This is a genomic window from Achromobacter veterisilvae, assembly GCF_037619525.1.
Taxonomy (GTDB): Bacteria; Pseudomonadota; Gammaproteobacteria; order Burkholderiales; family Burkholderiaceae_B; genus Achromobacter; species Achromobacter veterisilvae.
Window position 1 is genome coordinate 3,451,635 of record NZ_CP148753.1, and the last position, 109,732, is coordinate 3,561,366.

109 protein-coding genes and 1 pseudogene (2 of these 110 only partly in view) are annotated in these 109,732 nt (G+C 68.4%); 61 read left to right on the forward strand and 49 right to left on the reverse strand.

The features are described 5' to 3' along the window. Both WHX56_RS16060 and WHX56_RS16065 read right to left on the reverse strand, forming a co-directional pair. A protein-coding gene (locus WHX56_RS16060; protein ID WP_338878348.1) for a lysophospholipid acyltransferase family protein crosses the window boundary here: on the reverse strand, positions 1-130 show its start. Its footprint begins 755 nt before the window's first position; only the first 130 of its 885 coding nucleotides appear in the window; its start codon is at positions 128-130; the stop codon falls past the left edge of the window. Beyond that, positions 106-834: a beta-ketoacyl synthase chain length factor gene (locus tag WHX56_RS16065; RefSeq protein ID WP_174716639.1), complete on the reverse strand. Its 729-nt coding sequence runs from the start codon at positions 832-834 to the stop codon at positions 106-108. The genes WHX56_RS16060 and WHX56_RS16065 overlap by 25 nt, the downstream gene beginning before the upstream one ends. Before the next feature lie 131 nt (positions 835-965). Between WHX56_RS16065 and WHX56_RS16070 the strand changes: the two genes are divergently transcribed. From WHX56_RS16070 to WHX56_RS16090, 5 genes are all read left to right on the forward strand, one after another. Further along, entirely contained in the window at positions 966-1,604 is a 639-nt protein-coding gene (locus tag WHX56_RS16070) for a 4'-phosphopantetheinyl transferase family protein (RefSeq protein ID WP_338878349.1), read from the forward strand. A 91-nt stretch (positions 1,605-1,695) separates the two neighbouring features. Then, positions 1,696-2,913, forward strand: a complete 1,218-nt coding sequence (gene hmpA / locus WHX56_RS16075; protein ID WP_129244393.1) for an NO-inducible flavohemoprotein — start codon at positions 1,696-1,698, stop codon at positions 2,911-2,913. A gap of 57 nt (positions 2,914-2,970) precedes the next feature. Beyond that, the gene (locus tag WHX56_RS16080; RefSeq protein ID WP_129244395.1) at positions 2,971-3,408 is read left to right on the forward strand and encodes an Rrf2 family transcriptional regulator; all 438 of its coding nucleotides are present in this window, start codon (positions 2,971-2,973) and stop codon (positions 3,406-3,408) included. A 106-nt stretch (positions 3,409-3,514) separates the two neighbouring features. Continuing rightward, positions 3,515-4,765: a D-amino acid dehydrogenase gene (locus tag WHX56_RS16085; protein WP_129244397.1), complete on the forward strand. Its 1,251-nt coding sequence runs from the start codon at positions 3,515-3,517 to the stop codon at positions 4,763-4,765. 142 nt (positions 4,766-4,907) lie between these two features. Continuing rightward, positions 4,908-5,810: a DMT family transporter gene (locus WHX56_RS16090; RefSeq protein ID WP_287753094.1), complete on the forward strand. Its 903-nt coding sequence runs from the start codon at positions 4,908-4,910 to the stop codon at positions 5,808-5,810. Between the two features lie 85 nt (positions 5,811-5,895). Here WHX56_RS16090 and WHX56_RS16095 read toward each other — a convergent pair whose 3' ends face one another. Beyond that, positions 5,896-6,570, reverse strand: coding sequence for a flavodoxin family protein (locus tag WHX56_RS16095; protein WP_129244400.1), 675 nt, complete (start codon positions 6,568-6,570; stop codon positions 5,896-5,898). Between the two features lie 128 nt (positions 6,571-6,698). Here WHX56_RS16095 and WHX56_RS16100 point away from each other — a divergent pair, with 128 nt between their 5' ends. The 4 genes from WHX56_RS16100 to WHX56_RS16115 all read left to right on the forward strand — a co-directional run bounded on the left by WHX56_RS16100 (position 6,699) and on the right by WHX56_RS16115 (position 10,971). After that, positions 6,699-7,586 (forward strand): LysR substrate-binding domain-containing protein, encoded by an 888-nt coding sequence (locus WHX56_RS16100; protein WP_129244419.1) that lies wholly within the window; start codon positions 6,699-6,701, stop codon positions 7,584-7,586. A gap of 22 nt (positions 7,587-7,608) precedes the next feature. After that, the gene (locus WHX56_RS16105; RefSeq protein WP_338878350.1) at positions 7,609-8,682 is read left to right on the forward strand and encodes an AraC family transcriptional regulator; all 1,074 of its coding nucleotides are present in this window, start codon (positions 7,609-7,611) and stop codon (positions 8,680-8,682) included. 217 nt (positions 8,683-8,899) lie between these two features. After that, positions 8,900-9,868 carry a tripartite tricarboxylate transporter substrate binding protein gene (locus WHX56_RS16110; protein ID WP_338878351.1) on the forward strand — a complete coding sequence of 323 codons (969 nt, stop codon included), beginning with the start codon at positions 8,900-8,902 and terminating at the stop codon, positions 9,866-9,868. Between the two features lie 47 nt (positions 9,869-9,915). Then, positions 9,916-10,971: a 3-keto-5-aminohexanoate cleavage protein gene (locus WHX56_RS16115; protein ID WP_129244407.1), complete on the forward strand. Its 1,056-nt coding sequence runs from the start codon at positions 9,916-9,918 to the stop codon at positions 10,969-10,971. A 121-nt stretch (positions 10,972-11,092) separates the two neighbouring features. Here the strand turns inward: WHX56_RS16115 and WHX56_RS16120 are convergent, their stop codons facing one another. After that, positions 11,093-12,358 carry an MFS transporter gene (locus WHX56_RS16120; protein ID WP_338878352.1) on the reverse strand — a complete coding sequence of 422 codons (1,266 nt, stop codon included), beginning with the start codon at positions 12,356-12,358 and terminating at the stop codon, positions 11,093-11,095. A gap of 111 nt (positions 12,359-12,469) precedes the next feature. Between WHX56_RS16120 and WHX56_RS16125 the strand changes: the two genes are divergently transcribed. From WHX56_RS16125 to WHX56_RS16140, 4 genes and pseudogenes are all read left to right on the forward strand, one after another. Then, complete coding sequence (locus WHX56_RS16125) at positions 12,470-13,420, forward strand: LysR substrate-binding domain-containing protein (RefSeq protein WP_129246453.1); 951 nt, start codon at positions 12,470-12,472, stop codon at positions 13,418-13,420. After that, entirely contained in the window at positions 13,417-14,319 is a 903-nt protein-coding gene (locus WHX56_RS16130; protein WP_338878353.1) for a LysR family transcriptional regulator, read from the forward strand. Before WHX56_RS16125 ends, WHX56_RS16130 begins: the two co-directional genes overlap by 4 nt. Before the next feature lie 107 nt (positions 14,320-14,426). Continuing rightward, positions 14,427-14,576: pseudogene (locus WHX56_RS16135) on the forward strand (glutathione S-transferase); the annotation flags it as partial. 35 nt (positions 14,577-14,611) lie between these two features. Next, positions 14,612-15,586 (forward strand): pyridoxamine 5'-phosphate oxidase family protein, encoded by a 975-nt coding sequence (locus tag WHX56_RS16140; RefSeq protein ID WP_338878354.1) that lies wholly within the window; start codon positions 14,612-14,614, stop codon positions 15,584-15,586. A gap of 20 nt (positions 15,587-15,606) precedes the next feature. Here WHX56_RS16140 and WHX56_RS16145 read toward each other — a convergent pair whose 3' ends face one another. Then, complete coding sequence (locus WHX56_RS16145; RefSeq protein WP_129246450.1) at positions 15,607-16,059, reverse strand: winged helix-turn-helix transcriptional regulator; 453 nt, start codon at positions 16,057-16,059, stop codon at positions 15,607-15,609. Between the two features lie 113 nt (positions 16,060-16,172). On the opposite strand from WHX56_RS16145, the gene WHX56_RS16150 reads away from it, so the two are divergent. Then, a complete protein-coding gene (locus WHX56_RS16150; RefSeq protein ID WP_338878355.1) occupies positions 16,173-17,456 on the forward strand; it encodes an MFS transporter in 1,284 nt (427 codons plus the stop codon). Positions 17,457-17,560: 104 nt separating this feature from the next. Here the strand turns inward: WHX56_RS16150 and WHX56_RS16155 are convergent, their stop codons facing one another. After that, positions 17,561-19,330, reverse strand: coding sequence for an acyl-CoA dehydrogenase (locus tag WHX56_RS16155; protein WP_338878356.1), 1,770 nt, complete (start codon positions 19,328-19,330; stop codon positions 17,561-17,563). Positions 19,331-19,372: 42 nt separating this feature from the next. Continuing rightward, entirely contained in the window at positions 19,373-21,028 is a 1,656-nt protein-coding gene (locus WHX56_RS16160; RefSeq protein WP_338878357.1) for an acyl-CoA synthetase, read from the reverse strand. A gap of 164 nt (positions 21,029-21,192) precedes the next feature. On the opposite strand from WHX56_RS16160, the gene WHX56_RS16165 reads away from it, so the two are divergent. Continuing rightward, complete coding sequence (locus tag WHX56_RS16165; RefSeq protein WP_129246442.1) at positions 21,193-21,903, forward strand: Crp/Fnr family transcriptional regulator; 711 nt, start codon at positions 21,193-21,195, stop codon at positions 21,901-21,903. Between the two features lie 10 nt (positions 21,904-21,913). Here the strand turns inward: WHX56_RS16165 and WHX56_RS16170 are convergent, their stop codons facing one another. Together WHX56_RS16170 and WHX56_RS16175 are read right to left on the reverse strand one after the other, a co-directional pair. Further along, positions 21,914-22,618, reverse strand: a complete 705-nt coding sequence (locus WHX56_RS16170) for an aspartate/glutamate racemase family protein (RefSeq protein WP_129246440.1) — start codon at positions 22,616-22,618, stop codon at positions 21,914-21,916. Further along, positions 22,615-23,073, reverse strand: coding sequence for a MarR family winged helix-turn-helix transcriptional regulator (locus WHX56_RS16175; protein WP_129246438.1), 459 nt, complete (start codon positions 23,071-23,073; stop codon positions 22,615-22,617). Before WHX56_RS16175 ends, WHX56_RS16170 begins: the two co-directional genes overlap by 4 nt. Positions 23,074-23,299: 226 nt before the next feature. On the opposite strand from WHX56_RS16175, the gene WHX56_RS16180 reads away from it, so the two are divergent. Beyond that, positions 23,300-25,585, forward strand: coding sequence for a nitric-oxide reductase large subunit (locus WHX56_RS16180; RefSeq protein WP_129246436.1), 2,286 nt, complete (start codon positions 23,300-23,302; stop codon positions 25,583-25,585). 133 nt (positions 25,586-25,718) lie between these two features. After that, positions 25,719-26,513, forward strand: coding sequence for a formylglycine-generating enzyme family protein (locus WHX56_RS16185; RefSeq protein ID WP_129246434.1), 795 nt, complete (start codon positions 25,719-25,721; stop codon positions 26,511-26,513). A 7-nt stretch (positions 26,514-26,520) separates the two neighbouring features. Here the strand turns inward: WHX56_RS16185 and WHX56_RS16190 are convergent, their stop codons facing one another. Beyond that, positions 26,521-27,345 (reverse strand): Crp/Fnr family transcriptional regulator, encoded by an 825-nt coding sequence (locus WHX56_RS16190; protein WP_287751962.1) that lies wholly within the window; start codon positions 27,343-27,345, stop codon positions 26,521-26,523. Between the two features lie 187 nt (positions 27,346-27,532). Between WHX56_RS16190 and nirK the strand changes: the two genes are divergently transcribed. From nirK to aceE, 3 genes are all read left to right on the forward strand, one after another. Then, on the forward strand, positions 27,533-28,615 hold the full coding sequence (gene nirK / locus WHX56_RS16195; RefSeq protein WP_287751965.1) for a copper-containing nitrite reductase: 1,083 nt from the start codon (positions 27,533-27,535) through the stop codon (positions 28,613-28,615). Between the two features lie 76 nt (positions 28,616-28,691). Further along, entirely contained in the window at positions 28,692-29,018 is a 327-nt protein-coding gene (locus WHX56_RS16200; RefSeq protein ID WP_129246428.1) for a c-type cytochrome, read from the forward strand. Between the two features lie 238 nt (positions 29,019-29,256). After that, positions 29,257-31,920 carry a pyruvate dehydrogenase (acetyl-transferring), homodimeric type gene (aceE, locus tag WHX56_RS16205; protein WP_338878358.1) on the forward strand — a complete coding sequence of 888 codons (2,664 nt, stop codon included), beginning with the start codon at positions 29,257-29,259 and terminating at the stop codon, positions 31,918-31,920. A gap of 8 nt (positions 31,921-31,928) precedes the next feature. Here the strand turns inward: aceE and WHX56_RS16210 are convergent, their stop codons facing one another. Beyond that, positions 31,929-32,552, reverse strand: a complete 624-nt coding sequence (locus WHX56_RS16210) for a LysE family translocator (protein WP_129246424.1) — start codon at positions 32,550-32,552, stop codon at positions 31,929-31,931. 168 nt (positions 32,553-32,720) lie between these two features. On the opposite strand from WHX56_RS16210, the gene gorA reads away from it, so the two are divergent. Continuing rightward, positions 32,721-34,079 (forward strand): glutathione-disulfide reductase, encoded by a 1,359-nt coding sequence (gorA, locus tag WHX56_RS16215; protein ID WP_338878359.1) that lies wholly within the window; start codon positions 32,721-32,723, stop codon positions 34,077-34,079. 1 nt (position 34,080) lies between these two features. Here the strand turns inward: gorA and WHX56_RS16220 are convergent, their stop codons facing one another. Further along, complete coding sequence (locus WHX56_RS16220) at positions 34,081-34,902, reverse strand: DUF72 domain-containing protein (RefSeq protein WP_129246420.1); 822 nt, start codon at positions 34,900-34,902, stop codon at positions 34,081-34,083. A 149-nt stretch (positions 34,903-35,051) separates the two neighbouring features. Between WHX56_RS16220 and WHX56_RS16225 the strand changes: the two genes are divergently transcribed. Together WHX56_RS16225 and WHX56_RS16230 are read left to right on the forward strand one after the other, a co-directional pair. Further along, positions 35,052-35,684 carry a LysE family translocator gene (locus WHX56_RS16225; RefSeq protein WP_338881785.1) on the forward strand — a complete coding sequence of 211 codons (633 nt, stop codon included), beginning with the start codon at positions 35,052-35,054 and terminating at the stop codon, positions 35,682-35,684. Continuing rightward, positions 35,684-35,980: a hypothetical protein gene (locus WHX56_RS16230; RefSeq protein ID WP_129246418.1), complete on the forward strand. Its 297-nt coding sequence runs from the start codon at positions 35,684-35,686 to the stop codon at positions 35,978-35,980. Before WHX56_RS16225 ends, WHX56_RS16230 begins: the two co-directional genes overlap by 1 nt. Here WHX56_RS16230 and WHX56_RS16235 read toward each other — a convergent pair. Then, the gene (locus WHX56_RS16235; RefSeq protein ID WP_338881786.1) at positions 35,973-36,917 is read right to left on the reverse strand and encodes a LysR family transcriptional regulator; all 945 of its coding nucleotides are present in this window, start codon (positions 36,915-36,917) and stop codon (positions 35,973-35,975) included. The two genes, WHX56_RS16230 and WHX56_RS16235, sit on opposite strands and share 8 nt — an antisense overlap. Before the next feature lie 109 nt (positions 36,918-37,026). Between WHX56_RS16235 and WHX56_RS16240 the strand changes: the two genes are divergently transcribed. The 5 genes from WHX56_RS16240 to WHX56_RS16260 are packed head-to-tail and all read left to right on the forward strand — an operon-like array spanning position 37,027 to position 41,865. Further along, a complete protein-coding gene (locus tag WHX56_RS16240; protein ID WP_338878360.1) occupies positions 37,027-38,004 on the forward strand; it encodes a Bug family tripartite tricarboxylate transporter substrate binding protein in 978 nt (325 codons plus the stop codon). A gap of 14 nt (positions 38,005-38,018) precedes the next feature. After that, a complete protein-coding gene (locus WHX56_RS16245; RefSeq protein ID WP_338878361.1) occupies positions 38,019-39,275 on the forward strand; it encodes a CoA transferase in 1,257 nt (418 codons plus the stop codon). Between the two features lie 24 nt (positions 39,276-39,299). Then, on the forward strand, positions 39,300-40,202 hold the full coding sequence (locus WHX56_RS16250; RefSeq protein ID WP_129246410.1) for an SDR family NAD(P)-dependent oxidoreductase: 903 nt from the start codon (positions 39,300-39,302) through the stop codon (positions 40,200-40,202). After that, complete coding sequence (locus tag WHX56_RS16255) at positions 40,181-41,368, forward strand: acetyl-CoA C-acyltransferase family protein (RefSeq protein ID WP_338878362.1); 1,188 nt, start codon at positions 40,181-40,183, stop codon at positions 41,366-41,368. Before WHX56_RS16250 ends, WHX56_RS16255 begins: the two co-directional genes overlap by 22 nt. A gap of 5 nt (positions 41,369-41,373) precedes the next feature. Then, positions 41,374-41,865, forward strand: a complete 492-nt coding sequence (locus tag WHX56_RS16260) for a MaoC family dehydratase (protein WP_338878363.1) — start codon at positions 41,374-41,376, stop codon at positions 41,863-41,865. Here WHX56_RS16260 and WHX56_RS16265 read toward each other — a convergent pair. After that, positions 41,840-43,315 carry a PLP-dependent aminotransferase family protein gene (locus WHX56_RS16265; protein ID WP_129246455.1) on the reverse strand — a complete coding sequence of 492 codons (1,476 nt, stop codon included), beginning with the start codon at positions 43,313-43,315 and terminating at the stop codon, positions 41,840-41,842. The genes WHX56_RS16260 and WHX56_RS16265 overlap by 26 nt on opposite strands. Before the next feature lie 124 nt (positions 43,316-43,439). On the opposite strand from WHX56_RS16265, the gene WHX56_RS16270 reads away from it, so the two are divergent. Together WHX56_RS16270 and WHX56_RS16275 are read left to right on the forward strand one after the other, a co-directional pair. Continuing rightward, a complete protein-coding gene (locus WHX56_RS16270) occupies positions 43,440-44,168 on the forward strand; it encodes a GNAT family N-acetyltransferase (RefSeq protein WP_129246404.1) in 729 nt (242 codons plus the stop codon). Then, complete coding sequence (locus WHX56_RS16275; protein WP_338878364.1) at positions 44,159-45,055, forward strand: DMT family transporter; 897 nt, start codon at positions 44,159-44,161, stop codon at positions 45,053-45,055. Before WHX56_RS16270 ends, WHX56_RS16275 begins: the two co-directional genes overlap by 10 nt. Here the strand turns inward: WHX56_RS16275 and WHX56_RS16280 are convergent, their stop codons facing one another. From WHX56_RS16280 to WHX56_RS16295, 4 genes are all read right to left on the reverse strand, one after another. Beyond that, entirely contained in the window at positions 45,056-45,940 is an 885-nt protein-coding gene (locus tag WHX56_RS16280; RefSeq protein ID WP_338881787.1) for a DMT family transporter, read from the reverse strand. Between the two features lie 56 nt (positions 45,941-45,996). Continuing rightward, positions 45,997-46,332 carry a thioredoxin family protein gene (locus WHX56_RS16285; RefSeq protein ID WP_338878365.1) on the reverse strand — a complete coding sequence of 112 codons (336 nt, stop codon included), beginning with the start codon at positions 46,330-46,332 and terminating at the stop codon, positions 45,997-45,999. A gap of 98 nt (positions 46,333-46,430) precedes the next feature. Next, the gene (locus WHX56_RS16290; protein WP_338878366.1) at positions 46,431-47,696 is read right to left on the reverse strand and encodes a Zn-dependent hydrolase; all 1,266 of its coding nucleotides are present in this window, start codon (positions 47,694-47,696) and stop codon (positions 46,431-46,433) included. Positions 47,697-47,756: 60 nt separating this feature from the next. Then, positions 47,757-48,551 carry an enoyl-CoA hydratase/isomerase family protein gene (locus tag WHX56_RS16295; RefSeq protein WP_338878367.1) on the reverse strand — a complete coding sequence of 265 codons (795 nt, stop codon included), beginning with the start codon at positions 48,549-48,551 and terminating at the stop codon, positions 47,757-47,759. A 137-nt stretch (positions 48,552-48,688) separates the two neighbouring features. Here WHX56_RS16295 and WHX56_RS16300 point away from each other — a divergent pair, with 137 nt between their 5' ends. Continuing rightward, positions 48,689-49,600 (forward strand): SDR family oxidoreductase, encoded by a 912-nt coding sequence (locus WHX56_RS16300; RefSeq protein WP_129247045.1) that lies wholly within the window; start codon positions 48,689-48,691, stop codon positions 49,598-49,600. Here WHX56_RS16300 and WHX56_RS16305 read toward each other — a convergent pair. Then, entirely contained in the window at positions 49,564-50,289 is a 726-nt protein-coding gene (locus WHX56_RS16305) for a TetR/AcrR family transcriptional regulator (protein WP_129247043.1), read from the reverse strand. The genes WHX56_RS16300 and WHX56_RS16305 overlap by 37 nt on opposite strands. A 156-nt stretch (positions 50,290-50,445) precedes the next feature. On the opposite strand from WHX56_RS16305, the gene WHX56_RS16310 reads away from it, so the two are divergent. The 3 genes from WHX56_RS16310 to WHX56_RS16320 all read left to right on the forward strand — a co-directional run bounded on the left by WHX56_RS16310 (position 50,446) and on the right by WHX56_RS16320 (position 54,945). Continuing rightward, a complete protein-coding gene (locus WHX56_RS16310; protein WP_129247041.1) occupies positions 50,446-52,068 on the forward strand; it encodes an acyl-CoA synthetase in 1,623 nt (540 codons plus the stop codon). A 144-nt stretch (positions 52,069-52,212) separates the two neighbouring features. Then, a complete protein-coding gene (locus WHX56_RS16315) occupies positions 52,213-54,069 on the forward strand; it encodes a phosphoenolpyruvate carboxykinase (GTP) (protein WP_338878368.1) in 1,857 nt (618 codons plus the stop codon). 246 nt (positions 54,070-54,315) lie between these two features. Then, positions 54,316-54,945, forward strand: a complete 630-nt coding sequence (locus WHX56_RS16320; RefSeq protein ID WP_338878369.1) for a class I SAM-dependent methyltransferase — start codon at positions 54,316-54,318, stop codon at positions 54,943-54,945. 1 nt (position 54,946) lies between these two features. Here WHX56_RS16320 and WHX56_RS16325 read toward each other — a convergent pair whose 3' ends face one another. The 7 genes from WHX56_RS16325 to WHX56_RS16355 all read right to left on the reverse strand — a co-directional run bounded on the left by WHX56_RS16325 (position 54,947) and on the right by WHX56_RS16355 (position 61,791). Then, a complete protein-coding gene (locus WHX56_RS16325; RefSeq protein ID WP_338878370.1) occupies positions 54,947-55,444 on the reverse strand; it encodes an ureidoglycolate lyase in 498 nt (165 codons plus the stop codon). Beyond that, positions 55,444-56,178, reverse strand: coding sequence for an ABC transporter ATP-binding protein (locus WHX56_RS16330; RefSeq protein ID WP_287754848.1), 735 nt, complete (start codon positions 56,176-56,178; stop codon positions 55,444-55,446). Before WHX56_RS16330 ends, WHX56_RS16325 begins: the two co-directional genes overlap by 1 nt. After that, positions 56,171-56,908: an ABC transporter ATP-binding protein gene (locus WHX56_RS16335; RefSeq protein WP_338878371.1), complete on the reverse strand. Its 738-nt coding sequence runs from the start codon at positions 56,906-56,908 to the stop codon at positions 56,171-56,173. The genes WHX56_RS16330 and WHX56_RS16335 overlap by 8 nt, the downstream gene beginning before the upstream one ends. Then, complete coding sequence (locus tag WHX56_RS16340) at positions 56,908-57,876, reverse strand: branched-chain amino acid ABC transporter permease (protein WP_338878372.1); 969 nt, start codon at positions 57,874-57,876, stop codon at positions 56,908-56,910. Before WHX56_RS16340 ends, WHX56_RS16335 begins: the two co-directional genes overlap by 1 nt. A gap of 2 nt (positions 57,877-57,878) precedes the next feature. Beyond that, complete coding sequence (locus tag WHX56_RS16345) at positions 57,879-58,769, reverse strand: branched-chain amino acid ABC transporter permease (protein ID WP_129247027.1); 891 nt, start codon at positions 58,767-58,769, stop codon at positions 57,879-57,881. Positions 58,770-58,867: 98 nt separating this feature from the next. After that, the gene (locus tag WHX56_RS16350; protein WP_129247025.1) at positions 58,868-60,076 is read right to left on the reverse strand and encodes an ABC transporter substrate-binding protein; all 1,209 of its coding nucleotides are present in this window, start codon (positions 60,074-60,076) and stop codon (positions 58,868-58,870) included. 143 nt (positions 60,077-60,219) lie between these two features. After that, positions 60,220-61,791, reverse strand: coding sequence for an amidase (locus tag WHX56_RS16355; protein WP_338878373.1), 1,572 nt, complete (start codon positions 61,789-61,791; stop codon positions 60,220-60,222). Positions 61,792-61,936: 145 nt separating this feature from the next. Between WHX56_RS16355 and WHX56_RS16360 the strand changes: the two genes are divergently transcribed. From WHX56_RS16360 to WHX56_RS16375, 4 genes are all read left to right on the forward strand, one after another. After that, on the forward strand, positions 61,937-62,626 hold the full coding sequence (locus WHX56_RS16360; RefSeq protein ID WP_338878374.1) for a FadR/GntR family transcriptional regulator: 690 nt from the start codon (positions 61,937-61,939) through the stop codon (positions 62,624-62,626). Positions 62,627-62,749: 123 nt separating this feature from the next. Beyond that, entirely contained in the window at positions 62,750-63,217 is a 468-nt protein-coding gene (locus WHX56_RS16365; protein WP_338878375.1) for a MarR family winged helix-turn-helix transcriptional regulator, read from the forward strand. Further along, entirely contained in the window at positions 63,207-63,641 is a 435-nt protein-coding gene (locus WHX56_RS16370) for a hypothetical protein (protein ID WP_338878376.1), read from the forward strand. Before WHX56_RS16365 ends, WHX56_RS16370 begins: the two co-directional genes overlap by 11 nt. 147 nt (positions 63,642-63,788) lie before the next feature. Then, positions 63,789-64,727, forward strand: coding sequence for a tripartite tricarboxylate transporter substrate binding protein (locus WHX56_RS16375; protein WP_338878377.1), 939 nt, complete (start codon positions 63,789-63,791; stop codon positions 64,725-64,727). A 65-nt stretch (positions 64,728-64,792) separates the two neighbouring features. Here WHX56_RS16375 and WHX56_RS16380 read toward each other — a convergent pair whose 3' ends face one another. The 3 genes from WHX56_RS16380 to WHX56_RS16390 are packed head-to-tail and all read right to left on the reverse strand — an operon-like array spanning position 64,793 to position 67,331. Beyond that, complete coding sequence (locus WHX56_RS16380; RefSeq protein WP_129246630.1) at positions 64,793-65,374, reverse strand: amino acid synthesis family protein; 582 nt, start codon at positions 65,372-65,374, stop codon at positions 64,793-64,795. A 34-nt stretch (positions 65,375-65,408) separates the two neighbouring features. Further along, positions 65,409-66,383 (reverse strand): Bug family tripartite tricarboxylate transporter substrate binding protein, encoded by a 975-nt coding sequence (locus tag WHX56_RS16385; RefSeq protein ID WP_208742460.1) that lies wholly within the window; start codon positions 66,381-66,383, stop codon positions 65,409-65,411. A 39-nt stretch (positions 66,384-66,422) separates the two neighbouring features. Further along, complete coding sequence (locus WHX56_RS16390; RefSeq protein ID WP_338878378.1) at positions 66,423-67,331, reverse strand: NAD(P)-dependent oxidoreductase; 909 nt, start codon at positions 67,329-67,331, stop codon at positions 66,423-66,425. Between the two features lie 125 nt (positions 67,332-67,456). Between WHX56_RS16390 and WHX56_RS16395 the strand changes: the two genes are divergently transcribed. From WHX56_RS16395 to WHX56_RS16420, 6 genes are all read left to right on the forward strand, one after another. Next, positions 67,457-68,362 (forward strand): LysR family transcriptional regulator, encoded by a 906-nt coding sequence (locus tag WHX56_RS16395; protein ID WP_338878379.1) that lies wholly within the window; start codon positions 67,457-67,459, stop codon positions 68,360-68,362. A 184-nt stretch (positions 68,363-68,546) separates the two neighbouring features. Further along, positions 68,547-69,335 (forward strand): SDR family oxidoreductase, encoded by a 789-nt coding sequence (locus WHX56_RS16400; protein WP_338878380.1) that lies wholly within the window; start codon positions 68,547-68,549, stop codon positions 69,333-69,335. Positions 69,336-69,364: 29 nt separating this feature from the next. Further along, positions 69,365-70,606, forward strand: a complete 1,242-nt coding sequence (locus WHX56_RS16405) for a styrene monooxygenase/indole monooxygenase family protein (protein ID WP_338878381.1) — start codon at positions 69,365-69,367, stop codon at positions 70,604-70,606. After that, positions 70,603-71,145 (forward strand): flavin reductase family protein, encoded by a 543-nt coding sequence (locus tag WHX56_RS16410; RefSeq protein ID WP_338881788.1) that lies wholly within the window; start codon positions 70,603-70,605, stop codon positions 71,143-71,145. The genes WHX56_RS16405 and WHX56_RS16410 overlap by 4 nt, the downstream gene beginning before the upstream one ends. Positions 71,146-71,152: 7 nt before the next feature. Beyond that, entirely contained in the window at positions 71,153-72,775 is a 1,623-nt protein-coding gene (locus tag WHX56_RS16415; protein ID WP_338878382.1) for an NAD(P)/FAD-dependent oxidoreductase, read from the forward strand. After that, entirely contained in the window at positions 72,772-73,668 is an 897-nt protein-coding gene (locus WHX56_RS16420) for a SphA family protein (protein ID WP_129246618.1), read from the forward strand. The genes WHX56_RS16415 and WHX56_RS16420 overlap by 4 nt, the downstream gene beginning before the upstream one ends. On the opposite strand, the gene WHX56_RS16425 is transcribed toward WHX56_RS16420, so the two are convergent. After that, positions 73,646-74,566 (reverse strand): LysR family transcriptional regulator, encoded by a 921-nt coding sequence (locus tag WHX56_RS16425; protein WP_338878383.1) that lies wholly within the window; start codon positions 74,564-74,566, stop codon positions 73,646-73,648. The two genes, WHX56_RS16420 and WHX56_RS16425, sit on opposite strands and share 23 nt — an antisense overlap. 98 nt (positions 74,567-74,664) lie before the next feature. Here WHX56_RS16425 and WHX56_RS16430 point away from each other — a divergent pair, with 98 nt between their 5' ends. From WHX56_RS16430 to WHX56_RS16440, 3 genes are all read left to right on the forward strand, one after another. Next, complete coding sequence (locus WHX56_RS16430; RefSeq protein WP_338878384.1) at positions 74,665-75,795, forward strand: alpha/beta hydrolase; 1,131 nt, start codon at positions 74,665-74,667, stop codon at positions 75,793-75,795. Further along, positions 75,792-76,991 carry an MFS transporter gene (locus tag WHX56_RS16435; protein ID WP_338878385.1) on the forward strand — a complete coding sequence of 400 codons (1,200 nt, stop codon included), beginning with the start codon at positions 75,792-75,794 and terminating at the stop codon, positions 76,989-76,991. Before WHX56_RS16430 ends, WHX56_RS16435 begins: the two co-directional genes overlap by 4 nt. Before the next feature lie 89 nt (positions 76,992-77,080). Next, positions 77,081-78,142 carry an NAD(P)-dependent alcohol dehydrogenase gene (locus WHX56_RS16440; protein ID WP_129246612.1) on the forward strand — a complete coding sequence of 354 codons (1,062 nt, stop codon included), beginning with the start codon at positions 77,081-77,083 and terminating at the stop codon, positions 78,140-78,142. Positions 78,143-78,163: 21 nt separating this feature from the next. Here the strand turns inward: WHX56_RS16440 and WHX56_RS16445 are convergent, their stop codons facing one another. After that, positions 78,164-79,192 carry an AraC family transcriptional regulator gene (locus tag WHX56_RS16445; protein WP_338881789.1) on the reverse strand — a complete coding sequence of 343 codons (1,029 nt, stop codon included), beginning with the start codon at positions 79,190-79,192 and terminating at the stop codon, positions 78,164-78,166. Positions 79,193-79,406: 214 nt separating this feature from the next. Here WHX56_RS16445 and WHX56_RS16450 point away from each other — a divergent pair. Then, positions 79,407-80,773 (forward strand): IS3 family transposase gene (locus tag WHX56_RS16450; protein WP_338878386.1). Its coding sequence is split into 2 segments (ribosomal slippage): positions 79,407-79,881 and positions 79,881-80,773, totalling 1,368 coding nucleotides; the frame shifts between segments, so codons are not numbered across the junction. Between the two features lie 168 nt (positions 80,774-80,941). Here WHX56_RS16450 and WHX56_RS16455 read toward each other — a convergent pair. After that, a complete protein-coding gene (locus WHX56_RS16455; protein ID WP_338878387.1) occupies positions 80,942-81,805 on the reverse strand; it encodes a pirin family protein in 864 nt (287 codons plus the stop codon). A gap of 165 nt (positions 81,806-81,970) precedes the next feature. On the opposite strand from WHX56_RS16455, the gene WHX56_RS16460 reads away from it, so the two are divergent. Next, positions 81,971-82,510 (forward strand): DNA-deoxyinosine glycosylase, encoded by a 540-nt coding sequence (locus WHX56_RS16460; RefSeq protein WP_338878388.1) that lies wholly within the window; start codon positions 81,971-81,973, stop codon positions 82,508-82,510. A gap of 35 nt (positions 82,511-82,545) precedes the next feature. Here WHX56_RS16460 and ccmI read toward each other — a convergent pair whose 3' ends face one another. The 16 genes from ccmI to WHX56_RS16540 all read right to left on the reverse strand — a co-directional run bounded on the left by ccmI (position 82,546) and on the right by WHX56_RS16540 (position 95,684). Next, on the reverse strand, positions 82,546-83,778 hold the full coding sequence (gene ccmI / locus WHX56_RS16465) for a c-type cytochrome biogenesis protein CcmI (RefSeq protein ID WP_338878389.1): 1,233 nt from the start codon (positions 83,776-83,778) through the stop codon (positions 82,546-82,548). Beyond that, positions 83,775-84,245, reverse strand: a complete 471-nt coding sequence (locus WHX56_RS16470; protein WP_129246603.1) for a cytochrome c-type biogenesis protein — start codon at positions 84,243-84,245, stop codon at positions 83,775-83,777. Before WHX56_RS16470 ends, ccmI begins: the two co-directional genes overlap by 4 nt. Continuing rightward, on the reverse strand, positions 84,242-84,763 hold the full coding sequence (locus WHX56_RS16475) for a DsbE family thiol:disulfide interchange protein (protein WP_338878390.1): 522 nt from the start codon (positions 84,761-84,763) through the stop codon (positions 84,242-84,244). The genes WHX56_RS16470 and WHX56_RS16475 overlap by 4 nt, the downstream gene beginning before the upstream one ends. Further along, complete coding sequence (locus WHX56_RS16480; RefSeq protein ID WP_338878391.1) at positions 84,763-86,772, reverse strand: heme lyase CcmF/NrfE family subunit; 2,010 nt, start codon at positions 86,770-86,772, stop codon at positions 84,763-84,765. Before WHX56_RS16480 ends, WHX56_RS16475 begins: the two co-directional genes overlap by 1 nt. After that, positions 86,769-87,227, reverse strand: a complete 459-nt coding sequence (gene ccmE, locus WHX56_RS16485) for a cytochrome c maturation protein CcmE (protein ID WP_338878392.1) — start codon at positions 87,225-87,227, stop codon at positions 86,769-86,771. The genes WHX56_RS16480 and ccmE overlap by 4 nt, the downstream gene beginning before the upstream one ends. Next, on the reverse strand, positions 87,224-87,412 hold the full coding sequence (gene ccmD, locus WHX56_RS16490; protein ID WP_338878393.1) for a heme exporter protein CcmD: 189 nt from the start codon (positions 87,410-87,412) through the stop codon (positions 87,224-87,226). Before ccmD ends, ccmE begins: the two co-directional genes overlap by 4 nt. After that, positions 87,409-88,194, reverse strand: coding sequence for a heme ABC transporter permease CcmC (gene ccmC, locus WHX56_RS16495; RefSeq protein ID WP_338878394.1), 786 nt, complete (start codon positions 88,192-88,194; stop codon positions 87,409-87,411). Before ccmC ends, ccmD begins: the two co-directional genes overlap by 4 nt. Before the next feature lie 7 nt (positions 88,195-88,201). Continuing rightward, positions 88,202-88,867 (reverse strand): heme exporter protein CcmB, encoded by a 666-nt coding sequence (ccmB, locus tag WHX56_RS16500; protein WP_338878395.1) that lies wholly within the window; start codon positions 88,865-88,867, stop codon positions 88,202-88,204. Further along, the gene (gene ccmA, locus WHX56_RS16505; RefSeq protein ID WP_338878396.1) at positions 88,833-89,510 is read right to left on the reverse strand and encodes a heme ABC exporter ATP-binding protein CcmA; all 678 of its coding nucleotides are present in this window, start codon (positions 89,508-89,510) and stop codon (positions 88,833-88,835) included. The genes ccmB and ccmA overlap by 35 nt, the downstream gene beginning before the upstream one ends. Beyond that, on the reverse strand, positions 89,497-90,135 hold the full coding sequence (locus WHX56_RS16510) for a cytochrome c3 family protein (RefSeq protein ID WP_287751535.1): 639 nt from the start codon (positions 90,133-90,135) through the stop codon (positions 89,497-89,499). Before WHX56_RS16510 ends, ccmA begins: the two co-directional genes overlap by 14 nt. A gap of 16 nt (positions 90,136-90,151) precedes the next feature. Beyond that, positions 90,152-90,628 (reverse strand): nitrate reductase cytochrome c-type subunit, encoded by a 477-nt coding sequence (locus tag WHX56_RS16515; RefSeq protein ID WP_129244689.1) that lies wholly within the window; start codon positions 90,626-90,628, stop codon positions 90,152-90,154. A gap of 20 nt (positions 90,629-90,648) precedes the next feature. Further along, positions 90,649-93,144 (reverse strand): periplasmic nitrate reductase subunit alpha, encoded by a 2,496-nt coding sequence (gene napA, locus WHX56_RS16520; protein ID WP_338878397.1) that lies wholly within the window; start codon positions 93,142-93,144, stop codon positions 90,649-90,651. Further along, complete coding sequence (locus WHX56_RS16525) at positions 93,128-93,445, reverse strand: chaperone NapD (RefSeq protein ID WP_338878399.1); 318 nt, start codon at positions 93,443-93,445, stop codon at positions 93,128-93,130. Before WHX56_RS16525 ends, napA begins: the two co-directional genes overlap by 17 nt. A gap of 23 nt (positions 93,446-93,468) precedes the next feature. Beyond that, positions 93,469-93,627, reverse strand: coding sequence for a periplasmic nitrate reductase, NapE protein (napE, locus tag WHX56_RS16530; protein WP_129244695.1), 159 nt, complete (start codon positions 93,625-93,627; stop codon positions 93,469-93,471). Between the two features lie 204 nt (positions 93,628-93,831). Then, on the reverse strand, positions 93,832-94,686 hold the full coding sequence (locus WHX56_RS16535) for a 3-keto-5-aminohexanoate cleavage protein (RefSeq protein WP_338878400.1): 855 nt from the start codon (positions 94,684-94,686) through the stop codon (positions 93,832-93,834). Between the two features lie 35 nt (positions 94,687-94,721). Next, a complete protein-coding gene (locus WHX56_RS16540; protein ID WP_287751541.1) occupies positions 94,722-95,684 on the reverse strand; it encodes a 3-hydroxyacyl-CoA dehydrogenase family protein in 963 nt (320 codons plus the stop codon). Positions 95,685-95,804: 120 nt separating this feature from the next. Here WHX56_RS16540 and WHX56_RS16545 point away from each other — a divergent pair, with 120 nt between their 5' ends. The 10 genes from WHX56_RS16545 to WHX56_RS16590 all read left to right on the forward strand — a co-directional run bounded on the left by WHX56_RS16545 (position 95,805) and on the right by WHX56_RS16590 (position 107,783). Next, the gene (locus WHX56_RS16545; RefSeq protein WP_129244701.1) at positions 95,805-96,713 is read left to right on the forward strand and encodes a LysR family transcriptional regulator; all 909 of its coding nucleotides are present in this window, start codon (positions 95,805-95,807) and stop codon (positions 96,711-96,713) included. Between the two features lie 269 nt (positions 96,714-96,982). Continuing rightward, positions 96,983-98,527, forward strand: a complete 1,545-nt coding sequence (locus tag WHX56_RS16550; RefSeq protein WP_129244703.1) for an ABC transporter substrate-binding protein — start codon at positions 96,983-96,985, stop codon at positions 98,525-98,527. Between the two features lie 59 nt (positions 98,528-98,586). Next, positions 98,587-99,531, forward strand: coding sequence for an ABC transporter permease (locus tag WHX56_RS16555; protein WP_129244705.1), 945 nt, complete (start codon positions 98,587-98,589; stop codon positions 99,529-99,531). Further along, positions 99,528-100,400, forward strand: coding sequence for an ABC transporter permease (locus WHX56_RS16560; protein ID WP_129244707.1), 873 nt, complete (start codon positions 99,528-99,530; stop codon positions 100,398-100,400). Before WHX56_RS16555 ends, WHX56_RS16560 begins: the two co-directional genes overlap by 4 nt. Beyond that, a complete protein-coding gene (locus WHX56_RS16565) occupies positions 100,400-102,070 on the forward strand; it encodes a dipeptide ABC transporter ATP-binding protein (protein ID WP_422393662.1) in 1,671 nt (556 codons plus the stop codon). The genes WHX56_RS16560 and WHX56_RS16565 overlap by 1 nt, the downstream gene beginning before the upstream one ends. Continuing rightward, positions 102,067-102,933, forward strand: a complete 867-nt coding sequence (locus tag WHX56_RS16570) for a carbon-nitrogen hydrolase family protein (protein ID WP_338878402.1) — start codon at positions 102,067-102,069, stop codon at positions 102,931-102,933. The genes WHX56_RS16565 and WHX56_RS16570 overlap by 4 nt, the downstream gene beginning before the upstream one ends. A 33-nt stretch (positions 102,934-102,966) precedes the next feature. After that, positions 102,967-104,484 carry a M81 family metallopeptidase gene (locus WHX56_RS16575; RefSeq protein ID WP_338878403.1) on the forward strand — a complete coding sequence of 506 codons (1,518 nt, stop codon included), beginning with the start codon at positions 102,967-102,969 and terminating at the stop codon, positions 104,482-104,484. 62 nt (positions 104,485-104,546) lie between these two features. Further along, entirely contained in the window at positions 104,547-105,458 is a 912-nt protein-coding gene (locus WHX56_RS16580; protein ID WP_338878404.1) for a MurR/RpiR family transcriptional regulator, read from the forward strand. Positions 105,459-105,655: 197 nt separating this feature from the next. Continuing rightward, positions 105,656-106,981 (forward strand): aspartate aminotransferase family protein, encoded by a 1,326-nt coding sequence (locus tag WHX56_RS16585; protein WP_129244717.1) that lies wholly within the window; start codon positions 105,656-105,658, stop codon positions 106,979-106,981. 94 nt (positions 106,982-107,075) lie between these two features. Then, positions 107,076-107,783: a succinate dehydrogenase iron-sulfur subunit gene (locus tag WHX56_RS16590; protein WP_129244719.1), complete on the forward strand. Its 708-nt coding sequence runs from the start codon at positions 107,076-107,078 to the stop codon at positions 107,781-107,783. Here the strand turns inward: WHX56_RS16590 and WHX56_RS16595 are convergent. After that, on the reverse strand, positions 107,780-108,160 hold the full coding sequence (locus tag WHX56_RS16595; protein ID WP_338878405.1) for a cupin domain-containing protein: 381 nt from the start codon (positions 108,158-108,160) through the stop codon (positions 107,780-107,782). The genes WHX56_RS16590 and WHX56_RS16595 overlap by 4 nt on opposite strands. A gap of 185 nt (positions 108,161-108,345) precedes the next feature. Here WHX56_RS16595 and WHX56_RS16600 point away from each other — a divergent pair, with 185 nt between their 5' ends. Beyond that, a complete protein-coding gene (locus WHX56_RS16600) occupies positions 108,346-109,308 on the forward strand; it encodes an alpha/beta hydrolase (RefSeq protein WP_338878406.1) in 963 nt (320 codons plus the stop codon). A 70-nt stretch (positions 109,309-109,378) separates the two neighbouring features. After that, positions 109,379-109,732, forward strand: the 5' portion of a protein-coding gene (locus WHX56_RS16605; protein ID WP_338878407.1) for an MBL fold metallo-hydrolase. The gene runs 564 nt beyond the window's last position; only the first 354 of its 918 coding nucleotides appear in the window; the start codon lies at positions 109,379-109,381; its stop codon lies beyond the right edge, outside the window.

Genomic DNA, 109,732 nt, shown 5'->3' on the forward strand with positions numbered 1-109,732 from the left:
CGAAGGCGCGCAGCAGAACGCCGCCCAGCCCGAACAGGGTGAACGCCATGCCGGTGGCGACGAGCCGCCAGAGCCAGAAGTCTTGCCGGTGGTGCGTGGTGCCGATCATGCCGTGCGTGTCCAGATCCACTGGCGGGCGCGGTTCGCATGCCGCCAGGCGTTTGTGCGCAACAACAGGTGGCGCAGCAGATTCAGGGGGTTGGGCCAGGCTTGCGGAGCGTCGAGAGCCGGGTCCGTCTGTTGCGGATCCATCGTCAGCGTCCAGTCCGAGCCGGGACGCAAGTGGAGCGCAACCGCGTAGGAACATGGTACGTCCTGCGTCCAGGGGGCGTACGGAGCCGGCGGCACTTCTTCCGTCAGCACCACCAGCACATCCTCGTGCCCGTGGCCGAAGAGCATGGCCGCTTCGATGATGGCGTGTTCGAGACCGTCGTCTTCTACCGACAAGGCGACGGATTCGGCCGTTTCGCGGCGTATGATCGACCACTGCGCGGCGATGGCGTTGTGCACCGACAAGCCGAACGCGGTAGGGGAAAGCGGCTCGTCCGCGGCCAGCGATTCCAGCAGCCCGAAGTTGCGGGTGGTTTCGCCGTGCCGGGAGGCGTAGACCAGGGGCATGCCCGGCCGTCCTTCGGCCAACGGCCACGCGCACTCGAACACCCCGCGGGCCAGTGGGCTCAGGCGGCGGCGTTGCAGGGCGGGCAGGAAGTCCAGGCGGGGCACACTCTTGTTGCCGAAAGGGCAGAACGGGTGTTCCGCCCAATCCAGCCAGCCGTCGGGACTATCGATTCCTGGTGCCCAACCCTGCCATTGCGCAATGGAAAACTTCAGCATAGCGCGCGATTCTACTACGGCAATATTAGGCGATTTTGATTTAACCAGTTACATCAGACGCATTCTTGGTGCGTTTCTGTATATATTTTTACTAAATATTACTTTTTGGCGTGGAAATTCAGGAACTTTTCATGTGGTGGGCGGACCGGTCCGCCGCCTCGCGGTACCGCGCGCAGGATTTGTCGGCCGAGGATTTACTGCGGGCGCAAGCCCTGCGCAGCCCGAAAGCGCTGGACGATTGGCGGGTCAGCCGGACCCTGCTCCACGAGGTCCGCGCGGCGCTTCCTCCCGGCGGCGCCACGTCGCTCAGCCATAGCGGCGGCCTTGCGGTCTGCGCCGCGGCAGCCGCCGCAAGGCCCCTGGGCATCGACCTCGAGAGAATCCGGCCGCGCGACGTGGCGAGCCTGGCCGAGTGGGTCTGCTCGCCCGCCGAGCAAGCCGCGCTTGCGGGCATGGAATGCGCCGAGCGGCTCGGACACTTCTATTTGCTGTGGACGTTGAAAGAAGCCTTCATCAAGGCGGCGAAGCTGGATTTTCCGGCGGATATGGCGTCGGTCGGCCTGGCAGCCAGCCCGGATGCCAAATGGTATCTGCGGGCGCCGCCGGGGCAGTGGCGAGCCGCTTCCTATCGGTTGGGCGAGGAATGGATTTCCTCCGTAGTGTGGCGCGCCGCCGCGCACGAAACCGTCCATCCCCGGTGGCGCGCCGCAACCGGCTGCGTGCTGCCGGCAGTTACCGTTTTGGGAGAGTGGGTGCCGCTCCAAGCCTGAATCCGGATCAGGGTTTTCCATTAGGCGTTTTAAAGATGTATTATAAATATATGTTTAATGGCGAGCACGATCGCATCACGAGGAGCAGTAGATGTTGAGTCCCCAAATCCGCGGCCTGGTCAAGGGCACGGCCCCAGTCCTGAAGACGCATGGCGTCGCGCTGACCCGGCATTTCTATGCCCGCATGTTCCAGCACAATCCCGAACTCAAGCACGTGTTCAACCAGGGCCACCAGGCGGGCGGCGAGCAGCAGCAGGCGCTGGCCGGCGCCGTCGCGGCCTATGCCGAACACATCGACGATCCTTCGGTGCTGATGCCGGTCGTGACGCGCATCGTGCACAAGCACGTCAGCCTGGGCATCCGTCCGGAGCACTATCCGATCGTGGGCAAGCACCTGCTGGCCTCCATCCGCGAAGTGCTGGGCGATGCGGCCACTGACGAACTGGTGGATGCCTGGGCCGCGGCCTATGGCCAGTTGGCCGGCCTGCTGATCGCCGAAGAGGCGCGCCTGTATGGGGAATCGGCCGCCAAGCCGGGCGGATGGACGGGCTGGCGCGCGTTTCGCGTGGTGGGCAAGCAGCCCGAAAGCGCCGAGATCACGTCGTTCTACCTGGCGCCGGCCGATGGCGGCACGGTGCCGGCCTACCAGCCCGGCCAGTACGTTTCCGTGCGCCTGTACGTGCCCGAACTGGGCCTGATGCAGCCGCGCCAGTACAGCCTGTCGGATGCGCCGGGGCAAGACCGCCTGCGCATTTCGGTCAAGCGCGAAGCGGGGAACGCGCAGACGCCGGCCGGCCGCGTCTCCAACGCGCTGCACGATCGCCTGGAAGAAGGCGGCGTGCTGGACGTGGCGCCGCCCCAGGGCGATTTCCACCTGCGCGAAGAGGGCAGCGCGCCCGTGGTGCTGCTGAGCGGCGGCGTGGGCCTGACGCCCATGGTGTCCATCCTGAACCACCTGGTGCGCCTGAACGACGACCGCCAGATCCGCTTCGTGCATGGCTGCCGCAACAGCTCGGCGCACGCCATGAAGGACCACATCAACAGCATCGCCGCCGAACGCGGCAACGTGCGCAAGGCGGTGTTCTACGAAGAAGTCGGCCATGGCGACCAGCGCGGCCGCGACTACGACCACACCGGCCGGGTGGACCTGCACGCCATCCGCGAGGACGCCATCGTTCCGGGCGCCGACTATTACCTGTGCGGCCCGGCGGGGTTCATGCGCGCGCAGCGCCAGGCCTTGGCCAGCCTGGGCGTGGCCGAGGACCGCATCCATGCCGAGGCCTTCGGCAGCGGAGGCGCGCCCGCCTGAGCGGTGTATCCTGGCGGCCTGCCGTTCCGGGGCCGCCGGGGCCTTCCCATCCATGCCATGCAACTGACCCGATTCACCGACTTCGGCCTGCGCGTCCTGATGTACCTGACGCAGTGCCGCGACCGGCCCTCCGCCGTCACCATCCCGGAGATCGCCGACCGCTTCGGCGTGTCGCGCAATCACCTGGTCAAGGTGGCGCACTTCATGGCGCAGCGCGGCTGGATCGGCACGTCGCGCGGCAAGGGCGGCGGCCTGCGGCTGGCGCGGCCCGCCGCCGACTACCGGCTGGGCGACCTGATACGCGAACTGGAGCAGCAGGGGCCGCTGATCGATTGCCGCGAACCGCCCTGCGCGCTGGACGGCTCGTGCCGGCTGTCGGGCGTGCTGGCGCAGACCCTGCAATCGTTCTACGAGGCGCTAAACGGTTATACGCTGGCCGACCTGGTGCGCGATCCGACGGCCGCGGCCATCATCCGCCTGCACCGCGCCGCCTGAGGCGGGGCATGATGTTTTGTTATGGATCCTGCGGAGTTTGGCATTTGCCGGACCGGCCGGGCGCGCCCCAGAATAGGGCCACTTCCCTGTTCTCTTGGATATAGGCATGCGCGTTTGCGTGATCGGTGCGGGCGTCGTGGGCGTCACGTCGGCGTATTTCCTGGCGCGCCAGGGCCACGATGTGGTGCTGGTGGACAGCCAGGCGCGTCCGGCGGAAGTGTCCAGCTACGCCAACGGCGGACAGCTCAGCTATAGCTACGTGGCGCCGCTGGCCGGCCCCGGCGTGCTGCCCAGCGTGCCCGGCTGGCTGCTGCGCCGGGATTCCCCGCTGCGTTTCCGGCCCCGGCTGGATCCCCATCAATGGCGCTGGTGCCTGCGGTTCGCGCTGGCGTGCCGGGAGTCCGTGGCCCGGGAGTCCACCGCGCAGTTGTCCGGGCTGTCCTATCTCAGCCGGGACGTCATGCACACCCTGCTCGAACAAGAGAACCTGGACTTCGGCCACCTCAAGAACGGCAAGCTCATCGCCTACCGCACTCCGGCCTTGCTGGACAAGGCGCGCGCGCTGGTCGAGTACCAGGCCGCGCACGGGGCCGAGCAGCAGGTGCTGGACGCGGCCCGGACCCTGGCGCTGGAACCCGCGCTGGCGGGCATGGGCGGCAGCCTGGCGGGCGCCATCTTCACGCCCAGCGAAGAGGCCGGCGATTGCCGCCAGTTCACCGAAGCGCTGTTCGAGCGGCTGCAGTCCCTGGACAACGTGCAGTGCGCCATGTCCAACCCGGTGTCCGGCCTGCAGCGCGAAGGCCGCCGCATCGTGGCCGTGAACACCCGCGACGGCGATATCGGCGCCGACGCCATCGTGCTGGCGACCGGCATCGGCACGCGCGCGCTGCTCAAGCCGCTGGGCCACGACGTGCCGCTGTATCCCCTGAAGGGCTACAGCCTGAGCGTGCCGCTGGCCGATGACGACGAGTCGGTGGCGCCGCGCATCAGCGTGACGGACTACGAGCGGCGCATCGTCTACGCGCGCGTGGGCGGCGTGCTGCGGATCGCGGCCATGGTCGATATCGGCAGCGCCAATGCCGACATCGACCCGGCGCGCATCGCGCTGCTCCGGAGGCAGGTGCACGAGGCCTTCCCGGCGCTGGACCTGCGCCAGGCCATCCCCTGGGCGGGGCTGCGCCCGGCCACGCCCACCGGCAAGCCCCTGATCGGGCGCAGCCCAGCGGCGGACAACCTCTGGCTCAATATCGGGCAGGGCGCGCTGGGCTTCACCCTGGCTTGCGGCAGCGCCGCGCTGCTGACCGCCCAGATGGCGGGCATGGCCTTGCCGCTGGACCCGGCGCCGTTCCGGCCCTGAGGAACGGGCCTGTCCATTTCTCGATAGCCGCTGTCTTTTCGTCGGCAGACGGACTGGCCCCAGCTCAATAGGATAGTGATTCTCCCGCCACGCGCGCCATGCGCGGCGGGAGCCGATCCCTCATTCTCCGAGCGAAACCATCATGTCCTATCTGTTCCCGCTGTTCGCCATTCTGTTCTGGGCGGGCAACGTCATCGTCTCCAAGATGGCCGCCAGCGCCATCTCTCCCACGGCCATCACTTTCTACCGGCTGGTGCTGGCGCTGTTCCTCATGGGCCTGTTCACGGCGCGTCCCGCCTGGCGCAACCGCAAGGTCATCCTGCGCCACTGGCCCAAGCTGGCGCTGTACGGCGCCTTGTCCTCGGCGGTGTTCCAGGCGCTGTCCTACCGGGCGGCCGAGACCACCACGGCCACCAACATGGCCATCCTGACCGCGCTGATTCCCTTGCTGAGCATGCTGCTCAGCGTCGTGATCCTGCGCGATCCGCTGACCCTGGGCATGGCCGCGGGCGGCGCGCTCTCGTTCCTGGGGCTGCTGTACCTGGTGGGCCAGGGCGACATGCTGAGCGTGTTCCAGCAGGGCATCCACGTGGGCGACGGCCTGATGCTGCTGGCGGCCTTGTCCTATGCGCTGTACGGGGTGCTGCTGCGCCACTGGAAGGTGCCGGTTCCAGCGTGGCAGTCCACCTTCGTGCAATCGATCTTCGCGCTGCTCTACATGCTGCCGCTGTACCTGCGCGTGCCGGCCGCGCAGGCCGCGCTGGACATGAATACCATTCCGCTGATCCTCTACGCCGGCATTTTCTCGTCGGTGCTGCTGTCGTTCCTGTGGATCGAAGGCGTGCACCGCCTGGGCCCCAACCGTTGCAGCATCTTCATCAACCTGCTGCCCCTGTTCACCGCGCTGGCCGCCTTCGTCCTGCTGCGCGAGCAATTGCGCATGTACCACCTGCTGGGCGGCGCGGTGACGCTGGCGGGCGTGCTGCTGGCGCAGACGGTACAGCGTCCGCTGTTCGGCCGCGCCCGCGCGCTGGCGCTGGACTAGGACCGTTCACTGGCGTTCAAGACGCGCCCGCCCAGGCGGTGGGCTTCGCGGACCAGGCCCACCTGACGCGGGTGTTCAAACAGGTCTACGGCAGCCCGCCGGGCGTGCTGCGCAGGGCGGGGGCGGGCGATTCCCAGACGTTGCGGGCCCGGGGCGTCTCGAGCCGGTAATCGGAGTACTTATAGGTGAAGAAGTCGGCGCCCAGCCGGGCTGCCGCGTCCAGCGGCCGGCGGGGATCCGCCGCCACCTCTCCGCGCAGGTTGCCCGCGCCGTGCACGTAGCCGACGAAATCCGAGTGCGTGTAGCGCGCGTATTCCTGGATCTGATGGACGATGCCCAGCGCCGCGCCGGGATAGGTCTCTTCGGACGCCACGGCCAGGCCCAAGCGCTTGCCCGCCATGCGGGCCTTGACCCGCGCCGGTTCGGGGCCTTCGCCCGCGTAGTGGCTGAACGAGCGGTCGAAGAAGGCCTTGGTCTGCGCCGACATTCCGTACCAATAGATGGGTGTGCAGACCAGCGTGCCGTCGGACGGCAGGAAGTGTTCGAGGAACAGCTCCGCATAGCGGTCGTCCGGCGCGGGCGCATGGCGCAAGTCGGGCAGGAAGCCCTGGATGTAGTCGTCCAGGAAGAGAAGCGTGGCGGACGTTCCGGCGGCTTCGGCCCCGCGCTGCGCGGCCGCGCCCAGCGCCGCGCTGTTGCCGTCGCGCCGCGGGCTGCCCACCAGGATGAGCAGGCGCTTTTCAGGATGATGTGAATTCATGTCTATTTCCTCGTTCGTGGATGCGGGAGTTCCGTGCGTTCAAGGAAATGTAGGTTCCAAGGACGGGGCGAGACAAATGACCATTCCTGCACTAAGATGAATTGAATTCATCAGAAGTGCTGAAGCCTATGTTCGCCACGCTACCCGTCACGGCGCTGCGCACGTTCGAAGCGGCGGCAAGGCTGCGCAGTTTCAAGCTGGCCGCGGCCGAACTGTCGGTGACCGCCACGGCCGTTTCCCATCAGGTCAAGGCGCTGGAACGCCACATCGGGGTCGCGCTGTTCGAGCGCGTGCCGCGCGGCGTCCGGTTGACGGACGCAGGCGGGCGCCTCTTCGCCCGCGTGCACGGCGCGTTGCTCGACGTGGCCCAGGTCCTGGACGCCTTGCGGCCCGCGCCCGCTTCGGGCGCGCTGACGGTATCCACCACGCATTCGTTCGCCGCGCTGTGGCTGGTGCCTCGGCTGGGGCGCTTCTACCAGGCCCATCCGCAGTACCAGTTGCGCCTGGATGCGGGCGCCGACCCCGTGGACCTGCTGCAGGACGCCAGCGTGGACGTGGCCGTCCGCTACAGCCGCAGGCGTTTTCCCGACCTGCACGCCGCCTGTTCGCTGCGGGAATGGTTCGGCGTCTATGGCGCGCCGGCGCTGGTGGCGCGGCAGGGGCGGCGCGCGCCCGCGCTGGTGACCGTGCGCTGGCGCGATTCTCCGCTGTACGAACAGGGCTGGCAGGACTGGTGCGCGGCGGCGGGGCTGCCGGCCTGGCGCCGGCCGGCAGCGGTGCATGCCTATACCGAAGAGCACTACGCCTTGCAGGCCGCCATCGCCGGACAAGGCCTGGTGCTGGCCAGTTCCGTGATGGTGTCGGACAGCGTGGATGCGGGCACGTTGGTGCCTTTCCGTCCGGAGGTCCGGGTGGAGGGCGCCGCCTACACGGCGCTGTGCGCGCCGGGCCGCGAACGGCATCCGCCGGTCAAGGCTTTCCTGGCGTGGCTGCGCCGGGAATTCGAGACCGGCTGAGCGAAGCAGGGGGACGAATTCGATGGGCCACACGAACCCTCGCGCGAGGCACACGCTGCAACTGATGCGCAGCGGCAGCCTGAGCGGCTACGTCGAACTCGTGGAGTCGCTGGGCAGGGATCCCCATGCTTTCATGAAAGCCGTGGGACTGCAGGCGAAGTTCCTGGAAGATCCCGAGATGCTGATCTCCCGGGGCGCCGTGCGCGAATTGCTGGAGATAACCGCCCGCGCCACGCGGACGGAAGACCTGGCGCTGCGCATGGCGGCCCGGCGCAAGCTCTCCGCGCTGGGCCCCATCAGCCTGGTGCTGAGGGAGGCGCCTACGCCCAGGGCCGCGCTCGACACGCTGTGCCGCTATTTGCGGCTGGTGAACGCCGCGCTGACCATCCGGGTTGAAGACGCGGGCAACGTGGTCGTCATCCGCGAAGACCTGCTGCCGACTCCCGGCCTGGCGATGCGGCAATCGGTGGAGCTCGCCGTGGGCACCATGTTCCGCATTCTCTGCGAGCTGATCGGGCCGCATTGGCAGCCGCAGGACGTGTGCTTCACGCATCGTTCGCCCAGGGACGCTTCCGCGCATCGCGCTTTTTTCCGGCGCAGCGTCAAGTTCAACCAGGACTTCAACGGCCTGGTCTGCCTGGCAAGCGATCTGTCCAGGCCGCGCGAGCCCGGAGACCAAGTGGCGGCGGATCTGGCGAGGAAGTACCTGGAGGCGGCGCTGACGGACCGCGGCGAAAGCGCCCAGGAGACCTGTCGCCGGATCATATTGGCGCTGTTGCCGACCGGCGCCTGCAGCGCGCCGGAGGTCGCGCGGTTCCTGCACGTCGACCGCCGCACGCTGCATCGCCGGCTCGATGCCGAGGGCCTCAGCTTCAGCCGCCTGCTCGACCAGGTGCGCGCCGATCTCGCCAAGCATCATTTGCGCGAGAGCGACCTGCCGCTCGGCGAGGTGGCGGAACTGCTGGGCTTTGCCCGGCCCAGCAGCTTCAGCCACTGGTTCCACGGCCTTTTCGGCTGTAGCGCTTCCCAGTGGAGCAAGCGGGCCGCCAGCCTGGCGCTCAGCGTAGAAGAGGGCGGCCCCGGTTCGCCTGCCTGAGTCCCACCGCGCCGCAAGGACAGGCGTTCCCGCGCTGCGTTTTTCATTGTCCCAAATTGGCAAATTTATGTCCCAGAAAAGCAAGTGATAACGCCGCGGGCGTCAGATACTTATGCCCATGGACGAGACATGCACAGCGTCCATCCGCGGCAAGACCGCGGCACAGACCGAGGCAGGCACCGCATCTGTCCGGCACAAGCGCCCACTGGAGACAAGAATGAGATTGCAGCGACTTGCACGACCCGCGATGGCGTTGATCGGATGGTCTTTGGCGTTCAGCGCCTGGGCGTTGGGCGACAAGCCCTTGAGGGTCATCGTCCCAGGCCCGGCAGGCGGCACGGTGGATATCGCCGCTCGCGTCATCGGCCAGCAGATGTCCGCGGACATCGGCCGGCCGGTCATCATCGAAAACCGTCCCGGCGCAACCGGGTCCATCGGGCTCAGCGCCATGCTGAAGGCCGATCCCGACGGCAACACGATTGCGCTCGGGCCGAACAACATGCTGGTCGAGGCGCCGCACGTGATGAAGGTCCCGTACGATCCGCTGGGAGACATCGTCACCATCGCCCGGGTGGCCCTGACGGGCTACGTGCTCGTGGCCGCCGCCGATTATCCGGCCAAGGATTTCCAGGGACTGGTCGAGCATTTGAAGACGCGCAAGGGCAAGTCGTCCTTCGCCAGCTACGGAACCGGCACGGTGTCGCAGTATTCGGGACTGATCTTCAGCAGCCAGGCCGATCTGGGCATGCAGCACGTGGCGTACCTCGGGTCTCCGCCGGCGTTGACGGATGTGATCGGCGGCCAGGTGGACATCATGTTCGATGGCATGGTGACGTCCCTGCCTTTGATCAAGAGCGGCAGGCTGCGCACCTATGCGGTCGTGGGGAAGAACCGATCCCACTATTTTCCCGACGTGCCGACGATGAGCGAGCTGGGTTATCCGGAAATCGAGTTCCAGGGGCAGGTGTGCTTCTTCGGTTCCAGCAAGCTGCCGCCCGAGATCCTGGCGAAGCTTCAGGCGATCATCGGCAAGGCGGCGAGTGTGCCGGCGGTGCGGCAGAAACTGGCCGACGCGGGCCTGGAGCCCGACGTGAACACCGATACGGCCGTGCTGCTGGCTGAAAACAGGCAACTGTCCCAGGGCAATGCCGCCATCGTCAAGAAATTCGACATCCAGGCGAATTGATTCGCCTCGCTCCTTCCCTTTCCCCTATCAGTCGGAGAACCTTCGCCATGAACTTTCTTGACGGCCATCTTTATCCCGAAAACCAGCAACCCCTGATCATCACGGCCGCGCCCTATGCGCCGGGCTGGATTCCCTCGGACTTTCCGGAAGACATCCCCGTCACGATGGAGGAGCAGATCCAGAAGGCGGTGGACTGCTATGAAGCCGGCGCCGCCGTGCTGCACCTGCACGTGCGCGAACCGGACGGCAAGGGGAGCAAGCGCCTGTCCATGTTCAATGAATTGATCGCGGGGGTGCGCGAGGCGGTGCCCGAGATGGTCATCCAGGTGGGCGGCTCCATCAGCTTCGCGCCCGAAGAGGGGCAGGCGGCCAAGTGGCTGAGCGACGATACGCGGCACATGCTGGCGGAACTCGATCCCAGGCCCGACCAGGTGACGGTGACCGTCAACACCACGCAAATGAACGTGACGGAACACGCCTGCATCGACGACTTCAAGGGCGTCTCTCGCGGATTCCCGCAGCTCTATTCCGCCTACAAGGACATGATCGTGCCCTCGAACCCCAGTTGGGCCGAGGAACACATCCGCCGCCTGTCGGCCGCCGGGATCCAGAGCGAATTCCAGGTCTACAACATCAACAGTTTCGAAACGATAGAGCGGATGATCCGCCGCGGCATTTACAAGGGGCCCCTGGTGATGAACTGGGTGGCCATCAGCGGCGGCATGGACCAGGCGAACATTTACAACCTGGCCAATATGCTGCGCGCCGTGCCCGACGGCGCGGTCGTCACGGTGGAAAGCTCGGTGCTCAATGTGCTGCCCGTCAACATGATCGGCATCGCCCTGGGGCTGCACGTGCGCTGCGGCATCGAGGACGTGCTCTGGAACCAGACCCGCACGGGCAAGATGAGTTCCGTCGAGCAGGTCAAGCAGTTGGTCCGCATCTCCGGCGAGTTCGGCCGTCCCATCGCGACCGCGCAGCAGGCGCGCGAGATCATGAAGATCGGCGTTTTCTACGAAACGGCGGAAGAGACGCTGCAGGCCAATGGCTTCGCGCCCAACCGCAACGGCGGCAACCAGGGCTTCCTGCGCAAGCCGGCCTGACGCCTTCCTGGCAAGCCGTTCCGGCATCCGGGCCCGGACCGCCGGATCCCGCCACGGCACCGCGGCGAGGCGGAACGGATGGAACGGCCGCCGGCCAAGCGATGCCGCGCCATGCCGCCGTCTAGGGGCGGGCCAGCGGCCGGGGCAGCAGGGGCAGGGCGGCCAGCATGCAAAGCCCGGCCAGCGCCCAGGCCAGCGGCCAGGAGGTGGCCGCGACGAGGTGGGGCATCGCCGCCGGCGTGAGGAACAGCCCGGCATAGACGCAGCTATTGGCCATGCCCAGCGCGGTTCCTGCGCGCGCGGCGCCGGCCAGGGTGGCCAGTTCGGTATAGGCCACGCCGTGCCAGGCCGAGGCGCAGATGCCGGCGGCCGCCACCAGGATGGCCAGGAGCAGCGTTGCGCCGTCCGCGTCCGGCGTGGCGGCGCCGGCCGCCCACGCCGCGGCGCCCAGGGCCGCGAACAGCAAAAAGCTCAGCCAGACGCAGAAGCGCAGGTAGGCGCGCCGGTTGCCGCGGCGGTCGGTCCACCTGCCGCTGGCGACGCGCGCGGCCATGGCGCCCAGTTGCACCGCCACCATCACGCCGGTCATGGCGCCGATGCCGGCGCCGCTGAAATCGTGCAGGAACACCGTGGCGAAGCTCAGGACAGCGAACTGCGGGCAGCACAGCAGACCGATGGCCGCCGCGGCGCGCCAGACCCGGGCGTCGCGCAGCGGGCCGGGCGCGGCGCCGGCCTGCGCCGGCGCGGCGGCGGACTGGGCGGGCTCGCGCAGCCAGCAGGCGGTCAGCAGCGCGGCCGCGGCGGACATCAGGGCCAGCGCGCCGAACACCGCGCCGAAGCCGGCGCGGGCCGCCAGCCAGGGCAGCAGCAGCGCGCCCAGCCCGCCGCCCAGCGGCACCGCCGTCTGCCGGATGCTCATCGCCAGGCCGCGCTCGCCTTCATCGAACCACGCCATCACCGCGCGGCCGCTGGCGCCGTTGACGCTGCCGCCCAGCATGCCGACCAGCACCAGTCCCAGCGCCAGCAGTCCCAGGCCGGGCGCGGCGCCGGCGGCGGGCGCCGCGTACCCGCTCATCCAGGCCAGCGCGGCGGCCGTGGCGCCCAGGCCGGCCAGCAGCACCGGGCGGTCGCCCCAGCGGTCGGCCAGCATGCCCCACGGAAGCTCGAACAGCGCGACGCCCAGCCCCAGCAGGCCCAGCGCCAATCCCAATTGGCCGTTGTCCAGCCGGTAGTCCGCGCGCATGAACACCGCGGTGGCGGGCAGGCCCGCCGCCGCGGCGGAAAAGGCGGCGTTCGCGGCAACGCCCACGGCCAGCACCTTCCAGCGGTGGGCGGGGCGGTCGAGCGCGGCCGAAGGGGGCAGCGCGGGGGAGGAGGACAGGGACATGCGGGGCTCCTGGGGCCGGAAGAGGATTGACGGGGCCCAGTGTGCGCTTCTAACATCATTCCGAAAATCGGTAATTTATGTATGTATGGTTTTGAAAAACAGGATGATTGAATGAGGCCAGCAACGTTCGATCTCGAGGTGCTGCGCAGCTTTGTCGCGGGTGTCGACCTGGGCAGCTACGGCCGGGCGGCCGACCGGCTGGGCCGTTCCACTTCCGCCGTCAGCGCCCAGTTGAAAAAGCTCGAAGAGCAGGCGGGGGTGCCGCTGCTGCGCAAGGCGGGGCGCGGCCTGGCCCTGACCGACGCCGGCGAGACCATGCTGGCCTACGCGCGGCGCCTGCTCGAACTGAACGACCAGGCCTCGCGGGCCGTGCGCGGCGCGCAATTGCAGGGCAAGGTGCGGCTCGGCATGCAGGAGGACTTCGGCGAGATGCTGCTGCCCCAGGTGCTGGGCCGGTTCGCGCGGACGCATCCCCGGGTGAAGATCGAGGCCCGGGTCGCCCGCAACGCCGATCTGCTGGACCGCATTGCCGTGGGCCAGCTCGACATCGCGCTCGCCTGGGACCACGGCGCGCGCCTGCCGCATGCGCGGCGGCTGGCGGAACTGGCCATGTGCTGGATCGGGCCCGCGGATCCGGCGCCCGCGCTGGACGCGGATGGGGTGCTGCCGCTGGCCGCGTTCGAAGCGCCGTGCCTGTTCCGCAGCGGCGCGACCGAGGCCCTGGACCGCGCCGGCATCGCCTGGTCGCCGGCCTTCACCAGCCCCAGCCTCGCGGGCCTGTGGGCGGCGGTGTCGGCCGGGCTGGGGCTGGCCGTGCGCACGCCCTTGGGGCTGCCCGCCACGGTGCGCGCGATGGCGCCCGGCGAACAGGGCTTGCCGGGGCTGCCCACGATTGTCCTGTCGCTCTACCGGGGCAGCGCGCAACTGGACCCGGTGCCGGCCGCGCTGGAGGAGATCCTGCGGCAATGCGTCGGCGACAGCCTTGCCGCCTTGAAGGCGGCGCCGGGAGGGCAAGCGGCGGGCAGGCGCGCGGCCGCCCTTGCGGGAGTCCGCGAACCATGAACCGATTCCATGAAATGACCGTGTTCCTGGCGGTGGCCGAGGCGCAGAGCTTCGCCGCCGCCGCCCGGCGCCTGGAAATGTCGGCGCCCACCGTCACGCGCAGCGTGGCGGCGCTGGAGCGCCGGCTGGGCGCCTTGCTGCTCGTGCGCACCACCCGAAGCCTGCGCCTGACCGAGGCCGGCCAGCGCTATGCCGCCGACTGCCGCCGCATCCTGGAGGAAGTGGAGCAGGCCGACGACGCCGCGGCCGGCGCGATGGCCGCCCCGCGCGGCGCGCTCAGCATCACCGCGCCCGCGCTCTTCGGCGAACTGCACGTCATGCCCGCTGTGCTGGGATACCTGCGCGCGCACCGCGAAGTGTCGGTGCGCACGCTGCTGGTGGACCGCGTGGTGAACCTGCTGGACGAAGGCATCGACGTGGCCGTGCGCATCGGCGCCTTGCCCGATTCCACCCTGACGGCCGTGCCGGTGGGCCAGGTGCGCCGCGTCGTGTGCGCCGCGCCCGCCTTCCTGAGCCAGCACGGCGTGCCCGAGAACCCGGACGCCTTGCAGCGCTACTGCACGATCACCGCGGCGATGGAAGGGCGCGGGCCGCAATGGCGCTTCCAGCAGGACGGCGAACCCAGGCGCGTGAGGGTGGATTCGCAACTGACGGTGACCTCCTTCCAGGCCGCGGTGCTGGCGGCGTGCGAGGGCTGGGGCCTGACGCAGGTGGTGTCCTACCAGGTGGCGCGGCACCTGGCCAGCGGCGCCTTGCAGATGGTGCTGCGCGACTTCGAACTGCCGCCGCTGCCCGTGCACGTGGTGTATCCGGAAGGCCGCAAGAGTTCGGCCAAGGTGCGCAGCTTCGTCGAATTCTGCGTCGAGGCCCTGCGCCGCGATCTGGCCGCGCTGCCTTAAGGCCGCTTTCTTTCACGGGGCGCAAGAGTGTCTTGCCGCGGCTGGCCGTTCACTTGCGGCCGGCGCCGGTCCAAGATGAGGCCTGCCTCCCTCTTGGAAGAAACCCCATGCCTACCGCCCAGCCTTCGACCCTGACGTTCTACAGTTTTCCGCTGTCCGGCCATGCGCATCGCGTGGCGCTCATGCTGTCCCTGCTGGACGTGCCGCACCGGAAGGTGGACGTGGACCTGCGCGGAGGCGAGCACAAGCGTCCCGCCTGATGGCGGCCGCCTCGGCCGCAAGGAGCGCAATCATGCCGACCACCGGAACAATCATCGACGCGCCGTCGCCCTGGCATGCGGGCGAAACCCTGCTGCAGCGGCACGCGGGCGTCGCCGAACGCATGGAACAGGCCGGGCGCAAGGTCATCCGCGACTACATGCCGGACCAGCACCGCGAATTCTTCGCGCAACTGCCGTTCCTGGTGGTGGGCGCGGTGGACGCGCAGGGCGATCCCTGGGCCGGCGTGCTGGAAGGGCAGCCCGGCTTCGCGGCGTCGCCCGATCCCCGCGTCCTGCGCGTGGCCGCCATGCCCGATGCCGACGATCCCGTGCTTGCGGGCCTGGGGCCGGACCGGCCGGTGGGTCTGCTGGGAATCGAGTTGCACACGCGCCGGCGCAACCGCGTGAACGGCCGCGTCTCGGCCTGGGACGGCAAGCGCTTCGAGGTGGCCGTGGCGCAATCCTTCGGCAATTGCCCGAAGTACATCCAGTCGCGGGATTTCCATTTTTCCCGCTCGCCCGCCCTGCGCTTCGCCGGCGCGCCGCAAGAGCGCGACGGGCTGGACGATGCCGCTCGCGAGCTGATTGCGCGGTCCGATACCCTGTTCGTCGCGAGCTACGCGGACGCCGGCTCGCGCGCCGTCGACGTGTCGCACCGGGGAGGCAGGCCCGGCTTCGTCCGGGTGGACGGCAACGTGCTGACCATTCCCGATTTTTCGGGCAACCGTTTTTTCAACACGCTGGGCAATATGGTGCTCAACCCGCGCGCGGGACTGCTCTTCATCGACTTCGAGCGCGGCGGCGTGCTTCAGCTTTCGGGACGCGCGGAAGTGATCCTGGACAGCCCCGAGATCGCGCAGTTCGAGGGCGCCGAGCGGCTGTGGCGGGTGCATGCGCGCCGCGTGGCGTTCCGGCCGGGCGCGCTGGCCTTGCGCTGGCGCTTCGACGCCTATTCGCCGGCATCGCTGGCGACCGGGCAATGGCCAGGCCAGGGCCCGTCGGCATAGGAAGGCGCCTCGCGCGGCCCCTAGGCCGCCGCCGTCTTCTGCACGACGGTGTCCTCCGGACCGATCGGGCGGCCGTCCTGCGCGCGCACTTCCAGCCGGCGCACGGGCTGGCCGCGCTTGCGGTCGATCAGCGTGGAATGGGGTTCGGCCGAGGCGTAGTAATGGTCTTCGCCCCATTGGCGCAGGCCGACGATCACCGGGAAGAGCGCCCGGCCCTTGTCCGTCAGCACGTACTCCTGGTAGGCGCTGCCGTCGGAAGCGGGAGCCACGGCCAGGATGCCGTGCGCCACCAGCGTGCGCAGCCGGTCGCTGAGGATGTTCTTGGCCACGCCCAGGCTTTTCTGGAATTCCCCGAAACGCCGCAGTCCGTCGAAGGCGTCGCGCACGATCAGCAGCGACCACCAATCGCCGATCGCATCCAGCGAGCGCGCCACCGGACAGGCGGCGCCTTCAAGGCTTGTGCGTTTAACCATGTCGGGTCCTTGCGGTAGGGAGGTCAACGACGAAAAGCGGATTTTTCGGTTGCATTATAAAACCGTAAAACCTAGTATTCTGGTTTTTTAATGAAACCAAATAGGAGGCCGTCGTGCCTGCCCCGTCCGACCTTTCCGTTCCCGGGCCCGGCGCCCGCACGCCCCGTTCGCTGATCCTGCTGCTGGCGGTCGCCTGCGCCCTGAGCGTGGCCAATGTGTATTACGCGCAGCCCTTGCTGGACGCCATCGGCCGCGAGTTCGGCATGGCCGAGGCGGCGGTGGGCATCGTCGTGACGGCCACTCAGCTAGGCTGTGCGCTGGCGCTGCTGTTCGTGGTGCCGCTGGGCGACCTGCTGGACCGCCGCCGCCTGATGATCGGGCAACTGGCGCTGCTGGTCCTGGCGCTGGCCGCCGTCGCGCTGTCGGCGAACGCGCCCTGGCTGCTGGTGGGCATGGTCGCGCTGGGCCTGCTGGGAACGGCCATGACGCAGGGCCTGCTTGCCCTGTCCGCGGCGCTGGCCGCGCCCGGCGAGCGCGGCCGCGTGGTCGGGGCGGCGCAGGGCGGCGTGGTGATCGGCCTGTTGCTGGCGCGCGTGCTGGCCGGCGCGGTGGCGGACGCGTGGGGCTGGCGCGCGGTGTACCTCGTGTCGGCGGCGCTGGCGGCCGCGCTCGCGGCGGTGCTGGCCCGCCGTTTGCCGCGACGCCGCCTGCCCACGGCCGACCTGGGCTATTGGGCACTGCTGCGCTCGCTCTATGCCTTGCTCGCGACCGAACGCGTCCTGCGCGTGCGCGGCACGATCGCCTTGTTGATGTTCGCCGCGTTCAGCGCGTTCTGGACCGCGCTGGTGCTGCCGTTGAGCGCGCCGCCCCATTCGTTGACGCACACCGCGGTGGGATCGTTCGGACTGGTGGGCGTGGCGGGGGTGCTGATGGCCGCGCGCGCTGGCCGGCTGGCCGACCGCGGGCACGGCGAACGCACGACCGCCGCGGGCCTGGCGCTGCTGTGCCTGTCCTGGGTGCCGATCGCCTTCCTGGAGCAGAGCCTGTGGGCGCTGGCGCTGGGCGTGCTGATCCTGGACGTCGCCTTGCAGGCCCTGCACGTCACCAACCAGACGATGGTCTTCGGTATCAGCGCGCAGGCGCATAGCCGCCTGGTGGGCGGCTACATGATGTTCTATGCCGTGGGCAGCGGCCTGGGGTCGATCGCGTCGACGGCGGCCTACGCGCAGGCCGGCTGGCTGGGGGTGTGCGCGCTGGGCGCGGGCATCAGCGTGGCGGCGCTGCTGTTCTGGGCGGCGACGCTGCCGCGCGATTGCCGGGTGGGATGGGTAAAGCGCGAGATAACTCGCGCAAAAACCCAACTGCCCAACGCGCGCCACCCATGCGGCCGTGGGTAGATTGTTTTCCGGCCTGCACAGGGGCACCGTCTGCACACGGCCGCATGGGTGGCGCGCGTTGGAGAGCCTGGTTCTTGCTTAAGGACTCTCGCGCTTTACCCATCCTACGGCTGTACCGCGTAGTCCTTCGCGCCCAGCACCACGGCCGCCAGGCCGGGCGCCTGGCTCAGCTTGTGCAGCGCGTAGCACTGCACGGTGGCGATCTTGGCGTCGTGGAATCCGGGGTCTTCGTCCCGGTGCGCCAGGCTGGCCAGCAGCGCCCGGGCCATCTGCCATCCGGCCAGCGTGGTGCCCGCCAGCAGCAGATAGGGCACGGCGGCGCCGAAGACCGCGTTGGGGTGGCTGGCGGCGTTGGCCAGGACGAAATCGACGGCGTCGGACAGGGCCGCGCTGGCCCGGCGCAGGGGCGCAAGCACGAGGCCGGCGGCGGGCGCCGCGCTGGCCTCCAGCGCCGCTTCGGTCCGGCGGACTTCCGCCAGCAGGGCGCGCGCGACCGCGCCGCCGTCGCGCAGGGTCTTGCGGCCGACGAAGTCATTGGCCTGGATGGCGGTGGTGCCTTCGTAGATGGTGAGGATGCGGGCGTCGCGGTAGTACTGCGCGGCGCCCGTTTCTTCGATGAAGCCCATGCCGCCGTGCACCTGCACGCCCAGGCTGGCGACGTCGATCGACGTCTCGGTGCACCAGCCCTTGACGATGGGCACCAGGAATTCCTGGACGGCCAGGTGGCGCTTGCGGGCCTCGGCGTCGGGGCTGGCGTGGGCCAGGTCGGCATGGCCGGCGGTGAAGTAGGCCAGCGCGCGGCCGGCCTCGGTCAGCGCGCGCATGGTGCCCAGCATGCGGCGCACGTCCGGGTGCTGGATGATGGGCACGGCATCGCGCGACGAGCCGTCCACCGGGCGGCTCTGCACGCGTTCGGCGGCATAGGCCAGCGCATGCTGGTAGGCGCGGTCGGCAACGGCGATGCCCTGCACGCCCACGGCGTAGCGGGCGGCGTTCATCATGATGAACATGGCGTCCAGGCCGCGGTTTTCCTGGCCGACCAGGTATCCCAGCGCGCCGCCGGCGTCGCCGAACTGCAGCGTGGCGGTGGGGCTGGCCTTGATGCCCAGCTTGTGTTCGATCGACACGCATTGGACATCGTTGCGGGCGCCCAGCGTGCCGTCTTCATTGACCAGGAACTTGGGCACCAGGAAAAGCGAAATGCCCTTGACGCCCTCGGGCGCGTCGGGCAGGCGGGCGAGCACCAGGTGGATGATGTTCTCGGCCAGATCGTGTTCGCCGTAGGTGATGAAGATCTTGGTGCCGGAGATCCGGTAGGCGCCGTCGCCCGCGGGTTGCGCGCGCGAGCGGATCATGGCCAGGTCGGACCCCGCCTGGGGTTCGGTCAGGTTCATGGTGCCGGTCCAGCGGCCCTCGATCATGGGGCCGATGTAGCGTTTCCGCAGCTCGGGCGAGCCCGCGGTCATCAGCGCTTCGATCGCGCCGTTGGTCAAGAGCGGACACAGCGCGAACGACAGGTTGGCGGCGTTCAGCATCTCGGAGCAGGGCGAGCCGATCAGGCCGGGCAGGCCCTGGCCGCCATATTCGACGGAATGCGTCATGCCCTGCCAGCCGGCTTCGGCGTAGAGGCGGAAGGCCTGCTTGAAGCCGGGCGCGGTGGCGACCGCGCCGTCGCGCCAGCCGCCGGGTTCGCGGTCGGCGGGGTGGTTCAGCGGGGCCAGCACGTCGGCGGCGTAGCGGGCGGATTCTTCCAGCACGGCCCGGGCGGTGTCGGGCGTGGCCTCCTCGAAACCGGGCAGGGCGGCCACTTCCGGCAGGCCGGCCAGATGGTTCAACACGAACAGCATGTCTTTCACGGGGGCTTGGTACGTCATTGCGTCGGAGCTCCTGGAGGGGTTGGGGCGCGGGCCGGGGAATCAGGCTTTCTTGCCGGGGCCGGCCACGTCGATGGCCGTGGTCGCGCCCACGGCGGCGCGCAGTTCGAATTTCTGGATCTTGCCGGTGGAGGTCTTGGGCAGTTCGCCGAAGCGCACCGCGCGGGGCACCTTGAAGCCCGGCAGCAGGAGCTTGCAGTGCGCGATGATCTCTTCGGCGGTGGCGGCGCAGCCCGGCTTCAGCTCGACGAAGGCGCAGGGCGTCTCGCCCCACTTGGGGTCGGGCATGGCCACCACGGCCACCGCCGCCACGGCCGGGTGGCGGTAGAGCGCGTCTTCCACTTCGATGCTGGAGATGTTCTCGCCGCCGGAGATGATGATGTCCTTGCTGCGGTCCTTGATGCGGACGTAGCCGTCGGCCGTCATCACGCCGAGGTCGCCGGTGTGGAACCAGCCGCCCGCGAAGGCCGAGTCGGTGGCGCGCTCGTTCTTCAGATAGCCTTTCATGCAGATGTTGCCGCGGAACATGACCTCGCCCACGGTCTGCTCGTCGGCCGGTACTTGTTCCATGGTGTCCGGGTCGCGCACCGACACGCCGGCCTGCAGGTGGTAGCGCACGCCCTGGCGCGCCGTCAGCAGCGCGCGTTCCTCGTCTTCCAGCGCGTCCCAGGCGTCCTGGCGCGCGCAGACGGCGGCGGGGCCGTAGACTTCGGTCAGGCCGTAGACGTGGGTCAGTTCGAAGCCGATGTCGCGCATCTTGGCAATGACCGCCGGCGCCGGCGCCGCGCCCGCCACCATGGTGCGCACGGTGTGCGCGATGCCGTCGCGCATCTCGGCCGGCGCGTTGGCCAGCGCGCTCTGCACGATGGGCGCGCCGCAATAGTGGGTGACGCCTTCGCCGCGGATCAGGTCGAACACGGTCTTGGGGTCGAACTTGCGCAGGCACACGTTCACGCCCGCGCGCGCCGCGACGGTCCAGGCGAAGCACCAGCCGTTGCAGTGGAACAGCGGCAGGGTCCAGAGATAGACCGGATGCTTGGGCATGTCCCATTCGAGGATGTTGCTGACCGCGTTCAGGTACGCGCCGCGGTAGTGGTAGACCACGCCCTTGGGGTCGCCGGTGGTGCCGGACGTGTAGTTCAGCGCGATGGCGTCCCACTCGTCGGCGGGCGGCTGCCAGTCGTAGCGGGCGGGGGCGGCGGCCAGGAACGCTTCGTAGTCGACGGCGCCGGGCAGCGTGGCGGGCGCCGTGTCGAGGTCGTGCACCGAGATGATTTTCAGGTGGGGGAATTCGGCCCGGGCGCGCTGGGCGACCTCGGCGTATTCCGTGTCCACGATCAGCGCGCGCGCCTCGCCGTGGCCCAGCATGAACAGCACGCTGGGGGTGTCCAGCCGCGTGTTCAGGGTGTTCAGTACCGCGCCCAGCATCGGCACGCCGAAGTGGGCTTCGACCATGGCGGGGATGTTGGGCAGCATCACGGCGACGGTATCGCCGCGCCGGATGCCGGCCTGTTCCAGCGCGCCGGCCAGCCGCTGCGCGCGCTCGTAGGTCTGGGCCCAGTTGCGGCGCACCTCGCCATGGACCACGGCCAGGCGCTGGCCGTAGACTTCGGCGGCGCGGGCGATGAAGTCCACGGGCGTCAGGGGGGTGTAATTGGCCTCGCGGCGCGCAAGGCCTTGCTCGAACATGCCGCTCATTGCTGTCTCCTGCGGGGCGCGTGGCGCGCTCCCTGTTTCTTTGTGCGGGAAGGGCGATTCCCGGCGCTTGCGCTAGCGTATCGCCAGCCGGAAAATGCAGTCTGTCATCTACATGACAGACTGCCGGCGGGCCATCGCATTCCCTGTTTTACACGGTTCTTTCCATGTCCGACGTTTCAAACATTGTTTCCGCCGACGAGCTGGCCGGGCTGTTCCGCGCCCGCGCCTGGTTCGGCGCCCTGGAGGCCTCGCACCAGGACCTGGTGCTGGCCACGTCGCGCGCCGAGCGCGTGGACAGCGGCGCCTGGATCGCGCGGCGCAACGCGCCGTCGGACTACTGGCTGGGCGTGCACACGGGCCTGCTGAAGCTGGCCATCTACAACGAATCGGGCCGTAGCTGCACGTTCTCGGGCGTGCCGCCGGGCGGCTGGTTCGGCGAGGGCAGCGTCATCAAGCGCGAATTGCGCAAGTACGACGTGGTGGCGATCCAGCCCTCCCTCGTGATGCTGGTGCCGGCCGCCACTTTCCATGCGCTGCTCGCGGCCAGCCTGCCGTTTTCGCATTTCGTCATCGGCCAGTTGAACGACCGCATGGGCGAGTTCATCGCGTCCATCCAGAACCACCGCCTGCTGGACGCGGACGCGCGGGTGGCGCAATCGCTGGCGCAGCTCTTCAACCCGCGGCTGTATCCGTCCACCGACCTGACGCTGGCGATTTCGCAGGAAGAACTGGGCTACCTGACGGGCCTGTCGCGCCAGCGGGTCAACCAGGCGCTGCAGGCCCTGGCCGACCAGGGCATCCTGGCGCTGGCCTACAACCAGATCAAGGTCCTGGACCTGGACCGCCTGCGGCAATACGGGCTGGACCAGATCTGAGGGCGCCGGTTCAGGCGGGCCGCAGGGCGCGGTCCAGCGCCGCGCGCGCCAGGATGCGGGTGGAGTCCAGGGTGGGCAGCGCGGAATTGCCGTCGTCCAGCACCAGCGGCAATTCGGTGCAGCCCAGCACCGCGGCGTCGCAGCCGGCGTCGCGCAGGCGTTCGATGACGCCTTGCAGCCGCGCCACCGAATCGGGCTTGAAGACGCCGTACACCAGTTCGTCCATGATGATGCGGGCCAGTTCGTCCCGGTCGTCCGGCGGCGGACGCAGCCACTGCAACCCATGTTCGCCCAGCTTGCCGGGATAGACCTCGCTGTCCACCAGCCAGCGCGTGCCCAGGATGCCGATGCGGCGGTAGCCGCGGGCCGCTGCCTCGGCGGCGACCTCCCCGGCGATATGCAGCCAGGGCAGCGGCGAGCGCGGCAGCACAGGGTCCAGCGCCTGGTGGATGGTGTTGTCCGGGCAGATCAGGAAGTCCGCGCCGGCGCGCGCCAGCTTGTCCGCCGAGGACAGCATCAGCGCCCCGACGCCGGCCAGGTCGCCGCGGTCCAGGCAGGCCACGTAGTCCGCCAGCGAGTGCGTATGCAGCGAAATCTCCGGATGGGCGTGCGGCCCCATGCGCCGCGCGCCCTCGGCGCACAGGCTGCGGTAGCAGAGCGCCGCGCCCTCGGCCGAGCAGGCGACGATGCCGATGTGCAACGCGGCGGGGCTCATTCCGCGGACTCCTGGTTCAGGGCGCGGACATGGCGGGCGATGAGGCGGAAGCTCTCCGCCATGGCGGCCTGCTGCGCTGGAGGCAGTTGCGACAGGAACAGCTCGTCGACGGCGGGCCCGTAGACCTTCCACATTTCCCGCCGCAGCGCGCGCCCCTTGGGCGTGAGCCGGGCGTAGGCGGCGCGCCGGTCTTCGTCGGACCGGTAGCGTTCGACCAGGCCGTCGGCCTCGAGGCGGTCCATCAGGCGCGTCAGGTTGTAGCGCGCGATCACCATGCGTTCGGCGATTTCATACATGCGCGCGGTGCCTTCCGGCGCCCGTTCCAGCGCCCACAGCGCGTCGTACCACGCCAGCGGCGGCAGGCCGGCGGCCGACAGTCGCTTTTCGATTTCCTCCGCCACCAGCGCATGCGCGGTGAGGAAGAGACTCCACGCATCCGGCTTGCCCGTGGCCATGCGGTCGGCTCCTTGAAAAGGGGGGAATGCAGGGGGGATTGTAAGTGCGCCGCGCCCGGCGTTTGCGGTCAAAAAAACCCTGGGAGAGTGATTTATACCCTCCCGTGTTGCGGTAAAAAAAACCCTGGATTGTGCAATGCATTGATTCAAATGGAATTTTTTCTGGCACGAAATTCGCATAGGGAAACGTACCCCACTAACCGCAACACTGGAGGGCGTTCCCATCATGGGTCCGTATCGGAAATTATGGTTCACGCTGATCGCCGTGGTGGCGATCACGTTCGCATTGCTGGGTTTCTACGGCGGCGAAGTCTATCGGCAGGCCCCGCCGATTCCCGGCCAGGTCGTGACGGCCGACGGCGCCCGCCTGTTCGGCCGCGATGACATCCTGGACGGCCAGACCGCCTGGCAGTCGGTCGGCGGCATGCAGTTGGGATCGATCTGGGGACACGGCGCGTACCAGGCGCCGGACTGGACGGCCGACTGGCTGCATCGCGAACTGACGGCCTGGCTGGACCTTGCCGCGCGCGACGCGCACGGCAAGGATTACGCGCAACTGGCCGCGCCCGAGCAGGCCGCGCTGCGCGAGGCCTTGAAGGCCGAGTACCGCGCCAACCGCAACGACGCCGCGACCGACACGCTGACGGTCAGCCCGCGCCGCGCGCGCGCGATGGCGCAGACCGCCGCCTACTATGACCAGTTGTTCTCCGACGCGCCGGCCCTGCATGGCAGCCGCGAGAGCTTCGCCATGAAGGAAAACACCCTGCCCGACGCCGCGCGCCGCACGCAGCTTACGCATTTCTTCTTCTGGACGGCCTGGGCGGCGGCGACCGAGCGCGAGGGCATGCCGGTCACCTACACCAACAACTGGCCGCACGAACCGCTGATCGGCAATACGCCCAGCGCCGAAAACGTCATGTGGTCCATCATCAGCGTGGTGGTGCTGCTGGCGGGCATCGGCCTGCTGGTATGGGCCTGGGCCTTCCTGCGCGGCAAGGAGGAAGACGAGCCCGAGGCGCCCGCGAAGGATCCCCTGACCGCGTTCGCGCTGACGCCGTCGCAGCGGGCGCTGGGCAAGTACCTGTTCCTGGTCGTCGCGCTGTTCGGGTTCCAGGTGCTGCTGGGCGGCTTCACCGCGCACTACACGGTCGAGGGCCAGAAGTTCTACGGCATCGACGTGTCGCAGTGGTTCCCGTATTCGCTGGTTCGCACCTGGCACATCCAGAGCGCGCTGTTCTGGATCGCCACCGGCTTCCTGGCGGCGGGCCTGTTCCTGGCGCCGCTGATCAACGGCGGGCGCGACCCGAAGTTCCAGAAGGTGGGCGTCGACATCCTGTTCTGGGCGCTGGTGCTGGTGGTGGTCGGATCGTTCGTCGGCAACTACCTGGCCATCGCGCAGATCATGCCGCCGAACCTGAACTTCTGGCTGGGCCACCAGGGCTATGAATACGTGGACCTGGGCCGCCTGTGGCAGATCGGCAAGTTCGCCGGCATCTGCTTCTGGCTCGTGCTGATGCTGCGCGGCATCGTTCCGGCGCTGCGCAAGCCGGGCGGGGACAAGAACCTGCTGGCGCTCCTGACGGCGTCGGTCGGCGCGATCGGGCTGTTCTACGGCGCCGGCTTCTTCTACGGCGAACGCACGCACCTGACGGTGATGGAATACTGGCGCTGGTGGATCGTGCACCTGTGGGTCGAGGGCTTCTTCGAGGTCTTCGCCACCACCGCGCTGGCCTTCATCTTCTCGACGCTGGGCCTGGTGTCGCGGCGCATGGCCACCACCGCCAGCCTGGCGTCGGCCTCGCTGTTCATGCTGGGCGGCATTCCGGGCACTTTCCACCACCTGTACTTCGCGGGCACCACCACGCCGGTGATGGCGGTGGGCGCGAGCTTCTCGGCGCTGGAAGTGGTGCCGCTGATCGTGCTGGGCTACGAGGCCTGGGAAAACTGGCGCCTGAAGTCGCGCGCCGCGTGGATGAACGATCTGAAGTGGCCGCTGATGTGCTTCGTGGCCGTGGCGTTCTGGAACATGCTGGGCGCGGGCGTCTTCGGTTTCATGATCAACCCGCCCATTTCGCTGTACTACATCCAGGGCCTGAACACCACGCCGGTCCACGCGCACGCGGCCCTGTTCGGCGTGTACGGATTCCTGGCGCTGGGCTTCACGCTGCTGGTGCTGCGCTACATCCGTCCTCAGTACGCGCTCAGCCCCGGCCTGATGAAGCTGGCGTTCTGGGGGCTGAACCTGGGCCTGGCGCTGATGATGTTCACCAGCCTGCTGCCCATCGGCCTGATCCAGTTCCACGCCAGCGTGAGCGAAGGCATGTGGTACGCCCGCAGCGAAGCCTTCATGCAGCAGGACATCCTGCGGACCCTGCGCTGGGGCCGCACGTTCGGCGACGTGGTCTTCCTGCTGGGCGCGCTGTCGATGGTGCTGCAGGTGATCCTGGGCCTGCTCAGCGGCAAGCCCGCCACCAGCGAACCGAGCCTGCAGGCCCGTCCCGCCCGCGGCTGAGGCCCCGGCTGACCGCGGGCGCGCGCCCCGTCCCTTCCTCCTTGCGCCAGCGCAAAGAGGACGGGAGCGGCGGCCGGTCCAATGGAGGCAGGTCCCGGGGCGCTCCGCCCCGGGCGCAACCGGAGTCCGATCCGTGCGCTGCCTGCCGATCGCCGCGTTTCTTTCGTTGTTGACCGCTTGCGGGCCCGCCGGACGGGCCCCTGCGTCTTTGCCCGAGGTGCTGCGGCTGCCGGCGGGCGAGGTCTCCTACCAGCCTCCGGGCGAGACGCTGCGCGCCGGCTATCCGGTGACGCCGGCTCCGCTGACCGCGCGCTATCCGCGCGGGCTGTCCATCATGAAGCGCCAGGTCAGCCAGGCGGACTACGCGGCCTGCGTGCTTGCGGGCGGCTGCAAGCCGCTGGACGCGGCGCAACGGCAGGCCGCCGCGCGCGACCTGCCCGCGGTGGGCATCAGTTGGACCGACGCGTCGGCGTATGCCGACTGGCTGTCCGCGCGCACCGGGCGGCGCTGGCGTTTGCCCACCTATCCGGAATGGGTCTACGCCGCCGGCTCGGCCTATCGCGAGGAACTCCGGCTGCCCGACGGCGACGATCCCGCCCAGCGCTGGCTGGCCGAATACGACGCGCAGAGCCGGCGCCAGCAGGAGGACGTCGAGGTGCGTCCGTTCGGCGCGTTCGGCGTCAACGACCTGGGCCTGATGGACATGGCGGGCAGCGTCTGGGACTGGACCAGCGACTGCCACGCGCGGCGCATTCTGGACGCGCCGGGCGAGGACGCGGACGCGGGCCGCAACTGCGGCATCCGCGTCGCGGCGGGGCGGCACATCGCCTATCTGCCGGACTTCATCCGCGATCCCAAGGGCGGGGCGTGTTCGGTCGGGATCCCGCCCGCCAATCTGGGCTTCCGGCTGGTGCTGGAAGAGGATTAGGGCCGGTTCACGCCGAGGGCGTCTCGCACAGGCCTGAAACGGGCGCCTGGAGCCGGCTTTGCGCGGGGCCGGGCTGCGCCATCCTGGCCGGCCCGCCGTCGATACAGGAGGCGCACCCGGAACAATCCTGCGCCGCCTGGGCGTCTCCGGACACGCGGGCCAGGGCGGCGGGCGAGCGCAGCACGATGCGCTTGCGGCTGCTGTCGACGATGCCGCGCTGCCGCCAGTCGCTGAGCAGGCGGCTTACGGTGTGCAGCGTGGTGCCGGTCATTTCGGCGATGTCCTGGCGCGTGATGGGAAAACCGATGCCGATGCCGCCGGCCGTCGGCTGCCCCGAGCTTTCGATCAGGCGCAGGATCGTGCGCGCCACGCGCTGTTCCACTTCGTCGGTGGACAGCTCCTGGATGCGCAGGTGCGCGTCCTGCAGGCGCTGGCCCATGGTTTGCAGCGCCATGGCGCTCAATTGCGGATGGTTGCCGACGAAACGCTCCCAGAGGGCGTCCGGCCAGGCCAGGCACACGCTTTCCAGCACGGCCTGCACCGTGGCGGGGTAGCGCGACTGGCGCATCGCGCGGGCCAGGCCGAACATGTCGCCCGGATTGACGTAGCGCACGACGACTTGCTCGCCGTCGGCGGTAAGCTGCGCCACTTTCAGGCTGCCGCTGAGCAGCACGAAGAAGTGCGAGGCCACCGCGCCCTGGCGGTAGGCGGTGGCGCCGGCGACCAGCCGGCAGGGCTGCGCGCCGCGCAGCGCGGACTTCAACTGCGCGTCAGACAAGGGCCTGAAGAGTTCCAGGTTGCGCAACAGCGCATGGCACAGAGGCGACGGCATGGCAGTCCTAAAAGACGGAGGGATCTCTACGCCCCCATGGTGACACCGCCGCTCCGCGGTGACAATGCGCGCGGCGGGCGGGCCTGTGCTGGAGTTTGCGCTACAGCAAAGAGCGGCGTCGCCGCTGGTTCTCCAATAGGGCTGCCGACATTCACGGCGATTGAAGAACCCGAATAAGGAGCTGGATATGAACGCATTACGGCCCACCTTGCTTGCCGCCGCGCTGGCTTTCACGATGGCCGCGGGCGCCGCGTTTGCGCAGGACGCGGACAAGCTGCCGCACACCAAGGTCACGCTGGTCGCCCCGCCCATGGTCCACCCGCACGAGCAGGTCGTGAAGTCGGGCCCGAAGGTCGTCGAATTCACCATGACCATCGAAGAAAAGAAGATGGTCATCGACGACAAGGGGACCACCCTGCAGGCCATGACGTTCAACGGCTCGATGCCCGGCCCCACGCTGGTGGTGCACGAGGGCGACTACGTCCAGTTGACGCTGGTCAACCCCGCCACCAACGCCATGCCGCACAACGTGGACTTCCATGGGGCCACGGGCGCGCTGGGCGGCGCCAAGCTGACCAACGTCAACCCCGGCGAGCAGGCCACGCTGCGCTTCAAGGCGGACCGCAGCGGCACCTTCGTCTACCACTGCGCGCCGGAGGGCATGGTGCCCTGGCACGTGGTGTCGGGCATGAGCGGCACGCTGATGGTGCTGCCGCGCGACGGCCTCAAGGACCCGCAGGGCAAGCCCTTGCACTATGACCGCGCCTACACGATCGGCGAGTTCGACCTCTACATCCCCAAGGACGAGAACGGCAAGTACAAGGACTACCCGACGCTCGCGGAAAGCTATGGCGATACGGTGAAGGTGATGCGCACGCTCACGCCCACGCACATCGTGTTCAACGGCAAGGTGGGCGCGCTGACCGGCGCCAATGCCCTGACGGCGAAGGTCGGGGAGACCGTGCTGCTGATCCATTCGCAGGCCAACCGCGATACGCGCCCGCACCTGATCGGCGGCCACGGCGACTGGGTCTGGGAAACCGGCAAGTTCGCCAATCCGCCGCTGAAGAACCTGGAAACCTGGTTCATCCGCGGCGGCTCCGCGGGCGCCGCGCTCTACACCTTCAAGCAGCCGGGCGTGTACGCGTACCTGAACCACAACCTGATCGAAGCCTTCGAGCTGGGCGCGGCCGGGCACATCAAGGTCGAGGGCAAGTGGAACGACGACCTGATGAAGCAGATCAAGGCGCCGGGCCCGATACCGCGCTGACTCCCGGGGCCGGGCGAGCGCAGGCCCAGCGCCCGCCCCGCGCCCTTGCCGCGACACTTTCCGACGGAACTTTTCCATGTCCAACTTTCATCGATTCGCGCTTGCGGCGGCCCTGGCGGGCCTGTCCGTCCCATGGGCGCAGGCGGAAACGCTGGCCGCCGTCAATCCGGCCGGCGAAAAACTCTACCAGTCCGCCTGTGTGGTGTGCCACGCCAGCGGAGTGGCCAATGCGCCCAAGCTGGGCGACAAGCAGGCCTGGTCGCCGTTCATCGCGCAAGGCGCCGATGCGCTGATGGTCACCGTGCTCAAGGGCAAGGGCGCCATGCCGCCGCGCGGCGGATCCTCCGCCGACGAGGCCACGCTCCGCGCCGCGGTGGAATTCATGATGAGCGCGGCGAGATAGGGTCGATGGGCGGAGACGTCTCGCTCGCGCAGGTGTCTGACACCCGTACGAGACGGCGGTACAGATGGACGCGACGTTCCCGGGTGTCAGACACCCCCCCACGGAACAGTTGCACTTGCAATTACCCGCAATCCTCCATACGATTGCAATTGCACATGATGCAATTGCAATTCACGATGCGAAATGACGGCGGCCGTCCCTGGCGGGATGCCGTCCTCGCGCCCACAAGGAGGACGCCATGCAAACCCCTATCGACCCCGCCGACGCCGACCCGCAGGAAACCCGGGAATGGCTGGAAGCCATGCAGGCCGTGCTGGCCTATGAAGGACGGCCGCGCGCGCATTACCTGCTGGACCGGCTGATCGACCAGGACCGCGCCGGCCACGGCGGCTATGCGGCGCCGACGGCGACGCCCTACGTCAACACCATCGGATTGCCGGAGCAGGGGGCTTTTCCGGGAGACGTGGGCATCGAACTGCGGCTGGACGCCTATCTGCGCTGGAACGCCATGGCCATGGTGCTGCGGGCGGGCAAGACCTCGGGCGTGGGCGGGCATATCGCCACCTACGCCTCGGCCACGACGCTGTACGAAACCGGGTACCGGCATTTCTTCCGCGCCGCCACGCCCGGCTTCCTGGGCGACATGCTCTACATCCAGGGACATTCCGCGCCCGGCATCTATGCGCGCGCCTACCTGGAAGGGCGCGTTTCGGAGGCCGAGCTGGACCGCTTCCGGCGCGAGACGGGCGGGGGCGGGCTGCCGTCCTATCCGCATCCGCGCACGATGCCGTCGTTCTGGCAGTTCCCCACGGTGTCGATGGGGCTGGGCCCGCTGATGGCGGCCTACCAGGCGCGCTACACGCGCTATCTCGAAGACCGCGGGCTGATTCCCGCGCAGGGGCGCAAGGTGTGGGGCTTCCTGGGCGACGGCGAACAGGACCAGCCCGAGACGCTGGCGGCGGTGGCGATGGCCGGCCGTGAAAAGCTGGACAACCTGATCTTCGTGGTGAACTGCAATCTACAGCGCCTGGACGGCCCGGTGCGCGGCAACGCCAAGATCATCCAGGAACTGGAAAGCGTGTATCGGGGCGCCGGCTGGAACGTCATCAAGGTGATCTGGGGGGACGGCTGGGACGCGCTGCTGGCCCAGGACCGCGACGGCCGCCTGCGCCGCCGCATGATGCAGTGCGTGGACGGGGAATACCAGGTGTTCAAGGCGCGCGGCGGCGCGTACGTGCGCGAGCATTTCTTCGGCGCCGATCCGGAGCTGCTGGCGCGCGTGGCGCACCTGAGCGACGACGAAATCGGCGCGCTGAACCGCGGCGGGCACGATCCCGCCAAGGTCTACGCGGCCTACGCGGCGGCGGTGGCGCACGAGGGCCGGCCCACCGTGATCCTGGCCAAGACGGTCAAGGGCTACGGCATGGGGGCGGCGGGCGAGGCGGCCAATACCAACCACCAGCAGAAGAAGATGGCGGACCCGGCCGTGCGCGCGTTCCGCGACCGCTTTTCGATCCCCGTGCCCGACGGGGAACTGGAGCGCATTCCCTATATCAAGCCGGCGCCGGGCAGCGCCGAGCAGGCCTACTTCGACGCCGCGATCGCCCGCGCGGGCGGCCACCTGCCCAGGCGGCTGCCCGGCCCGGGCCCCCTTGCCACGCCGCCGCTGGAAGCGTTCGCCGCGCACTTGAAGGGCAGCGGCGGCCGCGAGTTCTCGACCACCATGGCGTTCGTGCGCGTGCTGGCCCAACTGCTGAAGGATCCGGACATCGGCCGGCGGGTGGTGCCCATCGTGCCGGACGAGTCGCGCACCTTCGGCATGGACGGCATGTTCCGGCAGGTGGGCATCTATTCGCACGTGGGCCAGCTCTACACGCCGCAGGACGCCGACCAGCTCAGCGTCTACCGCGAAGACCGCGAGGGGCAGATCCTGCAGGAAGGGATCAACGAGTCGGGCGCCATGTCGTCCTGGATCGCCGCGGCCACCGCCCACAGCACGCATGGCGTGGCCACGATTCCGTTCTACATCTTCTATTCCATGTTCGGCTTCCAGCGCGTGGGCGACCTGGCGTGGGCGGCCGGCGACATCCGGGCGCGCGGCTTCCTGCTGGGCGCGACGTCGGGGCGGACCACGCTGGAGGGCGAGGGCCTGCAGCACGACGACGGCCACAGCCATGTGCTGGCCTCCGTCATCCCCTCGTGCGTGGCCTACGACCCGGCCTATGCCTACGAGGTCGCCGTGATCGTGCAGGACGGCATGCGCCGCATGTACCAGGAGGAAGAGGACGTTTTCTACTACCTGACGCTGATCAACGAAAAGACGGCGCATCCGCCGATGCCCGAGGGGGCGCAAGCCGGCATCGTGCGCGGCATGTACCGCCTGCGCGAGGGCGCGGCTGGCGCGGCGCGGGTGCAGTTGCTGGGCAGCGGAGCCATCCTGGGCGAAACGCTGGCGGCGGCGGATCTGCTGCAACGGGATTTCGGCGTGGCGGCCGACGTCTGGAGCGTGACCAGCTATTCGGAATTGCGCCGCGACGGCCAGGAGGCGGAGCGCTGGAGCCGGCTGCACCCGCTGGAGGACAGGCGGCGCGGCTATGCGGAAACCGTCCTGGCCGATAGCGCCGGGCCGGTGGTGGCCGCCACCGACTATATGAAGACGGTGGCCGAACAGATGCGCCCGTTCATGGCGGGCCGCCGCTACACGGCGCTGGGCACCGACGGTTTCGGCCGGTCGGACACGCGGCAGGCGCTGCGCGCCTTCTTCGAGGTGGACCGCCGCCATATCGCGCTGGCGGCGCTGAAGGCGCTGGCGGACGACGGACTGATCCCGCGCGAGCGGGCGGCCGAGGCCATCGTCCGCTACGGCATCGACCCCGAGACCGAGTCCGCGGCGCTGCCGTAGCGGCCGTTCTAGGCGCGGCGCGCCAGCAGCGCCCAGACCCCGGCGGCGGACAGCAGGGCGCCGCCGCCGAGGTTGAAGCCTCGCTGCGCCCGGGGCGAAGCCAGCAGGCGGCGGGCGGATCCGGCGAACACCGCATAGGCGGTGGCGTTGATGCCGGCGCAGGCGACGAAGGTGGCCGACAGCGTCCAGAGCTGGCGCGTCACGTCGCCGGCGGGGTCGATGAATTGCGGCAGGAAGGCCACGAAGAAGATGATGCCCTTGGGGTTCAGCGCGGTCACCAGATAGGTATTGGCGAACAGCTTCCAGCGCGACCCCGCCGCGCCGGCCCGGGGCAGCGGAGCGGGCGAGACGCCGGCGCGCAGCAGCTTGAAGCCCAGGTACAGCAGGTACAGGCCGCCCGCCGTCTTGACGACGGTGAACCAGAACGCCGACGCCGCCAGCAGGGCGCCCAGGCCCAGCAGCGACAGCGCCAGCGCGGTGGAATCGCCCAGCGCCACGGCAAGCACCAGCGGCAGCCGGGCGCGCTTGCCGTGGGTGAGGGAATAGCTGATGACCGTGAGGATCGTGGGACCGGGCAGCATCACGAGCAGGACGGACGCGCCCAGGAAGGCCAGCCAGGTTTCAAGCGACATGGGTTCGGCTCCAGGGGGGATGGCGGCGCGGCGCCGGCCAGCGGCCCACTGTATCGCAATCGCGGCCGCCTGGATACGGCGCCCGGCCGGACGGGCGCGCCGGGTAGTGTTAAATACAGCTTTCCCGGACAGTGAACGCGGCCCCCGTGGCGCCGCGAAGGAAACATCATGGCATTTGATTTCGATTTGTTTGTGATCGGCGCGGGCTCCGGCGGCGTGCGCGCGGCGCGCTTCGCGGCGGGCTTCGGCGCGCGCGTGGCCGTGGCGGAAAGCCGCTACCTGGGCGGCACCTGCGTCAACGTCGGCTGCGTGCCCAAGAAGCTGCTGGTCTACGGCGCGCACTACAGCGAGGACTTCGAACAGGCGAGCGGTTTCGGCTGGAACGCCGGGCAGCCCACGTTCGACTGGCCCGCGCTGATCGCCAACAAGAACCGCGAAATCGAGCGCCTGAACGGCATCTACCGCAACCTGCTGGTCAACAGCGGCGTGACGCTGATGGAAGGGCATGCCCGCATCCAGGACCCGCACACGGTCGAAATCAACGGCAAGGCCTACAGCGCCGCCCATATCCTGGTGGCGACGGGCGGCTGGCCCCAGGTGCCCGACATTCCGGGCAAGGAACACGCCATCACCTCGAACGAGGCCTTCTTCCTGAAGGAACTGCCCCGCCGCGTGCTGGTGGTGGGCGGCGGCTATATCGCGGTGGAATTCGCCTCGATCTTCAACGGCATGGGCGCGCAGACCACCCAGGCCTACCGCGGCCCGCTGTTCCTGCGCGGCTTCGACCAGGGCGTGCGCGAGCACCTGCGCGACGAGCTGGTGAAAAAAGGCATAGACCTGCGCTTCGACACGGACGTGGCCCGCATCGACAAGCGGGCCGACGGCACCCTGGCCGCCACCTTCAAGGACGGTTCGGTCATCGAGACCGATTGTGTGTTCTACGCCACCGGCCGCCGTCCCATGCTGGACAACCTGGGCCTGGAGAACACGGCGGTCAAGTTCAAGAAGGATGGTTTCATCGAGGTGGACGACGAATACCGCACGGCCGAGCCCTCCATCCTGGCCATCGGCGACGTGATCGGGCGGGTGCCGCTGACGCCGGTGGCGCTGGCCGAAGGCATGGCGGTCGCGCGCCGCCTGTTCCGCCCCGAGGAATACCGCAAGGTGGACTACAAGCTGATTCCGACCGCCGTGTTCAGCCTGCCGAACATCGGCACGGTCGGCATGACGACGGAAGAGGCGCGCGAAGCCGGCCATGAGGTCAAGCTCTTCGAAAGCCGCTTCCGCCCCATGAAGCTGACCCTGACCGAGTCGCAGGAAAAGACGCTGATGAAGTTGATCGTCGACGCCCGGACCGACCGCGTGCTGGGCGTGCACATGGTGGGCCCGGATGCCGGCGAGATCGTGCAGGGCATCGCGATCGCCTTGAAGGCGGGCGCCACCAAGCAGGTGTTCGACGACACCATCGGCATCCATCCCACGGCCGCCGAGGAGTTCGTGACCCTGCGCACGCCCGTCGCGCAGTAGGCTACAGGCGCTGGATCAGGGCGCGCGCCGCCGCCGGCGCGCGTTCCTTGGCGCCGTTGATGAAAAAGGCATAGACGTCGCGGGGCCGGGCCGCGGCGGCGGCCGGAGCGCCGACTCGCGGCAGGTCCGCCGGGTCGGCCCCGCGCGCCCAGCCGCGCAGGCGCCCGGCCCAGGCGTCCAGCGCCTTGGGCGCGTAGCCCGCCTTGAAGGCGGCGCTGGCGCGCATCAGCCGCGCATACACGAAGTCGGCCGTGCGGTCGGCGATCGACGGAAAATCCTCGCTGTCCGTGAACACGGTGGCGGCGCGGTGGCGGCGGGCCAGCCGCAGATATTCTTCGCAGGCGAAGCTGGGATGGCGCACGTCCAGCACGTGGCGCAGCGGCAGCCCGTCCACCTGTTCCGGCAGCAGTTCCAGGAAGGCCTCGAAGTCCTCGGGGTGGAAGACCTTGGCGGGGGCGAACTGCCAGACGATGGGGCCCAGCTTGGGGCCCAGCTCGGCGATGCCGCCGTGCACGAACCGGTCGACCGAGTCCTTCGCGCCCGCCAGTTCCCGGCGGTTGGTCGCGTAGCGCGACGCCTTCAGGGAAAACAGGAACCCTTCCGGTGTTTCGTCGCGCCACTTGGCGAACGTGGCCGGCTTCTGGGTGCTGTAGTACGTGCCGTTGATTTCGATGGCGGTGAGCTGGCGGCTGGCATATTCCAGTTCCCGCGCCTGGGGCAGGCTCTTGGGGTAGAAGGTGCCGCGCCAGGGGGCGTAGGTCCACCCCCCGATGCCCACCCGGATGGCGGCGCCGTCTTCCGGGGACGGTTGGGGATGCTGCATGTCGGGATCCTCCCTGCACATGGACGGAACCACTGTATCGCCGGCGCCACTCGGCCGTAAACTCCCGCCGGAAAATTTCCTGTTCCGATACAGTTTTGGGCTAAGGTGTGAATTCACGATTCCACTTGCCGCGGCTGCGCCGGCCCATCATGCCCGACCTCACCCATCTCCTGACTTTCGCCCTGGTCGCGCTGGGCATGGTGCTCACGCCCGGGCCCAACATGATCTACCTGGTGTCCCGCTCCATTTCGCAGGGCGCCCAGGCCGGGCTGATATCCCTGGGCGGCGTGGCGGTGGGCTTCGTCTTCTATGTCTGCTGCGCGGCGTTCGGCATCACGGCCCTGCTGATGGCCGTGCCCTATGCGTACGACGCGCTGCGCATCGGCGGCGCCTTGTATCTGCTGTACATGGCGTGGCAGGCGCTGCGCCCCGGCGGCCGTTCGCCGTTCCAGGTGCGCGACCTGCCCCGGAGCACCCCGCGCGCGCTGTTCACGATGGGGCTCGTGACCAATCTGCTCAACCCCAAGATCGCCATCATGTACGTGTCGCTGCTGCCGCAGTTCATCCAGCCCGAACGCGGCAGCGTGTTCACGCAATCGCTGGCGCTGGGCATGACGCAGGTCGCGGTCAGCCTTTCCGTCAACGCGCTCATCGCCGTCATGGCCGGGTCCATCGCCGGCTTCCTGGCGGGGCGGCCCCTGTGGATGGTCGTGCAGCGCTGGCTGATGGGCACCGTGCTGGCCGGACTGGCGGTGCGCATGCTGACGGATTCGCGCCGCTGATGCCGGCCGGCGAGGGCTTCTTCGCGTCGCTGGGCGGCATGCTCGGCGAAGCGCTGCGCAGCATCGTCGCGGGGCTGAAGTGGCTGCTGGGCGGCATCGGCGGCGCGCTGGGCGATTTCTATTCGGGCCTGGCCGGCGCAATGGGCATGAGCCCGTCCGTCTTCAATCTCGTGCTGCTCGCCCTGGGGCTCATGCTGCTCTGGGCCGCTGTCAAGGCGCTGCTGCGCCGTTCCATCCTGGCATGCCTCTTCTGGCTGTTCCTGGCCGTCCTGGTGCTGGGCGGGCTGATCAATTGACGGAGGCTGCGCGAAATATCTCGGCCAGCGCGTCCCGCAACTGGGCGACGCGGGGGTTCGACGCCCCTTCCCGGAAAATCAGCGCCACGACACTGGACGGCGGTTCGGGCTGTACGCGTATCTGCTTGACCGAATCCCCCGGCGGCACACTGCGCCGGATCAGCGCGATGTCCGGGACAATGCCGATACCCAGGTCCGCGGCAACGAACTGGACGCTGGTCGTCGGGCTGGTCGATTCGACCACGGGCAGGGGGGCGGGCAGCCCCGCGTGCGTGAAACAGTCTTCGATAAGCTTGCGGCCCATCGACCCTTCGGCCGGCATGACCCATCGTTCCCGCGCCAGGCGGGCCCAGTCCACGTGCCGCGCGCGCACCAGCGGGTGTTTTGCGCATGCGATGACCGCGAACTGTGTTTCAAACAGCTTGATGTACTGAAACGCGCCCGCGCCGGATTCCAACCTCTGCAAAGGGAAGGTGGAAATCATCGCGTCGATTTCGCCCTGCTGGAGCGCGCGGATCAAGGCGGGAACCCGTTCCTCCATCAGTTGCACGCGCATCGGCGTGGCATGGTTCACCAGCTTCTTGACCACGCCGCCCAAATACATCTGGGCGACAAAAGGGGGCGCGCCGATCCGGATCTTGGCCGCAAAGCGGTCCGCGGTCAGGGCATCGGCGCGCAGGTGGCCGAGTTCTTCCAATAGCAAGGTGGCGCCGCGCAACACCGCCTCGCCCTGGGCGGTGGGCGTCAGACCGCGCGCCGTGCGCAGGAACAAGACGAAGCCGAATGCACTCTCGATTTCCGTCAGCGCCTTGCTCAGGGCCGGCTGCGTGAGGTTGAGCGCCTGGCTTGCGGCCCGCAGGCTGCCCGTGGCCTGCACCACTTGCAGCATGCGCAGGTGGCGAAAGCGCAGCTTCGCTACCAGATGGTCGGGTTCGATCGCTCCGCTCCTTTGAAGGCATAGAACTTTAGGTTATCGCTATATCAAAATATATCAATTTTTCTATTCACTGCGATCACTTATTCTGCGGGCATTACAAGGAGACAGCATGCAACGCCGCACTTTCTGCCTGGGCGCCTTCGGCGCCGGCATGATGTTCCATTCGATCGTCAACGCCGCGCAGGCCTATCCTTCGCGAGCCGTGCGCATCGTCGTTCCCTACGCCGCCGGCGGCGGCCCCGACATCATGGTGCGGCAGTTCGGCCCCGCGCTCGGCGCGACGATGGGGCAGCCGATCGTGGTGGAGAACAAGGTGGGGGCGGGCGGCGTGCTGGCCGCGCAGTATGCGGCCCAGGCCGCCGCCGATGGCTACACCGTGCTGCTGGGCTCCAACTCGCACCTGATCCAGAAAGCGCTGCAACCGAGCCTGATGTTCAATCCGGAGAAGGATTTTGTTCCGGTCACCGTCATCGGCACGTCGCCCAGCGTGCTGGTCGTCTCGGCCGACTCGCCTTACCGCAATGCGCAGGATCTCATTGCCGCCCTGCGGGCGCATCCGGGGAAGATGAATTACGCCTCGGGCGGGATCGGCTCGGCGGCGCACCTTGGCGGCGCCACTTTTACGACGCTGGCGGGGGTCGAAGCGACCCACGTTCCGTTCAAGGGCTCGGTGGAGATACCGGCCTCGCTGCTGCGCGGAGACACGGATTTCGCCTTCGCCATTGCGGGGACCGCCATCCCGCAGGTGCAGGGCGGCCGATTGCGCGCCCTGGCCGTGACCAGCCGCGATCCCTTGGCCGAACTCCCCGATGTTCCGCCGCTGCGCGGCATTCTGAACAGCGACCTGGCCGTCCAGGAGTTCTGGTTCGGTCTCTGGCTGCCTGCCACGCCTGGCGCCGAGGTGGTCGACAAGCTCTATCGCGCGGCGACCGCGGCGCTCAAGGACGCGGCCGTCAGGCGCGGCTTCGAGGCCGCCGGCGTCCGCGTGATCCAAAGCGACAGCCCGGCGTCCGCCGCCGCATTCGTGCGCAGCGAGGCTCGCAAATGGACTGAAATCATCAAACTTACCGGCATCACCGCCGGCTGACCAGCAGGATACCCATGGCCAAGCCACTCGACGGCATACGCGTGCTGGATTTGTCGCACGTCATCGCCGGCCCTCTCGCCTCCTTTTATCTCGCGCAACTCGGCGCCGAAGTCATCAAGGTGGAGCCGCCCCTGGCGGGCGAAGTGCTGCGTTCGATGAAGAACGGGGCCGACACGGAAACGCCCACTGGATTCGCGGCCCTCAACGCCGGCAAGCAGTCGCTGGCGCTGGACATCAGGACCCGGCAAGGCGCCGATCTGCTGCGCGCTCTTGCAGCCTCGGCCGACGTGTTCATCGAGAACTTCCGGCCGGGCGTGGTCGCCCGGCACGGACTCGACTATGCGTCGATCAAGGCGATCAAGCCGGACATCGTGTATTGCTCCATTTCGGGTTTCGGCCAGCAAGGGGATTGGTCGCAGCGCGGCGCCTACGATCACGTGGTCCAGGCCATGACCGGGATGATGATGATGTCCGGCGAAGGCGATGACGCGCCTCCGCTCAAGGTGGGCTTTCCGGTGATCGACGTGGCGGTGGGCATGCTGGGGGCGCTGTCCATTGTTTCGGCGCTGCACCGCAGGCTTCGCGAGGGAGTCGGCCAGTACATCGACGCCTCCATGGTCCAGGCCTCGCTGATGCTCATGTATACCAACACCTGCGCCTACCTGAACGACGGCACGCCGACGCGCCGGGTCGGCAATCGCGGCTATACGGGCAGTCCCGCGGCCGACACGTACCGGTGCGCGGACGGCTGGCTGGCGGTCGCGGCCAATACGCCGGAACAATTCCGCAAACTGACGGCCGCCATCGGGGCCGAGTCGCTGTGCGGCGACGCCCGGGCATTGGACCTGGAAGCGTTCAACCTTCCCAATGGATTCGTGGTGCCCAATGACCGTGAGTATGTCGTCGGACAGTTGCGGGAGGCGTTCTCGACCCGCAGCGCGGCGCACCTGGAGGAACTGCTCAGCCAGGCCGGGGTGCCCGCGGCCAAGGTGAGAAAGCTCGAAGAATTCCTCGACGAGGCGGATGCCACCGGCTGCGTGAACCTGCCCGACCACCGTTTCCACCAGGACGGGCGCGAGCTGCGGACCCACGGGCTCGGCTTTGCCTTCGCCCAGGACGGCGGGCCCACCCCGGCGGGCGCTCCGGCGGTGGGCGAGGGCGGGCATGCCGTGCTGGCGCGCGCGGGCATGGATGAACAGGCCATTGCCGAGCTTGAGCGCGCCGGGATCCTCCGAACGAAAACCCGGGCGGCCGCTCCTTCCCTATCCTGAAAATCCCGATAACCCGGAGAACCTATGACACAACTTCTGCAAGGGCGCATCGCCATCGTGACCGGAGCCGGGCGCGGCCTGGGCCGGGCGCATGCGCTGGAACTCGCGCGCCACGGCGCCAAGGTGCTGGTCAACGACATGGACGCCGGCCGGCCGGACTCGGGGGCGCAGGCCGTCGTGGACGCCATACGCGCGGCGGGCGGGGACGCCCTGGCGCACGGCGCCGATGTGACGGATCCGCAGCAGGTCCAGGCCATGGTGGCGGCGGCTGCCGGAAGATGGGGGCGTGTCGATATCCTGGTGAACAACGCAGGCATCCTGCGCGACAAGACCTTCGCCAAAATGAGCCTGGAGGATTTCCGGCTTGTCGTGGAAGTCCACCTGATGGGCGCCATGCATTGCACGCAGGCGGTGTGGAACGCCATGCGGGCCCAGAACTATGGCCGCATCGTGATGACAACCTCGTCGTCCGGCCTGTATGGCAACTTCGGCCAGGCCAACTACGGCGCGGCGAAGATGGCGCTGGTGGGCCTGATGCAGACCTTGGCCCTGGAAGGGGAGCGCCATGGCGTGCACGTAAACTGCCTTGCCCCCACGGCTGCCACGGCCATGACCGAGGGGTTGCTCGACGAACGCGCGCTCGCCCTGCTTACGCCTTCCTCCGTCAGCCCCGCGCTGGTCGCGCTGGTGGCGGAAAACGCGCCGAACCGGACCATCTTGATGGCGGGCGCGGGAAGCTTCGAGCAGGCGCACATCACCATGACCCGCGGTATATGCCTGGACGGCGCCGATTTGTCGGCGAACGTCCTGATCGGCCGTCTGGATGAAGTCGCCGACCGCGAAGAGGAAACCGTTCCCGCCACTGGCTTCGATCAATTGCGCCACGAGATTGCCAAGGTCCAGGCATGCCAAGTAGAGAAGTTGTAGTCCTTTCCGGCGTCCGCACGCCCATCGGCAGTTTTGGCAAAGGCCTGAAAGACCTGCCGCCGACCGCGCTTGCGGCGGAGGTCGCCAAGGCCGCCATCGCGCGCGCGGGTATCGATCCCGCGCAGGTGGAACACGCTTGTTTCGGCCAGGTCATCAATACCGAGCCGCGCGACCTGTATCTGTCGCGCGTCGCCGTCATCGAGGCCGGCTGCGGCGAGAGCACGCCGGCCTTCAATGTGAACCGCTTGTGCGGCTCGGGCCTGCAGGCGGTCGTATCCGCGGCGCAGTCCATCCTGCTCGGCGACTGCACGACGGCGGTGGCCGGGGGCGCCGAAAGCATGTCGCGCGCGCCCTATGCCAGTTACGCGCTGCGCTTCGGCGCGCGCATGGGCGATGCGCCCATGGTGGACACGCTGCTCGGCGCGCTGCATGACCCGTTCGATCGTATTCATATGGGCGTCACGGCGGAAAACGTCGCGAAGCGGTACGGCATTACGCGCGAGGCGCAGGATGCGCTTGCGCTGGAAAGCCATCGCCGCGCCGCGCGGGCGATCGCCGAGGGCCGCTTCGATTCGCAACTCGTTTCCATAACCGTGCCCGGCCGCAAGGGCGGCACGGCGTTCAACCGCGATGAGCATGTCCGCGCCGACATCGGCCTGCCCGACCTCGCCGGCCTGAAGCCCGTGTTCGCATCCGAAGGCGGCACGGTCACCGCGGGCAATTCCTCGGGAATCAACGACGGCGCGGCCGCGCTCGTGCTGATGGAGCGCGGCCGCGCGCAAGCATGCGGCGTCCGGCCGCTGGCGCGGCTGCTTGCCTATGCCCACGCGGGCGTGGATCCGCGGTACATGGGCATCGGCCCGGTCCCCGCTACGCGCGCCGTCCTGGAAAAGGCCGGCCTTTCGGCCAGCGATATGGATGTGATCGAGTCCAACGAGGCATTCGCGGCGCAGGCTTGCGCCGTTGCGCGCGAACTTGGACTGGACCCGGCCAAGGTCAACCCGAACGGTTCGGGGATCGCATTGGGGCACCCGGTGGGCGCGACCGGCGCCATCATCGCCGTCAAGGCCCTGCACGAACTCGACCGCATCGGCGGCCGGTATGCGCTGGTCACCATGTGCATTGGCGGCGGCCAGGGCATTGCCGCCATTTTCGAACGCGTCTGAAGCCCATGATCCGCGAACCCGCACCATCTTCCCGGCAGTTCGGCTGCCTTCAGTCGCTCATCGATTTTGTGGGGCGGCCTCCCATCGTTTCCCAGGCGCTGCTGATCGACCAGGACATGATCGATCGATTCGCGCTGGTCACGCGCGACAGCCAGTGGATCCACGTCGACCGGGAGCGCGCGGCGGCGGAGTCTCCTTACGGAGACACCATCGCGCATGGCTTTCTCGTGCTGTCGCTGCTGACGCACTGGCAGGCGAGCTGCATCGCCTTCCCGGGCGCGTCCATGCTGCTGAACTACGGGTTCGACAAGGTCCGCTTCACGGCGCCCGTCCGGTCCGGTTCTCGTGTATTCGCCAAGTTCTCATTGGCCCAGGCGATAGAGACCGGCCCCGGCGAAGCCCGCTGTACCTGGAAGGTCGCGATCGAGGCCGAGGGCGCGCCGCGGCCGTCGGTGCACGCCGATTGGCTGATCATGGCGCGCTACGGGGGCGCCTAAGCCCCAATGCCACTTCCCGGAGCCTCCGCACCAGCGCCGGGAACCGGTCGGCCCCTGTATTGCCGTAGCCGATCACCAGGCCGTTGTCCTCCGGCCGGGGCGATACGGCGAACGAAGACAGGGCGCCCGGGTTCATGCCCATCCTGCGCGCCTGCTGCACGATCTCCCGGTCCGGAAACGCCGGCGGCAGCCGCACCGTGAGATGCAGCCCGCTGTGCCCGCCCAGCACTTCATGCTCGATGCCCAGATGGGCGGCCAGCGCGTCGCGCAGGGCGGCCTGCCGTTCGCGGTACAGGCGGCGCATGCGTCCGAGGTGGCGCGAGAACTGGCCGTTTTCGATGAAGGCCGCCATCGTCAGTTGTTCCAGCCGGTGGCCGCCGCGCAGCATCTCGACGACGGAAGGCATGGCCTGCGCCGCGATGGCCTCGGGCAGCACCAGGAAGCCCAGGCGCAGGGCGGGGAACATGGTCTTGCTGAAGGTGCCGACGTACAGCACGGGCGCGTCGGCCACCAGGCCCTGCATGGCCGCGATGGGCTCGCCCTGGTGGCGGAATTCGCTGTCGTAGTCGTCCTCGATGATCCAGGCGCCCGCCTGCCGGGCCCGTTCGATCAGGTCCAGCCGGCGCGTCAGCGACAGGACCGCGCCGGTGGGGTACTGGTGCGACGGCGTGGTCTGGATGAGCCGGGGCGGGCAGTCCCGCCAGGCGCTTTCGGGGATGGCGATGCCGTCCGCGTCGACCCGCAGGGCCACCACGTCCAGGTCGCCGCCGTGGAAAGCGGATTTCGCGCCCCGGTAGCCCGGTTCTTCCAGCCAGGCGGTGTCGCCGGGGTTGGTCAGCAGTTGCACGCAGAGCGACAGCGCGCCCTGCGCGCCCTCGGTGATGACGATGCGCGACGCGTCGCAGCGCACGCCGCGCGACACGCGCAGGTACTGGGCGATGGCTTCGCGCAAGGCGGGCTCGCCCACGGGATGGCCATAGCCCAGGGCGGTGGCGGGCGCGGCCTGCAGCGCGCGGTCCTGCGCGCGGCGCCAGGCGTTGATCGGGAATTGCGTCAGCGCCGGCGTGCCGGGCGTCATGGGCAGGGTGCCGTCGTGCGCGTAGCGCGTGGCGACGATGCGCGCGAGCCGCCTGGCCGTGGCCGGAACCCTGGCGGGGGGCGGCGCGGCATGCTTGGCGGCGCCGGCGGCGGCCGACAGGGGCGCGACCCGCGTGCCCTGGCGGTCGGCGATCACGAAGCCTTCGGCCGTGAGCTGTTCGTAGGCGATCAGCACCGTGTTGCGGGAGATCTCCAGTTCTTCGGCCAGGGCGCGCGACGAGGGCAGTTTGCCGCCGGCCGGCAACTGCCCGGCCAGGATGGCCTGCTTGAGGCGCTGGATCAATTGGCGCTGGCGCGGCAGGGCGCCGGGGCCGCGGGTGAGCGGGCTGGCGAGCAGGGCGGCGGTGTTCATCATGGCCCTATTAAAATCCGGGATCGTGGTGCTTTTTATGATGCCACGATTCCGATATCGTGAGGCCATGCAGATTGCGTCCGCCAATGCCGGCGGCGCGCCAACCACGAAGAGGCCCCGCAGCATGCAACCCCGCGTCAATGCCTTTCAGCAACCCATCGGCCCGGACCTGCCGGGCTGGACGGCGCGCCCGCGCCCGCCCTCGACGCCGGTGTCCGGCCGCTATTGCCGGCTGGAACCGCTGTCGGCCGAACGCCACGCGGCGGACCTCTACCGGGCGTTCAGCCAGGCGCCGGACGACAGCGACTGGACCTATATGTCGGCCGGCCCGTTCGCCGACGAAGCCGCCTATCGCGCCTTCGCGGAAAAGGCGCAGGCCGGCGGCGATCCGATGCACCACGCCATCGTCGATCTCCAGTCGGGCCGCGCCATCGGCACCCTGGCGCTGATGCGCATCGACCCGCCCAACGGCGCGATCGAGGTCGGTTTCGTGTCGTTCTCCCGCCAGCTCAAGCGCACGCGCATCGCCACCGAGGCGCAGTTCCTGCTCATGCGCCGGGTCTTCGACGAACTCGGCTACCGCCGCTACGAATGGAAGTGCGACAGCCTGAACGCGCCGTCCCGCAAGGCCGCCGCCCGCCTGGGGTTCGAGTTCGAAGGCATCTTCCGCCAGGCTACGGTCTACAAGGGCCGCAGCCGCGACACGGCCTGGTTCTCCATCGTGGACGGCGAATGGCCGGCCTTGCGCGCGGCCTACGAACAGTGGCTCGCCGCGGACAATTTCGACGCCGACGGCCGGCAGCGCCAGGGGCTCGCCGAACTGATCGCCAGGGAAAAGGCCGCGTGCGCCTGATCCCCGTCGCGCTGGCCCTGTTCTGGGGCCTGAACTGGCCGGCGGTGAAGATCATCCTGGCCATCGTCCCGCCGTTCACCCTGCGCGTGCTGGGCCTGGGCAGCGGCGCGCTGCTGCTGTTGCTGCTGGCCCGCGCCAAGCGGCTGGATCTGCTGCCGCCGCGCGCGTCGTGGCCGGGCATCGTGGTGGGCGGCTTCCTGGCGGTGGCCGTCTTCAACCTGGCCGTGGCCTGGGCGCAGCTCAGCACCAGCACCTCGCGCGCCGCGGTGCTGACCTTCACCATGCCGATGATGTCGGCCGTGCTGGCGTGGGCGGTCCTGGGCGAACGCCTGGACCGGCGCCGCGCGGTGGCGCTCGCGCTGGGCGCGGCCGGGGTGGCCATCCTGGCCTGGCCGGTGCTGCGCGCCGTTTTCGGCGAGCATGACCTGGCGGCCGCCAAGGGCCTGCTCTTTCCCCTGGTCGCGGCGTTCGGGTGGGCGGCGGGCACCGTCTACCTGAAAGGCTGGCCCGTGGCCGGCCACCGCATCGTGATCACCGCGTGGCAACTGGTCGTGGGGGCGGCCTGCGCCCTGGCGGGCGCGCTGGTGTCCGGAGAGTCGTTCCCCATGCAGGGCTGGAGCGGGCGCGTCGTGGCGGCGCTGTCGTTCCACATCGTCCTGGGCACGGCGGTCGCGTACTGGCTGTGGTTCGTCCTGAGCGAACGGGTCAGCGCCACGGTGGCCACCCTGACCACGCTGATGGTGCCGGTGGTCGGGGTCCTGGGCGCGATGGCGCTGGTGGGCGACCGGCCCGCCGCGCTGGACTGGTGGGGCTTCGGCCTGGTGCTGGCGGGGGCGGCCCTGATCGTGCTGAACCTGGACGCGGCGCCCGGGCGGCGCCCGGCCTGATCAGCGGGCGCGCCGGAGCTTTTCGCGCAGCAGTTCGGCGCCGCTCACGAGCGTGATGCCGGCCAGCACCAGCACCGCGCCCAGCACGAAGGCGGCGTCCAGCGGCTCGTCCAGGATGAGCACGCCGAAGCTCACGCCGAACAGCGGCGTCATGAACGACAGGATGGACAGGCGCGAAGCCAGGTAGCGGCGCAGCAGCCAGAACCACGCCAGATAGCTGGACAGGGCCACCACCACGCACTGGAACGCGACGCTCAGCACGGACGCCTGCGTGTAGCGGAAGCCGGCATTGCCGGTGGCCGCGGCGTACGCCAGCAGCCCGGCCGCCGCCACCGCCATCTGGTAGAGCAGCGTCTTGGCGGGCGCGGCCTCGGACAGCGAGGTCTTGCGGATCGCCACGGTGGTGGCGCCCCACAGCAGGCCCGCGATCAGGCCCATCGCATCGCCCAGCAGCATATTGGACGCGCCGGAGTGCCCCTCGGGCTGGCCCTTGCCCAGGAAGGCCACGGCGATGCCGCAGAACGCGATCGCCACGCCGATCCACTGCAGCGGCTTCATGCGCTCTTCGGGCAGCAGCCAGTGCAGTCCGAGCGCCGCGAAGATGGGCGCGGTGTACAGGAACACCGACATGTGCGAGGCGGTGGTGTAGACCAGCCCCAGCGCCACGAACAGGAATTCGCCGGCGAACAGCAGGCCCACGATCAGGCCCGGCACGGCGGTGCCGTCGCTGAAGGCGCGCGCGTCTTCGCGGCGCCACACGACCGCGGCCAGCACCAGCGCGGCGAAGGCCGAGCGCAGGCCGATCTGCATGATGGGAGAGACGTCGCCGGCCACGAGCTTGATCGCGATCTGCTGGAAGCCCCAACAGACGCACAGGAGCAGCATGCCGCCGGTGGCCAGCGCGTCCAGCGGCTGGCGCAGGGGTCTGGGGGCGGGCGCGCTCACGGCAGTTCGGCCGGGTAGCTGTCCAGGGCCAGCCCGATCTGCTGGCGCAGGTCCCATTCCGCCAAGGTCGATTGGACGGGGCCGAAGAAGGCGCCGTCGCGGGTCACGAACATGGCGGGCAGGTGGAAGACTTCGTAGCGTTCGACCAGGCCGCCGTTGTCGCCCGCGTCCACCCAGCACACGCGTTCCACGGGCAGTTCCATCCCCGGCAACTGCTCGCGCGCGACGCGGCAGTTGCCGCAGGTGCGGCTGTGGAAGACCAGCAGCGATAGGCCGGGCGCGTCCAGCAGGAAGCGGTCGGCGGTGCTGTCGTTGAGTTCTATCTGTTCCATGGGAGGAGGGCGGGATGGGCGGAAGAGGCGCCCATTATGGCAGCGCGGCGCCCGCGGCGCGGAGATTCCCGCGGACCGGACAGGGATGCCGCGGGCGTTCAGGCGCCGCGCAGCGTCCGGTCCAGCTCCAGCACCGTCTGGTACAGCACGCGGGTGCCGTCCAGCAACTGCGCCGGTTCGATCCATTCCTCGGGGCAGTGGCTGCGCCCGTTCAGGCAGGGGATGAAGATCATGCCGATGGGGCCGGTGGGCGCCATGTAGACCGCGTCGTGGCCCGCGCCGCTGGGCAGGCGCATGGAGGCGTAGCCCAGTCGGTCGGCGGCGGCCTTGACCGCGTCCATCACCAGCGGCGAACAGTCGGTGGGGCGGGCGCGGCTCAGTTGCGCAAAGCTCGCGGTCAGGCGCAGCGCCTTCAGGTCCTGCGCCACGCCCGCCATCAGCGTCTCCGGGAAGGCGTCCAGCACGGCGTCGCTGTCGCTGCGCATTTCGAGCGTCAGTTCGACGAGGCCGGGCACGGCGTTGGCGGCGTTGGGCGTCATGGACAGCCGGCCCACCGTGGCCACCATATAGTGCGGATTGCCGCTGGCGGCGCCGGCCTGGCGGCTGGCGGCGTCGATGATGCGCGCGGCCCCCACCAGCGCGTCGCGGCGGATGTCCATGGGCGTGGTGCCGGCGTGGTCGGGCTGGCCTTCCACCGTGATCAGCACGCGGCGGATGCCGACGATATTGGTGACCACGCCGATGGGCAGGCCGCGGCTTTCCAGCACCGGGCCCTGTTCGATGTGCAGTTCGACGAAGGCGGCGGTCTCGCCGGCGCGGCGCAGCGGCGCGCCCAGCGCGGACGGATCGCCGCCGATGCGGGCGATGCCCTGGGCCAGCGTCTCGCCCTCGGGGTTGCGGGCTTGCAGCATGTCGGCGGTCAACTGGCCGCACAGCGCGCGGCTGCCCACGCAGGAGATGCCGTAGTCGCTGGGCTCTTCGGACAGGAAGTCGATGACCTCGAAGGGGTGTTCAAGCTGGATGCCGTGTTCGCGCATCGTGCGGGCCGCTTCGATGCCCGCCAGCACGCCGATGATGCCGTCGAACCGGCCGCCGCTCATGACGGTGTCGCAGTGCGAACCGGTGGCGATGGGCTTGCGCGCGGGATCGCGCCCGGGCAGCGTGCCGATCAGGTTGCCGCCGGCGTCCAGGCGGGTGGACAGGCCCGCGGCTTCGAATTCGCCGCGCAGCCAGGCGCGGGCCTCGCCGAACAGCGGCGAGAACGCCCGGCGCGTCCAGGGCATGTCGGGCAGGGTGAAGCGGGACAGGGTTTCGACGCGGGCCCAGAGGCGCTCGGCGTTCAGGGGAGGGAAAGCGTGGGGCATGAGACTTCCTGAAAATGCGCCTGCGATTATGGCATGCGCTTTTCCAGGCCACGGCCGCCCCTAGCGGGCCGTTCGCCAGGCCGGCTCGCGCTTTTCCAGAAACGCGCCGACGCCTTCCCGGGCTTCGTCCGTGCTGCGCACGGCCGCGATGCGTTCCACCGTGTCGGCGATGAGCGCGGCGTCGATCGCCTGCCCGGCGAAGTCGCGCACCAGCCGCTTGCTGGCCTGCACGGCGGCGGGGCCGTTGTCGGACAGCGCGCGGCAGATCGCGTCGGTTTCTTCGCGCAGGCGGTCCGGGGGCACGGTCCCGTGCAACAGTCCCAGCCGCAGCGCCGTGGCGGCGTCGAAGCGTTCGGCGCTCAGGAAGTAGCGGTTGGCGGCGCGTTCGCCCATGGCGCGGATCACATAGGGGCTGATGGTGGCCGGCAGCAGGCCCAGCCGCGTTTCCGACAGGCAGAAATGGGCGTGGTCGGCGGCGATGGCGACGTCGCAGACCGACAGCAGCCCCATGCCGCCGGCGTAGGCGTCGCCGTTGACGCTGGCCACGACCGGCTTGGGGCAGGACCAGATCGCATGCAGCATGCCGGCCAGCCTGGCGGCGTCGGCGCGGTTCTCGGCATCGGTCAGCGTGGCCATCTTGCGCATCCAGTTCAGGTCGCCGCCGGCGCAGAATGCCTTGCCCGCGCCGGTCAGCAGCAGCACGCGGACGCCGGGATCTTCTCCCGCGGCCCGGACCGCGTCGGTCAGGGCCGCGATCAGGGCTTCGTCGAAGGCATTGCGCGTGTCGGGGCGGTTCAGCGTCAGGCGCGCGACCGGGCCGTCATGGGCCACGTCCAGCGGGGTCTGCATCGTCATGCGGGGTCTCCTGTCTTCTTGATTGGGGCTCAATAAAAATCGGGAACCGATGAAGCGATTCTAGGAGGAAATCGGCCGTGGGGCGATGCATGATGAGTAAATATTGAGTTATCCTCAAAAAAAACACGGAGCGAGACATGGAACAACACGCAGGCGGATCCGCCGCCGGCCAGCGCTATGCGTCGGTATTCCGGCCGGGCCTGTTCGAGGGCAGGACGATCATGGTGACCGGCGGGGGCAGCGGCCTGGGCCGTTGCGCCGCGCACGAACTGGCCGCCCTGGGCGCGGGCCTGGCGCTGGTGGGACGCAAGCTGGACAAACTGCAGGCGGCCGAACAGGAGATCGCGCGGATCTACCCGGAAGCCGCCGGCCGCATCAGCGTGCACGCCTGCGACATCCGCGACGAGGCCGGCGTGCGCGGCGCGGTCGCCGACGCGCTGGCCCGGCACGGCGCCATCGACGGCCTGTTCAACTGCGCGGGCGGGCAGTTCCCCGCGCCGCTGGACCGCATCAGCTTCAACGGCTGGAACGCGGTGGTCCAGAACAACCTGCACGGCACCTTCCTGATGGCACGCGAGGTCTACACCCAGCACATGCGCCAGCACGGCGGCGCCATCGTCAACATGCTGGCCGATATCTGGGGCGGCATGCCGGGCATGGGGCATTCGGGCGCGGCCCGCGCCGGCGTCTGGAACCTGACCGAGACGGCCGCCTGCGAATGGGCGCACGCGGGCGTGCGCGTGAACGCGGTGGCACCCGGCTGGATCGCCTCCAGCGGCATGGACAGCTATGACGACGAATACCGGGCGGTGCTGCGCGACCTGAAGACCAAGGTGCCGTTGCAGCGGTTCGGCACCGAGGCCGAGTTGGCCGCGGCGGTGGTCTTCCTGCTGTCGCCGGCGGCGGCGTTCATCAACGGCAGCGTCATCCGCGTGGATGGCGGCGTGCCCAACGCGCGCCATTCCTGGACCTTGCAGGCCGCCGAACGGGGGGAGGTCTACAACGGCTTTCCTCAGTACGTGCCGCCGTCCCTGTTCTCCGACGACTGAAGGCGATGCAGGGCGTCCCGCACTTCGCCGCGGAACTGAGCGAGCGCCAGCGCGTCTTGCGCGGGCGGCTGCAGGGCCTGCCACAGGAAGCCGACCAGTTGTTCGGCGGTGGCGCCCACGTCCACCCGCGCCCCGCGCAGCATGGCGTCCCACAGCACGTGCTCCATCGGGCCGTAGACCGCCGAGCGCAGCAGGCGCAGCGGCATGTCCCGCCGGATGTCGCCGTCGGCCTGGCCCTGGGCCAGGATGCGCATCAGCGGCGCGGTGTAGCGGCGCTGCAGCGCGGCGTAGACCTCGCCGAAATCATCGTTGCGCGCCCGTCCTTCGGAAAGGATGAACGCGCACAGGCCGGGCCCTTCGGCCAGCAGGTGCCGCAGATGCGCGTGCACCAGGTAATGCAACTGGGCCCGCGCGCCATGCACACGGGGCAGGTCGTCTTCCACTTTGGCGATGATTTCGTCGTACCAGTCGCTGATCACCCGCACGCAAAGCTCGCGCTTGCCGCCGAAATAGGTGAAGACCGTGGCTTCGGACACGCCCAGCCGCTGCGCGATCTCGGTGGCCGTGGCCGCCTGGAATCCCGTTTCGGAGAAGACCTGGCGCGCGACGCGCAGGATGTCCCGGATGCGCTGTTCGGACTTGGCGCTGGCCGGCGGGCGGCGCATCGGGACGGTGGCGGCTTTTTCCATGCGGGGGCGGGAGGCGATACGGGGGGAGGGGGCTTATTATTGAGCCAGGGTCAAGTTCGTGGCAAGGCACGCGATCCGGGCAATTTCATCGCCGGGGCTTTTTCCCCGCGGCCGGCGCCCGGCGCCGGCGGATTCGAACGACATTAGAGACAAACCATGCTGTCCAGAACCGATTCCTACACGCAGCTTGCGTCCCAGTTCCAATGGCAGGTGCCGGCGGCCTACAACATCGGCGTAGACGCCTGCGACAAGTGGGCCGACGGCAGCGGCCGCCTGGCGCTGATCTACGAGAAAAGCGACGGCGTCCAGTCGCGCTACACCTTCGACCAGATCAAGGCGCAGTCCAACCGCCTGGCGCACAGCCTGGAACGCCATGGCATCCAGCGCGGCGACCGCGTGGCCATCTACCTGCCGCAGGCGCCCGAGACCGCGGTGACGCACATCGCGGTCTACAAGATGGGCGCCGTGGCGGTGCCGCTGTTCACGCTGTTCGGCGTGGACGCCATCCAGTACCGATTGGCCAACAGCGGCGCGGCCGCGCTCGTGACCGACGCGGCGGGCTGCCGCAAGCTGCGCGAGATCCGCGCCAGCCTGCCCGGCCTGAAGGTCGTGTACTGCATCGACGACGAATCCGTGGACGGCGCGGTGCCGTTCCATGCCGCGCTGGCCGCCGAGTCCGAGGACTACGCGCCCGCCGCGACCGCGGCCGACGACCCGGCGGTCATCATCTATACCTCGGGCACCACCGGCAAGCCCAAGGGCGCGCTGCATGCGCACCGCGTGCTGCTGGGCCACCTGCCGGGCGTCGAGATGTCGCACGAGTTCTTCCCCGAGAACGCCGCGCTGATGTGGACGCCGGCCGACTGGGCCTGGATCGGCGGGCTGCTGGACGTCCTGCTGCCGGCCTGGCACCACGGCGTGCCCGTGCTGGCGCGCCGCTTCGAGAAATTCGACGGCGCCGGCGCCTTCGAACTGATGGCGCGCCATGGCGTGACGCACACCTTCCTGCCGCCCACCGCGCTGAAGATGATGCGCGGCGTGGCGCAGCCGCCCGGGCCCGGCGCGCTGGCGCTGCGCTCGGTCGCCAGCGGCGGGGAATCGCTGGGCGCGGAACTGATCGACTGGGGCCGGCGAGTGCTGGGCGTCACCATTAACGAGTTCTACGGCCAGACCGAGTGCAACATGCTGGTGTCCTCGTGCTCCTCGCTCTTCGATCCCGTCATCGGGTCCATCGGCCGCGCCGCGCCCGGACACCGGGTCGCGATTGTGGATGAGCGGGGCGCCGAAGTGGCCGATGGACAGGAAGGCAATATCGGCGTATTGCGGCCGGACCCGGTCATGTTCCTGGGCTACTGGAACAACCCGCAGGCCACGGCCGAGAAATTCGCCGGCGACTACCTCCTGACCGGCGACCTGGGCGTGCGCGACGAACAGGGCTTCATCCGCTTCGTCGGCCGCAACGACGACGTGATCACCAGCGCCGGCTACCGCATCGGCCCGGGTCCCATCGAAGACTGCCTGATCGGCCACCCCGCCGTGCGCATGGCGGCCGTGGTGGGCGTGCCCGACGCCGAGCGCACCGAAATCGTGATGGCCTACGTGGTCTTGAACGACGGTTTCGAAGGCGACGAGGCGCTGGTGAAGTCCTTGCAGGCGCACGTGCGCACCCGCCTGGCGGCGCACGAATATCCGCGCGCGATCCGCTTTGTAACCAGTTTGCCGACCACCGCCACCGGCAAGATCATCCGCCGGGAGCTGCGCGACGGCAGCTACGCGTAGGCGGTCTCAACCCGTGACAATGTCGTCCAAGAGGATGGGTTGACGGGCTGCCGGCCGCTGCAAGTATGATGGCGCAAAACCGATACGGCCCCATGCAAATGGGGCCGTATCACCATTAGCCTTACTAGTATGGAGATGACCCCGATGAATAAGCCTTTGGATGGGGGATTGGCCGCCTTGAACGTGCCCGCCTACGTGAAGCACCGCGGCCTGATCGACTGGGTGGCGAGCTTCGTCGCGCTGGCCAAGCCCGACCGCGTGGTCTGGTGCGACGGCTCCCAGGAAGAATACGATCGGCTGTGCGAGCAGATGGTCCAGTCGGGCACCCTGCGCAGGCTGAACCCCGCCAAGCGGCCTAATTCCTACCTGGCCTGGTCGGATCCTTCCGACGTCGCCCGGGTGGAGGACCGCACCTTCATCTGTTCCGACCGCGCCGAAGACGCCGGCCCGACCAACAACTGGGCCGATCCCACCGAGATGCGCGACACGCTCAACGGCCTGTTCGACGGCGCCATGCGCGGCCGCACGCTGTACGTCGTGCCGTTCTCGATGGGCCCGCTGGGATCGGACATCGCCCACATCGGCGTGGAACTCTCCGACAGCCCCTACGTGGTGGTGAACATGCGCATCATGACGCGCATGGGCAAGCAGGTCTACGACGTGCTGGGCGCCGACGGCGACTTCGTGCCCTGCGTGCATTCCGTGGGCAAGCCGCTGGCCGCCGGCGAGGCCGACGTGGCCTGGCCGTGCAACCCCACCAAGTACATCGTGCATTTCCCGCAGGCCCGCGAAATCTGGAGCTACGGCTCGGGCTACGGCGGCAACGCGCTGCTGGGCAAGAAATGCTTCGCGCTGCGCATCGCCTCCACCATGGGGCGCGACCAGGGCTGGCTGGCCGAGCACATGCTGATCCTGGGCGTGACCTCGCCCAAGGGCCGCAAGTACCACGTGGCCGCCGCCTTCCCCTCGGCCTGCGGCAAGACCAACTTCGCCATGCTGATCCCGCCGCAGGGCATGGACGGCTGGAAAGTCACCACCATCGGCGACGACATCGCCTGGATCAAGCCCGGCCCCGACGGCCGCCTGCACGCCATCAACCCGGAAGCCGGCTATTTCGGCGTGGCGCCGGGCACCAGCGAACAGACCAACTTCAACGCCATGGCCACGCTCAAGGCCAACGTCATCTTCACCAACGTGGCGCTCACCGACGACGGCGACGTGTGGTGGGAAGGCATGACGGACACGCCGCCCGCGCACCTGATCGACTGGCAGGGCCAGGACTGGACGCCCGCCATCGCGCGCGAGACCGGCCGCAAGGCCGCGCACCCGAACGCGCGCTTTACCGCGCCCGCCGCGCAATGCCCGTCCATCGACCCCGAATGGGAAAACCCCAAGGGCGTGGTCATCGACGCCTTCATCTTCGGCGGCCGCCGCTCCACCACCGTGCCGCTGGTCACCGAGGCCCGCAACTGGGTCGAAGGCGTCTACATGGCCGCCACCATGGGCTCGGAAACCACCGCCGCTGCCGCCGGCCAGCAAGGCGTGGTGCGCCGCGACCCCTTCGCCATGCTGCCGTTCTGCGGCTACAACATGAGCGACTACTTCAGCCACTGGCTGAAGCTGGGCAAGCAACTGGAAGCGGCCGGCGCCACCCTGCCGCGCATCTACTGCGTCAACTGGTTCCGCAAGGGCCCGGACGGCAAGTTCGTCTGGCCCGGCTTCGGCGACAACATGCGCGTGCTGCGCTGGATGCTGGGCCGCATCGACGGCCAGTCCAAGGGCGTGGACCAGGTGTTCGGCATTTCGCCCAGCTACCAGGACATCGACTGGACCGGCCTGGAATTCAGCCCGGACAAGTTCGAACAGGTCATGTCCGTGGACGCCGCCGCGTGGCGGGACGAACTCGCCCTGCACGACGAGCTGTTCAACCAGTTGGAACAAGGCCTGCCGGAAGACCTGCCCGCCACCAAGGCCCGGATCGAAGGGCGGCTGACGGCTTGACGCCGCGGCAAGGTGTCAGACACCCCCTGCGCGCATAGGACGCAGGTGTCAGACACCCCATGAGCCGCCCGCGCAGGCTGACGCGCCTCTTCCCGGGTGTCTGACACCAACCGCACGCAGACATCCCTGCATAGAACGCAGGTGTCAGACACCCCATGAACCGCCCGAGCAAGCTGGCGCGTCTCTTCCCGGGTGTCTGACACCAACCAACCGCAGATACCCCCCCATTTCAGGCACAATCGCCTGATGAGACTCGACCCCGAAGACCTGGCCAAGATCAGTTCATTGACCTTGGCGCACTACCAGGAAAACGCCGAATCGTTCGAGGCCGGCACTCGCGGCCACGACGTCGGCCAGAACATCGCCGCGCTGCTGCGCCACATCGAAGGCGAACCTCCCTACGACATCCTGGACCTGGGCTGCGGCCCGGGCCGCGACCTGAAGACCTTCACCGCGCTCGGCCACCGGGCAGTGGGCCTGGACGGCACGCCGCGCTTCGTCGAAATGGCGCGGCAGGCGAGCGGCTGCGAGGTCTGGCAGCAGGACTTCCTGCAACTGTCCCTGCCCGCGGAGCGGTTCGATGGCGTCTTCGCCAACGCCGTGCTGTTCCACGTGCCCGGGCAGGAACTGCCGCGGGTATTGCGGGAACTGCACGCCGCGCTGAAGCCGCGCGGGGTGCTGTTCAGCTCCAATCCGCGCGGCGGCAACCAGGAAGGCTGGAACCGGGGGCGCTACGGCGCCTACCACGACCTGGACGGCTGGCGCGGCCTGCTGTCGGACGCCGGGTTCGAGGAACTGGAACACTACTACCGGCCGCAGGGCCTGCCGCGCGAGCAGCAGCCCTGGCTGGCCAGCGTCTGGCGCCGGACGGCGTAGCTCAGTCGGCGCGGATCACCCAGGGCGCGTCCGGCAGCGGCACCAATTCACAATCCACTTGCGGGCCGGCGCGTTCCAGCACCGCGAAATCGCCGTCGGCCAGCGCCATCAGCGGATGGTGCCAGACGTCCCGGCGCAAGGTGATGCCCACGCCCGGCCCGGCCAGGAAGGCGCGCAGCGTGGCCGTGTCGGGCGCGTCCGCGCCCAGCGCGACCAGCACCAGGTACGGCGCGGCGCCCAGCGGCAGGAAGGTCTGGCTGCCCAGCCGGTGGCGTTCCAGCACCCGCGCGGCGAAGGGCAGGGCGATCGCCCGCGCCCGGAAGACGGACAGCGACGGCCGCCCGCCCGCGTCGAGGATGTCGGGTTCGCCCATCTCCACCCGCAGCGAGGTGCCGGCATTGATGGCGCGGCCGCCGCGGCCCGCGCTGCCGACGACTTCGCCATAGGGCGCGAACGCCTCGGCGGACAGGGGCTGCGCCATCAAGGTCCGGGTGTCCATCAGAAATTGATCCCCAGCCATTCGCGCACCTGTTCGTGCAGGTCGCCGGCAAAATCCTCGGGCGAGCCCGAGGCGGTGATTTCGCCCAGACTCAGCACGTAGATGTGGTTCGACATGGCCACGACGCGGCGCACGTTGTGGTCCACCAGCAGGATGCCCATGCCGGCCTCGGCGAAGGCCCGTATCCACTGGAACACTTCGGCCGCCACGCGCGGCGCCAGCCCGATGCTGGGTTCGTCGATCAGGCAGACCTGGGGCTGCACCATATAGGCCTTGGCGAATTCCAGCGATTTCTGCTGGCCGCCCGACAGATTGCCGGCCTGGTCCTTGAGTTTTTCCTTCAGCACCGGAAACCGCTCCAGTGTGTCGGCGAAGCGCGGTTCGAGCACGTCGCCGTAGCGCTTGCGGCGGCCCTCCAGCGGCAGGCGCAGGTTTTCCTCCACCGTCAGGTAGGGGAACAGGCTGGATTCCTGCGGGATGTACCAGAGCCCGTCGTCGATCATGCGGTGCGGCGCCTGGCCGGAGATGTCGCGCCCGGCCCGCGTGACGCGGCCGGACTTCGGCGGCAGGAAGCCGCAGATGGCTTTCATGAGCGTCGATTTGCCCGCGCCGTTCAGCCCGATCAGGCCGCTGATGCGGCCGGCCTCCACCGTCAGCGAGACGTCGCGCAGCACGTCGATGTCGCCCAGGTAGCCCGCGGTCACGTTCTCCATGGCCAGCAGCGTGTCAGGCATGGTTCTGCTCCTCTTGTCCCTGCTCGCCCAGGTACGCCTCGATCACGGCGGGCTCGCGCAGCACCTGCTGCGTGGGGCCGTCGGCCAGCACCCGGCCGGCGTTCATGCACACCGAGCGCGCGCACAGGTCCACCACCACCGGCATATCGTGGCTGACCAGGATGAAGGTCTGGCCGCCCTGGTTGCGGCGGCGGATGAAGGCCGACATGGTTTCCTTCATGATGGGGTGCACCGCGGCGAAGGGTTCGTCCAGCAGCGCCACGCGCGGCGGCACCATGAAGCAGGCGCCGAACTCCAGCAGCTTCTTCTGCCCGCCCGACAACTGGCCGGCGTCCAGGTGCATGACGTGGCCCAGCTTGAGCTCTTCCAGTAGTTCCAGCGCGCGCCGGCTGGCGCCGGCCTCGTCCAGCCCCATCGCCAGCCCGCACACGACCAGGTTGTCGTAGGCGCTGACGCGGTTGAAGACGCGGGTCATCTGGAACATGCGCAGCACGCCCAGCCGCGTCAGGCGGGTAGGGTCCAGTCCCAGGACGCTGCGTCCGTCCAGCCGCACGTCGCCCGCGTCCGCCGCCAGGTGGCCGGACAGCACATTGAGCAGGGTGGTCTTGCCCGAGCCGTTGGGGCCGATCAGCCCCAGCAGTTCGCCGTCGGCCACGTCCATGCCCGCGCCGTTCACGGCGAGCAACCCGCCGAAGCGCTTCTGTATTCCCGATATCTGCAGCAGTGCCATCAGGCTCCCCTGGCGGTGCCGGAACGGCGCAGGACGGCGCGGCGCGCCAGGCCCCACAGCCCTTCGCGGAAAAAGCGCGCGAACACGATGACCAGCAGCGCGAACACGATCATCTGGATGTTGCCCGCGTCGCGCAGCAGTTCGGACGCGACGTACACCAGCACCGCGCCCAGCAGGGGCCCGACCAGCGTGCCCATGCCGCCGATCACCACCATGGCGATCACCATGCCGGTCTGCGCCACGATGCCCAGTTCCGGGCTGACCAACTGCGCGAACGTGCCGTACAGGCCGCCCGCGAATCCGCAGATGGCGCAACTGGCCAGGAAGGCCAGCGTCTTGTAGCGCACCACGTCGATGCCCCGGCTGGCCGCGCCGATCTCGTCGTCGCGGATCGCTTGCAGGAAGCGGCCCGGACGGGCCCGCAGCAGCAGGAAGACCAGCAGCGTGACCGCCGCCAGCACGCCCAGGAAGAGGTAATAGTTGCCGACCCGGCTTTCCAGCAGCGCGGGCACGTGCAGGCCCTGGTCGCCGCGGGTGAAGTCGATGGAGTTGTAGATCACCAGACGCACGATCTCGGCGAAGGACAGCGTGGTCAGCGCCAGGTAGGGGCCGGACAGCCGCAGCACGATGCGGCCCAGCACCAGGCCGATCAGTCCCGGCACCACGGCGGACAGCGGCAGCCCCAGCCACAGCGGCACGCCCCAGTGGTAGGCCAGCAGGCCGGTGGTGTAGCCGCCCAGCATGGCGAAGGCGGCCGGCGCCAGCGAGAACTGGCCGGTGTAGCCCGCCAGCAGGTTCCAGCCGGTGGCCAGCATCGCGAAGTACATGCTGACGATCAGGACACCCAGCCAGTAAGGCGAAGAGATGCCCAGCGGCAGCAGCGCCAGCAAGGCCAGGAACGCCAGCGACAGGCGCATTTCCTGGCGGAGCTTGTTGCGCAGCAGGTTGGGGTGGGCAAGCGGATCCATGGTCAGACCTCCCGCGCGCGTTCGCCGAACAGGCCCTTGGGCCGGAACAGCAGGATCAGGATCAGGAGAACCAGCCCGTAGGTGTCGCGGTAGTCGTACGACAGGTAGACCGCGCCGAAGCTCTCCAGCACGCCCAGCGCCAGCGCCGCCAGGATGCTGCCGGGTATCGAGCCCATGCCGCCGATCACGACGATCACGTAGGACTTGATGGCCGGGAACGCGCCCACGTCCGGGGCCGGGTTGATGACCGGTGCCAGCAGCGCGCCGGCCAGCGCCGCGAGCACGCCGGAGGCCATGAAGATGATGCTGCTGGCGCGCGCCGTATCGATCCCGGCGATGGAGGCGCCCAGCCGGTTCTGCGCCACCGCCTGGACCTGCCTGCCCCAGAGCGAACGCTTGATGAACAGCGCCAGCCCCGCCAGCAGCACGATGGACAGGCCCGCGGTGATCAGCTTCTGGCCGCTCATCATGAAGGGGCCGATGGCCATGCGCGTCACGTCCGACAGGGCCGGGCCGCGCATGGGATAGGGGCCCACGACCTTGTCCACCAGATTGATCAGGAGCAGGGACAGGCCGAAGGTGACGACCACCGCGTATTCGTCCTTCATCAGGCCCCACGAGCCGTAGCCGGCGTACAGCGGACGCATCAGCCAGCGTTCCGTGGCCCAGCCCAGCAGCGCGCCCGCCGCGGCGGCGATGGGCAGCGCCAGCCAGGGCGGCACGCCCAGGGCCAGCGACACCAGGGTGTAGGTGTAGGCCCCTATCATGTAGAACTCGCCGTGCGCGAAATTCACGACCTTCAGGATGCCGAAGATCATGGTCAGGCCCACCGCCATCAGGGCGTAGAACAGGCCGATGATCAGGCCGTTGACGAACAGGTCCAGTGCCAGCACTCGATGCTCCCCGACGCCGGGGCGGGGCCCCGGCGTTCATTGCGGTTCAGGAATGGAGGCGGTCCGCCTCTAGGCAAAAAGCGTTCCCTCGGGGGCAATCACTTGGCCGGTTTGACCACTTTGTCGATCTGCAGCGGCTGGCCCGAAGCCTGGATCAGCGTGGTCTTGCTCAGGGGCTGGTCCACTTCGGTCAACTGGTAGGTGACGTAGGGAATGTCGACCCACTGCTGGTAGGTGTAGCCCGGCTGCTGCGAGAAGCCGAACTTGCCGCGCACGCCCTCGAACTGCATGCCTTGCAGGGTCTTGATGATGGCGGCGCTGTCGGTCGACTTGGCTTCCTCGATCGCGCGGGCGATCAGCAGCACCGAATCGGCGGCCTGGAAGATCAGGCGGTTGGGTTCGGTATTGGCCTGCTTCTGGTAGGCGGCGCCCACGTCCAGGCCCAGTTGGGGCATGGGCATCTGCGGGTGGTACAGGCCGAAGGCCAGCATGTACTTGCCGGCTTCCTTCACGTTCTTCCAGAAGTCGGGGTAGTCGGCGATGCCGGCGCCGTCGTAGAACCACGTCTTGGCGCTGGGCGCCACGCCCTGTTCGTACAACTGGTTCATCAGGATGTACGCGGCCGGCGGCAGCATGATGTTGACCACCAGGTCGGGCGGATTGCCGCGCAGCGGCAGCACCGCCGGCGTGAAGTCCTTGCCCGCGCGGTCCAGCGCCACGTACTTGTACTGGGTCTGCGGCGCGGTCTTCTTGAGGAAGTCGCCCAGCAGCTTGGCCTGGCCGATGCCGTAGTCGGTGTTCTCGGCGAAGGCGATCACGCTCTTGACCTTCAGCGCGGCGATCGTGTCAGCCATGGCGCTGGAGACGCGCGTGTTGTAGTTGACGGGGTTGAAAACCTCGGGATAGCCCTTGATGCGCACGTCGTCGGACCAGCAATTGGTGTTGACGTACGGCACCTTGTAGCGGTGCGCGACTTCGATCTCGGCCAGGCAGACCGAGCTTTGGTGGCCGCCCGTCACGGCGACGACCTTGTCGCGCGAGATCAGTTTTTCGGCGGCGGCGCGGCCTTTTTCCGGAATGCCCTGGTTGTCTTCGTAGACGATCTTCAGCGGGCGGCCCAGCACGCCGCCCTTGTCATTGATCATCTTGGCGATGATCTCCACGCCGTCCTTCACCTGGGTGCCTTGCACCACGGAGCCGGGCGGGGATTGCGCGATGCTCACGCCGATGACGATGGGGTCCGCGGCATGGGCGGAAGAGGCAAGAACGACCGCGGATACGGCTGCGGCAAAGCGAAGCAGTTTCATCGTTGTTTCCTTTTGGAAAGGAGCTGCGGCGATGCCGTCGTCCGCGAGGGCGAACGGTGTCGGCGGTCGGGGAACGTCGTCTGTTTTTTAATCCTGTAATACCGGTCTGACCAGTTAGTGTTTACCAGCATGCGGACCGGGCGTCAGGCGGCCAGCAGCGCCTCCACCCGCGCCGCGGCATTCAGCACGCGCCAGTCGGCGCCGCGCGCCCCGGCGATCTGCAAGCCTATCGGCAGGCCGTTGCGGCCGCTGCCACAAGGCAGCGTCAGGGCGGGCATGCCGGTCAGGTTGAAGGGCATGGTCAGTCCGGTGACGGCGGTGTGCAGCGGGACTTCCTGGCCGCCGATGACGACCGCGCCCGCGCCCGAGCGCGGCGGTTCGATGCGCAGGGTGGGCGTGACCAGGACGTCCACGGCCTGCATCGCCTGCTCGAACGTGCGCGCCAGGGCGGCGCGCCCGCGCTGCGCCCGCGTGTACCAGGTGGCCGGGAAGAACTGGCCGATCTCCAGCCGCACCCGCACGTCGGCGCCCAGGGTGTCGGGCTGGTCGATGAGCCGGCGCCAATGGATGTCGGTGGCTTCGCTGCACAGGGTCGCGAACTGCAGCGCCGCGCTGTGTTCGACGCCGGGCAGGTCCAGCGGAACCAGGACGGCCCCGTCGCCCTGCATCAGGGCCAGCGCGCGGTCGACCGCCTGCGCCACGTCGTCGGCCAGGGGCGCGTAGAAGTAATTGCGCGGCACGCCCACGCGCAGCCCGGCCAGCGCGCCGGGGCTGACGGTGCGTTCCGCCTGGCCCGCCATGATCGAATAGGCCAGCGCGGCGTCGGCCACGCTGGCGGCGATCGGGCCCAGGTGGTCCAGGCTGGCGCCCAGCGCCTGCGCGCCGTCGCGCGAAATGGCGTCGAACGTGGGCTTGAAGCCCACCACGCCGCAGCACGAGGCGGGAATGCGGATGGAGCCGGCCGTGTCGGTGCCGATGGCCAGGCGGACGATGCCGGCCGCCACCGCCGCGGCCGAACCGCCGCTGGATCCGCCCGCCGTGTAGCCCGCCGCCCGGGGATTGCCCACCCACCCGTAATGCGGGTTCTCGCTGGTGATTCCATAGGCCAGTTCGTGCAGGTTAGTCGTGCCGACCACCAGCGCGCCGGCATCGCGCAGGCGCGCCACCGCCGCCGCGTCGCGCAGGGCGGGAGGCGGCTTCAGCCCGCCGCTGCCGTTGGTCTGGGAGAAGCCCGCCACCTGCATGAGGTCCTTGACGGCGATCGGCACGCCCATCAGCGGCATGGCCGCGCCTTCGCGCAGCTTGCGGGCCGCGGCGGCGGCGGCGCCGTCCAGCGCGGGTGTGTCCGACAGGGCGATGAAGGCGTTCAGCCCGGCCTGCTGGCGCGCGGCGGCCAGCGCGGCCTTGGCGGCGTCGGCCGCGCGCTCGGGGGCGGCGCGGCATTCGCGCGCGATGGCGGCAATGCCCGGCGCGTGGCGCGACACCGCGATGCCGCGCCCGGCCTGCGCGGCCGGGAGCGGGTCGCCCGGCGCCGCCGGGGGCGGCTCCAGGTAGCCCAGCTCCGCTTCCGGCGCCAGCGCGTCCAGCATTTCCAGTTCGGGCAGGTTGACCCGCAGGCGGTCCAGCCATGCCTGGCGGCGTTCGGAATAGGGGTAGCCGCCCAGTCGGGCCAGGGCGTCGACGGCGCGGGCGAATCTGTCGTAGAGGTCGGTCATGAGCGGCGCTTCTGTCATGGAGGATGGGGCATTGTCCGGCCCGGTTTTATCCTTACCGGTCAGACCAGTTGGGTGTCATAATGCCCAGGCAGGATTTGGCTGTCAACGACCGCCGGCGCGCGCCCGCGCATTGAGGAATTCGAAGATGAACACCGTCGAGCATATTGCCCAGCAGTTGCAGGCCCGCATTCGTTCGAGCGAATGGGCGGCGGCCGGCAAGCTGCCGGGGCAGCGCCAGCTTGCCGAGGCGCTGGGCGTCAGCCGCGCCTCGCTGCGCGAGGCCATCACCATGCTGGAAGGCCTGGGGATGCTGCGCAGCGAAGCCGGCCGCGGGGTGTTCATCGCCAAGCCGGGAGAGAAAGGCCTGGGCAGCGCCTACGGCCGCTGGCGCTTCCAGGGGCGCTATGCGCTGCGCGACGTGTATCTGGTGCGCAACCAGCTCGAAGAACTCGCCGCCGGCCTGGCGGCCAGCGTCGTCACGCAGGCGGGCTTGAGCCGCCTGCGCGCCACCATCGTGCAGATGGAAAAGGCGGCCGATGCGGGCGACCTGGTCACCATGTCCGAAGGCGACCATGCCTTCCACGCCTGCCTGTTCGAGATCGCGGGCAGTCCCATGCTGCTGGACCTGGCCGAAAGCATCGGCGACGTGGTCGACGGCAGCCGCCAGGTCGCGTTCGCCGACCCGGCGCGCGTGCGCGAACCCATCCGCGAGCACGCCGACATCATCGACGCGCTGGCCACGGGCTCGCCCGACGCCGCGCGCCGCGCGATGCGGGCCCACATCTGCAACGTGGCCGACCGGGCCGGGCTGTCCCTGACGATACCGGGCGCCTAGCCGGCCCTGCGCCGCGCCGTTTTTTTGTGGCGGTTGTTCGAAGGCTGCGAAAAATCGGTATCGGCCCATATTGACAACCAGTTTCCAATATTGGAAACTGGTTGTCAATTTAGGGAGCCAGGAATGAATCCGACCAAAGGGGACCGGCTGACCGGCGTGATCGTGACGCTGTTCCAGCTAAATGGCGCGCTGCTCGATTGGGGCGATGCTTTTGTTGCGCCCGAGGCGCTGACCAGCGCCCGCTGGCAGATGCTGGGCGCGCTGGCCCTTGCCGGGCGGCCGCTGAGCGCGCCGCAGGTTGCCGCCGCCATGGGCGTCACCCGGCAGGGGGCGCAAAAGCAACTCAACCTGCTGACGCAGGCGCGGTTGATCGAAGTCCGCCACAATCCGCAGCACAAGCGCTCGCAACTGTACGGGCTGACGGAAGAGGGCCGGCGCGTCTACGGCACGATAGATGCGCGCTGGAAGGAGCGCGCCCGGCAGCTTGCCGACGGTTTCAGCGAGGCCGAACTGAAGACGGCGGAAAAGGTGCTGACGGGGCTGCTGGCCGCGCACGTCGCGGCGCAACCGGAGCCGGATCATGCGTCGTAGGATCCATGCTTTTTCCGCTGTGCTGGCGCTGCTGTTCGTTGCTGTCTTCTGGATATCGACGGTGGTGTCCGAGCTGTTCCTGTCCGCCGCCGCGGTGGCGCAGGTGAAGCTTGCCATCGCCTATGCCTTGCTGGGATTCGTGCCTGTCATGATGCTTACCGGGGCCAGCGGTTTCGCGCTGGGCGGCAAGGGCAGGCATCCGCTGCTGCTCGCCAAGCGCAGGCGCATGTCGTTCATCGTGGCCAACGGCCTGTTCGTCCTGGCGCCCGCGGCGGTCTTCCTGTCGATACGCGCCCAGGCGGGATCGTTCGATAGCGTCTTCTACAGCGTGCAGGCGCTGGAATTGGCGGCGGGCGCCGCCAACCTTGGACTGATCGGGCTCAATATTCGCGATGGCATCCGCCTGGGCCGGCGGCGTATCTGATATCCGCTGAGTATCACCAGTCAAATTCTTAATATTGGACGAGACCGGCACGCACCTTCTAGAGTCGCTCCACAACAGAGAAAGACCAAGGAGATAAAGGTGCAAAAGCGCAGGAGACATTTTATTGCCGCGGCCATGGGCGGCTGCATGCTGGGCGCGATACTGGCGGGCTTGCCGGTGGCCCACGCGGACAGCTTTCCTTCCCGCCCGATCAAGTTCGTGGTGCCGTTCGGGCCCGGCAGCGGAACGGACACGTCGGCGCGCTATTTCGCCCGGCAACTGCAAGACCTCACGGGCCAGCCCGTGGTGGTGGAGAACCGGCCCGGCGCCAATGGCTTCATCGCCGTGAAGAACGTGCTGAGCGCGCCGGCGGACGGCTACACCGTGTTCATCGGCAGCAATTCCACGCTGGCCGTGAACGCGGCGCTGTTCAAGCAATTGCCTTACGACCCCGTTGCCGACTTCGCGCCGCTGACCATGATGATGCGCTCTCCGGCCATGCTGGCGGTCAAGCCGCAGGCGCCGTACGCGGATTTGAAAGGGCTGATCGCCTACGCCAAGGCCAATCCGGGCAAGGCGGACTTCGGCGCCGGTTCGGCCGGCTACCAATTGATGGGCGAACTGCTGAACGACGCGGCCGGCATCCAGGCCGTGCACGTGCCGTTCAAGGGCGCGGCCGAGGCCATCACCGCCGTGGCCTCGGGCACGGTGGACTACACCTTTGCCGAAGTGACGGCAGTGCAGGAGCTTGCCAAGGACGGGCGGGTGAAGGCCGTTGCCGTCGCTTCCGACAAGCGCGTATCCACCTCGCCGGACGTGCCCACCGCCACCGAGGCGGGGCTGCCTGGCTTCGAAGCCTATACCTGGGTGGGCGCCATGGTCAGCGCCAAGACGCCGCCCGCCGAAACCGCCAAGCTGGCCGAGCTCTTCACCAAGATATCGAAAATGGATGAAACCCGCGGCTTCTACGAACGCCTGGGCGCCACGCCCATGACGGGCGGGCCGGAACAAATGCGCACCTTCCAGAAAAACGAGATCGCGCTGTGGAAGCGCATCGTCACGAAGGCGCAAGTGCCGCAGCAGTAAGCCAGGCACCGCTCTGCCGGGCGGGATCTTGACGGCGGCCCGGCAATACCGGGCCGCCGCTGCCTTCACCGCTGCCCGTCGTGCACCGCTACCGCTTCCTTGGTCAGCCCGCCCAGGCGCGAATGCACGCGGCCGCCCGTGCCCATGACCAGGGCGAACAGGATCTCGTTGGCGCGCGGCGCGTCCTGGATGCCGATCTCGATGCTGTTGAAGTGGCTGCGCACATAGGACGCATGGATGTAGTGCACCGGCACCATCATGCGGTAGCCGGCCACGGCCACGGCCTTGACGGCCGGCACCATGGCCTTGGGTTCGCCCAGCACGCTGCGCATGGCCCAGCCGCCGGCTTCGTGCCAGACGGCGCCGTGTTCCATTTCGCCGTCCAGGCCCACGATGGCGGCCTTGCTGTAGACCTCGACGTTTTCCTTGCCGCCCAGCGTTTCGACCAGTTCGGTCGCCAGCAGCGTGCCCAGGCTGCGCAGTTCGGCCATGAAGGGCATCAGGTCCGGCTCGTAGCGGCCGGCGTAGGGATTGCGGATGACGGCGCAGGAGGCGGCGAGCTTGAGGGGCTTCCCGGGCGCAGGGCCGTTTTCGTGGAAAGTGGTCTCGACGATCAGGCAGCGCTTGCGGATATCGATCAGCGACATTAAGTGGATTCCTGGAAGAAGTTGAACGGGGGAGTCATTGCGGCGGAATGCCGGTTTCCTTGACGATGGCGGCCCATTTGTCGATTTCGGAACGCACGAAGCCGCCGAATTCGGCCGGGGTCTGCACCTTGACGCTCAGGCCCTGGCGGGCGTAGGTCTGCTTGAGTTCATCGCTGGCCAGGGCCTGGTCCAGCGATTGCGACAGGCGGTCGAGCACCGGGCCGGGCAGGCCGGCCGGGCCCATGAGGCCGAACCACACGGTCAGGTCGAAGCCGGGCGCGCCGGTTTCATTGAGCGTGGGGATGTCCGGCGCCAGCGCGAAGCGTTCGGGGGTGCTGACGCCATAGGTCTTGACCTTGCCGGCGCGCGCCTGCTGCAGGCCGTTGGCCAGGTCGGTGAAGGTGAGGTCGACGGTGCCGCCGATGACGTCGGTGAGCGCCTGCGGGCCGCCCCGGTACGGCACCGGCGTGACGTTGATCTTGCCCATCGCGGCCAGCTTGGCGCCGAACACCTGCGCGCTGCCCGAGCCGTAGGCATAGGTCAGCTTGCCCGGATGCCGGGCGCCGTAGGCGAACAGATCGGACACCCGGTCGCCGGGCATGCGCGGCGATCCCACCAGCAGGTAGGGGGTCTCGGCCACCGCGCCGATGGGGGTGAGGTCGGTGGCGGGGTTGTAGGGCAGGTCCTTGAAGAGGCTTACCCCGCTGGCGGCGGTGGACACGCCCACCACCACCAGGGTGTAGCCGTCGGGCTTGGCGCGGGCGACGTCGTGGGTGCCGATGATGCCGTTGGCGCCCGGCTTGTTTTCCACCACCACGGGCTGGCCCAGGCCGTCGGCCATGGCCTTGCCCAGGCTGCGGGCCACCACGTCGGTGATGCTGCCCGGCGGAAAAGGCACGACCATGCGGATGGGGCGGTCGGGGTAGCCCGCGGCGCGGGCGCCGGCCGCGGCCAGCAGGGCCGCGCCCAGGCCGAGCGCCAGCTTGAGGGCGGCGGCGGATCGTTTCATGTCTGTCTCCTGTTCGATGTTGTTATGGTGTCCGGCCGTTCAGGCCGGCGGGGGCGCGTTCAGGCGCTCCAGGTAGCGGTGGATCTCGGTGTTGTCCGCGCCGGCGGGCAGCGCTTCGCGGGCGCGCTGCCACAGTTCCGTGCACAGCGACAACTGCGAGGCGGAAACGCCGGCCAGCGCCTGTAGCGAATCGGCGGTGCGCAGGTCCTTGGCCATCAGCGCCAGCGCGAAGCCGCCGTTGTAGGTGCCCGGCACGATGAACTGGCGCAGCTTGGTCTCGGTGGCCACGTTGCGGCCGCTGGAGGCATTGAGCACGTCGGTGAACACGTCCAGGTCCAGGTCCATGCGCCGGGCGATCAGCAGCGCTTCGCTGGCCGCCAGCAGGCCCGCCGCGTAGACATAGTTGTTGAGTGCCTTCATGGCGTGGGCGGAGCCCACCGCGCCCGTATGGATGATCGACGCGCCCATGCGCGAGAGCACCGGGCGCACGCGTTCCAGGCCGGCGGCGTCGGCGCCCACCATGATGGCCAGCGTTCCGGCGGCGGCCTTGGCCACCGCGCCCGATACCGGCGCGTCGATCAGCGTCACCCCGGCTTCGCGCAGCCGGGGCGCCAGCCGCAGCGTTTCGGCGGGGTTGGACGATCCCATGTCCAGCAGCACCGAGCCGGCGCGCATGATGCCGGCCAGCCCGTCCTTGCCTTCGATCACGGCGTTGGTGGCGGCGCTGTCGGGCAGCATGGTGATGACCACGTCGCAGGCGGCCAGCGCCTGGAGGCCGGCGGCCGGCTTGAGCGTCCTGTTCCAGGCCGGATGCCCCGCCAGGCGGTCCAGGCGCGCGGGGTCGCGGTCGTAGGCCAGGAGGTTGAAGTTTTCCTCGTCGCGGGCGAGGTTTTCCAGCATCGGCAGGCCCATCATGCCCAGGCCGACGAATCCTATGTTCAGTGCCATGCATTCCCTTTATCGAATCACCCTGGAAAACCGGCCAGGGGCCATCTGGAATGCTAATGAATGCCTGGATTCCGCTGTTATGCTAAGTTGGCCAGGGGATATAACAAAAGATTATCGGATACACCATGCGTTTCAAGCTCAGGCAGATGGAAGCGTTCCGGGCGGTGATGCTGACCGGTTCCATGAACGGCGCGGCCAAGCTGCTTTTCGTGTCGCAGCCGGCCATCAGCCGCCTCATCGCCCATACCGAGCAGAGCCTGGGCCTGCAATTGTTCGAGCGCGACAAGGGCAAGCTCACGCCCACCCCGGAAGCGCATCGCCTGTTCCAGGAGGTGGGGCCGCTGTTCGACGAAGCCCTGCGCATCGACGAACTGGCCCGCGACCTGGCCGAACGGCCGGAGGGCGCCCTGACGCTGTGCTCCAGTCCCAGCCTGGCGCTGAACTTCGTGCCGCCGGTCATCGCGCAGTACCTGGAGCTGTATCCCAACGTCAGGCTGAAATACCACACCACGCTGCTGGCCGACATGGCGCACGAGCTGCTGGGGCGCAAGGCGGAGCTGGCCGTCTCCGTGCTGCCCATCGACCATCCCAATCTGGTGGTGGAGCCGCTGGCCACCGGCGAGATGGTCTGCATCCTGCCGCAAGGGCATCCCCTGGCGTCGCGGCCGGCGGTGGGCCTGGCCGAACTGGCGGAGTGCAGGCTGATCCTCTACAGCCGCAATATTCCTTTCGGGCAGCTCGTGGCCGCCGCCTTCCAGCGCGCCAACGTCAGTTGGACCGCGGCGGTGGACATCGTGCGCGCGGAACTGGCCTGCGCCCTGGTGCGGGTGGGAGCCGGGGTGGCGATCGTCGACCAGTTCTCCGTCGGGCAGCAGGGCTGGCCGGGCGTGGTGACACGGCCGCTGCGCGAGTCGATTCCGCTTTCGCTGAGCCTGGTGCGTTCGCGCTTCGAGCGTCCCAGCCGGCAGGTGCAGCGCTTTGTGCGCCTCATCAAGGAACATGCGCGCGCCTCGCTCGCGACTGGCCCATGACGGCAACGCCGCGCCTGCGCAAAACGGACAGGCGCCGCAGTTTGCGGCCACGCCCGTGCGACTTCGATCAGCCTTTCCCCGAATAAGCGCACTCCGCGGATAGCGGCCGCCGGATCCGGCTACCGCGGCGCCGGCGCGCGGCGCCAGTATTCGCCTCACTCAGTCATGCGAGAGAGGTGATGCGATGAAGGGTCTGGAGAACAAGGTGGCCATCGTGACCGGCGGCGCCACGCTGATCGGCGCGGGCGTGGTCGCGGCGCTGCGCGACAAGGGCGTGCGCGTGGCGCTGTTCGATATCGACGCCGCGGGCGGCGAACGCGTGGCCGCGGCCGATCCCGCCGCCACGCGGCATTGGCCGGTGGACATCGCCGACGACGCGCAACTGGCGTGCGGCGTGGCCGGGGCCGCGGCCCATTTCGGCCGCATCGACTACCTGGTCAACCTGGCCGCCACCTACCTGGACGATGGCGCCGCATCCGGCCGCGCCGACTGGCTGCGCGCGCTGGACGTGAATGTCGTCAGCGCGGTGATGGCCGCCCGCGCCGTCCATCCCCATCTGCTCGCCGCCGGCGGCGGGGCCATCGTCAATTTCACCAGCATCTCGTCGCGCGTCGCGCAGACGGGCCGCTGGCTCTATCCGGTTTCCAAGGCGGCGCTGTTGCAGGTCACCCGCAGCCTGGCGATGGATTACGCCGCCGACGGCATCCGCGTCAATTCGGTGTCGCCGGGCTGGACCTGGTCGCGCGTCATGGACGAACTGACGCACGGCGACCGCGCCAAGACCGACCGCGTGGCCGCCGACTACCACCTGCTGGGCCGCGCCGGCGATCCGGCCGAAGTGGCCGAGGTGGTCGCCTTCCTGCTGTCGGACCATGCCAGCTTCGTCACCGGCGCCGACTACGCGGTCGACGGCGGTTATTCCGCCATGGGCCCCGAACAGGCCAGGCCCGCGATTCCGCGCCTGGCCGCCTAGGGCCTGTTAACACTAAAAGGAGAGCAAACATGCGTCGAATCGCGATCGTGGGAGGAGGGCAGGCGGGCCTGCCCTTGGCGCTGGGGCTGCTGGACAAGGGGTACGAGGTGACCGTGGTCACCAACCGCGAGCCCGACAGCATCCGCAAGGGCAAAGTGATGTCCAGCCAGTGCATGTTCGATGCCTCGCTGCAGATCGAACGCGATCTGGGCCTGAACCAGTGGGAGGCCGACTGTCCGACGGTCGACGGCATCGGCCTGGCGGTGCCGCATCCCGAGCGTCCCGGCCACAGGCTGATCGACTGGGCCGCGCGCCTGGACCGGCCGGCGCAGGCGGTGGACCAGCGCATCAAGATGCCGGCCTGGATGGAATTGTTCGAGGCCCGCGGCGGCCGGCTGCTGATCCAGGACGGCGGCGTGGCCGAGCTGGAGCTGCTTGCGGCTTCGCACGACCTGGTGCTGCTGGCCGCGGGCAAGGGCGAGGTCGTCAAGCTGTTCGAGCGCGACGCGCCGCGGTCCCGCTTCGACCGGCCGCAGCGGGCGCTGGCGCTGACCTACGTGAACGGCATGCGCCCGGCGCCGGAATACTCTCGGGTCGCCTTCAACCTGATTCCCGGCGTCGGCGAATACTTCGTGTTCCCGGCGCTGACGACGAGCGGGCCTTGCGAGATCATGGTGTTCGAAGGCGTGCCGGGCGGGCCGATGGACTGCTGGCGCGATGTCGCGTCGCCACAAGAGCACCTGGAGCAAAGCCTGCGTATCCTGCGCACTTATCTGCCCTGGGAGGCCGAGCGCTGCGGCGCCGTGGAACTCACCGACGCCAACGGCATCCTGGCCGGCAGTTTCGCGCCCACGGTGCGCAAGCCCGTGCTGACCCTGCCGTCGGGCCGCCAGGTGTTCGGGCTGGGCGACGCGGTGGTCACTAACGATCCGATCACCGGCCAGGGCTCGAACAACGCCACCAAGGCCTGCGCCGTCTACCTGCACGCCATTCTGGAACACGGCGACCGGGCGTTCACGCCGGACTGGATGCAGCGCACCTTCGAACGTTTCTGGGACTACGCCGGCGCGGTCGTCGAATGGACCAACTCCATGCTGATGCCGCCGGCCCCGCACCTGCTCAAGCTGCTGCAGGCGGCGGAAGGATCGCCGGCGCTGGCCAGCGCCATCGCCAACGGCTTCAACCATCCGCCCGCCTTGTTCCCGTGGTGGGGCGACGCGGCGGCGTGCGACGCGTTCATCGCCGCCAAGGCGGCGCGGGCGGCGGCATGACGGCCGGGCAGGCCACGGGGCGGCCGCTGGACTGGGGCCGCACCGATCTGCATCCCAAGGTCTTGCGCGGCGTGCTCGGCAGCTATCCGACCGGCGTGGCCATCGTGGCCACGCGCTGCCCGGACGGCCGCAAGGTCGGTCTGACCATCAATTCCTTCGCCTCGCTGTCGCTGGACCCGCCGCTGGTGCTGTGGAGCCTGGTGAACCATTCGCCGAACCTGGCGGCGTTCCGCGATTGCAGCCACTTCACCATCAGCGTGCTGGCCAGCGGCCAGGAGGCGCTGGCGCTGCGCTTCGCCAGTCCGGCGGTGCCGGACAAGTTCGACGGCGCGCCGCTACACGAGGTGCCCGAAGGCGTGCCCGCCATCGCCGGGGCCGTCGCCACGCTGGTCTGCGCCAACGACCAGCAACGCCCGGCGGGCGACCATCTGCTGCTGTTCGGTCGCGTGCTGCGCGTGGGCAGCGTGGCGGCCACGCCGCTGGTGTTCCATGCCGGCCGCTTTACCGCGCTGGCCGCCGCCCAGGCATCCGGGGAGTGAACCTGCCATGGCCACTCAATCGGAAGCCCAGGTCGTCATCGTCGGCAGCGGCATGAATTCGCTGGTCTGCGCGGCCCTGCTCGCGCAGCGCGGCAAATCGGTGCTGGTGCTGGAACGCAGCGACAGGCTGGGCGGATGCATCCGCACCGAGGAACTGTTTCCCGGCTACCGGCACGACGTGCTGTCCTGCTGGTATCCGCTGTTCGTCGGCAGTCCGGCCTACGCGGCGCTCAAGCCCGCGCTGCGCGACGCCGGGCTGGAATTCGCGCAGGGCGAATACGCGACCGGGCTGGTGCTGCCGGACGGCGTCGGCCTGGCGCTGAAGCAGGACCTGGAGGACAGCGCGCGGCGGCTGGACGCCTGGGCGCCGGGCGACGGCGCGGCGGTGGGCGCCATGGCGCGGCGCCTGTTCGGCGAGGACGCGGCGCTGACCTTCGGCCTGCTGGGCCAGAACCCGTACGGCGCCGGCATGCTCAAGCTGTTGTTCGGCGAATGGCGCAGGCGCGGCATGGACGGCCTGGCCGCCTTCGCCGCCGATTCGATGGAGAGCTTCCGCCGCTGGGCGGACCGCGAGCTGCGCTCGGACGCGGCCCGCGCGCTGATCGCGCCGTGGGTGCTGCACACCGGGCTGGGCCCGGACGACGCCTGTTCGGCCCTGATCGGCAAGCTGACCTTCGCGGCGGTGGTGGCCGGCGGCATGCCGGTGGTGAAGGGCGGCGGCAGCGGCGTGGTGGACGCGCTGGCCAAGGTCATCGAGGGACATGGCGGCCGCTTGCTGACCGGCGCCCGCGTCGAACGCATCCTCACCCGCGGCGACGGCCGGCGCCGCCGGGCGGTCGGCGTGGCGGCAGGTGGCCAGACGTACCGCGCTACCGAGGCCGTGGTCTGCAACGTCGCGCCGGGGCAGTTGTACGGCCAGTTGCTGCCCGATGCGCCCGAGCCGCTGCGCCGGCGCGCCGCCGGCTACCGCCACGGACGCGGCGGCATGCAGATCCATTTCGCCCTGAACGCGCCGCCCGACTGGCTCACGCCGGAATTGCGCCAGGTGCCGCTGGTGCACCTGACCGAAAGCATGGAGCAGGTCTGCGCCTCGGTGACCGAGGCCAACAACGGCCTGCTGCCCGCGCGCCCCACGCTGGCCATCGGCCAGCCCGTCGCGGTGGATCCGACGCGCGCGCCGCCGGGCGGATGGATTCTGTGGGTGCAGATGCAGGAGCTGCCGGTGCGCGTCAAGGGCGATGCCGCCGGCGAGATCGCCGCGCCCGCCGACGGCCGCTGGAACGAGGCCCTGCGCGAGGCGGTCGCCGACCGCGTCCAGGCGCGCCTGGAACGCGTGATGCCCGGACTGGCGCGGCGCATCGTCGGGCGGCGCAGCTATTCGCCGGCCGACCTGGAGGGTCTGAACTGCAACCTGGTCGGCGGCGACCCCTATTCGGGCGTGTGTTCGCCCGACCAGTTCTTCTGGCTGCGGCCTTTCGCCGGCGGCCATGGCGCGCGCGGGCACCGCACGCCGCTGCGCAATCTTTTCCACATCGGCGCCGCCACGCATCCAGGCCCCGGCCTGGGCGGCGGCTCCGGTTATCTCGTCGCGCAACATCTAGCGCCCCGCGGGGGCAGGAGCGGAACATGAGCAGACACCTACAGGGCGGGCGGCTGGCCTGTGCCGTGGCATTGGCGCTGGCGGGCGCGGCGGCTTCGGCCACCGAGGGCGGCGGGCTGGGCATCTACCCGGACGGCCTGGAGAACTTCATGTCGGGCGCGCTGCCGCCGCCCGGCGCGCATCTGCTGGTGTACGGAGGCGGGGCGCGCTACGACACCCTGCGCGGCAACGACGGAGAGCGCGTGCCGGTGCCGGGCTTCAAGGTGGACGTCAACGTGCTGGCGCCGCGCCTGATCTGGGTGACGCAGCAGCAGGTCATGGGCGGACAACTGGCCTTCCACGCGATCGCGCCGCTGCTGGACGTGACCTCCAAGGCCGCCGGCCAGCGCCACCGCAGTACCGGCCTGGGCGATATGACGCTGGGCGTCGCGCTGGGCTATCACCCATCCGCCACGCTGCACTACGTGGTCGGGCTGGACATGTACGCGCCCACCGGCGAATACGACCGCAAGGACCCGTCCAGCCTGGGCAAGAACTACTGGACGGCGCAGCCGGTGTTCGCGTTGAGCCGGGTCAGCCCGGACGGCTTCAACGCCGATCTGAAAGTGATGTACGACTTCAATTTCACCAACTCCGCCACCGACACCCGTTCCGGCCAGGCATTGCACGCGGACTACGCGCTGGGCTGGGGCGTGGGCAAGGGCTGGGTGCTCGGCGTGGGCGGCTATGCCTTCCAGCAGGTGACGGATGACAAGGGGCCCAACAGCGCCGCCGGCCGGGCGCGCGGGTTCGGCGCCGGCCCTTCGGTCCGGTATCTCAATGACCGGGGCTGGCTGTTCACCGCCAAGTGGGAGCAGGATTTCAAGGTGAAGAACCGGCCCGAGGGCGCGCAGCTCTACGTCAAGCTGGCGATTCCGTTCTAGCGGAAGGCCGGCCGAGGCGCAGGGCATTCACGACGAGCGCGAACGCCGGCGATGGCTGGCGCCTGCTGGGGTAGTACAGGTGGTAGCCTTCGAATTTCGGGCACCAGTCCTCCAGCACGCGCACCAGCCGGCCGTCGTCCAGATACGGCGCCAGCTCGTCGTCGGGCAGCAGGGCGAGGCCCAGGCCCGACAGCGCCGCGTCTATCTGGGGTTGCGTGGTGTTGAAGATCAGCGGCCCATCCACGCGCACATTGGCCCGGCGGCCGCGCCGCTCGAAGTCCCAGACATACAGCCCGCCCGAACTCTGCATGCGCTGATTGATGCAGGGATGCGCGGTGAGGTCTTGCGGCACCTTGGGAGCGGGACGGGTTTCGAAGTATGCCGGGGACCCGACCACCGCCAGGCGCATGAGCGGCCCGATGGGGACGGCGATCATGTCCTTGTCTATCGTTTTTCCCATCCGCACGCCGGCATCGAACCGGTCCGCGACGATGTCCCGAAAACCGTAGTTCACGTCGAACTCCAGCGTGATGTCCGGGTATTCGCGCATCAAAGGCGTGAGCTTGGGCAGCAGGATACTGTGCAGCACGTGGTCGCCACAGGTGATGCGGACCGTGCCGGCCGGCTTGTCGCGCAGCTCGGTCAGTTCGTCCAGCTCGGTCTCGATTTCATCAAAGCGATGCCCGATGGCGTTCAGGAGACGCTCGCCGGCCGCCGTGGGCGAGACGCTGCGCGTGGTCCGCGTAAGCAGGCGGATCTGCAGGCGCGTCTCCAGGCCGCTGATCGCCTGGCTGAGCGCGGACTGCGTCACGTTGAGCAATGAGGCCGCCCGCGTGAAGCTGCCTTCACGCGCCACGGTCACGAAATAGAAGAGATCGTTGAGGTTGCGCCGGACCATTGCCACAGTATTCCAGGGATATTCATTAGTCTAGCTTATAAGGTCATTAAGCATTCATTAGCTAGTCGGCAAGGCTCCGGGCAGCAAGAATATGGGCTATGAAAAAGCTCAAACAAACCCTGCCCGCGCTTCAGCACACCGGACGGCGCGAATTCCTGAATACGGTGGGCGCGGGCGTGGCGGCGTTCGGCGCGCAGTCGGTCGCCGGCAAAGCGTGGGCCGCCGCGCCCGTGGGCGCCCAGGCGCAAGAGGCGGCCATGCCCGCGGACGCCGACAATTTCTACACGAGCAGCGAGGTCCGCGCGCAGGCCGTGCGCTTCGGGAACCAGTACCAGATGGAAGTGGCGGGCAATCTCTACGCGCCGAAGGCGCTGGACCCCGATGCCCGGCACGCGGCGCTCGTGGTCGGCCATCCGATGGGCGCGGTCAAGGAACAGAGCGCAAACCTGTACGCCATAAAAATGGCCGAGCGCGGCTTCGTGACGCTTTCCATAGACCTGCCATGCTGGGGCGAGAGCGCGGGCCCGCGCAACCGGGTTTCGCCCGACATGTATGCCGAGGCGTTCAGCGCCGCGGTCGACTTCCTGGGCACGCAGCCGGCGATAGACCGCGAACGCATCGGCGCCATCGGCATCTGCGGCAGCGGCAGCTTCGTCATCAGCGCGGCCAAGATCGACCCGCGCATGAAGGCCATCGCCACCGTCAGCATGTACGACATGGGCGCGGCCAACCGCCATGCGCTGAACGGCTCGCTGGCCCTGGAGCAGCGCAAAGCCATCATCGCCGAGGCGGCGCAGCAGCGTTATTCGGAGTTCGGCGGCGGCCCGCTCAAGTACACCAGCGGGACGGTGCACGAATTGACCGCCCGGTCGTCCCCGATCGAACGCGAGTTCTACGAGTTCTACCGCAAGCCGCGCGGCGAATTCACGCCTGCCGGGGCCACTCCCGGGACCACCACGCATCCGACCCTGACGAGCAACGTCAAGTTCATGAACTTCTATCCGTTCAATGACATCGAGACGATCTCGCCGCGTCCGCTGCTGTTCATCACGGGCGACCGGGCGCACTCCAGGGAGTTCAGCGAGGACGCCTACCGGCGGGCCGCCGAGCCGAAGGAACTGGTCTGGGTGCGGGGCGCCGGCCATGTCGACCTGTATGACCGCGTGAACCTGATCCCCTGGGACAGGCTGACCGCGTTTTTCCAGAAGAACCTCGGCGCCGCGGCATGATGTCCGCCGTATCGACCGAAGCGCCGCGAATACGGGCGTCCTGGGGCGGGGTCTACGCCATGGCGGTCAGCGCCTTCGCGCTGATCGCATCGGAGTTCCTGCCCGTCAGCCTTCTGACGCCCATCGCGAACGACCTGCGCATCACCGAGGGCATGGCGGGCCAGGGGATCGCCATCTCGGGTGTCTTCGCCGTACTGACCAGCCTGTTCATTTCGGCGCTGGCCGGCAGGCTGGACCGCAAGATCCTGCTGCTGGGGCTGACGGCGGCGATGGGCGCCTCCGGCGCGACCGTCGCGCTGGCGCCGGACTACTTCACCTACATGCTGGGCAGGGCGCTCATCGGGGTCGTCGTCGGCGGCTTCTGGTCCATGTCGGCGGCCACGGCCATCCGGCTGGTGCCGGCGCACCAGGTGCCGCGCGCCCTGGCGATCGTCAACGGCGGCAATGCGCTGGCGACCGTGGTGGCCGCGCCGTTGGGCGCCTACCTGGGCGCCGTTATCGGCTGGCGCGGCGCCTTTCTTGGCCTGGTGCCGGTGGCGCTGGCCGCGCTCGCCTGGCAATGGATCGCGTTGCCGTCCATGCCGGTCGCGGCGCGCGCGCCGGGGGGCGGCCATGCGTTCAAGGCGTTCATGCTGTTCAAGCGCCCCGGCGTCGCCGCGGGCATGCTGGCCAGCAGCCTGCTGTTCATGGGGCAATTCTCGCTGTTCACCTATGTGCGCCCGTTCCTGGAGACGGTCGCCGGGGTGCATGGCGCCGCGATTTCTCTCATCCTGCTGGTCATCGGCGCGGCGGGTTTCATCGGCACCCTTCTCATCGGCCGCGTGCTGCAATGGCGTTTCTACCAGACGCTGACCGCGATTCCGGCGCTGATGGCCGCGACGGCGTTGGCCCTGGTCGCTTTTGGCGGCTGGAGCGCCGCCGTCGTCGCGTTGCTGGGGCTGTGGGGGCTGGCCGGCACGTCGGCGCCCGTGGGCTGGTGGGCCTGGATAGCCAGGGCGTTTCCCAAGGATGCCGAGGCGGGCGGCGGCCTGTTCGTTGCGGTGGTCCAGATGTCGATCGCGCTGGGCTCCACCGCGGGCGGCCTGCTGTTCGACCGCTATGGCTACCTGGGCGCCTTCGTGATGAGCGCCGCGCTGCTGGCGGGCTCCGCCGTCCTGGCCGCGATGACATCGTGCGCCGCGGCGGGGGCTGCCTGAGGCCGGGCGGCGGCACTATCATGCAATAAACGATCCGCACAATGTGCAGCGGGGAGCAGTCCCTCCACCCACTTTTCAAAGGAATCTCCATGACCATCAAAGCCTACGGAGCCCATGCGGCGGACCTGCCCCTCGGGTCCATGGACATCGCGCGCCGCGCCCCTGGCGCGCATGACGTGCAGATCGAAATCGCCTACTGCGGCGTATGCCATTCCGACCTGCACCAGGTGCGTTCCGAATGGGCCGGCACCTTGTATCCCTGCGTGCCGGGCCACGAGATCGTCGGCCGCGTGTCCGCGGTGGGCGCGCACGTGTCGGGTTTCAAGCCCGGCGACCTGGTCGGCGTCGGCTGCATCGTCGACAGTTGCCAGCACTGCGCCGACTGCGACGCGGGGCTGGAGAACTATTGCGATCGCATGGTCGGCACCTACAACGGCCCAACGCCCGATGCGCCGGGCCACACCCTGGGCGGCTACTCGCAGCGCATCGTGGTGCACGAGCGCTACGTGCTGCGCATACGCCATCCGGAAGGCCAGTTGGCCGCCGTCGCGCCGCTGCTGTGCGCGGGCATCACCACTTATTCGCCGCTGCGGCATTGGAAGGTGGGGCCCGGCCACAAGGTGGGCATCGTCGGCATCGGCGGCCTGGGACACATGGGCATCAAGCTCGCGCACGCCATGGGCGCGCATGTGGTGGCGTTCACCACGTCCGAATCCAAGCGCGGCGCGGCCAAGGCCCTGGGCGCGGACGAGGTGGTGGTTTCGCGCAATCCGGGCGAGATGGAGGCGCACGCGCAGAGCCTGGACTTCATCCTCAACACGGTGGCCGCGCCGCATGACCTGAATGCCTTCTTCGCGCTGCTCAAGCGCGACGGCACGATGACGCTGGTGGGCGCGCCGGCCACGCCGCATGCCGCGCCCGACGTATTCGCGCTGATCATGAAGCGCCGCGGCCTGGCGGGTTCGATGATAGGCGGCATACCCGAGACGCAGGAGATGCTGGATTTCTGCGCCGAGCGTGGCGTCGTCGCGGATATCGAGATGATCCGCGCGGAGGAGATCAACCAGGCCTACGAGCGCATGCTCAAGGGCGATGTGAAGTACCGCTTCGTCATCGACATCGCCAGCCTGGAGCCGGCCTCGCGGGGCTGAGCCGCCAGGTCGCCGATCGCCTCAGCCGCGCCGGCGCAGGCTCTGGCTGGGGCTTTCGCCGTAGCGCTCCTTGTAGCCGGCGCTGAACCGGCCCATGTGCGCGAAACCCCAGCGCAAGGCCACGCCCGCGATGTTGTGGGTGTCTCCCGACAGCAGCTCGGCGCGGGCGCGCTCCATGCGCAGGTCGCGCAGGTAGTGCATGGGGCTGACGCCGAGGAATTCCTTGAATCCCGCGTACAGGCTGCGCACGCTGACGCCGGCGATGCGCGCGAGCTGTTCGGCGCTGAGGGGTTCGTGCGCGTGCGCCTGCAGATAGTCCTGGACGCTGCGCACGTGGCGCGGCAGCACCGCGCCGCGGCGGCCGGACGGCACGCCCGTGTAGTTGTGGGGGTGGGCGGCCAGCAGGGTGGCCGCGACCAGTTGCTCTAGCTGGTGGACGATGAGCTTGTGCGCGGCCAGGTCCGCGTGCTGAGACGTACAGTCCAGCAGATAGTTCATCAGGCAGCGCCAGGCGGGGCATTCGCGCCAGCGGAACCCCAACTGGAAGCGCAGGGGGCGGTCCAGCGCGCAGCCCAGGTGGCCGACCAGGGCGCGTTCCAGCAGCGAGCGGCTTACGCGCAGCATGAACTGGTCGTTGTCGCCGCTCCAGCGCATGGCCAGGTCGTCGTCCGGGCTGACCACCGAGGCGACGTCGGGGGTCGAGTCCACCAACTGGGCGCCGCTGCTGATGCGGGCCGACCCCGACAGCGGCATCTGCACCAGGTAGAAGTCGTCGAGCGGGCCGGGCCGGATGTCGACATTGGCGCCGTAGCGCAGGCGGTTCAGCGAGACCTCGCCCAGCGGCTGGTGGTGCATGCGCGCGTCCAGGCGCTGCATCGCGCCCACCACGCCCAGTTGATGCGGCCGCATCACCCGGCCCACCATGGAACGCGCTTCGTCCAGGTCGCCGGACGCGAACAACTGTTGCGCCGGCAACCCCAGCACCGACTCGATGCGCGGTCCGGCGGGCGGCCAGGTCGTGCTGGTGGCGGGCGGCGTCGGGTTGAGCATGGCGGGGGATTCCTTGCGGGCGTTCACGTTCCCTTGCGGCGCGCCGCCACGGCCCCGGATCGCCGGCGTACGCGGCGGGCTGGCGGCCTCCCGCGAGGGGGCCTTGAAGGCTTCGATAGTAAAGCTGCGCGGGGTCCGGCGGTCTGGTGGAAAACCCGTCCCGGTGAACTGACCCCCGAAAGTTGGACTAAATCCGACCTTCGGGGGTTTTTGCATGGCGAAGTACGAGGAGAGCTTCAAGCTCAAGGTAGTCAGGCAGTATCTGTCTGGTTCAGGGGGCAGCAAGTCGATTGCTGCCCGTCATGGACTTGATTACGCAACGGTCAGGCGGTGGGTGAACGGTTACCGAGCCCACGGCATTGCAGCGCTGCGCGGCAAGGGTACAAGCTATGACGCGGCGTTCAAACTGAAGGTGCTCAAGCGGATGTGGCGCGAGCACTGGTCCCAGGCCCAGACGGCGACAGCATTCGACATTCGCTGCGCAGCTCACATTGGTAAATGGGCGCGCCAGTATCATGCTGGAGGTATCGACGCACTGCGGCCCCTTCGCAAGGGTCGTCCCAAGACCATGAGCACCAAGCCCACCAAGCCCGACGTACCCCTCACCGATCTGGACGACAAGCAGATCATTGCCCGGCAGAACCAGGAGTTGATCGAGTTGCGCGCCGAGGTCGCGTACTTAAAAAAACTCGATGCCTTGATCCAGGAAAAGAAGCGTGCGGCTGCGCAGAAAAAGCGCAAGTCGTGACTGGGTTGAGGCAGCAACATCCGTTGGCAGCCTTACTCAAGGCGGCCAGCCTGGCGCGCAGCACGTATTACTACCAGGTCAAGGTGGCTGAAGCTGCCGACAAGCATGCCGAGATCAAAGACAGGATCCGTGCTGTCTACGTACGCCACAAGGGTCGCTACGGCTACCGGCGCATCACAGCCGTGTTGCGCCAGACGGGGCAGTGTGTGAACCACAAGACGGTGCAAAAACTGATGCAGACGCTCGGGCTGAGGTCCTTGGTGCGCCCGAAGAAATATCGTTCGTACCGAGGCGAGGTAGGCCGCGTGGTGCCGAACCTGTTGGCACGCCAGTTCGAGGCCAACAGGCCCAACCAGAAGTGGGTCACCGACGTGACCGAGTTCAATGTACACGGTGAGAAGCTGTACCTGTCGCCGGTCATGGACCTGTACAACGGCGAGATCGTGGCCTACGAGACCAGCCGCCGGCCGCTGTTCCAGCTTGTGGGCAACATGCTGAAGAAAGCGTTGGCTCGACTCAGGCCAGGGGACCGTCCTGTTGTGCACTCCGACCAGGGTTGGCAATACCAGCAACCCCATTACCGGTGGATGCTGCAAGCACGTTCGATTACGCAGAGCATGTCACGCAAGGGCAACTGCCTGGACAATGCCGCCATGGAAAGCTTCTTCGGCACGCTCAAGGCTGAGTTCTTCCACCTGAACCGCTTCGAGAGCGTCGAGCAGTTGCAGGCCGGCATCCGGCGGTACATCCATTACTACAATCACGACCGCATCAAGCTCAAGCTAAAAGGCCTGAGCCCGGTGCAATACCGAGCTCAGGCCTTCGGGCTTTAGCTGACCGTCCAACTTCTGGGGGTCAGTTCACCGGGGCGGGGGTTCCTGTCCGTTTTCCGCATTGCCTATCCGCCGAATGCAGAAAACCGCGGCCGGGGCCGCGGTTTTCTGCGGACGGCTTGGCCGCCGTCAAATGAGCGGGGCGGGACTGGCGTCCGCCCCGCGGCTTCAGTGCATCCTGCCGTAGCGGCCGGCGTTGAAGTCCTGGATGGCTTCGACGATCTCGGCCTGCGAGTTCATCACGAACGGGCCGTAGCCGACCACCGGCTCGTCGATGGGCTCGCCGCTGAGCACCAGGAACATCGCGTCGTTGTTGGCTTCGACGGTGATGTCTTCGCCATCCTGCGAGAACAGCGCCAGTTGCGCGTCGCGGGCGACGGACTCGCCGTTGACCAGCACCGTGCCGCGCAGCACCACCAGCATGCTGTTGCGGCCCGCGGCGATCGGGAAGACCGCCGACTTGCCCGCGGCCAGCTTCACGTCCCACACGTCCATGGGCGTGAAGGTGCGCGCCGGCCCGGCCTGGCCCGCGTAGCTGCCCGCGATCACGCGCAGTGTGCCCGCGTCGTCCGGCAGCGCCACCGCCGGGATGTGCGCATCGAGGATGCCCTGGTAGCCCGGCGCGGCCTTCTTGTCCTTGGCGGGCAGGTTGACCCAGAGCTGCACCATTTCCAGCTCTCCGCCCTTGCGGGTGAAGGCGGGGGAATGGAATTCCTCGTGCAGGATGCCCGAGGCCGCCGTCATCCATTGCACGTCGCCGGGCCCGATCACGCCGCCGTTGCCGGTGGAGTCGCGGTGCTCGACCTCGCCGCTGTAGACGATGGTCACGGTTTCGAAGCCGCGGTGCGGATGCTGCCCCACGCCGCGCGGATGCTCGGCCGGTTCGAATCGGGCCGGGCCGGCGTAGTCCAGCAGCAGGAACGGGCTGGTGTTCCTGCCTTTGTCGTTATAGGAAAACATCGAACGCACCGGAAAGCCGTCGCCCACCCAGTGGGGGCGAGGGCTGGCGTGCAGGCCGAGGATCTTCTTCATGGTCATGTTTCCTGTTGCGCGGCCCCTGCGGGGCCGTTCGTCATACCTATGAAGATAAGGGCGCGGGGCCGCTGGCGGTAGCCCCTGCCATTGATAAGCACTGTTCCATTCATCGGACAGTCCGACGGGAAGGGAACGGGGCGCCGGTTCGCGTATCCTTGCGGGATGAAAATCGGCACGGACACGGCCCAGGCGGGGCAAAACGATCAGGTCCAGGGCTTTGCCCCGGTGGCGGCGCCCGGCGCGCGCGTCCTGGTGCTGGGGTCCATGCCCGGGGTGGCCTCGCTCAGGCAGGCCAGGTATTACGCCCATCCCCGCAATGCCTTCTGGCCCATCGCGGCCAGCGTTTTCGGCTTCGATTCCGGCCTGGACTACGCGGGCCGGCTGCAAGCGCTGCAGGCATCGGGAGTCGCCTTGTGGGACGTCCTGCAAGCCTGCGAGCGTCCCGGCAGCCTGGACGCCGACATCCGCAACCACACCCTCGTCACCAACGATTTCGCCGCATTCCTGAGCCGCCATCCCGCCATCGTCCGGGTTTGCTTCAATGGCGCCAAGGCCGCCGCGCTCTACCGCCGGCATGTCCTGCCCGGCCTTGCCGTCCGCCTGGAATACCTGGACCTGCCGTCGACCAGCCCCGCCCATGCGGCGGCATCTTATGACGAGAAGCTGGCCGCCTGGGGCAGGGCGTTGAAAATCCAGGATTGACGCGGCGCGCCGCCACGCGCGTTCCGCCCAGGACACTAGCGCACGACGGTATCGGCGACCAGGTCCAGCCCCTCGGCCGGGAGGCCGATGCCGGACAGCGCGCCGCCCAGGTCTCCCGGCCGGGCGGCCGCCGTGCCTGAACGGCTGACGCGGATCTCCACCCGCAGCTTGCCGGCGCCGGACAACGGCGCGTCGGGCGACATGGCGTTGCTGTCGTCCAACACGAAATCCCGCGGCAGGTCGGCCGCCTGCATCCGCAGGATGGCCAGCGGCATGCGCGGACCGTCTTGCGGCCGCGCCAGGATGAACACCGTGTCGGTGGGCTGGACCTGGCCGCGCAGCGCGTCGGCGATGCGGGCGCGTCCGCTGATACGCGCGGCGGGCGCCGCCGAGGCCCGCGCGGGCGGCGATCCGGCCGCCATCGCGCGCGCCTGGGCGATATTGGACTGGATCTGCCGGGCCGCTTCCGAGTCCGGCGGCAGCCGGGCCTGCAGACGTTCCCAGTATGCCTGCGCCTCGGCCGCGTCGCCCCGGCGCAGGGCCATCATGCCCGCCAGCGCCAGGGCCTTGGGCTGGTCCGGCTGCGCGGCCAGGGCCTGCGCCACCGCCGCGATGGAGGCGGCGTCGGGCGCGCCCTGGTTGGCGGACAGCAGGGCGTCGGCCAGGTCGGCCAGCACGGCGGCCTGCCCGGGCACCAGGCGCAGCACCTGCTGGTAGGCGGCGACCGCGTCGGTGTAGCGCCCCAGGGTTTCGTAGGACCGCGCCAGCATGTACCAGCCGTCGGCGTCGTCGGGCTCGGCCCGCAGGCGCTGCGCCAGCGCGTTGATGGCCAGCGCCATGTCGTCGCCCGAGCCGTCCGGGGCTCCCGCATGCGGTTCGACGGGAATGGCGGCGGCGCCCGCCGCCGCGCGCGGATTGCCCAGTTGGCCGTACAGCAGCACCGCGGCCACGGGGATCAGCACGCTGAGCAGGCAGGCGGCCGCCAGGCCCGCCCGCTGCCCGGCCCAGGGCGCGGCGCGCGGGCGGCGCAGTTCCAGGTCCTGCAGCAGGTCGCGCTGCAGTTCTTCCTCGGCGCGCGCCCGGGCGGAGGCCGAGAGGCTGCCGTCCTTCAGGTCGCGCCGCAGTTGTTCGCGCTGCGCCAGGTAGAACGCGCGCAGGTTGGCGTCGGCGGCCGGCTCCGCGGCGGGCGCGCGGCGCAGCAGCGGCGGAATCAGGCAGAGCAGGGTCGCCAGCAGCAGGGCCAGTACGGCGAGCCAGAGCGCGGTCATGGGCCGGTATCCAGGTAGCGGGCGGCGCGTTCGCGCTCGTCGGCGGTCAGCGGGGCGCGTGCGCCGGCGCGGCGCTTGACCGTGCGCAGCAGCACGGCGAAGCCCAGCGCCAGCAGGGCGAACGGACCCAGCCACAACAGCCAGGTAATGGGCTTGAAGGGCGGGTCGTAGCGCACGAAGTCGCCATACCTGTCCTCGAAGAAGCGCATGATCTGCGCGTCGGTCCGGCCTTCGGCCAACTGGCCGCGGATCAGGTTGCGCATGTCCTCGGCCAGCGGCGCGTTGGATTCGGCCAGCGTCTGGTTCTGGCACACCAGGCAGCGCAGGCCGTGCGCCAGCCTGTCGGCGCGCTGCTCCTGCTCGGCGGACAGGGCCGGCGCGGCGGGCGCCTGGGCCGGGGCGGACGCCGGGCCCAGCAAGGCCAGCGCCAGGACCGCGGCGGGAAGCAGGGAGGGCAGCCGCCTCATCGCAGCGCCTCGATGGCCGGCAGCACGCGGCTGCGCCAGATTTCCGGCGTGATCAGGCCCAGTTGCTTGTAGCGGATGCGGCCGTCCTTGTCGATCAAGAAGGTTTCCGGCACGCCGTAGACGCCGTACTCGATGCCGACGCGGCCGTCCGTGTCGCTGGCCGAGGCGATATAGGGATTGCCGTTGCGCGCCAGCCAGTCGGCGGCGTCTTCCGGTTTGTCCTTGTAGTTCAGGCCGTACAGCGGAACGCCGTGGCGCCGCGACACGTCGCGCAGCACCGGCAGTTCGTCCCGGCACGGCCCGCACCAGGACGCCCATACGTTCAGCAGCCAGACCTGGCCGCGCAGCGCCTGCACCTCCAGTTTCTGGCCGGGCGCCAGCAGCACGGGCAGGCCGATGGCGGGCGCCGGCTTGTCGATCATGGCGGACGGCACCGCCCGCGGGTCGCGCGACAATCCCATCGCCAGAAACACGGCCATCGCCAGGAAGGCGGCCAGCGGCAGCAGGTAGCGCAGCATCAGGCGCCCTCCCGCGTCGGCCGCGCGGCAGGCGGCGCGACCGCCTCGCGCGCCCGCGCCTGCGCGTCCTGCGCGCGGCGATAGCGCTTGTCGCCGGCCGCCAGCAGCCCGCCCAGCGCCATCAGGATGCAGCCCGACCAGATCCAGGTCATGAAGGGCTTGACCTGCAGGCGCACTGTCCAGGCGTTGCCGCCCACCGGCTCGCCCAGCGCCACGAAAAGGTCGCGGGTGAAACCGCTGTCGATGTCCGCCTGGCTCAGCGCCATGTCCTGCACGGTATAGAGGCGTTTCTCCGGATACAGTACGGTCACCGGCCTGCCGCCGCGCGTGACCGGGAAGACGGCGCGCTGCGCGGTGTAGTTGGGGCCGGCGGCCGGCCCCACGCTGGCGAAGGTGAACCGGTAGCCGCCGGCTTCGCGCGTGTCGCCGACTTCCAGCCGCAGTTCCTGCTTGACCTCGTAGCCGTTGGCCAGCGTGACGCCCGCGATGAAGATGCCCACTCCGGCGTGCGCCAGCAGCATGCCGTACCAGGCGCGCGGCTGGCGGCCCAGGCGGCGCAGCCAGTTGCCGTCGCCGGCGGTCAGGCGCTGCCAGGCATGGGCGGCGGTGCTGGCGACCGACCACGCCGCCAGCCACAGCCCCAGGATGACCATGGGCGAACCCAGGCGCGCCGGGCCCGGCATGGCCAGCGGCAGCAGCACGGCGGTGGCCACGCTGACGGCGAAGGCGGCGCGCAGGCGGCGGCCCAGGTCCGGCAGTTCCGCCTGCTTCCAGCGAGCGGCCGGCCCCACGCCCATCAGGAAGATGGCGGGCGTCATCAGCGGCACGAACACGGCTTCGAAGTAGGGCGGGCCGATGGAAATCTTGCCCCATTCCAGCACGTCCAGCACCACCGGGTACAGCGTGCCCAGCAGCACCGAGCCCGCCGCCACGGTCAGCACCACGTTGTTGGACAGCAGCAGCGATTCGCGCGACAACAGCGAGAAGCCGCCGCCCAGGCCCACCGTCGGCGCGCGCCAGGCGTACAGGGCCAGCGATCCGCCCACGATCGCCGTCATGAAGGCGAGTATGTACAGCCCGCGCCCCGAGTCCACCGCGAAGGCGTGCACCGAGGTCAGCACGCCGGAGCGCACCAGGAAGGTTCCCAGGATGCTGAGCGAAAACGCGCAGATGGCCAGCAGCACCGTCCAGCTTCGGAACGCGCCGCGCCGCTCGGTCACGATCAGCGAATGGATCAGGGCGGTGCCCGCCAGCCAGGGCATGAACGACGCGTTCTCCACCGGGTCCCAGAACCACCAGCCGCCCCAGCCCAGCACGTAGTACGCCCAGGCGCTGCCCAGCAGGATGCCGACGGTCAGGAAAGTCCAGGCGGCCAGCGTCCACGGGCGTACCCAGCGCGCCCACATGGCGTCCAGTTCGCCCGACAGCAGCGCGGCGATGGCGAAGGCGAACGCCACCGAAAAGCCCACGTAGCCCATGTACAGCATCGGCGGATGCACGATCATGCCGGGGTCCTGCAGCAGCGGATTCAGGTCGCGCCCGGCCATGGCCGGCGGCATCAGGCGTTCGAAGGGATTGGACAGGAACAGCAGGAACAGCAGAAAGCCCACGCTGATCCAGCCCATCACCGCCAGCACCCGGCCGACGAAAGGCAGCGGCAGCCGCCGGCTGCACAGCGCCACGGCCAGGGTCCAGGCGGTCAGCAGGTACAGCCACAGCAGCAGCGATCCTTCGTGCCCGCCCCAGACCGCGGCGAACCGGTAGGCGGCGGGCAGGTCCGCATGCGAATTGGCCGCCACGTAGAGCACCGAGAAATCGTTGTCCACGAACGACCAGGCCAGGCAGAAGAAGGCCACCGTGGCCAGGCCGAACTGCCCGACGGCGGCGGGCCGCGCCAGCCGCAGGCCCGGCTGCCAGCCGGTGGCCGCGCCGATCAGCGGCAGGATGCCTTGCGCCAGCGCCACCAGCAGCGCCAGGATCAGGCTGAACAGGCCGATCTCGGGAATCATCGCGCCTCCGCCCGCATGGCGTTGGCGGGCGCGCCGCCGGCGCGCTTGAGCGCGTCCGCGGCTTCCGGCGGCATGTAGTTCTCGTCGTGCTTGGCCAGCACCTCGGTCGCGCGGAACACGCCGTCCGGCCCCAGCTTGCCCGCCACCACCACGCCCTTGCCCTCGCGGAACAGGTCGGGCAGCAGGCCCTGGTACGTCACCGGCACCGTGTGCGCCGTGTCCGTCACCACGAAGCGCAGCGTCAGCCCGTCGGCCTCGCGGCGCAGCGATCCTTGCTCCACCAGCCCGCCGACGCGGAAGCTGCCGCTGCCGGGCGCTTCCTTGGCCATGACCTGCGTCGGGCTGAAGAAGAACACCAGGTTGGATTGCAGCGCGTTCAGCACCAGCGCGGCGGCCAGGGCCAGCAGCCCCAGGCCGCCGGCGATGGCCAGCGCGCGGCGCTTGCGCGGGCTCACGGCCGCGCTCCGTCGGCCCGGCCGGCGGCGCCGTCGCCGGGCCGCGGGTCCTGCGCCGCCCGCCGGGCGCGGGCGCGCCGCCACAGTACGAAGGACTCCAGCCCGATCAGCGCCAGCGTCACCCCGTAGGCGCCCAGCAGGTAGGGACCGTGGCCCTGCATCGAGAACAGCGCATCCCAGCTCATCGCGCCTCCCGCGGGGTTCGCGCGCGCGCGGCGCCCGGCTCGCGCTCGGCGATGATGCCGCGCACCCGCGCCAGCGCCGCCGCCGCGCTGTAGAGCCAGAACGCCGCCACCATCAGCAGCATCGCCGCCACCATGATGTTCGCCATGCTGGGCGCGGCGGTGAGGTTGATGGAGGCGCCCTGGTGCAGGGTGTTCCACCAGCGCACCGAGAAATAGATGATGGGCACGTTGATCACGCCGGCCAGCAGCAGGATGGCGCCGCCGCGGTCGGCCCGCTGCGTATCTTCCGTGGCGGCCTGCAAGGCCATGAAGCCCAGGTACAGGAAGAGCAGGATCAGTTCCGAAGTCAGCCGCGCGTCCCAGACCCACCACGCGCCCCAGGTCGGCTTGCCCCACAGCGCGCCGGTCCACAGCGTCAGGAACGTGAACAGCGCGCCGGTGGGCGCCAGCGCCCGCATCATCATGAACGACAGGCGGGTGTGGAAGACCAGCCCCAGCGCGGCGTACAGGGCCATGACCAGGTACAGGAACATCGACATCCAGGCCGCCGCCACGTGGATGAAGAGAATGCGGTAGACCTCGCCCTGCTGGCTGTCGGTGGGCGCCACGGCCAGCCCCACGTACAGCCCCGCGCAGGCCAGCAGCGCGGCGGCCAGCGCCAGCCACGGGATCAGCCGGCCGGCCAGGGGGTAGAACAGCGCGGGCGAGGCATAGCGCAGCCAGCCGGCGCCGGCCGCGGAAGCCGCGGGCGCGATGGAGTCCAGGGCGGGGTGCTTGTGCATGGCGTCCTCAGTCCAGCGCCACGCGCAGCGCCGCCGAGGCGCTCCAGGGGCACAGCAGGATGGCCAGGCACAGGCACGCGCCCAGCAGCGACAACTGCGGCCCGGCGCCCATGCCCGCGTGCGCGGCCGATACCGCGCCCGCGCCGAAGATCAGGACCGGCACGTACAGGGGCAGCACCAGCAGCGGCAGCAGGGCGCCGCCGCGCAGCCCCAGCGTCAGCGCCGCGCCCAGCCCGCCCACCAGCGCCAGCGTGGGGGTGCCCAGCAGCAGCGACAGCGCGAGGATGCCGATGGCTTGCGGCGACAGGCCGAATTGCAGCGCCAGCACCGGGCTGGCCAGGATCAGCGGCAGGCAACTGCTGAACCAGTGCGCCGCCAGCTTGGCGCCCACCAGCAGCGGCAGCGGGTGCGGCGACACCAGCAGTTGCTCCAGCGCGCCGTTGTCGTAGTCCTGCGCGAACGGGCGGTTCAAGGTCAGCAGGACGCCCAGCAGGGCGCAGACCCACAGCACGCCCGGCCCGATCGCGGCGAGCAGCGCCGGGTCGGGCCCGACCGCCAGCGGGAACATCGTGCCCGCCACGACAAAAAACAGGGTGGCGCCCAGCGTGTCCGCCGGCCGTCTCCAGGCCAGCCGGACTTCACGCAACGCCAACTGCGACAGCGTAGCCAGCATCCGCGTAGTCATCCATGTCCAGGGTTTGGGTGTGGGCGGCGGCCGTGCCCGGCTCGCGGTGCGACGCCAACACGGCGGCGCCGCCGGCGCCCAGGTGGGCGTCCAGCGCCGCGCGCAGTTGCTCCAGGCTCACGGCGTCCAGCCCGGCGTCGGGCTCGTCCAGCAGCCACAGGGGCTTGCCGCCCAGCACGACCGCCGCGAGCGCCAGCCGCCGGCCCTGTCCCTGGGACAGGCGCAGGGCCGGGACATCGGCGCAGCGGTCCAGGCGCCAGTCGCGCAGCGTTGCCGCGATGCGCGCTTGCGGCTGGGGCGTGCCGGCCACGTGCAGGGCGTAGCGCAGGTTCTCGGCGGCGCTCAGTTCGCCGCACAGGCCGTTGCCGTGCGCCAGGAACGCCATGCGGGCGAAGTATTCCGAGGGGTTGCGGCGCGCGTCCGCGCCGTGCCAGAGCACGCTGCCCGACAGCGGCCGCAGCAGGCCGGCCAGCATGCGCAGCAGGCTGGTCTTGCCGCTGCCGTTGGCGCCGCGCACGTGCAGCAGTTGCCCGGCGTGCAGTTCGAAATCCACCGGCGCCGGCTGGCCGCCGCGGCGGCTGACGAGGCCGCGCGCGGACAGGACGGGCGGCGGCGCGTCAGCGGGACGCATGCGCGGCCTCTTTGCCGGTTCCCGCCGGTTCCGGCGCCAGCGAGGTCTGGCCGGGCGGTATGTTGGGCAGCTTGTGGGCGATGCCCTTGTGGCAGTCGATGCAGGTCTTGCTCTTGTCGGCCAGGTAGGTGGAATGCATGTTCTGCGCGCGCACGCTCTGGCGCGTGAAGTCCATGTAGTCGTAATTGTGGCAGTTGCGGCATTCCAGCGAATCGTTGGCCTTGAAACGGGCCCATTCGTGCTGGGCCAGCTCCAGGCGCTTGTCCACGAATTTTTCGCGCGTGTCGATGGTGCCGAAGATCTTGCCCCACACTTCCTTGGACGCCTGCATCTTGCGGGCGATCTTGTCGGTCCAGTTGTGCGGCACGTGGCAGTCCGAGCACAGTGCCCGCACGCCCGAGCGGTTGGTGAAGTGGATGGTGCCCTTCAGTTCGGCGTACACGTTGTCGCGCATCTCGTGGCAGCCCGTGCAGAACTTCTCGGTATTGGTGAGCTCCATGGCGGTGTTGAAGGCGCCCCAGAACAGGATGCCGCCGATGAACCCGCCCACCGTGAGGAAGCCCAGGCTGAAGTGCACGCTGGGCCGGCGGATGATGTTCCAGTAGCGCTTGATGAGTTCGACCATGGCTGCCTCCGGTGCCTTACTTCTTGTCGGACGCCGGAGCGGTCAGGCGCTTGAGGATCACGTCGATGTCCTGGTAGGTGTTGGTCACCAGCGGCTTGGCCTCGGCCTGGGGCACGTGGCACTGCACGCAGAAGTAGCGGCGCGGCGATACCTCCGCCAGCACGTTGCTGTCGCGGTCCATGTAGTGGGTCACGCTAAGCGGCGGCGCCTGGGTTTCCTCGGTGTTGACCCGCGCATGACAGGCCAGGCAGCGGTTGAAGTTCTTGTCGATCTGGTAGCCGTCGATCTTGTGCGGGATGGTGGGCGGCTGCATCGAATACGTGCGCATCCGCTTGATGTCCTTGTTTTCGACCGGGCTGATGAGCGGCGGATCGGTTTCCTCGGCCACGGGCGTGGGGCCGCGCATCGGGTCTTCCACTTCCAGCGGCGGCGCCGCCCACGCGGCGGAACCGAGGACGGCGCACAAGGCGAAGGTGAGGGCGCGTAGGTTCATGGCTGTCTCCGGTTCGCCTTTCAGACCTTGACGATCTTGACCGCGCACTTCTTGAAGTCGGTCTGGAACGAGATGGGGTCGGTGGCGTCCAGCGTGACCTTGTTGATCAACTGGCCGGCGTCGAACCAGGGCACGAAGACCAGGCCGCGCGGCGGCTTGTCGCGTCCGCGCGTTTCCAGGCGCGTGCGCATCTTGCCGCGCCGCGACACGATTTCGACCTCGACGCCGCGCCGCAGGCCCATTTCCTGCGCGTCGTCCGGATGCATGAAACAGACCGCGTTGGGGAAGGCTTTGTACAGTTCCGGCACGCGCCGCGTCATGGAGCCGGAGTGCCAGTGCTCCAGCACGCGCCCGGTCGACAGCCAGAACGGATATTCCTTGTCCGGCGATTCGGCGGGCGGCTCGTAGGGCAGGGCGTAGATGATGGCGCGGCCGTCCGGGTTGCCGTAGAACTCGAAGCCGGTGCCCGGCTTCACATAGGGGTCGCTGCCCTCGCGGTAGCGCCACAGCGTTTCCTTGCCCTTGACCACCGGCCAGCGCAGGCCGCGGACCTCGTGGTAGGTATCGAAGGGCGCCAGGTCGTGGCCATGGCCGCGGCCGAATTCGGCGTATTCCTCGAACAACCCCTTCTGCGCATAAAAGCCGAAGGCGTCGGATTCCTGGTTGGCGTAGTCCTTGTCGCGCTCGGTGTTCGGATACCGGTTGACCTTGCCGTTGGCGAACAGCACGTCGAACAGCGTCTTGTCGCGGTACTCGGGCTTCTTGGCCAGCAGGTCGGCGGGCCAGACTTCCTCGACCTTGAAGCGCTTGGAGAATTCCATCAACTGCCACAGGTCGGAGCGGGCCTGGCCGGGCGCGTCGACCAGTTGGTGCCAGAACTGGGTGCGGCGTTCCGCGTTGCCGTAGGCGCCTTCCTTTTCGACCCACATCGCCGCCGGCAGGATCAGGTCGGCGGAGATGGTCGTGACCGTGGGATAGGCGTCCGACACCACAATGAAGTTCTCGGGGTTGCGGTAGCCGGGCAGGCCTTCGTTCATCAGGTTGGCGGCGGCCTGCATATTGTTGTTGACCATCACCCAGTAGGCGTTGATCTGGCCGTCCTTGAGCATGCGGTTCTGCAGCACGGCGTGCGCGCCCACCTTGCCGGGGATGGTGCCGTCGGGCAACTGCCACAGTTCTTCGGCGTGGGCGCGGTGCTTGGGATTGGTCACCACCAGGTCGGCCGGCAGCCGGTGCGAGAACGTGCCCACTTCGCGGGCGGTGCCACAGGCCGATGGCTGGCCCGTCAGCGAGAACGGGCTGTTGCCCGGCGTGGAGATCTTGCCCGTCAGCAGGTGGATGTTGTAGACCATGTTGTTGGCCCACACGCCGCGCGTGTGCTGGTTGAAGCCCATGGTCCAGAAGGACGTGACGCGCACCTTCGGATCGGCGTAAAGCTCGGCCAGGTCCTGCAACTGCTTCTTGGGCACGCCGCTCAGTTTGGACGTGTAGTCCAGGTCGTACTTGGAGACGAACTTGGCGAATTCGTCGTAGGTGATGGGACGCGAGCCGCCGGCCTTGTCGGCGTTCTTGGCGGCCTTCTGCAAGGGATGGTCGGGGCGCAGCCCGTAGCCGATGTCCGCGTTGCCTTCGTGGAACACCGTGTGCTTGTCCACGAAGTCGCGGTTCACGCGCTTGGTCTGGATGATGTGGTTGGCGATGTAGTTCAGGATCGCCAGGTCGGTCTGCGGGGTGAAGGTCAGGGTCAGGTCGGCCAGCTCGTACGAGCGGTGCTCGAACGTGGAGAGCACGGCCACCTTGGTCTTGGGCGCGGACAGGCGGCGGTCGGTGACGCGGGTCCAGAGGATGGGGTGCATCTCCGCCATGTTCGAGCCCCACAGCACGAAGGCGTCGGCGTTCTCGATGTCGTCATAACAGCCCATGGGCTCGTCGGCGCCGAAGGTGCGCATGAAGCCCACCGCGGCCGAGGCCATACAGTGCCGCGCGTTCGGGTCCAGGTTGTTGGACCGGAAGCCCGCCTTCATCAGCTTGAGCGCGGCGTAGCCTTCCCAGACCGTCCATTGCCCCGAGCCGAACATGCCCACGGCTTCCGGGCCCTTGTCCTTGAGCACCCGCTTGAACTGCTCGGCCATGACGTCGAAGGCCTGGTCCCAGGACACCGGCGCGAACTCGCCGTCCTTGGCGTACTTGCCGTCCTTCATGCGCAAAAGCGGTTGGGTCAGCCGGTCGTTGCCGTACATGATCTTGGACAGGAAATAGCCCTTGACGCAGTTCAGCCCCTTGTTCACCTCGGCGTTGAAATCGCCGTGCGTGGCCACGACCTGGTTGTCCTTCACCGCGACGTTCACGCCGCAGCCGGTCCCGCAGAACCTACAGGGCGCCTTGGACCACTTCAGCTTGGCGGCCTCGGATTCGGTGACGATGTTCTGCGTGTAGCCGACGATGGGAATGCCGGCCACGGTGGCGGCCGCCGCGGCGGCGGATTGCTTGATGAAGTCTCTACGAGCCAATGCCATCGTCAATCTCCTCGTTCATCGCTTCCAGCGTGTCGGCGTGCTGGTAGACCAGCGCCGAAGCCAGCACGCCATCCAGGCGCTGGATCTCCGAGATCCGGGCCATCATGTCGTCGGTGGAGGGGGCTTCCAGCGTGACCACCAGTTTCCCGGTATCGGAAGCGCCATGGATTTCCGCTCCGGCGATCGCGAGGATCGCCTGGCGGACGTCGGGCAGGCGGCGCGGCGTGGCGTGCACCACCATGCTGGCGATATGCAGCTCTGGCGGCGCCACGGAAGGCGCGGAATGGGGAAGGGCGGACATGGAAGGGGTTCCGTCGCTTCGTATCAGCTACCCGGGGGGCCGGCGAAAAGCTGATAGAACCAGACGATGAAGCCGTAGCCCGCCACGATGATGACCGACAGGACGGGGGCCATGACTGCCGTCAGGAACAGGAAACTCCGAAGTTCCTGCGGCTTGGTGTAGCCATCAGACTCGTTTTGCACACACCACCTCGCTACGACGTTGGGGCATTGCGTTAACGTGCGGATGTCGAAGTTTTTAGCAGATGGGTTTGATCGGCGTCAATGTTGCGGCACGGCGTAAATACGGGATATTTCGCTATATATTCAAGTACATAACGATGCCGGAATGACCGGCGGCCGGACGGAAAATCCGCCGGCCGCCGCAGGGTTTCCGCGGGCGGCGCGCTAGCCGATCGCGCCGTAGATTTGGCGGGCGTCGGCCGCCGTGGCCAGCGGCCGTCCCAAGGCCTGCGCGCCTTGCGCCGCCTGCCGCACCAGCGCCGCATTGCCGGGCGCGAGGCTGCCGTCGCGCAGCTTCAGGTTGTTCTCGAAACCGACGCGCATGTGGCCGCCGAACGCCGCGGCCGTCGCGACGCAGGCGTTTTCCTCGGGGCCGAAGGCGCAGACGGCCCAGGGCAGGGAGTGGTCGTACGCGGCCAGGAAGGGCAGCAGGTCGTAGGCCGACGAGGTCTGGCCCGCGCTGTAGCGGCCCAGCACGAACAGCACCGACCACGCGCCGGGCGGCACCAGCCCGCGCTGCCGCAGCGCCTGCCAGCGGCGCACGTCGCCTTCGTCGTACAGGATGATCTGCGTCATGATGCGGCGCTCGGCCAGCCAGGCCAGGAAGGCCGCCAGTTCGGCTTCAGGAATGTCCGGCACGGCGATCTCGCGCAGCCCGATGGAAACGGCCTCGGGCCGCAGCTCGCGCACCAGGGCGATCTGCTCGGCCGCCCGGTAGACGCCGGCGGCCTCGCTGGTCACCTGCACCAGCAATTCATCGCCCACGGCGCCGCGCACGGCGGCCAGCGCGTCGCGGTAGGCCTGCGCGTCCAGCAGGTGGCTGCCGTCGGGCTTGCGCACGTGCATGTGCATCATGGCGGCGCCCGCGTCCAGGCAGGCGCGGGCCTCGCGCGCCAGGGCGGCCGCGGTCAGCGGCACGGCCGGATGGTCGGCGGCCTGTTTATAGGCGCCGTTGGGCGCCACGGTGACGACGACGGGGGAGTCGGCCAGCGCGGCGCGGGCGAGGGGGGCGGTACTCACGGGACTACCTTCGTGCTTGGGGTGGCCCGGCGGGTTCATGGCTGGATCTCCGGCAGTTCCGGCGCGATCAGGTCCAGCCCGGCGCGCAGCAGCCGGTCATAGCGCTCGCGCTCGGCCGCGATGGCCTCGGGCGTCCAGGCGTAGAAGCCCTCGCCGGCCTTCATGCCGTGCCGGCCGTCCTGCGCGCGCTCGGTCAGGCAGCGCGCCGGCCGGTCGGAATTGCAGAAGGTGGGGTACATGGTCGCGCCGGCGGCGGCGTGCACGTCGATGCCCGCGTGGTCGCGCTGCATCACGGGGCCGGCCGCCAGGAATCGGAAGCCGAAACCGAAGCGCACGGCCGCGTCCACGTCCTCCGGCGACGCGATGCCGCGGTCGATGAGGTCGAAGGCTTCGCGCGACAGCGCGTGCTGCAATCGGTTGGCGAGAAAGCCGGGCAGGTCCTGCCCCACCTTCACCGGCACGCTGCCGCAGCGCCGCATGAAGGCGATGAGCGTGTCGGCGCAGGCGGAGTCGCTGGCTTCGCCCAGCACCACTTCGACCAGCGGCACCAGGTGCGCCGGCATGAAGAAATGCAGGCCCAGCATGCGGCCGCGCGTGGCCAGGCCCTGGCCGATGGCGCTGATCGGAAAGCTGGAGCTGTTGCTGGCGAGGATGGCGTCCGGCCGGGCGCGCCGTTCCAGGTCCGCGAACAGCGCCTGCTTGATGTCCAGGCGCTCGGGAACGCACTCGATGACCAGGTCCACGCCGGACCAGTCCACCGCGTCCAGGTCCGGCGCCGTGGCCAGCAGGGCCGCGTTGTCCTTGCGGCCGATGGTGTCCAGGTTCCCGGCGACCCGGGCGGGCAGGCCCGCCGCGCGCCCGGCGTCCGGCTCGATCACCGTCGTCCGGCAGGACGCGCGGGTCAAGACCACGGCGACGTCGGCGCCCATTGTGCCGCCGCCCACCACCACCGCGTGCGCCGCGCCCGGATTGGGCAGCGCTTTCGCGTCCGTCTGCATGGTTTGCTCCTTGTCTGAAAACTACGCTGGGGCCGAGTGTAGAGAAGCCGGTTTGATTGATGAATCAGATTTTTTGGATAGAATGATCTTCAAATCAGATCAATGAAAACGGCACGCCCCATGCAGATCAATCTTTCGATGCGCGATATCGACACCACGCTGGTGCTGGGGCGCACGCTGAACTTCCGCCAGGCGGCGGCGCAACTGCACCTGTCGCAATCGGCCCTGTCCACCCAGATACAGCGCATCGAGGACGGCCTGGGCGTGCGCCTCTTCGACCGCACCACGCGCACCGTCCGCCTGACCGCGGCGGGAGAGGTCTTCATGCAGCAGGCCGCGAGCCTGCAGGTGGCGTTCCGCGACGCCGTCGCCGCCGTCAGCGGCATCGTCAACGCGGAACAGGGGCAGGTCTCGGTCGCGGCCTTGCCGTCGGTGGCCGCGCGGCTGCTGCCGCGCGTGCTCATGGCCTATCGCCAGGCCCATCCCCTGGTGGCCCTGAAGGTGCGCGACACCTTGTCGGGGCCGGCCTTCGACCTGGTGCGCGCGGGCGAGGTGGACTTCGCGCTGACGGCCGCCGACCCCCAGCACGCGGACCTGCATTACGTGCCGCTGATGTCCGACAGCTTCCTGCTGCTGATCCCCGAGGCCCATCCCCTGGCCCGCGTCCGCGGGCCGCTGCGCTGGGCGGACACGGCCGACGCCGCGCACGTGTCCATGGTGCAGCCCAGCAGCGTGCGCCAGTACACCGAATGGGCCTTCCTGCAGAACCGCATCCGCTTCTCGCCCGCGTTCGAGGCCGAACACCTGACCACCATCGTCGCCATGGTCGAATGCGGGTTCGGCGTCGCCGCGCTGCCCGAAATCGCCGCCGGCGCCGTGGCGCAGAACGGCATCGTGCAGCGTCCGCTGACCGGTCCGGTGGCCGAACGCTCGATCGGCCTGGTCACCTCGCGCAATCGCAGCCTGTCGCCCGCGGCGGCGGCGCTGGTGCAGGCGCTGAAGGATTACCTGGCGGCGCAGCCCCGCTAGCACCGCGCGCCGGTACACGTTCCAAGGGTTTGTCTGGATGGCGTCTTGCCGCGCCCGCATGTTCTAGTGTGCCCCACAGTGATACAACTGTATTTTTTCTAGGTACATACGAAACATTTGTTTGGTAATGGACCGTTGCAGGCCGGCACGATGGCGGGCGCCGCGCCAAGCCACACGACGGCCCTCGGGCCGTCTCCAGACAGTCATTTTGAGCACGACAGGAGAGATTGGTGAAGCCTCTTAGTATTGGCCGTTTAGGCGCATTGGCAATGCTTGCCGGATCGCTGTACGTCACCGCGTCGGTGGCCGAGACAGTGTTGACCGTCGTTCCCCCCGCTCCCCTGCGCGTGCTCGATCCGATCCTCAGCACGGCGCAGATCGTGCGCACGCACGGTTTCATGGTGTTCGACACGTTGCTGGGCATGGACGCCAAGTTTCATCCCCAGCCCCAAATGGCGGACTACACCGTCTCCGACGATCGGATGGTCTATACGCTGAAGCTGCGCGACGGCCTGTCGTGGCACGACGGCACCCCGGTCACCGCCGAGGACTGCGTGGCGTCGCTGAAGCGGTGGGGAGCGAACGACGGCGCCGGCCGGGTGATGATGGAGCACGTCGCCTCGATCGAGGCGACTTCCGCCAGGGAATTGGTCATCACCCTGGCGAAGCCATTCGGGCACGTGCTGGAATTGCTGGCGAAGCCGTCCCCCGTCCCGGCATTCATGATGCCTAAACGCCTGGCGGAAACGCCGGCCGGGCAGCAGATACCCGAAATGATCGGCTCGGGCCCCTTCAAGTTCCTGCCCAAACAGTTCCGCGCCGGGGACCAGGCCGTCTATGCGAAGAACACCGCTTACGTGCCCCGCGCGGAGCCATCGAGCTGGACGGCCGGCGGCAAGGTGGTGAACGTCGACAAAGTGGTCATGAAGAGCATGCCCGACATGCAGACCACGCTCAACGCCCTGCAGGCCGGGGACGTCGACTTTGTGGAGCAGGTGACCGTCGACCTGCTGCCTCTGCTTGAAGGCAATCCCGATGTGAAGGTCGGCACCCTGGTGACGCTGGGGTCGCAGCTCACGGGACAGTTCAACCATCGCCTGCCCCCGTTCAACAATCCCAAGGTAAGGCGCGCGGCCATCCTGGCGCTCGACCAGAAGCAATTCCTGCAGACCGCCATCGGCGACGCCAACTACTACCAGACATGCCCGTCCGTTTACGGGTGCTCTGTCCCGATGGCTTCCCAGGCCGGGGCCGAGTACCTGGCGGGCACTCCGGAAGAACGGATGGCCAAGGCGAAGGCCGCCTTGAAGGAGTCCGGCTATGACGGCACGCCCGTCATGATCATGCAGCCCAGCGACTTTGCCATCCTGAGCACTCAGGCGATCGTGGCGGCCGAGCGGCTGCGCGAGGCCGGCTTCAAGGTCAATGTGGTGCCGATGGACTGGGGCGCGTTGCAGGCGCGCAAGGACTCCTGGGCGCCCGTGGCGGAGGGCGGCTGGAACATGTTCTTCACGGCGTGGGGAGTCTCCGGCATCTGGAATCCGCTGGTCAATCCGCTGATTGACGGTTCCGGCAAGGACAAAGTCTGGGCGGGCTGGCGCGTCAGTCCGCGCGTGGAGGAACTGCGGGCAAAGTACCTGGTGGCATTGGATCTCGACAGCCAGAAAAAGATCGCGGAGGAAATCCAGCAGATCGCCTGGGATGAAGGGTTCTACTTCAACGGCGGCGAATACCGGTCGGTGAGCGCCTGGCGCAGCAACGTGCAGGGCACCAATGAAGGACCGTTGAGCCTGTTCTGGAACATCCGCAAGTAATCCCGGCAAGGGGCGCCGCATGCCGCGGCGCCTCTGCGGATGGGCCGATGGAGTAAATCATGATTTCCTTTTTCCTGCGGCGCGTGCTGGCCTCTGTGCCAGTCATGCTTTTCGTGGCCGTATTCGTCTTCCTGCTGTTGCGCCTGGCCCCCGGGGATCCGGCGCAGATGATTCTGGGCGATCAGGCGACGCCGGATCAGATCGCCGCGATCAGGGAGCATCTCGGATTGAACGAGCCGCTGCCCCGGCAATTCATTCATTGGATTTCCAGCGTCCTGAGCGGCGACTTTGGCACCTCGCTGATCTCGGACCGGCCGGTCATTGAAATGATCGGCCAGCGGCTGGAGCCCACGCTCGCCTTGGCGCTGGTGGCGATCGCGCTGACCGTGCTGATTTCCGTACCCCTGGGCGTGCTGGCCGCATGGCAGCACGGAAAGCTCGTCGACCGGGCGGTGATGGTGTTCTCGGTCGTGTGCTTTTCGGTGCCGATCTTCGTGATCGGCTACATCCTGATCGGCACCTTCGCCGTCCGGATGAACTGGTTTCCCGTGCAGGGCTATCGCCCGATTTCCGCGGGCTTCGGGCAGTTCGCGCACCGTGTCGTCCTTCCCGGGCTGGCGCTGGCGTCGATCTATATCGCGCTGGTGGCCCGCATGACCCGCGCCTCGATGCTCGAAGTCCTGCGCGAGGACTACGTGCGGACCGCGCGCGCAAAGGGCCTGGCCGAATACACGGTTTTGTTCCGGCATGCATTGCGCAACGCGGCCATCCCGATCCTGACCGTGATTGGAACCGGATTCGCCATGATGGTTTCCGGCGTGGTGGTGACCGAGACCGTATTCAATGTTCCTGGACTGGGAAGATTGGTCGTCGACGCCGTGCTGGCCCGCGACTACCCGCTGATCCAGGCGATCATCCTATTAACCGCCGGGACGTATGTCGTCATCAATCTGTTGGTCGACTTGTCTTACGCGATGACCGATCCAAGGATCCGATACCAATGAGCGCGCTTGCAACGATGGCCCCCTCGCGTGGGGGAATCAAACACCGGCTGCTGGAAAATCCGCCCCATTGGACCACGGTGCTGGCGCTGATCGTTCTGGTGCTGGTGGTGATCATGGCGTTTTCCGCGCCCTGGCTGGCGAACTTCGAGCCGACCAAGATCAACCCGGCCCAGCGGCTGAAGCCCGCGTCGGATATCTGGTGGCTGGGCACGGACGCGTTCGGACGGGACCTGTACTCGCGCGTGGTCTACGGCGCCCAGGTGTCGCTGCTCGTGGGCGCGGGCGTCACGATCGGCTCGATCGCCATCGCGCTTCCGCTGGGGCTGCTGGCCGGCTGGTTCCGTTCCGTGGACACGATATTGATGCGGATGATGGACGGCTTGATGGCCATTCCCGGAATCCTGCTGGCGATCGCGGTGGTTGCCTTGATCAAAGGTGGAATCGCGACGGTGATCGTGGCGATCATGCTGCCCGAGATTCCGCAAGTGGTCCGGCTGGTCCGGTCGCGCGTGCTCGCCGCCCGCGCGGAGACCTATGTCGATGCGGCCATTCTGCTCGGGACGCCCAACCTCCGGCTGATACGCCGCCATCTGCTGCCTTCGACCATCGCGCCGTTGGTCGTGCAGGGCACCTACATCTATGCGTCGGCGATCCTGACCGAGGCGGCGCTGTCCTTCCTGGGCGTCGGGATCAGTTCGGAAATTCCCACGTGGGGCAACATCATGGCGGAAGGCCGGGTCTATTTTTCGATGAAGCCCTGGCTGGTCTATTGGCCGGCGGTCGTGCTCTCGCTGTGCATTCTGTCGATCAACCTTCTGGGAGACGCCTTGCGCGACCGCCTGGATCCGAAAATGAAGGGCCGCGCATGATGGCGACGAGCACCGATTCATCCCCCGTCCTGTCCGTGCGCGATCTGCGGGTACAGACCTGCGGCAGGAAGCCCACGGAAATACTCAAGGGTATCTCGTTCGACATCCATCCCGGCGAGACGGTGTGCCTCGTCGGCGAAAGCGGTTCAGGAAAGTCGGTGACATCGCTCGTCACCATGGACCTGTTGCCCAAGGACGAACTGGAAGTCACGGGCGGAAGCGTATTGCTCAACGGCGAAGACATCATCACCGCCTCGGGCAAGCGCACCCGCGCGCTGCGCGCCTCGACGATGGCGATGATATTCCAGGAGCCCATGACCGCGCTCAACCCGGTCCTGCCGATCGGCCTGCAAATGGACGAGGTGTATTGCGCGCACACCAGGATGCGGCCGGCCGAACGCAAGGCCGCGGCGCTGGCGGCGTTTTCATCCGTCCAATTGCCGGACCCCGAACGGCTCTATGCAAGCTACCCCCATCAATTGTCCGGGGGCCAGCGCCAGCGAGTCATGATCGCCATGGCCCTGGCGCTGCGGCCCAAGCTCCTGATCGCCGATGAACCGACCACGGCGCTGGACGTCACGACGCAGAAGCAGATCTTGAGCCTGATCCGGAAACTGCAAGCGGAGCAGGGCACCGCCGTGCTCTTCATCACCCACGATATGGGCGTGGTGGTGGACATCGCGGATCGGGTCTGCGTCATGCGCCGCGGAAACCTGGAAGAATCCGGCCCCGTGCAGGACGTGCTCTCCCGGCCGCAGAAGGACTACACGAAAGACCTGCTGCGAGCGGTGCCCTCGCTTGCTCCCAGAGCGGCCCGGCACACCGCGGAAAGCAAGCCGGTGCTTGAAGTCAAGGGACTGCACAAGCGCTTCGAAATGCGCTCGACCCTGTCGAAGCTGCTGGGCCGGCCAGGGCATGACGTGCATGCCGTGCGCGACGTGAAGTTCGAGCTTTTGCGCGGGCGGACGCTGGGCATCGTGGGGGAAAGCGGTTCGGGAAAATCCACCGTCGCGCGCTGCGTGCTGCGCCTGGAGGATCCTACCGACGGCCATATCGTGGTCAATGGGCAGGACATCGCGCGCCTGCGCCACAACCGCGAGCTGGCCAAGGCGCGCATGTCGGTGCAAATGGTGTTTCAGGATCCAAACCGTTCGCTCAATCCGCGCTTGCGTATCGTCGAAAGCATGATCGAGGGGCCGCTGAACACCGGCGAAGCCCGGGAAAGCGCCATCTCGCGAGCCGGCGAACTGTTGGAGACGGTCGGACTGCCGCGCAACAGCCTGGATCGTTATCCCCACCAGTTCTCGGGCGGTCAGCGGCAGCGTATCGCAATCGCCCGCGCCTTGATGATGAATCCCGACGTGATCGTCGCCGACGAGGCCGTTTCCGCGCTGGACGTCTCCATTCAAGCCCAGGTGCTCGAACTGCTGGCCGACATCCAAAGCCGCAGAAACCTGGCCTTATTGTTCATTACCCACGATCTGAGGGTCGCCGCGCAGATCTGCGACGACATCATGGTCATGCAGCGGGGCCGGGTCGTGGAGCACGGAGCCGCGTCGGAGATTTTTCGGACTCCCCGCGAACAATACACGCGCGATTTGATCAATGCCGCGCCGGGACGCGATTGGGACTTCGCGCACGGCCGGCACCTCGCGGGAGAATCGATATGATCAGGGCGGCGCTGGTGCAGTTCGAACCTCGGGCGCTGGACCCCGCCGGAAATTTCCGGCGCATGGCGAGCGCGATCGAGGCGGAAGGGAAAGACGCCGATCTGATCGTCTTCCCCGAATTGTCGAACACGGGATACGTCGAGCCGGTCGCGGCGGGGGGCTCCATCGAGGCGAAGGTCCCCGACTTCGGCCTGGCGCTATGGGAAGCGTGCGCCGACCTGCACGGCGAGGAAATACAAGGCTTGTCGGAACTCGCCGCCAGATACCGCGCCTACCTGGTGCTGGGGCTCGGGCTGCGCGACCCGCAAATGCGGGGCGTGATGCGCAATGCATCCGTGCTCATCGGGCCGCGGGGCATCGAAGGGGCTTATTTCAAAGTCCATCAATGGCACAACGAAAAACTGTATTTCAAGAAAGGCGATCAGATCGAAACCTGGTCCGGACCCGGATGCCGCCTGGGGATGCAGATCTGCTATGACATCCGCTTTCCGGAGATAACCCGGATCCTGGCGTTGCAGGGCGCCGACGTCGTCACCAACATCTGGGCGTCGTCGGGCGTGGACGGCGCGCCGGTGGCCGACGAGGGATTGTTCATACACCGCGCCTACACCCGGGCCACCGAAAACGGCGTGTTCTTCCTCAGTTGCAATCGCGCGGGAGTGCAGGCGGGGCATCGCTTTTTTGGACGCTCTTGCGCGGTCGCTCCCAATGGGCGGGTCATCGGCGCGCTGGAGCACGACGCGGAAGACGTGCTGCGCGTGGAGATCGACCTGCAAGAGGTGTCGCGGTACCGGGCGTTCACGGGAATATGGACAGACCGGGATCCCGCGCTCTACGCGCGTTATCTCAATGCAGGCCGTTGATCGGCGCCAGCCGCAATTTAAGGAATCCAAGGCATGAACACGCATACCGCAGCCCGGCAATACCGCATCGCCATTGCCGGTTTTCTACAGGAATCGGTGACCTTCATCGATGAACTCACCACGCTCGCGCAATGCAAGGCAGTCGAGATCGCCGCACCCGGGCTGGTCGATACCTTGCGCGGCTCCAACACAGGCCTGGGAGGAATCATCGATGTGTGCGAGCGTGAAAACGCTGAAATCGTGCCTTTCTTCTCGGTGAACGGCGGCGCGGCCGGTCCGATAAGCGACGAGGTCTACGATCATTACGTCGACAGGCTGATCGAGGGCCTGGAGCAGGCGGGACGGTTGGACGGCGTGCTGCTGGATCTTCACGGCGCAATGGTCACGCCGACGCGGCTGGACGCGGATCGGGAAACGCTCGAACGCGTCCGCGCGGTCGTCGGGCCCGATGTGCCCATAATGGTCGCGCTCGATTATCACGCCAATCTGGACGCCGACACGATTGCCCAGGCCTCGGCGGTATTCGGATACCATTTTTCTCCCCACACCGACATGGGCTTGACGGGCAAGCGCGCGGCCGAGTGCCTGTTCCGGACATTGCGCGGCGAGATCGATCCGGTGACGGTTCTGATCAAGCCCGGTGTCATGGTTCCAAGCATCTTCAGCGCCACCGGGCTGGAGCCGCTCAAATCCATCGTGTTGGAGTCGATTCGCCAGGCGGAGAATTCCGACCGCTACCTGGATATCTCGATCTTCGCCGGCTTCTCCTATGCCGACGTACCGAACTGCGGCTTTTCCGTCGTGGTGGTGATCGACCGCGATGAGGCCGGAGCCTTGGCGATCGCGGAGGATTTCTCCGCGCGGATTCTGGAAAGCCGCGAGGCGCTGAGTCACCGCGAATTGATCTATTCCCTCGAGGACGGCATCGGCAAGGCCAGGGAGCTGGTCGCTTCGGGGCATCGCCCGGTCGTGCTGCTGGAACATGCGGATCGGATGCACGACTCCACGTATGTCCTGCGCGCGGTGCTGGACCAGGAATTACCGAAGGTGGCGGTGCCGTATCTCTGGGATCCGGCCGCCGTGGCCGAAGCCATGAAGGCGGGGGTCGGCGCGGAGGTGACATTGCAGGTGGGCAGCCACAGCAGCGAGCGCGCGGGCGGCCCGGTGACCCTGTCCGGGAAAGTCGTGCAAGCGGGGAGGGTCACGTATCGGGCCACCGGGCCATACTTCACGGGGCGGGTCGTCGAACTGGGAAATACGGTGGTGATCGACACGGGCAAAGCCATGGTGTCCCTCACTTCCCTGCCCAGCACCGCGGTGGATGATGACTGCCTGACGCAGTTTGGCCGGTCCCTGGACGATTTCGACTATGTCGTCCTGCGCTCGAAGACCCATTTCCGCGCCTATTTCGAGCCGGTGTCGGCGGACATCCTCATTGTCGACACCCCGGATTGGGGGCCGGCCGACCTGACGCTGTTGCCCTATCGGCGGGTGCCGCTCGATACAACCTATCCGTTCAACGCGCCGCCCGCGAGCGGTTCGGCGGGCTGACGCCTGGGTGTGCAACAATTTCCTCGCTGTCCAACAATCCTCACGGTGCCACCAGCCAAGCCATGCAGACGACGGAATCCGCCACGCCACCTGAAAGCCTCGACGAACTGCTGACCCATCTGCGAAAGAACTTTTCCAATTACAGTTCGCAGTTTCAGGCCGGCGTTCGGTATCTTCTCGACCATCCGCGCGAGATCCCGCTCTTGTCCATGCGCAAGATCGCGGCCGGGGCCGGGGTCAAGCCCGCCACCCTGGTGCGCCTGGCGCAGTTCCTGGGTTTCGACGGATGGCAGAGCCTGCGCGAACTTTTCGTTGAATCGGTGCGCGGCGGCCCGCAGCCCTACACAAAGCGCGCCAAGGAGCTCATACGCGTCAGCGGTTCGCGGAAGATGCTTTCCGAGATGCTTGAAGTGCAGCATCGCAATCTGGACGCGACGGGCGGAAACAACGGGGATTCCATCTCCGCCGCGGTCGATGTGATCAGCTCGGCGGCCAATGTCTACGTCGCGGGCTTCCGGTCGTGCTTTCCCGTCGCCTTCTCGTTCCACTATGTGTATCGCCTGTTCCGCCCATCGGTGCACCTGATCCGGGGAGAGGCCGGCACGCTCGAGATGGACCTGCGCTCGTTGACGAAAAAAGACGCGGTCGTCGTCGTGAGCTTCGCGCCGTACTCGATGGAGATCCTGCGCGTGGCGGATGCCGCCCATGAGGCGGGTTGCCGGGTGGTGGCCCTGACCGACAGCACGGTGGCGCCTATTGCCCTGCGTGCCGATTGCACGCTTCTTTTCCCCGTGGACAGCCCATCGTTCTTTCCTTCCATCACCGCCGCCGTCGCGCTTTCAGAGGCCTTGGTAGAGCAGTTGCTGGCAAAGAAGGGCAAGGGCGCCATCAAGGCCCTTGAGCAGAGTGAAGATCAACTGCACCAGACGGGCGCCTATGTCCCCATGCCACGGCATGGGAACTCCCAGGCCTGATTCCGGCTAGAACGAGACCATCCTTCCATGGACGTATCGGCGCGCCTGCGCCTATACGCTCGGAGGAGGCCGTGTCTTGAAGATTCGAATGTTTCTTTCTAAAAATTGATGATTCATTTGTTGCATTGATCGGCGGGGCTGCCTATACTCGATAGACCTATCTCAGCCATCGTCCCTTGCCGGTCCAGGAGCCCAAGATGTCGCATGTTTTTCATCGCAATCCCAAGATGGACCTGCCCACCGCGGTGGGCGGCCAGGGCATGGAGCTGATAGACAGCAACGGCAAGCGCTATATCGACGCCTCCGGCGGCGCCGCGGTCTCCAGCCTGGGGCACGGGCATCCCCGCGTGATCAAGGCGATCCAGGACCAGGTCGCGCAGCTAGCCTATGCGCACACCTCGTTTTTCACGACACAGGTGTCGGAAGACCTGGCGGATCTGCTTGCCGCCGCGGCGCCGGGCGACCTGAATCACGTGTATTTCGTATCCGGCGGCTCCGAGGCGGTCGAGGCCGCGCTGAAGCTGGCGCGGCAGTACTTCGTGGAAATCGGCCAGCCCCAGCGCCGGCACATGATCGCGCGCCGGCAGAGCTATCACGGCAATACGCTGGGAGCGCTGGCGATCGGCGGCAACGCCTGGCGGCGGGAACCTTTTCTGCCATTGCTGGTGCAGGCGCATCATGTGTCGCCGTGTTTTGCGTATCGCGAGCGCCTGGACGGCGAAACGGACAGCGCCTACGCGCAGCGTCTGGCGGATGAACTGGAAGCAAAGATCCTGGAGCTGGGGCCGGACACCGTCGCGGCCTTCGTCGCGGAAACCGTGGTGGGGGCGACGGCCGGCGCCGTGCCTCCGGTGGCGGACTATTTCAAGCGGATCCGGGCCGTTTGCGACAAGTACGGCGTCCTGCTGATCCTGGACGAGGTCATGTCGGGAATGGGCCGCACCGGCTATTTGTTCGCCTGCGAGGAAGACGGCGTGGTGCCCGATCTGGTCACGATCGCCAAAGGCCTGGGCGGAGGCTACCAGCCCATCGGCGCGACGCTGTGCACGGACCGCATCTACGACGCGATCGTGGGCGGCAGCGGCTTCTTTCAGCATGGGCATACCTATATCGGCCACGCGACCGCCTGCGCGGCGGCCCTGGCCGTGCAGCAGACCATCGTCGACGATGGCCTGCTGGACAATGTGCGCGCCCGCGGAGAACAACTGCGCGGGGAATTGCGCGCCGCACTGGGCGACCACCCGAACGTTGGCGATATCCGCGGGCGAGGCCTGTTCGTGGGCGTAGAGCTGGTCGCGGACCGCGCCACCAAGGCCACGCTGGATCCCGCCCGCAAAACGCATGCGAAGTTCAAGGCGCGGGCGAAAGACAACGGCCTGTTGCTGTATCCGATGGGCGGAACCGTCGATGGCGTGCGGGGCGACCACGTATTGCTCGCGCCGCCATTCATCGCGAGCCCGGCCGATATCGGCCGTATCGTCGACCGTTTCGCGCAGACCCTGAACGACGTGTTGCCGCGGTAGCCGCTCCGGCATCCGCGGGACAGGCGATAGTGCCTGCCCGGCTCCTCTGCTACGATGATTCCGGCTACCTGGACTCCGGACAGAAGGGGGCGTCGTGACAAGTCGTCGAAAAATCGAAATCTACCGGTACGACCCCGACAAGGACGCCGCGCCGTACATGCAGAAGTTCGAGCTGGATGTCGCTCCCGGCGACAAGATGCTGCTCGATCTGCTGGTGCACCTCAAAAGCGTCGACGACTCGATAGGGTTTCGCCGTTCCTGTCGAGAAGGCGTTTGCGGATCGGACGCGATGAACATCAACGGCAGGAACGGTCTGGCCTGTATCACGAATCTGAATGAGCTTCCCGAACGAATCGTCCTGAGGCCGCTGCCGGGCCTGCCCGTCATTCGCGACCTGATCGTCGATATGTCGGCGTTCTTCATTCAATACCACTCGATCAAGCCTTACCTGATCAACGGCGATCCGCCGCCGGAACGCGAACGCTTGCAGTCGCCCGAGCAGCGCGAAGAACTCGACGGCCTGTACGAGTGCATCCTGTGCGCCTGCTGTTCGACCGCCTGTCCCTCGTTCTGGTGGAATCCCGACAAATACGTAGGCCCGGCGGGCCTGCTGCAGGCCTATCGCTTCCTCGTCGATTCGCGGGATCAGGCCACCTCGGAACGCCTGGACAACCTGGACGATCCGTATCGCCTTTTCCGCTGCCACACCATCATGAATTGCACCGATATCTGCCCCAAAGGGCTGGATCCCTCCGGTGCCATCGGCCACATCCGCGCGATGATGGCGCGGCGGATGATCTAGGCGCCGTCGTCGTCCGCCGCTTCCCGGGGACGCCACGCGCCAGGGGGATGGTGTATCAAGGTCAAGAGCACGACGGCCTGCGCGGGCGCATACAGGCTGTGGGGCTCGTCGCCTTGAAGCATCACCAGTTGCCCCTGCGCGAGGGTGCATTGGCGATCGGGGGTTTCGATATCGACCTCCCCGGCGAGGCAATGCAGCGTCAATACGCCCGGGACATGATGCGAGGGCATCCGGTGCCCCGCCGGCAAGACCAGACGGATCAATTGCAGCTCGGTCGTACGCAGCAGGCTGATGCTGACGGCGGGTTCCGGCTCTGAAGACGGCTGCCGATGGAACAGGTCGATGACTTCCAGGGGGTCCGCATGTTTCAGCGCCATAGTCGTCTCCGGTGTCGTGAACGGGAATGAGGCCATTGTACCGAGCCAGGCTTCCGCGGGATGCCGCCGCGCGTCCGCGTATTGGTGCGCGCCGCACAACAGAGTGCTTCCGGCGGCGGGCCTACCGCGCGTGAGGCCCCAGACCTACGATGCCTTCGTCATCTTCACCCGACGCAAGGAACCTCATGAACGACTCGCACAACCCGGCCCGCCGCAATCTCATTGCCGGCGGCGCCGTCCTCGCGGCAGGCGCTTTCGCCATGCGCGCCGAAGCCGCCCCGCAGCGCAGCCCCCAGCCCAACCGGAGCATTCCCATGACCACCGACACCCTCATCGCCAAGGACGGCACGCAGATCTACTACAAGGACTGGGGCGAAGGCCCGGTCGTCACCTTTTCCCATGGCTGGCCGCTCAACTCGGACGCCTGGGATGGGCAGATGCACTTCCTGGCGCGCAACGGTTTCCGCGTCATCGCGCACGACCGCCGCGGACACGGCCGCTCGGGGCAGCCCTCGTCCGGCAATGACATGAACGGCTACGCCGATGACCTGGCGCAACTGATCGAGACGCTCGGCCTGGAGCGCATCTCCATGGTCGGCCACTCCACCGGCGGCGGCGAAGTGGCGCGCTACATCGGCCGCCACGGCACCCGGCGCGTGGCGCGGGCGGTGCTCATCGGCGCGGTGCCGCCGGTGATGCTGAAGTCGGCCGCCAACCCCGAAGGCCTGCCGATCGAAGTCTTCGACGGCATCCGCGCCGGCGTGGCGGGGGACCGCTCGCAGTTCTACAAGGACCTGGCCATTCCCTTCTATGGCGCCAACCGCGCCGGCGCCAAGGTGTCGCAGGGCCTGCTGGACCAGTTCTGGCTGTGGAGCATGCAAAGCGGCCAGAAGAACGCCTACGAATGCATCGAGGCCTTCTCCGAGACCGACTTCACCGAAGACCTGAAGAAGATCGACGTGCCGACCCTGTTCATGCACGGCGAGGACGACCAGATCGTGCCGGTGCACGATTCGGCGAAGAAGGCCGCGCGGCTGGTGAAGAACGCCAGGGAAATCTACTACCCCGGCGCACCGCACGGCCTCACCGCCACCATGCAGGACCGCGTCAACGCCGACCTGCTCGCCTTCCTCCGCGCCCCGGCCTGACGGGCCGCGCTTTCCACCGCCACACCACGGGCGGCGCGCCGATGCGGGCCGCCCCTTTGGAGATTTCGCCATGCTTTCCGTAGACGACACTCTGCATTCCAACAGCCAGGCTCCCAGGGATCTGGTTCCCTCCCGTTACGCGCTGCGTGTCGGAGAGATCGACGCGCTGGTGGTCAGCGACGGCGTGCTGCCGCTGCCGACCGCGACGATGGCCACCAACGCCGATCCCGCCGACCTGGCGGATTGGCTGAACCACATGTTCATGCCGCCGGACGCGTTCGACTGGCCGCTGAACGTGATGGTGGCCCGCAGCGCGGGCCAGACCGTGCTTATCGACGCGGGGCTGGGCGGGCAGTTCCCGGGCTTTCCGCGCGCCGGGCAGTTCCCGCAGCGGCTGGAGGCCGCCGGCATCGCGCTGGAGTCC

Bases quoted from the DNA above. Each gene is read 5' to 3' on its own strand.
- WHX56_RS16065 (WP_174716639.1), bottom strand. From the start codon at position 834: ATGCTGAAGTTTTCCATTGCGCAATGGCAGGGTTGGGCACCAGGAATC.
- WHX56_RS16070 (WP_338878349.1), top strand. From the start codon at position 966: ATGTGGTGGGCGGACCGGTCCGCCGCCTCGCGGTACCGCGCGCAGGAT.
- hmpA (WP_129244393.1), top strand. From the start codon at position 1,696: ATGTTGAGTCCCCAAATCCGCGGCCTGGTCAAGGGCACGGCCCCAGTC.
- WHX56_RS16080 (WP_129244395.1), top strand. From the start codon at position 2,971: ATGCAACTGACCCGATTCACCGACTTCGGCCTGCGCGTCCTGATGTAC.
- WHX56_RS16085 (WP_129244397.1), top strand. From the start codon at position 3,515: ATGCGCGTTTGCGTGATCGGTGCGGGCGTCGTGGGCGTCACGTCGGCG.
- WHX56_RS16090 (WP_287753094.1), top strand. From the start codon at position 4,908: ATGTCCTATCTGTTCCCGCTGTTCGCCATTCTGTTCTGGGCGGGCAAC.
- WHX56_RS16095 (WP_129244400.1), bottom strand. From the start codon at position 6,570: ATGAATTCACATCATCCTGAAAAGCGCCTGCTCATCCTGGTGGGCAGC.
- WHX56_RS16100 (WP_129244419.1), top strand. From the start codon at position 6,699: ATGTTCGCCACGCTACCCGTCACGGCGCTGCGCACGTTCGAAGCGGCG.
- WHX56_RS16105 (WP_338878350.1), top strand. From the start codon at position 7,609: ATGGGCCACACGAACCCTCGCGCGAGGCACACGCTGCAACTGATGCGC.
- WHX56_RS16110 (WP_338878351.1), top strand. From the start codon at position 8,900: ATGAGATTGCAGCGACTTGCACGACCCGCGATGGCGTTGATCGGATGG.
- WHX56_RS16115 (WP_129244407.1), top strand. From the start codon at position 9,916: ATGAACTTTCTTGACGGCCATCTTTATCCCGAAAACCAGCAACCCCTG.
- WHX56_RS16120 (WP_338878352.1), bottom strand. From the start codon at position 12,358: ATGTCCCTGTCCTCCTCCCCCGCGCTGCCCCCTTCGGCCGCGCTCGAC.
- WHX56_RS16125 (WP_129246453.1), top strand. From the start codon at position 12,470: ATGAGGCCAGCAACGTTCGATCTCGAGGTGCTGCGCAGCTTTGTCGCG.
- WHX56_RS16130 (WP_338878353.1), top strand. From the start codon at position 13,417: ATGAACCGATTCCATGAAATGACCGTGTTCCTGGCGGTGGCCGAGGCG.
- WHX56_RS16140 (WP_338878354.1), top strand. From the start codon at position 14,612: ATGCCGACCACCGGAACAATCATCGACGCGCCGTCGCCCTGGCATGCG.
- WHX56_RS16145 (WP_129246450.1), bottom strand. From the start codon at position 16,059: ATGGTTAAACGCACAAGCCTTGAAGGCGCCGCCTGTCCGGTGGCGCGC.
- WHX56_RS16155 (WP_338878356.1), bottom strand. From the start codon at position 19,330: ATGACGTACCAAGCCCCCGTGAAAGACATGCTGTTCGTGTTGAACCAT.
- WHX56_RS16160 (WP_338878357.1), bottom strand. From the start codon at position 21,028: ATGAGCGGCATGTTCGAGCAAGGCCTTGCGCGCCGCGAGGCCAATTAC.
- WHX56_RS16165 (WP_129246442.1), top strand. From the start codon at position 21,193: ATGTCCGACGTTTCAAACATTGTTTCCGCCGACGAGCTGGCCGGGCTG.
- WHX56_RS16170 (WP_129246440.1), bottom strand. From the start codon at position 22,618: ATGAGCCCCGCCGCGTTGCACATCGGCATCGTCGCCTGCTCGGCCGAG.
- WHX56_RS16175 (WP_129246438.1), bottom strand. From the start codon at position 23,073: ATGGCCACGGGCAAGCCGGATGCGTGGAGTCTCTTCCTCACCGCGCAT.
- WHX56_RS16180 (WP_129246436.1), top strand. From the start codon at position 23,300: ATGGGTCCGTATCGGAAATTATGGTTCACGCTGATCGCCGTGGTGGCG.
- WHX56_RS16190 (WP_287751962.1), bottom strand. From the start codon at position 27,345: ATGCCGTCGCCTCTGTGCCATGCGCTGTTGCGCAACCTGGAACTCTTC.
- nirK (WP_287751965.1), top strand. From the start codon at position 27,533: ATGAACGCATTACGGCCCACCTTGCTTGCCGCCGCGCTGGCTTTCACG.
- WHX56_RS16200 (WP_129246428.1), top strand. From the start codon at position 28,692: ATGTCCAACTTTCATCGATTCGCGCTTGCGGCGGCCCTGGCGGGCCTG.
- aceE (WP_338878358.1), top strand. From the start codon at position 29,257: ATGCAAACCCCTATCGACCCCGCCGACGCCGACCCGCAGGAAACCCGG.
- WHX56_RS16210 (WP_129246424.1), bottom strand. From the start codon at position 32,552: ATGTCGCTTGAAACCTGGCTGGCCTTCCTGGGCGCGTCCGTCCTGCTC.
- gorA (WP_338878359.1), top strand. From the start codon at position 32,721: ATGGCATTTGATTTCGATTTGTTTGTGATCGGCGCGGGCTCCGGCGGC.
- WHX56_RS16220 (WP_129246420.1), bottom strand. From the start codon at position 34,902: ATGCAGCATCCCCAACCGTCCCCGGAAGACGGCGCCGCCATCCGGGTG.
- WHX56_RS16225 (WP_338881785.1), top strand. From the start codon at position 35,052: ATGCCCGACCTCACCCATCTCCTGACTTTCGCCCTGGTCGCGCTGGGC.
- WHX56_RS16230 (WP_129246418.1), top strand. From the start codon at position 35,684: ATGCCGGCCGGCGAGGGCTTCTTCGCGTCGCTGGGCGGCATGCTCGGC.
- WHX56_RS16240 (WP_338878360.1), top strand. From the start codon at position 37,027: ATGCAACGCCGCACTTTCTGCCTGGGCGCCTTCGGCGCCGGCATGATG.
- WHX56_RS16245 (WP_338878361.1), top strand. From the start codon at position 38,019: ATGGCCAAGCCACTCGACGGCATACGCGTGCTGGATTTGTCGCACGTC.
- WHX56_RS16250 (WP_129246410.1), top strand. From the start codon at position 39,300: ATGACACAACTTCTGCAAGGGCGCATCGCCATCGTGACCGGAGCCGGG.
- WHX56_RS16255 (WP_338878362.1), top strand. From the start codon at position 40,181: ATGCCAAGTAGAGAAGTTGTAGTCCTTTCCGGCGTCCGCACGCCCATC.
- WHX56_RS16260 (WP_338878363.1), top strand. From the start codon at position 41,374: ATGATCCGCGAACCCGCACCATCTTCCCGGCAGTTCGGCTGCCTTCAG.
- WHX56_RS16265 (WP_129246455.1), bottom strand. From the start codon at position 43,315: ATGAACACCGCCGCCCTGCTCGCCAGCCCGCTCACCCGCGGCCCCGGC.
- WHX56_RS16270 (WP_129246404.1), top strand. From the start codon at position 43,440: ATGCAACCCCGCGTCAATGCCTTTCAGCAACCCATCGGCCCGGACCTG.
- WHX56_RS16280 (WP_338881787.1), bottom strand. From the start codon at position 45,940: ATGCTGCTCCTGTGCGTCTGTTGGGGCTTCCAGCAGATCGCGATCAAG.
- WHX56_RS16285 (WP_338878365.1), bottom strand. From the start codon at position 46,332: ATGGAACAGATAGAACTCAACGACAGCACCGCCGACCGCTTCCTGCTG.
- WHX56_RS16290 (WP_338878366.1), bottom strand. From the start codon at position 47,696: ATGCCCCACGCTTTCCCTCCCCTGAACGCCGAGCGCCTCTGGGCCCGC.
- WHX56_RS16295 (WP_338878367.1), bottom strand. From the start codon at position 48,551: ATGACGATGCAGACCCCGCTGGACGTGGCCCATGACGGCCCGGTCGCG.
- WHX56_RS16300 (WP_129247045.1), top strand. From the start codon at position 48,689: ATGGAACAACACGCAGGCGGATCCGCCGCCGGCCAGCGCTATGCGTCG.
- WHX56_RS16305 (WP_129247043.1), bottom strand. From the start codon at position 50,289: ATGGAAAAAGCCGCCACCGTCCCGATGCGCCGCCCGCCGGCCAGCGCC.
- WHX56_RS16310 (WP_129247041.1), top strand. From the start codon at position 50,446: ATGCTGTCCAGAACCGATTCCTACACGCAGCTTGCGTCCCAGTTCCAA.
- WHX56_RS16315 (WP_338878368.1), top strand. From the start codon at position 52,213: ATGAATAAGCCTTTGGATGGGGGATTGGCCGCCTTGAACGTGCCCGCC.
- WHX56_RS16320 (WP_338878369.1), top strand. From the start codon at position 54,316: ATGAGACTCGACCCCGAAGACCTGGCCAAGATCAGTTCATTGACCTTG.
- WHX56_RS16325 (WP_338878370.1), bottom strand. From the start codon at position 55,444: ATGGACACCCGGACCTTGATGGCGCAGCCCCTGTCCGCCGAGGCGTTC.
- WHX56_RS16330 (WP_287754848.1), bottom strand. From the start codon at position 56,178: ATGCCTGACACGCTGCTGGCCATGGAGAACGTGACCGCGGGCTACCTG.
- WHX56_RS16335 (WP_338878371.1), bottom strand. From the start codon at position 56,908: ATGGCACTGCTGCAGATATCGGGAATACAGAAGCGCTTCGGCGGGTTG.
- WHX56_RS16340 (WP_338878372.1), bottom strand. From the start codon at position 57,876: ATGGATCCGCTTGCCCACCCCAACCTGCTGCGCAACAAGCTCCGCCAG.
- WHX56_RS16350 (WP_129247025.1), bottom strand. From the start codon at position 60,076: ATGAAACTGCTTCGCTTTGCCGCAGCCGTATCCGCGGTCGTTCTTGCC.
- WHX56_RS16355 (WP_338878373.1), bottom strand. From the start codon at position 61,791: ATGACCGACCTCTACGACAGATTCGCCCGCGCCGTCGACGCCCTGGCC.
- WHX56_RS16360 (WP_338878374.1), top strand. From the start codon at position 61,937: ATGAACACCGTCGAGCATATTGCCCAGCAGTTGCAGGCCCGCATTCGT.
- WHX56_RS16365 (WP_338878375.1), top strand. From the start codon at position 62,750: ATGAATCCGACCAAAGGGGACCGGCTGACCGGCGTGATCGTGACGCTG.
- WHX56_RS16370 (WP_338878376.1), top strand. From the start codon at position 63,207: ATGCGTCGTAGGATCCATGCTTTTTCCGCTGTGCTGGCGCTGCTGTTC.
- WHX56_RS16375 (WP_338878377.1), top strand. From the start codon at position 63,789: ATGCTGGGCGCGATACTGGCGGGCTTGCCGGTGGCCCACGCGGACAGC.
- WHX56_RS16380 (WP_129246630.1), bottom strand. From the start codon at position 65,374: ATGTCGCTGATCGATATCCGCAAGCGCTGCCTGATCGTCGAGACCACT.
- WHX56_RS16385 (WP_208742460.1), bottom strand. From the start codon at position 66,383: ATGAAACGATCCGCCGCCGCCCTCAAGCTGGCGCTCGGCCTGGGCGCG.
- WHX56_RS16390 (WP_338878378.1), bottom strand. From the start codon at position 67,331: ATGGCACTGAACATAGGATTCGTCGGCCTGGGCATGATGGGCCTGCCG.
- WHX56_RS16395 (WP_338878379.1), top strand. From the start codon at position 67,457: ATGCGTTTCAAGCTCAGGCAGATGGAAGCGTTCCGGGCGGTGATGCTG.
- WHX56_RS16400 (WP_338878380.1), top strand. From the start codon at position 68,547: ATGAAGGGTCTGGAGAACAAGGTGGCCATCGTGACCGGCGGCGCCACG.
- WHX56_RS16405 (WP_338878381.1), top strand. From the start codon at position 69,365: ATGCGTCGAATCGCGATCGTGGGAGGAGGGCAGGCGGGCCTGCCCTTG.
- WHX56_RS16410 (WP_338881788.1), top strand. From the start codon at position 70,603: ATGACGGCCGGGCAGGCCACGGGGCGGCCGCTGGACTGGGGCCGCACC.
- WHX56_RS16415 (WP_338878382.1), top strand. From the start codon at position 71,153: ATGGCCACTCAATCGGAAGCCCAGGTCGTCATCGTCGGCAGCGGCATG.
- WHX56_RS16420 (WP_129246618.1), top strand. From the start codon at position 72,772: ATGAGCAGACACCTACAGGGCGGGCGGCTGGCCTGTGCCGTGGCATTG.
- WHX56_RS16425 (WP_338878383.1), bottom strand. From the start codon at position 74,566: ATGGTCCGGCGCAACCTCAACGATCTCTTCTATTTCGTGACCGTGGCG.
- WHX56_RS16430 (WP_338878384.1), top strand. From the start codon at position 74,665: ATGAAAAAGCTCAAACAAACCCTGCCCGCGCTTCAGCACACCGGACGG.
- WHX56_RS16435 (WP_338878385.1), top strand. From the start codon at position 75,792: ATGATGTCCGCCGTATCGACCGAAGCGCCGCGAATACGGGCGTCCTGG.
- WHX56_RS16440 (WP_129246612.1), top strand. From the start codon at position 77,081: ATGACCATCAAAGCCTACGGAGCCCATGCGGCGGACCTGCCCCTCGGG.
- WHX56_RS16445 (WP_338881789.1), bottom strand. From the start codon at position 79,192: ATGCTCAACCCGACGCCGCCCGCCACCAGCACGACCTGGCCGCCCGCC.
- WHX56_RS16455 (WP_338878387.1), bottom strand. From the start codon at position 81,805: ATGAAGAAGATCCTCGGCCTGCACGCCAGCCCTCGCCCCCACTGGGTG.
- WHX56_RS16460 (WP_338878388.1), top strand. From the start codon at position 81,971: ATGAAAATCGGCACGGACACGGCCCAGGCGGGGCAAAACGATCAGGTC.
- ccmI (WP_338878389.1), bottom strand. From the start codon at position 83,778: ATGACCGCGCTCTGGCTCGCCGTACTGGCCCTGCTGCTGGCGACCCTG.
- WHX56_RS16470 (WP_129246603.1), bottom strand. From the start codon at position 84,245: ATGAGGCGGCTGCCCTCCCTGCTTCCCGCCGCGGTCCTGGCGCTGGCC.
- WHX56_RS16475 (WP_338878390.1), bottom strand. From the start codon at position 84,763: ATGCTGCGCTACCTGCTGCCGCTGGCCGCCTTCCTGGCGATGGCCGTG.
- WHX56_RS16480 (WP_338878391.1), bottom strand. From the start codon at position 86,772: ATGATTCCCGAGATCGGCCTGTTCAGCCTGATCCTGGCGCTGCTGGTG.
- ccmD (WP_338878393.1), bottom strand. From the start codon at position 87,412: ATGAGCTGGGATGCGCTGTTCTCGATGCAGGGCCACGGTCCCTACCTG.
- ccmC (WP_338878394.1), bottom strand. From the start codon at position 88,194: ATGCACAAGCACCCCGCCCTGGACTCCATCGCGCCCGCGGCTTCCGCG.
- ccmB (WP_338878395.1), bottom strand. From the start codon at position 88,867: ATGCTGGCTACGCTGTCGCAGTTGGCGTTGCGTGAAGTCCGGCTGGCC.
- ccmA (WP_338878396.1), bottom strand. From the start codon at position 89,510: ATGCGTCCCGCTGACGCGCCGCCGCCCGTCCTGTCCGCGCGCGGCCTC.
- WHX56_RS16510 (WP_287751535.1), bottom strand. From the start codon at position 90,135: ATGGTCGAACTCATCAAGCGCTACTGGAACATCATCCGCCGGCCCAGC.
- WHX56_RS16515 (WP_129244689.1), bottom strand. From the start codon at position 90,628: ATGAACCTACGCGCCCTCACCTTCGCCTTGTGCGCCGTCCTCGGTTCC.
- napA (WP_338878397.1), bottom strand. From the start codon at position 93,144: ATGGCATTGGCTCGTAGAGACTTCATCAAGCAATCCGCCGCCGCGGCG.
- WHX56_RS16525 (WP_338878399.1), bottom strand. From the start codon at position 93,445: ATGTCCGCCCTTCCCCATTCCGCGCCTTCCGTGGCGCCGCCAGAGCTG.
- WHX56_RS16540 (WP_287751541.1), bottom strand. From the start codon at position 95,684: ATGCAGACGGACGCGAAAGCGCTGCCCAATCCGGGCGCGGCGCACGCG.
- WHX56_RS16545 (WP_129244701.1), top strand. From the start codon at position 95,805: ATGCAGATCAATCTTTCGATGCGCGATATCGACACCACGCTGGTGCTG.
- WHX56_RS16550 (WP_129244703.1), top strand. From the start codon at position 96,983: ATGCTTGCCGGATCGCTGTACGTCACCGCGTCGGTGGCCGAGACAGTG.
- WHX56_RS16555 (WP_129244705.1), top strand. From the start codon at position 98,587: ATGATTTCCTTTTTCCTGCGGCGCGTGCTGGCCTCTGTGCCAGTCATG.
- WHX56_RS16560 (WP_129244707.1), top strand. From the start codon at position 99,528: ATGAGCGCGCTTGCAACGATGGCCCCCTCGCGTGGGGGAATCAAACAC.
- WHX56_RS16565 (WP_422393662.1), top strand. From the start codon at position 100,400: ATGGCGACGAGCACCGATTCATCCCCCGTCCTGTCCGTGCGCGATCTG.
- WHX56_RS16570 (WP_338878402.1), top strand. From the start codon at position 102,067: ATGATCAGGGCGGCGCTGGTGCAGTTCGAACCTCGGGCGCTGGACCCC.
- WHX56_RS16575 (WP_338878403.1), top strand. From the start codon at position 102,967: ATGAACACGCATACCGCAGCCCGGCAATACCGCATCGCCATTGCCGGT.
- WHX56_RS16580 (WP_338878404.1), top strand. From the start codon at position 104,547: ATGCAGACGACGGAATCCGCCACGCCACCTGAAAGCCTCGACGAACTG.
- WHX56_RS16585 (WP_129244717.1), top strand. From the start codon at position 105,656: ATGTCGCATGTTTTTCATCGCAATCCCAAGATGGACCTGCCCACCGCG.
- WHX56_RS16595 (WP_338878405.1), bottom strand. From the start codon at position 108,160: ATGGCGCTGAAACATGCGGACCCCCTGGAAGTCATCGACCTGTTCCAT.
- WHX56_RS16600 (WP_338878406.1), top strand. From the start codon at position 108,346: ATGAACGACTCGCACAACCCGGCCCGCCGCAATCTCATTGCCGGCGGC.